Genomic DNA, 115343 nt, shown 5'->3' on the forward strand with positions numbered 1-115343 from the left:
CATCTTTTCGGCGCTCTTCTTCAGGGGGCGGATGATGCCCGCGCCGGAGCTGATGGTGGTCTGCAGAGTACGCGGCACGCTGTGGCCGCCGAAGTGCTGCAGGAACGGCTTGTACTCCACGCCGTGCTCAAGGGTGAACTCGTAGGCGGGGCGCGTACCGGCGGCGACAATTTTCAGAAGGCCCATGTGGTTCAGGCCGCGGCCAGCCTTGAGCATGTCCTGGACCATAAGGTCCACGGAGTCCTTGATGCCTTCCTTCTCCTGCAGGGGAGAACCGGCAACGGCAAACGCGCCGCCGTTGATGGCGGAGTTGCCGCCAAAGACGGGCATCTTATCCACGACAAGCACATCCGCTCCGGCCTTACGTGCCTCAAGGGCGGCGGCCATTCCGGCGAATCCGCTGCCGACGACGATAACGTCGTACTCCTTGTCCCACGCACTTACGGGCGTGCGGGATTTCTCCACGGGGACGTCCTTTTTTTCCTCTCCGGTCACGCAGCCCTGGAGCATTCCGGCGGCGAGGCCACCAGCCAGGACCGCCCCGGCGCGCAGCACGTCCCGGCGAGACTTGCGCGCACTCTGGGGTGCGGAGCGCTTCGTTTCGGTTTCTTTCATATCGAGTGAAAGCTCCTTGCTTGCGAAAACTTGCGTCGTGTCGACTCGTTCACGCCCGCCTTATGGCGAACGACCACGCCATAGAGGCAGAAAGCGTGCCAACGTTCACAATGAATAAATTCAATGCGTTACAAACGGCAGCACACAAAAACGCGAAATATAGCGATTGACATGTGCGACATTTCGCACTAATCGCGATATTTCGCGTTTCATTCGTCACGGAGTCTCCATGAACACAAATGATTTTTTCCACCACGCCACAGTGCGCATCTGCGGCAGCCTCGACATCGAAAAAGCCCTCTATGACTGCTGGAAATACTTGCGCCAGCATATTCCGGCAGATGGTATGTACATTAACATGTTCCGCCCAGACGTAAAGGCAATTCGCTTCATCGCGCGGGCCGATGCGGGCGGCGGCAACCCCATGAACGAGCAGGTCGCCATCACCGACGACATGTGCCGCACCCTGCTGGAACCGGATCGGCCACGAATCCGCATCCTTGCCGACCTGGACGACGATCCCGTCACCGGGCGCGTAGCCGGAACCATCTATCCGGTGGACACATCAATTTTGCTCATGCGGATGATGATTGAGGACCGCCACCTTGGTGTTGTGGGCCTGCACGCCCACGGACGCGGGCGGTTCCACTCCGGGCACGGCACCCTGCTCAGCCTGCTGCACGAGCCTTTTGCCATTGCCACGGCAAACGCCCTGCGCCACCGCAAGCTCCTGCGCACCAACTCCCGCCTGACGCGGGAGAACCAGTTCCTGCGCGAGCAGCTGTCCGAAAGCCGCAGCGGCGCGGTCATCGGTGACGAGGGCGGCCTGCAAACCGTGATGAAACGCGTGGCGCAGGTGGCGCCGCTGTCCAATACGGTGCTGCTGCTGGGCGAAACCGGCGTTGGCAAGGAGGTCATTGCCAGCGTCATCCACGCGCGTTCGCCGCGTCATGACGGCCCCTTTATTAAGGTCAACTGCGGCGCAATACCCGAATCCCTTATGGACTCCGAGCTTTTCGGGCATGAGCGCGGCGCGTTTACCGGGGCGACCCACGCCAAGAAGGGCGTCTTTGAGCAGGCCCACGGCGGCACCCTGTTTTTGGATGAAATCGGCGAACTGCCGCAGAGTGTGCAGGTGCGCCTGCTGCGCGTTTTGCAAAACCATCAGGTGACGCGCGTTGGCGGCAGCATGCCGCGCGACGTGGACATCCGCATCGTCACCGCCACCCACCGCAACCTGCAAAAGATGGTCGAAGTCGGCTCCTTCCGCGAGGATTTGTGGTTCCGCCTCAACGTCTTTCCCATCACCATTCCGCCCCTGCGCGAACGCCCGCAGGACATCCCGGATTTGGTGACGTGGTTCTCGGCGCGCGCCGCGCGGCGCCTGAGCCTCAGCCGCGTGCCCGACGTCCCGCCCGAGGAAATGCAGCGCCTTATGGCCTACAACTGGCCCGGCAACGTGCGCGAGCTGGAAAACTGCGTGGAACGCGCCATTATCCTCTCCGGCGGCGCCACCCTGCACTTCGACTGGCTGGCGCAGACGCCCCCGCGCCCCCAGCCCTGCCCGGACCCGCAGGACGCGCCCTTTACCCCGCGTACGCTGGACACCGTCATGGCCAACCACATCGCCGCAACGCTGGAGCAGACCAAGGGGAAAATCCATGGTCCCGGCGGCGCGGCGGAGCTTCTGGGCCTCAATCCCAGCACCCTGCGCAGCCGCATGAAGAAGCTGGGCATCTGCCGCGAGCACGGCTAACAGCGCGGCCATGGCGCGCCGCAAGGCGACGCCATAGAGACGCCATGGAGATGAGAGGACACCACGCATCGTCACCGCACCCCGCAACACCCATTTGACCCAGCACGAGGACACCATGTGCGACATCACCACCCGCGCCGAGCGCGCCCTTGAACGCGCCAAACGCATCATCGCCGACACGCGCATTCTGGACATCTGGCCCAGCCACGGCTGCCGCATCAATACCGTCGGCTCCGTACGCACCGGTCTCATCATGGACCACCGGGACATTGACTTTCATATCTACTCCACGCAGTTCCGCCTTGCTGACAGCTTTGCCGCCATTGCGGAGCTGGCGGAGAATCCGCGCATTACGCGCATCACCTACGACAACCTGCTCCGCACCGAGGAGCAGTGCGTGGAATGGCACGCGTGGTACCGGGACGACAGCGGCGACGACTGGCAAATCGACATGATCCACATCCTTGAGGAGTCGCCCTTTGCGGGATATTTCGAAAAGGTGGCGGACCGCATCAGCGCGCGGCTGACGCCGGAGACCAAGGCCGCCATCCTCGCCATCAAGCACGCCCTGCCTCTTGAGGAGAAGGTCCCAAGTATCAGCGTGTACCGGGCGGTGCTGGAACACGGCGTCCGCACGGAAGACGCCTTCCGCCAGTGGCTCGCGGCCAACCCGCCCCGCGGCATTGAAGAGTGGATGCCCGAGTAGGCCGTCCGCGCGGGGCCGCCCGCAAGGCCCGGCATCTGGTGCAGTCCGCGGCGCCTCGCAGACCAGCGGCGGCGCGCATCCGCCACCGGCCTCGTCCTCGTCCTCAAGGTCAGGCGTTTTCACAAACTCGCAGACGCCCTGCCCCGGCCAATTCGTCCGCGCGCCCCGACGCGGCGCCGCGCTTCGTCGGCGTCCCTTCTCCCGCCCAGCCTCGCACCTGCTCCACATGCTCACCATGTACCGGGAGCACAGCCCCCAAACCACACGCCAAACAAAAAGGGGCCTGCGCAAAAGCGCAGGCCCCTTTTTATCTCGCCCAAAGAAAAATCGTGAACACAAACTACTCGCAGAAGACCTCAAGCAGGCTGAACACGACGCCGCAAGCAAAAAGCTGGCTCATCAGGGCGGGTACGTTCACCACGCAGCGGCGGCCAAAGCGCCGGGGCGGAGTGCAGATAAAGGAATAATTATGGGATGCGACCTGTCCCTTACGCCGCATGACGTACGGGGGGAAGAGAACCATAAACACCACAACCGCAGCACCAAGTATGAGAACTGCTTCGTGCACCTTTTTCCTACCTGCCTTGTGTAAAGGGTTTGTTCCTAAATGCACAAGCTCCACAATAATGGCGGTCGCAAATAAAACGGCCACCGGAAGCCCGGATGCCATTCTCGCTCCACCTGCGCGGGAAACACTGGATTTTTGGGTCGGCTCCCTTTGAGAAATTCGTCACGAAGGCGACAGGGAGGAGCCCGGGGGAAAAAATACGCGCCAAGCTGAACGTGCTTGGCGCGTGGATATTTTTATGAGTGGTGGAGCTGAGGAGAATTGAACTCCTGACCTCTTGAATGCCATTCAAGCGCTCTCCCAACTGAGCTACAGCCCCACTCGGCGGAAATGGAAAATGCCGAAATGGCGGCTCCTTGTCAACAGGAAATTTTCCTCTCCGCGAATTTTTTGCAAAAGTCACCTGATTGCGATTGGTTACAAAGTCGGCCCGGGACGGCCCTTTGCCGCCCTCATCCAGCCCCGAGGCAACCAGCCCGCGGCCGGGACAGACGCCCCCACTGCGCGGGCGTTCAGGGCGCGGCACGCTGACGTGGGCACCCTCCAGCGGCCGTGGACGACAGTGGCACGCCCTTGCTGTCCACCTCCCCCCGCCAGCGCTCACGCAGGCAGAGGCGGCAGGACTCCGCCGCGGCGCAGCAGCGCGCCAGCACCAGCCAGCGCGCTGCACAGCCTTGCGGCGCCGCCATACGCCTTAGGCAAGGCGGCTGCCGTTTGGAACGTCGCGTTCTGGCACGGCCAGCACAACGGCGCCGTCCTCACGATGGAAGCCCGTCAGCAGGAATTCCGACTTCATAGGGCCAATCTGTTTCACCGGGAAATTGACCACGCCCACCACCTGACGCCCTACCAGCTCTTCCGGCTCGTAGATGTCCGTCACGCGGGCGCTGGTCTTCAGCACGCCGATGTCGCCGCCAAAATCCGCCCACACCTTATGCGCGGGCACCCGCGCTTCGGGGAAGGCTTCCGCCCGCACCACAGTGCCGACGCGGATTTCAACCTTTTCAAAATCAGTCCATGAGAGTTCTCTGGTCGCGGTGTCCTGCATCGTCTTCTCCTGTGCGGGGCCAGCGCCGCCGCATGCGCCGTTAGTTCTTCATCTGGTGGATTGGGGCCGGGATGCGTCCGCCAAGGGCAATGAAGTCCTCGGAGCCCTGCATCTGCGGCACGGCCATAATCTTGGCCTCGCCAAGCAGGCCGCCCCACGACACGCTGTCGCCAACGCCCTTGCCCGGAACCGGGATAATGCGCGCGGCGGTGGTTTTGGAGTTGATCATGCCGATGGCCATCTCGTCCGCGATGATGGCGGAGATGGTGGAGGCCGGGGTATCGCCGGGGATGGGCACCATGTCGAGGCCCACAGAGCACACGCAGGTCATGGCTTCCAGCTTTTCAAGGCTCAGCTTGCCCGTGGCCGCGGCCTCGGCAATGTTGAGGTCCTCGGACACCGGAATAAACGCGCCGGACAGGCCGCCCACGTGGGAGGACGCAAACGCTCCGCCCTTTTTCACAGCGTCGTTCAGCATGGCCAGCACGGCGGTGGAGCCGGGCGCGCCAATGGAGGACAGGCCGAGGCTCTGGAATATTTCGCCCACGCTGTCGCCCACCTGCGGGGCCGGGGCCAGCGACAGGTCCACCACGCCAAAGGGCAGGTTTAGCTTGCCCGCCACCTCGCGGCCAATGATTTCGCCAACGCGGGTGACCTTGTAGGCCGTACGCTTGATGACCTCGGACAGTTCACCAAGGTTGAACTCCGGGTTGGCCTCGCGGGCGCGGTCAATGGCCTTGCGCACCACGCCGGGACCGGAGACGCCAACGCTCACCACGGCGTCGGGTTCGCCAACGCCAAGGTAGGCGCCCGCCATAAACGGCACGTCCTGCGGAATATTGGCAAAGACGACCAGCTTGGCGCAGCCAATGCCGCCACGGTCGGCGGTGCGGTCGGCAGCCTTGCGGATGGTCTCGCCCATAAGGGCCACGGCGTCCATGTTGATGCCGGTCTTTGAGGTGGCAACGTTGATGGAGGAGCACACGCGCTCGGTCACGGCAAGGGCTTCGGGCAGGGCCTCGATAAGGGCGCGGTCGCCCGAGGTCATGCCCTTGTCCACCAGCGCGCCAAAGCCGCCGAGAAAGTCCACCCCGGCGTCGCGCGCGGCTTCGTCCAGCACGCAGGCGGCGCGGACCATCTCGTCGGGGCCGAAGGCCGCGCCCACAACGCCCATGGGCGACACGCTGATGCGCTTATTCACCACGGGGATGCCGTACTTGTCGCCCACCTCGTCGCAGTAGGCGACCAGCTTTTCGGCGTGGCGGCTGATTTTGTCGCGCACCTTGGCGGCAAAGCGGTCAAAGTCGTCGCACGCGCAGTCAAAGAGACTGATGCCAAGGGTCACGGTGCGCACATCGAGATGCTCGTTGCGCAGCATATTGAGAGTGCTGAGCACTTCGCGGTCTGTCAGCATTGATTCTATCCTTGTGTAAAGATTCGGGTGCGGGGCCTACAGCGGCTCAACACGGTGCATGGCCTCGAAGATGTCCCTGTGCTGCAGGGTCACGCTCAGGCCAAGGCGCTCGGCCTCGGCAGCCAGCGCGGCGCGGATTTCCGCCACATCCACAGCCACGGGCAGGGCAATCTCAAAGCCAATGATCATGCGCTCCGAGTCCGCCGTGCGCGGCAGGGCCTTCAGGTTCTCGATGTTGACGCCGTACTGGGCCAGCACACCGCTGACGCCCGCGATAATGCCCTTTCGGTCCATGCCGATGAGGGTCACCACAAAGGGTTCGGCCTCCGGCGCGGGGCTGGCGGCGTCCGCGCCAAACTCGCGCAGGGTAAAGCTCATGTCATACGAGGCAAGGCCGCTTTCCAGCTTGCCGCGCACCTCATCCAGCCCCATCTCCTGCGGAAAGCTGGCGATGACAATCATCGCGAACTCCGTCTGCAGGATGGTCTGGGTGATTTCCTCAATATTCGAGTCCAGCTTGCAGAGCAGGTCCGCAAGGCTATGCAGGACGCCGGGGCAGTCGCGCCCCAGAAACGATACGACGATCTTGCGCATTGGTGTCTCCCATTTTGTCCGCTGGTCGCGGAATGTTCAGCCAAGGCATGTAAAGTCTGCGCGGTTTTGTCAAGAAAAGCGCATCATTGCGCGGCGCGCCTACTGCGCCAGCAATACATGCGAGCGCCAAGCATAAATCATTCAAAAAGCCCCGCGTACCAGCGCCTAAGCGCCCTCGCCCAGCGCGCGCACGGCCTCGTACCGCCAGCAGTCTATCAAATGATCATTCACCATGCCCATGGACTGCATAAAGGCGTACATCACCGTCGGTCCCACAAAGCTGAAGCCCCGGCGCTTCATGTCCTTGGACATCGCCACGGAGATGTCCGTCTGCGCTGGAACGTCCTCCATGGTGCGCCACGCGTTCTGGATGGGGCGTCCGTCCACAAAGCCCCACAGATAGGCGTCCAGCGAGCCGAATTCCTCACGCACGGCCAGCGCGGCGCGGGCGTTGTTCACGGCGCTGCGGATTTTCGCCTTGTTGCGGATGATGGCCGTATTCTCGGCAAGGGCGGCTTTGCGCGCATCGTCAAAGGCCGCCACCGCCGCCATGTCAAACCCGTCAAATGCGGCGCTGTAGCCCTCGCGGCGCTCCAGAATGGTCCGCCAACTCAGCCCCGCCTGCGCGCCCTCCAGAATGAGGAATTCAAACAGGCGGGCGTCGTCGTGCTCGGGCACGCCCCATTCCTCGTCGTGATAGCGCACCATCCCGTCGGTGCCACGCGCCCACGCGCAGCGCATAATGTCGCTCATTTCTCCGCCTTTTCAGCATGTTGTGGCCCTGCATCCGCCCTGCGGCGCATTTCTCCTTTACTTGCGGCGAACAAACGGTACCGTTGGACGCCGGTTCGCATTTCAACCACAAAGGACTCCCCCGTCAATGAAACCTGAAACGACATCGCACCTCGGCCTCGCCGCGGCGGCCTCCGCCTTTATCGCGTGGGGCCTGCTCCCCATCTACTGGAAAGCTCTCGACGCCGTTCCCGCTTCTGAAATTCTGTGCCACCGCATTGTGTGGTCCGCCCCCTTTGTCGCCATACTGCTCACGGCCTCGCGCCGCTGGAACGAAGTGCTCACCGCACTGCGCTCGCGGCGCACGGCGTGGCTGCTCACCATCTCCAGCCTACTCATTGGCGCCAACTGGTTTACCTACATCTGGGCCGTCAATTCCGCCCATGTCATTGAGGCTAGCCTTGGCTACTATATCAACCCGCTGGTCAGCATGCTCCTTGGGTTCATCTTCTTCCGCGACAGACTCTCGCGCATGCAGACCTTTGCCATTTGCCTCGGCGTGGCGGGCGTGCTCATGGAACTGTGGGAATTTGGCCGCGTGCCGTGGATTGCCCTTGTCCTTGCGTTGAGCTTTGGCCTGTATGGCCTCGTGCGCAAGGTGGCGGTGGTGGAGGCCCTGCCCGGCCTGTTCGTGGAGACCCTTGCTCTCAGCGTCCCCGCCGTGGCCTACCTTGCCATGCTGGAAATGCAGGGCAATGCCGCCCTTGGGCACGTGACGCTATCTACGGACGCCCTGCTGGTGGGCGCGGGCGCCATTACCTCGCTGCCGCTGGCGGCTTTTGCCTTTGGAGCGCGCCGCCTGCGCCTGACGACCATCGGCATTTTGCAATATATCGGCCCCACGGGCATGTTCCTGCTTGGCGTCTTTCTGTACGGCGAGCCCTTCAGCATGTCGCGCCTGTGGACCTTTGCCTTTATCTGGACGGGCGTTATCGTCTACACCGTGGACAGCCTGCTGCGCTACCGCACCGAGCACGGCCACCGCGTATAGCCCTCTGCCCAGTCAGCTTTTTTGCGGCGCGCTCTCCCCCCGGATGACGCGCCGCGCTGTTTTGGGCGCGGGCCTCTTTTCTCCGCCACGCGGACAGGCTATTGTGCGGCATCACCACCGCATGGGAGGACACATGGCCCACTACTGCACCAGCATACTCGACGAGCACGAGCCCTTCCCGCCCCTCACCATTTCCCTGACGGACGAGCGGTTACGCTCCATCCCCACGGACCTTGGTCCGGGATATGGCATCCTGTTGCTGTACCGGGGGCGCTGGTGCCCGCACTGCCGCCGCCAATTGGTGGACTTTCAGCAACACGCCGAGGCCCTGCGTGGGCGCGGCGTCGCCGTCCTTGCCGCCTCTACGGATACCCGCGAGGACGCCATAGCCTTTGCGCAGGAAACAGGCTTCAGCTTTCCCGTGGGCTATGGGCTCAGTGCCCGCTCCGTCGCCCGCGCCACCGGGTGTTTTTTCGACGCGCACAGCGGCTCGCTGCATCCGGCGGGCTTCATCCTTACCCCACGCGGCGAGGTGGCCCTTGCGGCCTACTCCACGGGCGACATTGGCCGCCTTGGGGCTGCGGACTGCCTGCTGTGCATCAACACGTGGCGCGAAAACGGCCCCCGCACGCCCATCACGCCTCCCGCGCCGTAGCCGCCCCCAACCCTACAGCGCAAAAAAACCGGGAAGCGCATTCGCACTCCCCGGTTCCTTCTCAGTCGTAGAATATCCTACTCGCCGTCAATCCACTGCACATCCGGCGCCATACGCGGCGGAATGGCGCCAAAGCGGCGCTCCGGGTGCCCCAGCATGAGGACGGCGTGGACCACACACTCCTCAGGAACGCCCAAATACTGCCGCAGGGGCGCATGGCCGTTGATGGCGTGGGTGACATACCCGGCCCAGCATGCGCCAAGGCCTGCGGCATGGGCGGCAAGCTCCATGTGCGCGGCGGCCACGACGGCGTCCTCGCCGGGGGTTGCGCCCTCGCGCGGGGCGTAGGCAATGGCCAGCGCCGGAGCGTTGCGGCAAATAAGGTCGCTGCCCGCACGGCAGGCGCGGACCACACCGCGCAGATGAAGCTGTTGCACCAGAGGGTGCTTTTCGTCCACCTTTTCCTGCATCCAGTCGGCGGCGTGGGCCACCACGCGCTGCACGGCCTCCGGCGTCGCCACCATGGACCATTTGACGCGGCGTTCATTATGGCCGGAGGGCGCATAGGCCGTCAGGTCCACAAGGCGCTCCAGCATATCCCGCTCCACGGCCTGCTCCGTAAAGGCGCGCACCGAACGGCGCGACTGCATCAGCGCCTCGGCCGCGTCAAGGCCGGGCAGGTCCTTGCGGCGAAAGCGCGTTGCCTCGCGGCCTTCAAAGGCCGTCAGCGTTACCGCGCCCGTGGGGCAAATAGCCATACAGTGGCCACAGTGAAAGCACCGCTCCGCGCGGCGCGGATGCGGCCCAACCTCTCCCGTCGTCTTCTTATGGACAATCACGCCAAGGGGACAGTCCGCGGCGCACAGGCCACAGGCCACACACTTCTCGGCATCTATCGCTATGGGTGTCTTTGATACTTGCATACGCACCTACTTAGTCGTTTTTCACCAAAGCGCAAGTCCGGCGCTAATGGCCCGTCAGCTTTGGATTTTTGCAAATTCGCCGCAGTAGCATACGCATTTCGGGGGCAATACGCCACCCTTGGCCGCCATGCAGACGGGCACTCCACACCGCAGCCACAACCTGCTACCATGGCAACCTGCGCCGCCTGCACGCCGCGTGTGGCGCCACTCCGGGCCGCCGCGCCCCGCACCTTCAACCCACACGACACAGCTATGCCAAACAGAAACGACTCCGGCCTGCCCAACCTGGAATTTCAAATGCTGATGCTCATTCTGGCGGAAAAGCGCACCGCACATACCACCCTGCGCTCAGGGGTCTCCCTGTGCGCCTTTCAGCTCGCTATCCTGTCCTTTCTGGTGGCAACATCGCCCTACTACGACGTGGCCTCCAACGTCATCCTGCTCAGCCTTATCGGCGTCATGTGCACAGGCCTCATTGGCCTGGGGCTGTACCTTATGCGCCGGGGCTGGGTGCGCATCCTCTTCCACGACAAACAGATGTCCAAAATTCTGGAGCGCAACCCCATGCTGGCGGAACTCTTCTACCATAAGTCGCGCATGGAAAAGCTGGGCTAGCACGCAAAAGCGCCCGCGCGAACGGTGTTCGCGCGGGCGCTGTCATATCTGCTTCACCGGCGCTGGATGCGCCGCTAGCGGGCCAGCATCTCCTGCGCCATCTTGCGCGCGCCGCCAAGGTCGGTCTTGCCCGTGCCAAGGCGGGGAATCTCCTCCACGCTCAGGAAGGTGGACGGCACGTTCAGCGCGTCGGTCCCGTCCTCCAGCATGGCGGCCTTGAGGGCGGCGGGCTTGTCCATACCGCTCACAAGGGCCACGACGCGCTCACCCTTGCGGGCGTCCGGCACGGCCACGGCCACCACATCCACCTCGTCGGGCGCGACGCGGTTCATGGCGTCCTCCACGGCGGTCAGGCTGACCATCTCGCCGCCAATCTTCGCAAAGCGCGAATACCGGTCCAAAATGATCAGGAAACCGTCCTCATCAAGGCGGCCCTTGTCGCCGGTCTTATACCAGCGGATGCCGTCCTTCTCCACAATGACACTCTTGGTGCGCTCCTCGTCGCCAAGGTAGCCCTTCATAATCTGCGTGCCGCCGATGAGGATGAGTCCGGCCTCGCCCTCGGGCAGGTCCTCCAGCGTGTCGGGGTCCACAATGCGCAGGGCGCTACCGGGCAGGGGCAGGCCAACGGTGCCGGGCTTGGAGCCAATCTGCACGGAGAAGTCCTTGGTATTCAGGACGTCTGTGGTATTGACGCTGGCTACCGGCGTAGTCTCCGTGGTGCCGTAGCCCTCGTAGATTTCCAGACCGAACTTGTCCCGGAAGGCCACGCGGGTCTCCTTGCTCAGGCGCTCGGCCCCGGCCACCACAAGGCGCAGAGAGGCGAACATCAGCGGATGCAAGCGCCTGTTGCGCGTGTACAGACCAAGGAAGGTCGGCGTTGCGCACAGGAAGGTCACCTGATGCCGCGCCACAATGCGCCCGATATTGCGCGCATCCGTCGGGTCCGGGTGACACACCACGGGGATGCCCTCCAGAAGCGGCAGGAAGGTGGTCACCGTAAGGCCAAAGGCATGGAACAGCGGCAGCGTTCCGAGGATGACGTCATGGTCCTGCGCGTTGAGCAGGTTGGACACCTGCTTCACGTTGCCCATGATATTCTCGTGCGAGAGCATAACGCCCTTGGGTGTGCCTTCGGAACCACTGCTGAACAGAATCGCCGCCGTATCGCCAAGGTTCACCCGCCGCACAAACATCAGACGCAGCACCCATACCGGCAGGGCCTCCATGGCCAGCATGGTGACGATGAACTTCCGCTTGCTGATGTTCTCGCGCATATCCTCCATGAGGAAGACATCCATGCCCTCAAGCACGGCGCGCAGGTCAAAGCCCTTGGCCTTCAGCTTGGTCAGGAAGGTGCGCGAGGTGACAACCGTGCGGATCTCCGCGCGCTCCACAGCGCTGCGGATGGCGTCGGTGCCGGAGGTGTAGTTGAGGTTCACCACGGTCTTGCCGCGCATGAGCAGGGCAAGGTTGGCGATGGCGCCGCCCGCACTGGCCGGCAGCAGCAGGCCCACATTCTGCTGGCCGCGGACGCGGTTTCGCAGCATGCGCGAGGCCAGCACCGTGGTGGTCAGCAGCCTGCGGTAGGTCAGGTCCGCGCCCGTGGAATCCGCCAGCGCATGGCGGCCCATGTAGGTCTTGGCGGTCTTGAGCCATGCCACGGGCAGGGTGTCGAATGTTTCGGCGTATTCCTTCCACGCGTCAATGGACAGACGCGCCACGGAATTTTTCACATCAAGGGCCGAGGCTTCGGAGGACAGCGGCTCGCCAAAGCAAATAGTCACGTCGCGGGTGCGGCGGATGCGGGACATCTCGCGAAAACGCGTGGTGGCGAAGGAGAAGGCGCTGCCCCACAGCCCGCGCAGGTAAAAGGGCACGATAACGCAGTTGGACTGACGGGCTGGCCCCTGAAAGCCGCGCTTAAACTCGCCAAGCTGGCCGTTGCGGCTGATGGCGCCCTCGGGGAAGATGACGACGCACTCGCCGTTTTCCAGCGCGGCGCTGATGGCCTTCAGCGCGGCCTTGTTGGCGCGGGCGGAGATGGGAATAACGCCCAGCCAGCGCAGGAACCACTTCAGGTACCACCGCTCGTAGATTTCCTTGTCCATGACAAAGCGCATGCGGCGCGGCACGCCAAGGGACAGGATGGCCCAGTCAATCCAGCTCACATGGTTGCCAAGCAGCAGCACGCCGCCCTCGGAGGGCAAATTATTGATGCCGGAGACGGACACCTTGTAGCGCTGGGAGAAAATCAGGCGGAGCAGGTAGCGGAACAGGGACTGCGGGAGCTTGTACAGCGTATACAGAGTGCCGCACAGCACCACGGCGGAGAGCATGTAAAAGAGCGGCACACTGCCAACGCCCACATGGGACAGGCCAAAGGTCAGCCCCAGAAAGGTGAGCATGCCGATGTTCTGCAGGAAGTTGTTGCCCGCCAGCACCTTGCCCATGTTCTCCTTGCTGGCCGCAAACTGCAGCAGGGAGTTGAGCGGCACAATAAGCAGGCCGCCGCACACGCCGTAGACAAACAGCAGCGTGCCAAGGACGAACTTGCTCTCAATGGACGGCAGCAACAGCAGGCTGACGGCCATACCGATGGCGCCAAGGGGAATGGTTCCGGTCTCGATGTAGTTGCGCGAACAGCGCCCCGCAATGGCGGAGCCAAGGATGATGCCAAGCCCGCCGATGGCCAGCATCCCCTGCGCCACAACGGTGTTCATCTCGCCCGTGACGTCCTTGAGGTAGGCGCCAAAGGCCGCAAGCACCACCTGATTCACGGACCAGAACACCATCAGGCCAATGATGGACAGCCAAATGACTTCCTTGCCGCGCAGCAGGTTCAGGTTGGCGCGCAGGTAGCCGCCATGCAGATACGTGGACAGGTCCAGCTTGGAGGACGGGTCGCCCGCCTGCTTTTCGGGCAGGCTAAAGGCGATAGCCGTTTCCATCACCGCGCCAACGATGAGAAAATAGCCGCACGGGGCAATCTGGCGCAGAATCTCGGCCGGGGTGGCGGCGTCTGTTATCAAAAAGGCCTCAAAAAAGCCGGAAAAGATGACCGCGCCGGCAAGGATGGCCACAATGGTCACCGCCTGCACGGCGGCGTTAGCCGGAGCGAGGCCTTCCTTGCCCGTCATTTCCTTAATGTAGCCATACTTGGCTGGCGAATAGAAGGCGCTCTGCACCGCCAGCAAAAAGGTCAGGGCAAAGGCGGGCCAGAACAGGCCCATGTAGTAGCACACCGTAATGCCCACCGTGATGGGGATGGACAACCCGGCGCACACCTTGATGACCTTGTCCTTGGGGTAGCGGTCGGACAAAAAGGCCGACGGCGTAAAAAGCAGAATAAACGGCAGCAGAATAAGCGCGTTGACAAGAGCCGTCAGCGCAATCTGCTCCGTTCCGGAAAATGTCTTGAACACGGTGTTCTGGATGACAATCTTGTGCCCCAGATCCGTCACCGCGTTCAGCAGGACAACCAGTATATATGGCAGGAAACCACCAATCTTCCAAATACTCTGCATGCTCTCGTTCCTTTCTTGTGCCTGCCCGGGATGGGAATACGTGCGGAAATCCCCTCTGGTAGAGGAAACTGCGAATTCCTGCAACACGGGGCTTTGCCGCGCCGCCACTGGGGGCAGACGCATGGGCATGATACCACGTTGCCAAGGCTCTGGCGCGCAGCGGCGCGCCCAATCGGGGCTAGCGGCGGGCTTTACCGCCCCTTCGCCCACGCCCGGCGCACCCGCGCCGGACATCCTCTCGCCTTGTTTGTAAGTAAACGTTAACTTACTAATACGGACAGACCGCCACGCGGTCAAGGGCTTTTCCTCAGTGGCGCCGCATTTGGCGCGATATGTGGGGGCGTTACTCGGCGGAGAGCTGCAAAACCCGCGCGGTTGCGGCAACAACGGCGTCCACCACCGCCGGGGTCAGGCGCAGGCGGTCGTAGCGGTGCATCACCAGCGGCTGGAGCACTACGCCCATGACCAGCCCGGCGTACAGGGCGGCGTCGCCGTCGGGCACGGCCCCGTCGTCCATGGCCTCACGCACGAACCGCACGGTCATGTCATTGGGGTTCACCTCTGCGGGCATGGCCTGCTCCTCGGGGAATCCGTGCTGGGTGAGCATGATAAAGGCAAACTCCACCGGATGCTCATGATAATAGGAAAAGATGAACCGCACGCTGCGCTCCAGCCGGGCCGCAGCGCCTGCGCCCGCCTCAAACAGACGGGGGCCAAGGCCGTCGGCAAAGCGCTCAATCTCCTGCCGGAACAGCTCCCACGCCATTTCGTTCTTGCCGCTGTAGTGCCGGTAGAGCGCGCCCTCTGTCACGCCAGCCTCGCCCGCGATGTCCTTAATGGTGGTGCGGGCCAGTCCCTTGGTGGCAAACAGCGCAATTGCCGCCTGCTCTATGTCGCGCTTTTTTACTGCCGGTCGTGCCATGGGCGCTCCTTTTCGGTGAATGAATGTTCACTCTCGAATAAAGGGTCACCCGCGGCCTGTCAACGCGTCAGGCGGCCACAAAAAAGGGACGCTAGTCAGCGTCCCTTTGGGCTGTTGCGCCACATGGGGCGCTACACAACAACATCCAGTGAAGGGGTTTCGGCCTTAGGAGCGTCACCCGCCTTCTTGGCATTGGCGTTTGGTGCGCCCTCAGGCTGCGCCGGGGCCTCGCGCCGCCGCGCGGCGCGCTCGGCGTCGTCCTTGCGCTCCCCTTCCATACGCTCGGTGGCGGACTTCGCAACTTCGCGGTCGCCCATCTGCTCCACAGCGCGCGCGGCCTTCTGACCGGCGAGGGTACGCGAGGCGTAGCTGCCCGGGTCAACACTGGCCTGAATCTGATAGGTTTCGATCATGCTGCTCATGGTGTTCTTGTACTGATTCTGTACCTCGAACCCCATCATCATGCCCTTCAGGTAGCGGGAGGTCTGCTCACCGCTCTGCACAAAGTTTCCGGCAAGCATGCTTCCGGGCGTCCCCACGTTCTCCGTAGGCGACGCAAGCATGCCGGCCAGAGACTGCACTCCGCCCTCTCCGGCCTGCGTGGTGGCCGGAGCCTGTCCCATATACAAATGGGTGGGGGATGATCCGATGCCTGCAATATTCATTGTGCCCTACCTTGTAAAAGTGCACGTATTTCTCCGCACTATGCATTGTATCGGCAACAATCGGGCAAACTTTATGCGCCGCAATAGATTTTCCGAATATTTTCCGTAATACCACGATATTTCATCTTCTTTTGTCCCGACCTACATCTTCTTCCGTACGCAACTCTTCGCGCAAATCCATTCCAACACGCCTCAAAATACTGTATGAATTTGAAGATGCATTCTCTTTTCGCCTTGTGGCTACGCCGCGTGCGTCTCATCCTCTGCGCTATTATGGTTTTGGCGGCCCTGTGCGGGGCCAGCCAAAACGCGCATGCCCAGCCGTGGCAGGCGAAGGCCCTCTCCCTCTCCGAGGCCGACCTTGCGTGGATTGCCAAGCATCCGCGCATCTCCATAGGCATTATGGACGCTTGGCCGCCCATGGACGCCGTGTCCCCCTCCGGCGCACCAGAGGGCATCGGCGTGGACTATCTGCGCCTTATCGAAAAGCGCCTCGGCATCGCCTTTGACATCACTCCCGCGCCCTTTGAGGACAACATGGCCGCCGTACGGTCAGGCGCGCTGGATGCCATCATGGACGTGACGCCCAAGCCCGAGCGGGCGGAATTTCTCGACTTTACCGCGCCCTACCTGACGGTGCCGCATGTGCTCATCGCCCGCACCGACGGACCGCGCTATTCCTCGCCGGACGCCCTTGGCGGCAAAACCCTTGCCCTTGAACAGGGGTTCTTCAGCGTCACGCACTTCCGGCGCACGCATCCGGACATCACCATCAAGGAATTCCCCAATACAGCGGCCTGCCTGCTGGCCGTGTCGCAGGGGCAGGCCGAGGCCTATATCGGCAACCGCGCGGTGGCCATGTACCTTATCGCCCAGCAGCTCCTGACCAACCTTGCGGTCCACTCCACCGTGCCGGGGCAGGCCTCCATCCTCGCCATAGGCGTGCGCAAGGACCTGCCCGGCCTCGCCCCCCTGCTCAATAAGGCCCTTGCCAGCATCAGCCTTGGCGAGGAGCTTGCCATCCTCGCCAAATGGACGGGACAAAAACGCACCGCCGCGGAGACAGTGCGCCTCAACTATGAGGAACGCATGTGGCTGAGCACCCACCCGGAGATTACCGTCTCCAGCGAGCCGGACTACGCCCCCTTTGACTTCCGCGAAAGCGGCCACCCCACGGGCTTTTCCGTGGACCTGCTGCGCATCATCGCCGCGCGCACGGGGTTGCAACTCCGCTTTGTGAAGGATACGTGGGAAAATCTCGTGCAGATGGGCAAAACCGGCAAGCTGGACATCGTGCACACCATCTTTTACACGCCGCAGCGCACGCGGCATTTTCTGTTCACCTCGCCATACAAGTCAGTGGTGAACGCCATCTTTGTGCGCAGCGACGTCAAGGGCGTCACCTCCCTCAAGGACCTTGCGGGCAAGCGCGTGCTCCTCTCGCGGGGGGACACCGTAGGCGAATACATCTCACGGGCCGTCCCGGATGCGAACGTCCAGTACCTGCCCACCTACGAGGCCATCCTCAAGGGGCTGGCCATCGGGCGCGGCGACGCCACCGTCCTTGACAGCGCCGTGGCGCATTACCTCATCCGCCGCTTTACCCTCACCAATATCATCCCCGTGGCCGAAGCCGACATCCCTACCGGAGACCGCGACCCGCGCTACCGCTTTGCCGTGCGCAAGGACTGGCCACAACTGCACTCCATCCTCCAAAAAGGCCTCAGTTCTATTACCGATGAAGATATGGCGCGGCTGGAACGGCGCTGGTTCGGCACCGTCTCCACCACAGCGCAGGGCGCGCCCATCCAGCTCACGCCCGCCGAGCAGGACTACCTGTCCCGCAACCCCGTCATCCGCGTGCACAATGAAATGAACTGGCCGCCCCAAAACTACAACGAAGGCGGCAAGCCCAAGGGCTACTCCGTCGCCTACATGAACCTCGTGGCCAAAAAGCTGGGGATGACCATTGAATACGTCTCCGGCCCCCGTTGGGACGAATTTATGGAGATGGCGCGGCGCGGCGAACTGGACGTGCTGCTCAATATCGTGGAGACCGACGCCCGGCGCGAAGACTTCGCCTTCACCCGCCCCTATATCAAATACCCCTCCGTGCTCATCCACCGCCGGGACAACACCGCCGTCACCTCTCTCGACGCCATGCGCGGCAAAACCATGGCCGTCATCAAGGGCTTTTACGAGCAGGAAGTGCTGGCCCGAGATTATCCGGACATCCGCATGGAGTTCTACAACAGCCTGCTGGCCTGCCTGAAGGCCGTGGCCGACGGCAAGGCCGACGCCACCCTTGGCGGCGCCAACGAGGCGGCCTACCTCATCCGGCGCAACTCGCTGATGAACCTCACCCTCACAGGGGGGCTGCCGCCCGAAACCTTCGAGGTGGCCCTGCACATTGCCGTGCCACGGGACAACGCCATCCTGCGCGACATTATCCAAAAGGGCATGGACGCCATCACCCCCACGGAGAACGCCAGAATCCACGACCAATGGATTGGCGACCTTGGCCTGCTGGACTCCAGCGGCAACCGCACAGTCTTCGACATCCGCACGGAGGACCAAACCCTGCGCATCTGGATGCTTGGCCTTGGCATTGTGGTGCTGTTTGCGGGGATGTTCTACCTCATCCGCATCAGCCTGCGCGCCGTCTCCGAGGACGCCCTCGCCTCGGGGCTTGGCTCTCGGCGCATCAGAGGCATGATGATTGCGGGCGTGCTGCTCCTTGTGGTCATGGTCACGGCGCTGGCGTGGTTCATCCTTGAATACAACCGCAACCGCGTGGCCGACGCCATCGCGGACAACCTTACCGCCGTGCACTCCAGCGTTGTGGACCGCCTCAACGCCTTGGCGCAGCGCCACCGGGGCATCACCGAAACCCTTGCCGGCGCGGAAACCGTCCGCAGCGGAGCCAGAGCGCTCCTGGCCATGCCCCATCTGCCGGGCACCCTTGCCGCGTCCAAGTCGCAGCAGGCCATCCGCACGCTGTTTGCCGACACCACAGCCCTGCACCAGACCCTTGGCTTCCACCTCATCAGCCCACACGGCACCATCATTGCCGCGCAGGCCAACGCGCCTCTCGGCACCACAAGCCCCATCGCCAACGCGCAGGCCAGCCTGCTGGCGCGCGCTCTATCCGGCGAAACCGTCTTCCTGCCGCCCATCAGCGCCAGCACGGCCCTCACAGACTCCCAGCCCGTGCCCATGGGCTACGCCGCGCCGGTCCGCGGGCCGGACGGCTCCGGCATTGCCGTGCTTGTACTGCGCATCGACGCCATGAGTGAATTCTCGCAGATTATGCAATCCGGCAGGATGGGCCGCACGGGCGAGAGCTACGCCTTTAACCGCAAAGGGGTCATGCTCTCGCAAAGCCGCTTCCAGCGCGAGCTGGAAGACATCGGCCTGCTGGCGGAGAACGCCACCAGCATTTTGAACATCACCCTGCGCGCGCCCGGCGCAGGCGTCACCCCCGCGCCCCTCACGCGCATGGCGGCCAGCGCCACGCAGGGCAGCAGCGGCATGGACCTCAAGGGCTACACCGACTACCGCGGCTCGCAGGTGGTGGGTGTGTGGTCCTGGGACGCGCAGCTTGGCATAGGCATCGCCACAGAGCAGGACTACGCGGAAGCCTACGCCACCTTTACCAGCATGCGCTGGGGCATTGTGCTCACCGTTGGGGCCACGCTCTTTCTCGCCTCCGGCGCCACGCTGTTTACCCTGCTCCTTGGCGAGCGCAGCAGCATGGCCCTCATCGCGGCCCGCGACGAACTGGAAGACCGCGTGCGCGAGCGCACCATGGACTTAGAACGCAGTGAGGAACAAATCCGCGCCATGTCCGATGCCTCCCTCGACGCGGTCATCATGCTCGACTCCGCAGGACACGTGCGCTTTTGGAACAGCGCGGCGGAGCAGATGTTTGGCTTTGCCGCCGAGGAAACCCTCGGGCAGGACATGCACGGCCTGTTCGTGCCGCAGGAACACCGCGAGGCCGCCTACGCGGGCCTCAAGGATTTCGCCCAAACAGGACGCGGCGAGGTCGTAGGCGGCATCCGGGAAGAAATGGCCCAGCGCCGCAGCGGCGCGCTCTTCCCCGTGGAAATCGCCATTGCCTCGTTCCAGATTGCCGGAGAATGGTTCGCCGTGGGCACCGTGCGCGACATTACGGACCGCAAAGCGCAGGAAACAGCACTTGCCGAGGCCGAGGAACGCACCAGAAATATTTTGGAATCCGTGGGCGAGGGCATCTTTGGCGTAGACAACACCGGCACCACGCTGTTCATCAATCAGGCCGCGCTGAACATGCTGGGCTACGCCGCGCAGGACATCTACGGCCAAAACATCCACGCCCTTATCCATCACTCCCACCCCGACGGCACCGCCTACAACGTGCACGAGTGCCCCATGCACCACGCCTTCACCACGGGCACGCCCCAGCGCATCGTGGACGAGGTGCTATGGCGCAAGGACGGCACCAACTTCCCCGTGGAGTACACCGCCGCACCCATCGAGCGCGACGGCGCTCCCATCGGCGCGGTTATCGTCTTCCACGACATCACCCAGCGCCTTGAGATGGAGCGCAGCCTGCGCGAGTCCACGGACCTGCTGCAAACCGTCATCGACACCATGCAGGCCGTGGTGCTCATGAAGGACCTTCATGGCCGCCACTTGCTGGTCAACGACTACTACACCCGCGCCACCGGCCTCTCCAAGGAGGACGTCACCGGCAAGACGGACCATGAGGTGTTTCCGCCCGAGGTCGCCGACGCCATCGTCGCCGTAGACCAAGACGTCATGCGCACGCGCCAGATTACGGAATTTGAGGAAGAAGTCCCCCACCCGGACGGCACGGTGCACGCCTACCTGACCACCAAAGTCCCCCTCGTGGACGACCGGGACGAGGTGTACGGCATCTGCGGGCTGGCCGTGGACGTCACCACCCTCAAGGAAATGGAACGCGAGCTCACCGCCGCCAGACAGGCCGCGGATGATGCCAACAAGGCCAAGTCGGACTTCCTCGCCAACATGAGCCACGAAATCCGCACCCCCATGAACGCCATCCTCGGCATGAGCCATCTGGCCCTGCAGACGGACATGTCGCGCAAGCAGCGCGACTACGTGAACAAAATCGACATGTCCGCCAAAGCGCTGCTGCGCATCATCAACGACATTCTGGACTTTTCAAAAATCGAGGCGGGCAAGCTGGATATCGAGCATATCCCCTTCCACCTTGAGGACGTGCTGGACAACCTTGCCAATCTTGTCAGCGTGCGCGCGCAGGAAAAGGGGCTGGAGCTGCTCTTTCGCACCGAAGCAGACGTCCCCTTCGGCCTTGTGGGCGACCCGCTGCGCCTTGGGCAAATTCTCATCAACCTTGCCGGAAACGCCGTCAAATTCACGGACCACGGGGAAATTGTCATCACCACCAGCGTGGTGGAGCGCACGGACGACGCCATCACGCTACGCTTTGCCGTTGCGGATACGGGCATCGGTCTCACCGAGGCCCAGCGCGCCAAGCTCTTCACCGCCTTTACGCAGGCGGACACCTCCACCACGCGCAAATTCGGCGGCACCGGACTTGGGCTGACCATCTCCAAACGCCTCGTGAATATGATGGACGGCGAAATAGGCGTGGACTCCCAGCCCGGCGAAGGCTCCACCTTCTGGTTCACGGCCCGCTTTGGCCTGCACGAGGTGCCGCGCCAGCGCCGCTTTGTGGTCAAGGACGACTTCAAGGACCTGCACATCCTTGTGGTGGACGACAACACCACCTCGCAGGAAATTCTGCGCAGCATGCTGGAGAGCTTCTCCTTTGCCGTGGACATCGCCTCCTCCGGGGCGGAAGCGCTGGACAAGCTGGAGACCGCCGCAGAGCCTTACAAGCTGGTGCTCATGGACTGGAACATGCCCGGAATGGACGGCATAGAGACCTCCCGCCGCATCAAGTCGCACCGCAACCTGCCAAACATCCCCACCATCATCATGGTCACGGCCTACGGGCGGGAGGAAGTGATGCAGCAGGCCGAAGACATTGGGCTGGAGGGCTTCCTCATCAAGCCCGTGGGGCAGAGCGTGCTGTTCAATACCATTATGGAAGTCTTCGGCGAGCGTGCGGAGGCCACCTCGCGACTAAGCGAAAGCGTCGGCATGTTAGACGAGGCGCGCCGCACCATCGCCGGAGCGCGCGTGCTGCTGGCCGAGGATAACGACATCAACCAACAGGTGGCGACGGAACTCCTGGAGCAGGCAGGGCTTGCCGTTACCGTTGCCAGCAACGGGCGCGACGCCGTAGCCAAGGCGCGCAGCGGCGACTTTGACGCCATCCTCATGGACATCCAAATGCCGGAGATGGACGGCTTTGAGGCCACAGCGGCCCTGCGCGCCGAGGCGCGCTTTGCGCACCTGCCCATCATTGCCATGACCGCCCACGCCATGGCCGGGGACCGCGACAAGAGCCTTGAACGCGGCATGAACGACCACGTCACCAAACCCATTGACCCGGACGCGCTGTACACCACCCTCATCCAATGGATTCCCCACGAAGGCCACGGCATGGACGAGGCTTCCGCTCCGCCGTCAGCCACGCCGCCTGCGCAGGACGCCGACACCCTTTTGCCGGACGCCCTCCCCGGCTTTGACATGGACGCAGGGCTCACCCGCGTTGGCGGCAACGCCGCGCTCTACCACTCCCTGCTCATCAAGCTGCGTACGGACCACGCTGACGCGGCCCAGCGCATCCGCGACATGCTGGCCGACGGCAACACCGCAGACGCCGAGCGCCTCGCCCACACCGTAAAGGGCGCGGCAGGCAACCTTGGGGCTGACGCGCTCTCCTCCGCGGCCAAAGCCGTGGAATTCGCCATCAAGGACGGCGCAACAACGCCGCAAGCCGCGCAGGTCAACGCCTTTGCCGATGCCCTTGCGGCCACTGTGGCAACGCTGGCTGGCCTCCATACCGAGGCCCCGGCGCAGCCCACAACGGCGGAAGGCCCGCCCACCGCAGTGGAGTCGCTTCTGGAGGCGCTTCATGACATCAAGGCGCCGCTGTCTTCGCGCAAACCGCGCCCCAGCAAGGAAAAGCTGGCCGACCTTGAACAACTGGTCTGGCCGCAGTCCCTGCGCGATGACATTGCGCAGCTGGGCGCCCTGATATCACGCTACAAATTCGCAGACGCACTGACGACCGTGGACGACATCATCGCCAAGCTTGAGGGGTAGAACCATGATGACCGACGACGCCCGCGCCAACATCCTCGTCGTGGACGACACCGACACCAACATCGACATCCTGATGGAGATATTGGGCGAGCGGTACGAGGTCCTTGTCGCTCTTGATGGCGCCTCCGCGCTGGAGGTGGCCGAGGCCGAGGTCCCCGACCTTGTGCTCCTTGACGTCATGATGCCGGACATGGACGGCTGGGAGGTGTGCCAACGCCTGAAGGCCGACCCCAAGACCGAGGGCATCCCGGTCATCTTCATCACCGCCAAAACGCAGATGGAGGACGAAATCCGCGGCTTTGAGCTGGGGGCGGTGGACTTCATCACCAAACCCATCAGCCCGCCCGTGGTGCTGCGGCGTGTGGCGTCCACGCTGGCCCTCAAGGAGCAGACGGACCGCCTGACAATGCTGTCGGCCAAGCTGGGCAAATACCTTTCCCCGCAGGTGTACGAGTCCATCTTCTCCGGCAAGCAGGACGTGCAGATCGGCGGCGGGCGTAAAAAGCTGACCATTTTCCTTTCGGACATCGTGGACTTTACCGCCACCACGGAGCGGCTGGAACCGGAGGACATGACCGTCCTTCTCAACAGCTACCTTGACCGCATGTCCGCCATCGCCATGGCCCACGGCGGCACCATCGACAAATTCATCGGCGACGCCATTCTCATCTTCTTTGGCGACCCCGTGTCCAAGGGCGTGGCCGAGGACGCCCGAGCCTGCCTGAACATGGCCCTTGAGATGCGCGGCGCGCTGGAGGAGCTGCAACGGGAGTGGTTTGAACACGGCGTGGAGACCCCCTTTCAGGTGCGCATGGGCATCAATACGGGCTTTTGCACGGTGGGCAACTTTGGCTCGCGCGAGCGCATGGACTACACCATCATTGGCGGGCAGGTGAATGTGGCCGCGCGCCTTGAGCAAAACGCCCTGCCGGACCAGATTCTCATTTCCCACGAAACATGGTCGCTGGTGAAGGACGACATCCACTGCATTCCCAAGCCGCCCATCACCGTGAAGGGCATCCCCCACCCCATCCAGACCTATCAGGTCGTCGGACCTGCTGACGCCGTGGAGGACTCCGCCCACGCAGTGCGCGGCTATGTCCAGCCCGCCACAACACTGCCGCCGGACGCCCCCGTGCGCGACGCGCTGGAACTGCTGGCCGACGCACCGCCCTATGGCACGGTGGTGCTCGCCGCAGACACCGGCCCCGTAGGCGTTTTGTCCCGCGCGGGACTGGACGCCGCCCTGTGCGCGGAGCAGGACAAGGCGCTGCTTCTGGATCGCCCGGTCTCCACCCTGGCGCCCAGCGCCCCGGTCATCCTTGACGCGGGCGCGCCCCTCACCCAAGCCGCCCAGCGCATGACCGACCGCACCGGAGCATCCCTGTGCGAGGCCGCCATTATCCTTCAGGACGGCAAGCTCCTTGGCATTTTGCCCATCCCGGTCCTGCTCACCCAGCTCACAGCCCTTGCGAGGGAACGGGAGGAGCTTTCCTAAACGAAAAGGCCCCAAGCCAGTGGCTTGAGGCCTTTTCGAGCGCCACGCGGCGCACATTGCGCGACAGGGGGCAGGCTACGCCAACCCGGACACCAACCGCGTGACCCAGTACCCGCCAACCATCAGCCACACGGCAAGGATGCCCGCCAGCATAAAGGGCTTCGGGCCGACCACCCGCACCTTGTCGAGGCTTGTTTCCATGCCAAGGGCGCACATGGCCATGGTCAGGAAGAAGATATCCAGCGCGTTGATAAACTTCACCGCCGCGGGGGGAATAATGCCAAGGGAATTGATGCAGATGCACACGATGAACAAGAGAGCAAACCACGGGAAGGACTTCTTGCGCGCCTCGCCCGCATCGTCGTCTGCGTCGCGGTCGGGGAAGCGCGACAGGAACAGGCCAAGGCCCAGCAGCAGCGGAGCCAGCAGCACCACACGCAGCATCTTCACGATGACGGCAACGTTGCCCGCTTCCGGCGAAATGGCATTGCCTGCGGCCACGGCATGCGCCACCTCGTGCATGGTGGAGCCGACCCAGACGCCGTATTGCGGATCGGTCAGGCCCAGCAGGCCGCTCTTGTGCAGCAGGGGATAGAGGAGCATCGCCACAGTGCCAAAGACCACAACGGTTCCCACGGCGATGCTGCTTTCGTACGGCTTGGCGCGGACCACAGGTTCCGTCCCCAGCACAGCCGCCGCGCCACACACGGAGCTTCCCGCCGCCGTCAGCATGGCAAGGCGTCGCGGCAGGCCAAAGACCTTGGTCCCTAGCAGCGTGCCGCCCACAAACGTACACCCCACGATGATGACGTCCGCAAGGATGCCGGACATGCCGACGGAGGCCAAATCCTGCACCGTCAGGCGGAAGCCGTACAACACCACGGCGGTACGCAGCAGGTTGCCGGAGGAAAAGAGAATGCCGGGCACCCACTGCTCGGGCAGGTGATGGCGCAGGGTGCTGCCGTACATCATGCCCATAACGATGCCGATAATCAGCGGGCTGATGCCGATGCCGCGCACCACGGGCAAGGAGGATATCTGCGACGCCGCGGAGGCAAAAAGCGCCACAAACAGGACGCCGTTGATAACTTTTGTTGAAGGAATCGCTCGTGCGATGGTCTGAGTCATGCTGTGTTCTCCCTCAGTGATTTCGTGCTGACGGGGTATTACCCATCATCGCCCGGCATCACAAACGGGAAACACTTGAGCTTTTGATAACCAAAAGTTATCAATCCAGCATGAAACTCCGCTACATTGAAATTTTCCTCGCCCTTGCCCGCACGCCCAACATGCGCGACGTGGCCTCGCGCCTATTCATCTCGCAGGCGGGAGTCTCCAGCTCCCTGCGCGGGCTGGAATCCGAACTGGGCACGCCGCTCTTCGACCGCGTGGGGCGCGGCCTGCGCCTCAATGAAAAGGGCCGCCTGCTTGCCTCGCGCCTTGCGCCGCTCTACCGCCGCCTTGACGACAGCATCCACCTTGTCATGTCGGACGCCATGGTGGGCGATCTCCGCCTCGGGGCGTCCACCACCCTCGCGGACTACGCCCTGCCGCAGATTCTCTACGACTTCAAAAAGCGCCACGAGCTGGTGAACATCTCGTTCGAGTCCGCCAGCACACAGGAGGTGCTGCGACGCGTGGAAAGCGGCGAAGTGGACATGGGCTTTGTGGAGGGCGCCGTCCACACGCCCCGCGTGCGCACAACGGTCCTGCGCGAGGAGAACCTTGTGGTGGTGACGGCAGACGAACCCCTCGCCGCCGCAGGCCCCTACGCCATTGAAGAACTGATGCAGAAAAACTGGCTGATTCGCCAAGAAGGGTCAGGAACGCGGGAAACGTTCCTTCAGCAGGTGATGCAACGGGGCCTTTCGCCCAATATCTTTTTGGAACTGAGCAACAACGAAGCCATCAAAACCGTCCTCCACAACCCAGACACCCTCGTCTGCATCTCGCCACTTGTTGTGGATACGGAGCTGCGCCATGGGGAGTTCTTCACCGTCCCCCTCAAAGACGTCACCTTCTCCCGACGCTTCATGCAAGTCCTCCACCGCAACCAACCCCCATCCCCGCTGCTTCAAAGCGTGACTGATGCGGTGATTGAGACGTTATCGCAGTAAAGGAGGGGGTGAGAGGGGGCGGGACTCACTCCCGAATTCCACAGTCTATTTTCTGTATAGATCCAAGAGGGACAACAATCTCTCGTCCATTTTGCTCAAGATAAATTACATCCTTTTGATAGGCTAATATTCTAGCTTCAAAAACATTTTCACCTTGATGAATTTCAACCATCCCACTCTGTCGATCAATGCGTTTTTGCTCAGACCATTCGCGGTTTCCGTCTCCCCCACTGACTAGAAATACTGCAAAACAGAACATTATGCATGATGATGCTAAGGTATATCGTATAAGAATACTCCCTTTTACTGACAAAAGAAATGTAACAAGGAAAGCACAAAGGCAACTGGAAAATATGCCATCCATACTATCTGCTTCTAACCACTTACAAATCGTCTTAACTAACAAAACAGATAATAAAACACATAGAATAGATCTCATACATATAGAAAGCCTTCGTTTTTTAACAGCGCACCGCAGTCCTTCATAAAATATAACAGCGACAACACCGCCTACAAGAGAAATGAGCACGATCATAGGCATCATACTTAATGCATCAATTTGAACTTCTGAGGAATCTAAAAACTTCAATGTGGCATCATTCAATCCAAAATCTTTCATAAACTTTGTAATCAAAAATTCTTTCACAACGACGTACATAATAGAGAGCGTTGCGAATGACGCCACAAAATCTTCCGCCTTTACTCTATATTCCTCTCGAAGTTTTTCTAAATCTTCACGAAGCTCTTCTTCATCCTTGTCACTCAACCTAAAAGTATCTTCCATCCGTCGCAACATCTTCATCTCGCTCCTCCGAACTCAACATCATCCTCGGCTACAGTTAAAATAGTGCTTCAACCACCCGTCAATACAGGCTTGCAAATATAGTGAAATTACCCCTGTTGCAAACATCCCCTCCCCAAAAAACCACAAAAAAAGGGTCCCAAGTTTTCACTTGGAACCCTGTGGTATCGTATCTGGTGGAGCTGAGGAGAATTGAACTCCTGACCTCTTGAATGCCATTTTGAAGACGTTCAACTTGTAGGACCATATGGAAAAAGCGGACACATAGCAGACACAAAAACACGTCTGACATTATGGGAAGACGTGCCAACCATAGGTCACAGGCTGTATTATCTCATTTTAAGAGAGCCCCTCATTTCGCAAGCTGAGTGCACTCATGGTCATCGGTATAGTTTGCTTGACGTCTATGAAGGGCCTTCCGCAAATCTCGACGAAAATTGTAAAAGCTACGATGGTCTCCAGGTGTTTTCGGGACGGTCAACGTCGGTCGGCCGCAAGGGTGGCTCAGGCGACCGTGCCTGCTCCCGTGACTAAAATGCCAGCCTTGACAAACGAGGCGACGGATCAATTGGTTAAGATCTTTGTTGGAGCAATATTTCATACCGCCTCCCCCCCTACATCAAGAGCATAGCGCGAGGAAAAACGTTCATAGGCAAAATGTACTTGAGCAAAAGCAGCATCAGCACCCACTTCAAGAATCGGCTGACTGTATGCGTACCCCTGTCCCGCTATTGGACTGTTTTGAAAGAATCGCCCGCTAGGATCGATCATTATGTAAGACTCCTGCATATCCTGATGATTCTCGGCGCGGAGAATGCCGGCAAAGGATTTATGGCGCGCAATGAAAGTAGCGAACTGCTCGTCTGTGACGGTTAGGTGTTCGTTCACCACCGGTAGCATTCGAAGAGCTTTCCATTTTTCCGGGGACAGGTATCGGATTAGTGAACTAAGGTCTTCGGCGTGGTTGAGTCGGTTGACCACTGTATTGAGTTTAATGCGCAATCCGGGATTGGACTGTCGAGCCATTTCCAGGCTGCGACCCAATTCGTCAAGGTCAATCAATCGTCCGCAGCGATCCACCCGGCCAATCTCGACATTGGTTGCAACGATGGCCGAATCAATGCTGATCCCCAGCCAGTTTAGCAGTGGCGCAATATGCTTCATCAGTGCAGCATTCAGAAGGCTACCGTTGCTTATAAGCGAGACCTCGAAGCCTTGACCGCGGGCTTGGTTGGCAACGGACAGGAGTATTCCAGGGTGTAGCGTGGGCTCACCTCCGGCCAGATTCAGGCGAACAGCGTTCCAGCTAAGGCGCTTTGTCAATGGATTAAGCCTGTTGTCCGGGCCAAAGAATCGATATAGTTCTCGCAACAATGCGGCCGTGTGCTCAGGATCGCGAATCAGCTCACGATGGCGGGTCGATGCTTCCCATGTGGCGTAACAATATCGACAACGGTAGTTGCATGTTTCGGTGAGGTGCCAGTTGAGCACCAGAGAGGTGAGGTTATGCATGATGCGGACTCCTTTTGGTTTGGTCCGCATCTCCTGTCATGAGTTCGATTTCTTGACTATGAAGAATGGCGTCCTCCCCTCCCCATTTCTCTCAGTCCACAAGAGCGAGGGGGAGGGGACGAAGTATTTCAGTGCTCGGTTCAATACTTTTTGTCAGAACAGACTCATCGTTAACAACATTGGAGGAAAACAATGAGCACCCTGCCTTTACCTGAAGCTATTATGCTGAAAATACATCAAAGTCTCGGTGGTAAGCCGTATCATACAAAAAGGAAGCTTAAGTTTGCTGCCGCACAAGACAGCCTGGCGGCACATAAGGCCATGACCTTTGAAATAATGCGTAGCATTTTCGATGCGCTAGATATGGATGAGCAGGCGAGGGAAAGCGCCTTTGGAAATTTTGTGGAGTTTGCCAATGCCTATAAAATCGTCAGGTTGAACACATGGACCTTCAATGCCGACCAGCGCCAGGTGCTCTGGATGATATTGGGCTACTTTTTTGTGCCTGGGTTGGCACGCCACGTGGCCTTTTGGAGCCTTGAAGAGGTTCTGGACAAAGGCATGCCGGGGGGACGGTTCTGGTATCTCCCCGAGCCGTGTGAATTGGATGCCCAACCGAGCTTGCATTTACCCGTCGCTCAGGTGGTGGATTGGCTTTTGGATTTACTGGGAATACCGCTGGAAAAATTAGCTGATAAATACAGTGATTCGACTTATGGAGAAGAGGATGGGCTGCGCCGTTCTCTGTACAACTGGCGTAAGTCGACCACGCTCCAACTGGGAACCATTAACAAATATTTTTCCGACGACGCAGTTCTAGATTTCAAGGGCGTTTTCTTGCCCAACGAGAATAGTACCCCTGCCGAGCAGTTTTCCAGTGCTTTAGCTTTTGTGAAGCGCAAAGGGCTGACTGCCGACATGTTGCGTATGGAAATCCCGATAACCCAGCCTGGCTGCCTTGAGGCCATTCTCGACGGCAATGTCGATGAAGATGTACAGATGAAGTTTGTCGAATGTCTGACCGAAAGATATGCGGCCCCTTCCAATCATACCATACGTCAACGCCTGCTGCTTGCACGCATGGTGCAGGACGGCTACGTGCGCATGCTCAAATTCCTTTGCCCCGGCGTGGGTCGACAGTGTGCGGACCCTCGGGAAAACAAGCTGCTGCAGTTGTTCAACATGTATAAGCTGATTTACAATCTGACCGTAGACGCGTGGCGCAATCGCCGAGATCAGGGCTTAGACGCCGAGAATGCTTGGTTCGAAGCGCAACTCCCTGATTGGCACAAGCTCGGTCTGTTTCTTTCCATCCTGCCTTCATGCCACGACACTGCAAATCTGGAGGTCGCGCAACTCCTTACTCGCCGTTTCTACGAAACACAGGATGGGGACGAGCTTGAGGATCTCTTTGAATATGATGAATTGTCGATGGCGTCGGTCGTAATGAGAAATATTGATCAAGTTAAAGCGGCTCTCGATGAAAACGAAAGCCTTTTGCGCCTGATCGAACGTATGAGGAAGTCTTCTCCCTGGCGGGCTTTGCAAGACGAGGACCGCTACTGGGTAATCAGCCAAGTAGCTCGTAATCCGAGCCTCAGTTCTCGTGCAAAAGCCGCTGCCATTCAGCGGTTGCGCGAGCTGGCCGAAACGCCTGCAGAAACAATCCCGGCCATCCTTATTGAACTGAGTAGCTACCTAAACGGTGAACGCAAAAATTGGTCGAAAGACACTCGGACCAAGGTTCAGGCTTTACTCGATGAAGCCGAGTCCAATGAAGGGTATGACCTTTGGCGGGCAGCCCTCTTGCAGTACAAGGCCAAGCACCTGCTGGCCTGCAACGACTTCATCGGTGCCGGAAAGTTGTTCAAGGAGGCTCTAGAGGCGGCGCAGGAGCGTAATTACGGGCCATTGCACGGAGAAGTGGCCCAGGATTGTTTTGCGGTAGAATTGGCGAATCAGAAGCTGATCGTCAACAACCATGAAAAATATTACAAAGAGATGATTGCTGGTGGAGTTCTGGAAGACAACGAGCAGACTCCTCCCATCGAGGAAGTAGCGCGCAGGGTTTTTAATTACTTCTGGGGCTCCCTCTATAAAACATATCCTGGTGTTCCGGCAGAAAGACCTCGGTCTTTGATAATTTTCCAAAAAATGATTGATAGTCTGATTGAGTTGTTTTCAGACGGTGACCAAGTCGGCGGGAAAGAGTGGATCAAGGCTAATCGGCAATATTTGAAATCAAATCTTCCTGACGTCGAAGAGAACTCGGTGTTAATGTTGTTGATGAAAATGCGTACAGGTTTCCAAGAAAGGCTGCCGTGGTTGCAACAAATAACTCCTCCCGAATTGTCGGCTGACCTGCAGCGGATTGAAACCATGTTGGAGCATTGGCGACAGTTTATCAAGCAACTGGCCGAGATGGTTCCGAAGCAGCTGAATATCCGCGATCTCAAAGGGCAAACCCCCTTGATGTTGGCGGCGGAGGATGGGGATACCGAATTGGTTCTGACTATGCTAAAGGCCGGTGCCGATCCAGATATCCAAGACTGGCATGGCATGACTGCCCTGCACTCAGCGGTCAAGTCGCAGGTGAATAGCTGTGTGGATGTTTTGTTGGATCATCCATGTTCCCTCACGATTTGCACCAGTGATGGACGATCCCCCCTGCACACCGCGAGCTGGTCTGGCAACACACATGCTGTCGAACGCTTGCTGCAACTGGCCCCCGAACTTGTTTGGCAGCGCGACGGCCAAGAAATGACACCTCTGGAACTGGTCGAATCTTTGATTGACAATCCGCCGGAGTTCACCGCCATCAACAACCGACGTGGGCAGAACGGCAGACGCTCTGTTTCCAAGCAAGAACTGCTGCATGTCGCACGAATCCTTGAGCAAACAGCGCCGGTTCAATAGGGAAAAGTGGGACCTAGGGTCCTGAGCCAAGTTGAGATGGAGATGTCGCAATTGGAAAGACCTCCACCCGTAAGCTACTATCGGCTAATGTCTGGGGCTGCTTGACCCCAAGAAGATCCAACACCCGTTCCGATTTGAAGGAGCGAAGCTCACCGGAAGATTTGTGGAGTTCCTCGGCAGCCCCCAAAAGGCATCCATCATTTGGCCGATTGCGTTGTAGGCACCAATCTCAAGTTCGATTTTCCGATGGTGTTTAAATACTTTTTCCTTACACAGCGTTCCCGCAGCATTGACTGCATCCTTGCATTTGCTACAGCTAGCATCGACTAAACTGCCTTCAAAGTAGCCGCCCATGTGTAAAGTCCCCTTTCTTAGGGCCAGCTTGCAAACATCTCCACCGTCACCCCCAAAAAACCACAAAAAAAGGGTCCCAAGTTTTCACTTGGAACCCTGTGGTATCGTATCTGGTGGAGCTGAGGAGAATTGAACTCCTGACCTCTTGAATGCCATTCAAGCGCTCTCCCAACTGAGCTACAGCCCCACGGCGATTTGTGATTTGCCTCATCTCACCGCGCTTGTCAAAGGGAAAATGCAGCTTTTTTGAAATTTTTCAGCCGCGCGGCGGATGGGGGCGGTGGGGCGCTAAAGGTTTCCCCCGGGGCCGGAGTCTGCTATCTCCACACTGGCGCGCACGTCGCCACTCGCCTGTGAACCTCAAGCCACCAAACGCCATGCTCGCACCCTTTGACGGCGACATCCACGACATCGCCTTTGTCTACGCCCACACCAGCCGCCGTCCGGACGGTTCCATGCATCCCTACAGTGTGGCGGCCATTCGGCTGTCCGAGGACGGGCGGCAATCTACCTATGCCTCGCACATCCGCGTTTCGGGCAACCGCGCCCGGGATTGGGTGGCCTCGCGCCTGTCGCAGGGCATGCTGGACGGCGCGCCGGAAGCGGCCGTGGTCTGTGAGCAGCTGGCCGCATTCCTTGATGGCTGCACCCTTGCCATGGTCTTTGCCCCACAGGGGGCGACCTATGACGTGGCGGACCTGCTGCCCGACCTGCGCGTGGTGGACATTGGGTTTCTGGCGGATTTCTTTGCGCCGTGGCTGCACATCGCCAGCTTTAAGCAGATGTGGGATGCCGTGGAGGACACGCCGCGCACCAAGGTCAGCCACACGGCCACCGAGGGCGCGCAGACCGCCCTCGCCTTCACAAAGCACCTGCTGGGGACCATGCTTGCGGACTCAGCTTTTCCCGCCGCCCGCGCCCTGCGCTATTATCTGGACAAATCCGGCACGCTGTTCGGGCGCTGCGTGACCGACCTGCTGCGCACCTATCCCCAGCGCTTCACCACCCTCATCACCCCGGCGGCAGGCGAGGATACGGGCGACTGGATGCGCTTTTTGGAGCAGGCCCGCGCCATCCCCGGCGACGAGGACGAACAGACCCCGCCCCTTGAGCCCGTCCCCGAGGACGACATCCGCGAACTGTTTGAAGAACTCGCCGCGCGCCGTCCCGGCTACCGGGTGCGTGAGCCGCAGGTAGAGTTTGCCCAGTGCGTGGCGCACGCGCTGAACACCGGCACCGTCGCCACGGTGGAGGCCGGAACCGGCACAGGCAAGACCCTTGGCTACCTGCTGCCCAGCATGGAATTTCTGCGCCGCAACCCCGCCCGCCGCATCGCCATCGCCACCTACACCAAAAGCCTGCAGGACCAAGTCTACGCCCGCGAGGTGGAATCCTGCGTGGAACTCTTCGGGCACTATGAGGACATCCCGGTGGCGCTGGTGAAGGGCAAGAGCAATTACGTCTGCGCCCAAAAGCTGGACGATGTGCTCCACCCGCAGATGACCGGGACGGAACTGCTGGCGTGGCTGTACCTTGCCAACATCTGCTACCGCCACCGCGAGGCGGACTGCGACGACGTCAGCCGCACCGTGCGCCAGCATCTGGACGAGGACCGCATGCTCTCGCTGCTCATGAGCGAGGTTTCGGCCAAGTCCGGCTGTTCGGCCAAGCACACGCGCTGCCCCGCGCAGGTGGTCACTGCCGAGGCGCGCCACGCCCAGCTGGTAATCACCAACCACAACAAGCTCTCGGTGATGGACCACGACGGCACCCTTGGCGGACGCTTCACCAACTGCATCATTGACGAGGCGAACCACTTTGAAAACGCCGTCCGCACGGCGTTCAGCCCGGAACTCTCCTCATCGGAACTCTTCGGCTACCTGCGCTTTGTGCACCAGCGCTGCGCGGGGCTTTTGCGCATCCCCGGCCTGAGCCAGCGTCCCAAAGAGCGCGCCGCCGAAATGATGGACGCCGCCACAGACGCCACCCTGCGCATCGACGACCTGCGCGAGCGCTTCCTGAAAATGGAGCCCAAAAGCGCCAACGGCGCGGTGGAAGTGGTCAACGCCTCACCAGCCTTTACCGGCGGCGAGCTGGTGAACGACCTCATCGGCCTGCGCAAGGCCCTTGAGCACCTGATGGACGGCATGGCGCTCTTTAACATCACGGAAAAGACGGTGCTCCCCATGCGCGCCGGCACGCGCTCGCGCCTGCGCTCGGTACGGCTCCTGCTCATGGACTGCGTCACCAGTCTGGAGCAGATGGAGCGCGACGTGGTGCGCGAGGAAGGCTCCTTTGCCTCCGTGCAGGTCTACGCCCGCAACTGGGTGCTCACCACAGGCAGCGTCAACGTGGGCGGGCTTGTCCGCAAGGCCATCCTCGCGCCCAAGGACGCCGTGGTCTTCACCTCCGCCACCATCACACTGGGGCAGGACTTTGCGCCCTTCAACGCGGCCATGGGCATCACAAAGCCGCTCATCCCCGACGGGGAGAATGAAAAGCCTACCCTGTCCACCATTCTCGACCCGCCCTTTACGCCGGACTCCACCCTCGCCATGCCCGCGGACGCCGCAGACGGCGGCTACCGCAACAAGGAGCAGTGGCGCGACGCCGTCCTGCGCCAGATTCCCCGCCTCATCGAGGAAAACAAAGGCGCAACCCTTGTGCTCTTTGCCAGCTATGAGGATCTCGACTGGGTGCGCGAGCGCCTTGAAGCCTCGTGGGACAGCGAATTTCCCCTGCTCTTTCAGCAGCGCGGCGAGCCTGCCTCGGCCCTGTGCGATGAATTCCGCGCCGTGAAGGAATCCGTCCTCTTTGGCGTGGAGACCTTCTGGCACGGGGTGGACTTTCCCGGCGACACGCTGACGCAGGTCATCATCACGCGCCTGCCCTTCCCCAGCGTATCCGCGCCCCTGCAACTGGCGCGGCGGCGCTCCATGCCGGATGGCGCGTACTGGGCGCGCTGCAACTACGACGCGTATATCAAATTCCGTCAGGGCGTTGGCCGCCTTGTCCGGCGCGAGGACGACGCCGGGCGCGTGGTGGTGCTGGACTCGCGCATCGCGTCCAAGAACTTCCTGCACATTACGCCCCTTGAGCGCATGGCGCCGGTCACCCCGCAACACCAGTCGGACCGCTCCAAAGCGCCATGGACCATCCGCGAGGACCTGCACCTCATCGCCAAGCTCCACGGCGGCATGCCCATGCAAAAGCTCGCCGCCCTGCACCGCCGTCCGCCCTCGCAACTGGCGGCGCGCGTGCGCCTGCTGGATTGCTCCCAAACCGGCGCGCCCGCCCCATGGCCGGACGACGTCATGCAGACCATGCGTGAGCGCGCGGCACAAGGAGACAGCGCGCAGGACATCGCCGCCGCCCTGCGCTGCAACCTGCCCGCGGCGCGCCTGCGCCTTGCCCTTGATGCCCGCCGGAGCAAAAAGGCCACCACACGCGGCGAAACCGCCGCCGCGCCACCTCAGGATGAAGACAGCGACGACTTACCCCGTTGATTCACAAACCGTCTTGCCCTAGAAAGGTGATATGCCGCCACTTTTACAAAAACTCCTCATCAAGGGCCTGTGGGTGCTCGTGGTGTTCCTTGGCATCACGGTCATCAGCTTTTCCGTCATCCATCTGGCGCCCGGTTCGCCGACGGACCTGCAAACCACCCTCAACCCCGAGGCATCCGCCGAAGCCCGCGCCCGGCTGGAGGCCCTCTACGGGCTGGACAAGCCCCTGCACGTGCAATACGTGAGCTGGCTCTCGCGCCTTGTGCGGCTGGACTTCGGCCAATCCATGAGCGGCGACCACCGCCCCGTGTGGGATAAAATCAAAGAGCGCCTGCCGCTGACCTTCGGCATGAACGTCGCGTCCCTCATCCTCACGCTGTGCATCACCGTGCCCATCGGCGTGGCCTCGGCGTGGTGGCAGGGCGGCTGGTTCGACAAGGCCAGTACGGTGTTCGTCTTCATCGGCTTTGCCATTCCGGGCTTTTGGCTGGCGCTTTTGCTGATGTATCTGCTGGGCATCCACTGGGCCATCCTGCCCATATCGGGCCTGACATCCATGGAGTACAATCAGCTGTCCTTCTTCGGAAAGCTGTGGGACATCGCGCGGCATCTGGCCCTGCCCATCTTCATCTACACCTTTGGCAGCCTTGCCGGAATGTCGCGGTTTATGCGCTCCAGCATGCTGGAGGTCCTGCGGCAGGACTATATCCTCACCGCCCGCGCCAAGGGCGTGCCGCTTCGGACCGTCATCTTCAAGCACGCCCTGCGCAACGCCCTGCTGCCCGTTATCACCATCCTTGGCCTGTCCGTCCCGGCTCTTATCGGCGGCAGCGTCATCATTGAATCCATCTTTGCCCTGCCCGGACTTGGCCAACTGTTCTACCAAGGCGTCATGGCCCGCGACTATCCGCTCATCATGGGCAACCTCGTTCTTGGCGCTATGCTGACGCTGGCGGGCAACCTTATTGCGGACATGGCCTACGGGCTGGCGGACCCGCGCATCCGCGCCGGGAGGTCCGGACGATGATACGTTCCATCCTGTTCTCCCGCCGCTTCTGGGGCCGCTACGGCATGCTGGTGACGGGCCTTCTCATCGTGGGGGGCATGTCCCTTGTGGCCATTTTCGCGCCGTGGATTGCGCCGTACGACCCCACCTCGCTGGACCTTGCCCATATCCTTGAGCCGCCAAGCCTGCTGCACCCGCTGGGCACGGATTCCCTTGGCCGCGACGTGCTCTCGCGCATGCTGTACGGCGCGCGTGTGTCGCTGTGGGTGGGCTTTGTGGCCGTCGGGCTGTCCGTTGCCATCGGCCTCGTCCTCGGGCTGGTGGCCGGATATTTTGGCGGCATCACCGACGAAATCATCATGCGCGGCGTAGACGTGATGCTGTGCTTTCCGTCCTTCTTTCTCATCCTTGCGGTTATCGCCTTTTTGGAACCGAGTCTGGTGAACATTATGGTGGTTATTGGCCTGACGTCGTGGATGGGCGTGGCGCGTCTGGTGCGCGCGGAAACCCTTGCCCTGCGGCGGCGGGACTTTGTCCTTGCCGCACAAATCGCCGGGGCTGGACCCACCCGCATCATCTTCAGCCACATTCTGCCCAACGCCATCGCGCCGGTACTGGTCTCCGCCACCCTTGGCGTGGCCGGGGCCATCCTTGTGGAATCGTCGCTGTCGTTCCTTGGCCTTGGCGTGCAGCCGCCCATGCCGAGCTGGGGCAATATTCTCATGGATGGCAAGGTGCTGCTCACCGTTGCACCGTGGCTGTCCTTCTTCCCAGGGGTGGCGATTCTCATCACCGTGCTGGGCTACAACCTGCTTGGCGAATCCCTGCGCGACATCTTTGATCCGCGCCTTCGTCAATAATTCCGCCCCAGAGGAGCACGCAGCGCTGACGCACCGGGTTGCACGCCCCGCGCGGGAGTAGTACAAGGGAAATGACGAAGAACCGCCTTCACGCGGTCCGCGCCATGTCCCTCAACCCGGAGAAGCGCATGCAGTCCACCCCGTCGCCCCGCCAGCGCGCCCTGCCCCGGCAGACCTGCGGCGTATGCCCGCGCCATCTGCCCACCGCCACGCGAAGCTGGGGGACCGCACCCCGGCGGCGCTGCGTCCTCCCGCGCAGACTCCTTGCGCCCGGACGCACTGCGTCCTGCTCTTCTCCTACATCACACCGTGTCGCCGACGCCCTGTTCGTCCCGCCTTCCGCCACGCATCGCCTTAGCCGAGTGCTGCGGCGCTGCGCCGCGCCTCCTGCCGCCCTTTGCCGCACGTCCTCCCGCTGCGCTCCTGCCGCCTTCCGGAGCGTGGTGGCGCGCCCGCATTCCCTGCGCGCCCCCGCGGCCCAACCGCAACCGAGGAGGTCCCATGTACCAGCCCCCCATGCCGCCCCTACCGCCCGTCACCATCACCCGTGACGGCGATGTGCTGACCATCGTCGAGCGGCCCATGTGGCTGCTGCTGTGTGGCGTCTTCTTTGGTCTGGTGACCGTGTTCGGCGCAACCCAGCTGGGCGAGGCCGCAACGGACGGGCGCCTGCAAATCGGCCTCTTCATGACCTGCATCGCCAGTTTGTTCTGCCTGTACAAGGGCTTCACCCAAACCATCATCATTTGCGACAAGCGCGCCGACACCTTCCACATCATCCGGCGCTTTATCCCCTTGCATACCGGCCGCCAAGCCACCTGCCCCCTGTCCGCCATCCGCGCCGTGGTGCACGAGGACCACATCACATGGCACCTCATCTTTATTGAAATAGCCGGAGAGAGGCGTACCATCCTGCACTTTCACACCTCCGTGCGCGAAGCGCCGCCCATCGGCGAAAAGCTGGCCGCTTTCCTTGGCGTACGCCTGCTGCGCGAAGGGTTTGCGGCAGAAACCTTCTAACGCCTTCCACTCGCCGCGCCGATGGTGTAAACTCACCGCCGAAGTCTGTCCCGAGGTGGACGGTTGTCTGCGCGCCCTCGCGTTAGGAGGGCCTGCGCAGTGCGGTGCCCAGCCTGCACGCTCGACGTCATGCACCCAAGAATGACGCGGCAGAGGCGGCAAAACGCCCGCCCACCTCACAGCGCGCCCCCACACGAGGGAGCCTTTTATCCAACGCGGCGCAATGCCGCTTTGGAATACACGACACAGGAGGAACCGATGCACATCGAACGCACAACACGCGGCGCAGCCGGATTCATGATTCTTGCCACACTGGCCCTCAGCCTTGCCCACAGCCGGTGGTGGCTCCTGCTCACCGCCTTTGTGGGGGTGAATCTGCTCCAGTCGGCCTTTACGGACACCTGCCCGCTTATGGCCATCCTGCGCCGCAGCAAGAAGGCGCAACAATGAGCAATGCCCCCAAGCACCACCGCATCACACATCAGCGCGGGGCGCTGTGCGCCTTTGTGGGCGCACTGCTGGGCAGCCTTATCCTCGCCGCCCTGCACTCCAGTTGGTGGCTTGCCGTCACCACGGCGGCCAGCCTTGCCCTTATGGACGCCACCGTGCGAAAACGCCCGGCTGCCGCACCTCTGCGCATCCGGCCCCGGCGCAGCCAGCCCACGCGCCGGAATTCTTGACCTTTTCCCTCATTCGGGCAACATGCTAAGACGAATCCGCCGCCCCAAAGCGGGCACGCCCAAGCATCACGAGGAGACGTCATGCGGCCTTCATCACACCTTCTGTCCCTAGTCACCGTCCTTTTGGGGCTGTGCCTTCTTTCTGCCTGCTCGGATGACATCTCACCGGGGCACGGGACCTCTCCCGTCACGGTCACCCCGCCGAAGCACACAGCCACCGCCGAGCAACGCACCATAGACGAAACCTACGAAGCCGTGGGGACTGTCCGCCCCCGCACGGAAACACGCATCGAAGCGCAGGTCACAGGCCGCATCCGGTCCATGAAGGCCACGGCGGGCGATTTGGTGGAGCGCGGCACCGTGCTGGCGGAGCTTGATGACAGGGAATACGTCGCCCGCATGGAGCAGGCCAAGCAGGCGCTGGCGTCCGCCATGTCCGCGCGCGAGCAGTCGCGCCAAGCCATCAATGAAAGCCAGGCCGCATTCTCCCGCGCACAATCGCAGTACCGCCGCTCCAAGCAACTTTATGCGGAAAAGGCCATCTCCTCGCACGAGCTGGAGGCCGCCGAAGCCGACTTTTTGCAGACCGAGGCCCGCCTTGCGCAGGCCCGCGACGGCCTTGCCGCCGCCCGCGCCAAGGTCAAAAGCGCGCAGCAGCGCCTTGAGGAAGTGGAAATCGCTCTGGAATACACCGTGGTCCGCGCGCCCGAGGCCGCCGAAGTGGCGCGGCGCATGGCCGAACCCGGCGACCTTGCCGTGCCGGGCAAGCCGCTGTTCATCCTGCAAAGCGCGGGCAACACCGCCGGCGCCCTGCGGCTGGAAGCCCACGTCCGCGAAAGCCTCATCGGCGCGGTGCGCGTTGGCCGCACCATGCGCGTGGCCCTCGCCCCCCTTGATGCCGAAGTGGACGGCATTGTGGAGGAAGTCGTCCCCGCCGCCGACCCCACCACGCGCACCTTTCTCGTCAAGGTGAGCCTGCCGCCCGTTACGGGGCTGTATCCCGGCATGTTTGGCCGCCTGCTGGTGCCGTCCGGCTCGCGCACGGTCATCCTTGTGCCCCGCGCGGCCATAACGCGCGTGGGCCAGCTGGAGGCCCTCACCATCCGCGACGGCGAGGCGTGGCATTCCATCTATGTGAAGACCGGTGGCGACCACGGCGACAAGGTCGAGATTCTCTCCGGCCTACGCGACGGCGACGAAGTGGCCCTGCCCGGAGGCGGCAATGGCTCCTGAGTCACCCGTTCCCAAGCCGCAGGACGCACCGCGCGGTATTATCGCCGCCATTGTGGACACGTTTCTGGAGACACGGCTCTCCATCCTGCTTGTCATTGCGGCCTTTGCCCTTGGCACCGCCGCCGTGCTCATCACCCCGCGTGAAGAGGAGCCGCAAATCGTCGTCCCCATGGCCGACGTGCACGTACAGGCCCCCGGAGCCAGCGCCGAAGAGGTGGAAAAACTGGTCACCACGCCCCTGGAGCGCCTGCTGTGGCAGATAGACGGCGTGGAGCATGTCTACTCCACATCCCGGCGGGACTCCGCCATGGCCACCGTCCGCTTCCACGTAGGGGAGGACCGCGAAAAGTCTCTCATCAAGCTGCACAACGCCATCCTGATGAACCGCGACCTTGTCCCGGCCATCGTCACGGGCTGGCTGGTGAAACCCGTGGAGATTGACGACGTTCCCATCGTCACCATCGCCCTGTACTCAGACCGCTACTCCGACCACCAACTCCGCCGCATGGCCGAGGAACTCCACGCCCGGCTGGCGGAAATTGACGATGTGTCCCGCGTGACCATCACGGGCGGACGCCCGCGCGAGGTGCGCGTGGAGCTGGACCCGCAGCGCATGGCGGGCTTTGGCATTTCTCCCGGCGCAGTCCGCACGGCCCTTGGCGGGGCGGACACCGCCGCCACCGCAGGGACCATCAACCGCGCCAATACCAGCCTGACCGTCCGCACCGACGCCTTCCTCACCTCCGCGCGCGAGGTCGGCGACGTTGTGGTCGGCGTCTTTAACGACATTCCCGTGGCCCTGCACGACGTCGCCACCGTCATCGACGGCCCGGCTGAGGCCGAAACCGCTACGCACATCGGCTTTTCCGTGCGCGCGGAACAAGAACGCGCCATCCCGGATGCCCAGCGCGGACAACGCTCCCCCAGCGTCACCCTTGCCGTCGCCAAAAAGCAGGGCACCAACGCCGTCACCGTGGCGCGCGACGTCCACCGCCGCATGGCGGACCTGGCGCGGGACGTGCTGCCCGCTGGCGTCTCGTGGGAGGTCACCCGCGACTATGGGCGCACCGCGCAGGACAAGGTCAACAACCTGCTGACCTCGCTGGGGCTGGCCATTGTCACGGTGGTGGCTCTGTTGACCTTCACCCTCGGGCGGCGCGAGGCCGCGGTGGTCGCCCTTGCCGTGCCCGTCAGCTTCGCGCTGGCGCTGTTCGTAAACCACCTGCTGGGCTACACCATCAACCGCGTGACCCTGTTTGCCCTCATCCTGTCGCTGGGCCTTGTGGTGGACGACCCCATCACCAACGTGGACAACATCCAGCGCCATATCCGCCTTGGGCGGCTGGACCCGCGCCGCGCCACGCTCTTTGCCGTGGGCGAAGTGCTGCCGCCGGTGCTCATGTCCACCCTTGCCATCATCGTGTCCTTTACGCCCATGTTCTTCATCACGGGCATGATGGGACCGTATATGGCGCCCATGGCCGCCAACGTGCCGCTGACGGTCATCTTCTCCACCCTTGCGGCGCTGACGGTGGTGCCGTGGCTGTCCTACCTGCTGCTGCGCCACAAGGCCGGTGCGGACAAAGGCGACGACCCGGAAAACGCCGCGCCGGACGCAGGCGTGCCGCCGTGGCTCAGGCGCGGCTACACCGCCGTGGTGTCGCCGTTTTTGGACTCGCGCGGCAAGCGCGGCGCGCTGTGGCTGGGCATTGGCGCACTGCTTGTTCTATCCTGCGCGCTGGCGGCCTTCCGGCTGGTGCCCCTCAAAATGCTGCCCTTTGACAACAAAAACGAGTTCCAACTCGTTATCGACATGCCCGAAGGCACGCCCATGGAGGCCACGGACCGCGCGCTGTTGTCCTTTACCGACTACTTGCGCACCGTGAACGAGGTGGAGAGCTTTACCACCTATTCCGGCACGGCCTCGCCCATGGACTTCAACGGCATGGTGCGCCACTACTTTGTGCGGCAGGCCCCAAACCTTGCGGACATACGCGTGCAATTGGCGGACAAATCCCGGCGGCAGGCCCAAAGCCACGCCATTGTCCTGCGCCTGCGCCCGGACCTTGAACGCATCGCCCGCAAGGTGGGCGCGGACCTGAAAATTGTGGAAGTGCCGCCCGGACCGCCCGTGTTGTCTACGCTGGTGGCGGAAATCACCGGCACCCCGCAAAAATCCTACGGGCAGCTCATCCGCGGCGCACAGCACATCACGGACCTGATGCGGGACGAACCGCTGGTGACGGACATCGACACCTCCGCCGAGGCCGAACGCGACGTGCTGGACTTCCGTCTGGACCGCGAAAAGGCCGCCCTGCACGGCGTCAGCGCCGAGGATGTCGCCTGCGCCCTGCGCATGGCTCTATCCGGTGAATCCCCGGCCACCTTGCACCTGTCCGGCGAGCGCCAGCCCCTGCCTGTGGTCCTGCGCCTACCGCGCCCCCAGCGTTCGTCGCTGGCCGCGCTGGCGCAGGTGCCCGTGGCCGCCAGCGATGCGCCGGGCAAAACCGTCGAGCTGGGCGAGCTTGGTGAGTTTCTCACCCTGCCCGCGGACCAGCCCATCCACCACAAGGACCTCCAGCGCGTGGTGTACGTGTACGGCGAAATGGCCGGACGCCCACCGGGCACGGCGGTGCTGGACCTTATGAGCGCGCAGGAATCCTCGCCCCTGCCTCCGGGCATCAGCGCCAACTGGGCGGGCGAGGGCGAATGGGAAATCACCCTCAGCGTCTTCCGCGACCTTGGCATCGCCTTTGGCGCGGCGCTCCTTGGCATTTTCGTCCTGTTGGTGATTCAGACGCGCTCCTTTGCCATGCCCGGCCTCATCATGACCGCCGTGCCGCTGACCATTATCGGCATCATGCCCGGCTTTTGGCTGCTGAACGTGTTCTTTGCCCCGGATGTGGGGGCGCTGCCCAATCCCATCTTCTTCACGGCCACGTCCATGATTGGGATGATTGCCCTTGGCGGCATTGTTATCCGCAACTCCCTTGTGCTCATTGAGTTCATTGAGGACGCGCGGCGGCAGGGGCTGGCCATGCGCGACGCCATCCTCGCCAGCGGCGCGGTGCGCCTGCGGCCCATTGTGCTCACAGCGGCCACCACGGCCCTTGGCGCGTGGCCCATCACGCTGGACCCCATCTTCTCCGGGCTGGCGTGGGCGCTTATCACGGGGCTGTTTGCCTCCACGGCGTTTACACTGCTGGTGGTTCCGGTGGCGTATTACGCTGCGTTTGGCGCGCGCAAGGCATGATGCACCGGCGGCAACACGCCGCAGACCATGCACAATGCCCGCGCAGACGGCGCATTCTGCATTTGCCAACAGCGGCAAGGTAGGCTACGTAACGCGCGACACTGCACGGCAGTGGTTATGCCGCATGCGCCGCGTGCGCCTTATGCGGCAGGGCACGTGCCCCACCCCGAGGATATTGTTGCACCCGAATGGTTGGCCTGCCGGTCGCATCTGACCCGCAGCGAGCAAAAGGAGAACATTGTGCGGATACTCATCGTCGGTTCCGGGGGGCGTGAACATGCGCTTGCCTGGAAGCTCTCGCAAAGCCCGAAGGTCACGCAGCTGTACATCGCCCCCGGCAACGGCGGCACTGCGGCCCTCGGCCAGAACGTCCCCATTTCGGATGACGACCTGCCTGGGCTGACGTCCTTTGCCAAGGACAACGCCATCGACCTCGTGGTCATCGGTCCCGAACTCCCCCTCGTCCTCGGTCTTAAGGAAGCGCTGGCCCAGTCCGGCATCCCCTGCTTTGGCCCCAGCGCCTTTGCCGCCCAGTTGGAAGGCTCCAAAGCCTTCGCCAAAAGCGTTATGCGCGACACAGGCGTGCCCACCGCAAACTTCCGCGTTTTTGACGATGTGGAAGCCGCGCGCGTGCACGTGGCCGAGCGCGACATGCCCTGCGTGGTCAAGGCCGACGGCCTCGCCGCAGGCAAAGGCGTGGTGGTGTGCTCCACGCGCGACGAAGCCCTTGAAGCCGTCAACGACATGATGGCCAAGCAAATCTTCGGCAAAGCCGGGGAGCGCATCGTCATAGAGGACGCCCTCAAGGGTGAGGAAGCTTCCTTCCTCGCCTTCTGCGACGGCACCACCGTTGTCTGCATGCCCTCCTCGCAGGACCACAAGGCCATTGGCGAAGGCGACACCGGCCCCAACACTGGCGGCATGGGCGCCTATTCCCCCGCCCCCATCCTCCCGCACGAGGACTACGAGATGATGGCGGACCTCGTCATCCGTCCCATTGTCCGGCACATGGGCACCGTGGACCAGCCCTTTGTGGGCATCCTGTACGCGGGCATCATGTACACCGAGGACGGCCCCAAGGTGCTGGAATACAACGTCCGCTTCGGCGACCCAGAGTGCCAACCCCTGCTCTCGCGCCTTGATGGCGACCTTGCCGAAATCATGCAGGCCTGCATTGACGGCACTCTTGCCGACGTGGACATCCGCTGGAAGCCCGAAACCGCCATCTGCGTGGTGCTGGCCGCCGAAGGCTACCCTGCCAGCTACCCCAAGGGCATGGCCATCACCGGCCTTGACGAGGCCGACGCCATCAGCGGCGTGAAGGTCTTTCAGGCCGGGACAACCCTTGACGGCGACACCGTGCGCACCGCTGGCGGCCGCGTGCTGGGCGTCACCGCCCTTGGCAGCGACCTCGCCGACGCCAAGGAGCGCGCTTACAAGGCCGTGGACGCCATCCACTTTGACAACTGTTATTTCCGCCGCGACATCGGCGACAAGGGACTCAGGAGGGACTAGATGAGTCGCGTAGCAATCTTTATGGGAAGCATCTCCGACGAGGAAAAAGTCCGCCCCTGCGCGGATATTCTGGACGAGCTGGGCATTGACTACACCTTTACCGTGTCCTCGGCCCACCGCACACCGGAACGCACCGCCAAGCTGGTGGAAGAAGAGGAAGCCAGCGGCTGTCAGGTCTTTATCTGCGCCGCAGGCATGGCCGCGCATCTTGCCGGCGCCGTTGCGGCCAAAACCATCCGCCCGGTTCTTGGCATTCCGGTGTCCGCATCCGCCCTCGGCGGCATGGACGCCCTCCTGGCCACCGTGCAGATGCCTCCGGGCTTCCCGGTGGGCACCGTGGCCCTCGACAAGGCCGGAGCGCGCAACGCCGCATGGATGGCGGCGCAGATTCTGGCCCTTACCGACGAAGACCTTGCCGCAAAACTGCGCGACAAACGCGACGCCTTCAAGGCCTCCGTGGAGCGCGCCGCCGAGGAACTGGCGAAGCGCTAGCGCCGCCTCCCCCGCACAATGTCAGCGCCCCTGCCGCACTCGCGGCAGGGGCGCTTTTTCATGCCCGCACAATCTCTGCGTTCTACACCGGTTCGCGCCGCCGCAGCCACTTGAAGGAGCGGTAGCCGTGCACCGTCTCCACCAGCCGCTGCTCCCCAAGGGCGTGGACAATGAGCGCCCCGCCCATGGTGCGGCCAAGGGAGCTGGCCGCATGCACCAGCCGCCTCAGCCGCCGGGAGTAGCGCAGCTCCGGAAACAGGGTCTGCTCCAAGCGGCGCTGGTAGGCCGCGGCCACCACCTGCGGCTCCCCCGCGCCCTCAAGGACGGCGCGCGCGGCAAAGCGCCCACTGCACAGGGCGTAGTAGATGCCCTCGCCAAAGATGGTCTCCACAAACCCGGCGGCGTCCCCTGCCAGCACAGCGCGCCCCTGCGCAGGCTCCATGAGAAAATTGCCGTAGGGCAAAGGATGCGCCCGTGGCGTCACATCCTGCGCGCCGCGCACCCCGCACCGCGTAAGGTAATCCGTAAAGCCCTGCCGGAACTCCCCGCCGCTGTTGGCCCGCCGCAGCCCGCACACCCCGGCCAGCACCCCGTCCGCAACAGGGAACAGCCAGCCATACCCAGCATGCACAGCCCCAAAGTGCACTTCCGGCGCGTCCACCGCACGGTCAAAACGGCCGTAGGGCAGTAGCTGCTCCAGCCCGGCGCCAAGGTTGTGTCGCCACGCCGCGCGGTCGCAATTGAGGGAGCGGCGCACCACACTGGAGACGCCGTCCGCGCCGATGATGCACGCGGCAGAGAGGGTTTCGCCGCCGGCAAGGTACACCTCGCCGCCACGCGCATCGCATCCGGTGACGCGTACGCCGGTGCGCACCTCGGCCCCGGCATCGCGGGCCATGGCGGCAAGGCCCGCATCAAAGGCGTCCCGCCGCACAAAATTGAAGGCAAAGGGCATATCGCCGCCGGAGAGAAGCGTCTCGCCCATATACACGCGGTACTGCCGCGCCTCGCCGCGAAAGGCGCCCCACTGCCACAGCGTTTCGGCGTCAACGCCCAGGTGCTCCGCCAAAAAGCGAACGGCCTTCCACGTCAGCAGGCCGCCGCACAGCTTGGGCCGTGGCAGGCGGCGCTTCTCCACCAGCAGCACGCGCGCGCCGGCGCGGGCAAGTTCCAGTGCGGCAACGGCCCCGGCCGGACCAGCCCCGCACACAATGCCGTCATACACAGAAGACATGGCGCATTCTCCCTGTTTTCCGCCATCTGACTGGTATTGTTTATAAAACATCCACAGCTCCGTCTCAAGTCGCTTTTCAGAATCACATCACGTATACTCGCCAGATGCGCGCACATCCCTTCCACGCCCTTGTTTTTGACTTTGACGGCACCCTTGCGGACACGGCCATAGATTTCGCAGGGATGAAGCTGGCCCTCTACGGCCTTGTGCGCGAATATCTGCCGCACGCGCCCCTGCCCGGTGACACCCCGGCGCTGGAGTGGCTGCGCGCCATGAAGGACGCCCTCCCCGGCGATGCGCGCAGGCACATCCCGGCCATTGAGAGGCGCGCGGCGGACATCATCCGTGCGGCGGAAATCCACGCCGCAGAATGCGGGGCGCTGTTTCCCTTCACCCGCCCCCTGCTGGCGGCCCTGCGCGCGGACGGCATCGCCACCGCCGTCATCACCCGCAACTGCACCGACGCCGTGCTGACGCTGTTTCCGGATATCCACGCCGCGGCGGACGTCTTCCTCTCCCGCGACGACATCGCCAATGTGAAGCCGCACCCGGACCACGTGGGCGCGGCCCTGCGCGCCATTGGCATTGCCCCGCAGCACGCCCTGATGGTGGGCGACCATCCGCTGGACATTGAAACCGGCCGCCACAGCGGCACCGCCACCGCCGGCGTGCTAACCGGACAGGCGGACCGCGCCCGCTTCCTGGCCTGCGGCGCGCACCACATCGCCGACGATGCGGACACCCTGGTCCGCGCCCTGCGCGCCGAGGGCCGCCTTGTTCCCGCCCCGCCCCTCGTCCCCAACTAAACCCCGTTTGGCCACATTGTGAGCGGCGTCGCCAGACGCAGCCCTCTCCCGTGCCCCCGTACCGCGCTCATTCCCCGCCCCATGGCCGACGCGCCCCCTTCCTTGTCCACAGGGGAAGACACAGCCCCCAAGTTGCGGTATACAAGAAGAATCGTGAACCATCTCCAGCGTCTGGAGAGGCGCTTCCACTTCCGCAGCAACGGAGCCGTTATGACGAAAAAGGCGCTCATCACCGGCATCACCGGTCAGGACGGCGCATATCTGGCCGAATTTCTGCTCAAGAAAGGGTACGAGGTCCACGGCATCAAGCGCCGCGCGTCGCTGTTCAATACCGACAGAGTGGACCACCTGTATCAGGACCCGCACGAAACGGGCCGCCGCTTTGTCCTGCACTACGGGGACATGACGGATTCCACCAACCTCATCCGCATTGTTCAGGCCGTACGCCCGGACGAAATCTACAATCTTGCGGCGCAAAGCCACGTTGCCGTATCCTTTGAAACGCCGGAGTACACCGCGGATTCCGTTGGCCTTGGCGCACTGCGCCTTTTGGAGGCCATCCGCATCCTCGGCCTTACGGACGTGACGCGCTTCTATCAGGCGTCCACGTCGGAGATGTTCGGCAAGGTGGCGGACATTCCGCAGACCGAGGACACCCCCTTCTATCCGCGCTCCCCCTACGGCGCGGCCAAGCTGTACGCCTACTGGATTACCATCAACTACCGCGAAGCCTACGGCATGCACGCCTGCAACGGCATTCTCTTCAACCACGAGTCCCCAATCCGCGGCGAAACCTTTGTGACGCGCAAAATCACCCGCGCCATGGCGCGCATCAGCCTTGGCCTGCAGGATTGCCTGTATCTGGGCAATCTCTCGGCCCTGCGCGACTGGGGGCACGCCAAGGACTACGTGCGCATGATGTGGATGATGCTCCAGCAGGACACACCGGATGACTACGTGGTCGCCACGGGCGTCCAGCACACGGTGCGCCATGTGGTGGACCTTGCCGCCAAAAGCGCTGGCATTGATATTGACTGGAAGGGAGAGGGGGAAAAGGAGCACGGCGTGGATACGGCGACGGGCAAGACCATCGTGGCGGTGGACCCGCGCTACTTCCGCCCCACCGAGGTGGACACCCTGCTGGGCGACGCCACCAAGGCCAAGACCCAGCTCGGCTGGGAACCAAAAATTACGCTGGAGAATATGATCCACGAGATGGTGGCGGCGGACCTTGCCGACGCGCGGCGCGACGACCTGTGCCGCAAGGAAGGCTTCCGCATCCTCAATCACCACGAATAGCGCGGCGCTTTACGGCTACAGACGCTGGGCGCGCAACTGGGGGCAGGCCCCGGCGCGGACCTCGTAGACGCCTATGGCGCCCCACCCCGGCCACGCCAGCCGCCGCGCCATATGCCCCGCCGTAAGCAGGACGCCCGTGGTCCCGCCACGGACCATGTAGTCCCTGTACAGGCGGTAGTGCTCGCCCCCGGCAAGGCGCTCCACGCCGTGGGCCACAGCCCCGGCCATGCGCGCGGAGACGCTCTGCGGCAGGGCGTAGTCCGTGATGAGCACGCGCCCGCGCGACCCTGCCACGCGCAGGGCTTCCGCCAGCATGGCAAGGCGCGTCTCGTGCGGCTTTTCGTGTAGGGCAAAGGAGATGAGCACCGCGTCAAAACTGGCCTCCGCCAGCGGCAAGTGCGCGGCGTCGGCGCGCAGAAGGCGCACCCACGGCGGGCACGCGCGCCGCGCCACCGCCAGCATGGCCGCCGAGGCATCAACGCCCACCGCGCGCGCCACGCACGGCGGCAGCGTCAAAAACTGCCGCCCGGTCCCGCAGCACAGGTCCAGCACCCGCGCCGCGCCAAAACCCGCCAACAGTGCGGCAATGCGGCGGCGCACGGCCCACAGGGCCGGAGCGGTGACCGGATCGTACAAGGGTGCTATAGACTCGTATTCATCATGCATATCGGCCTCATGCAGGCTCATGGGACAGGGCGCGGCCTCGCCGCGCGGGGCTGCTACCATCCTAGCACCCACCCGCCGCACTGGAAACCTGCGGCCCGGCATCGCCCCCCAGCGCGTGTCATTCGCTCACTTTGCGCCCGCACTTTGGGCACGCACGGGCCGCACCACACATATGCCCACCGCAGCCGGAGGCACCACGCGCCCGCCGCCACGGCGGCTCCATCACCCTGAAACCCTTCAAACTCATCAGTTGCCAGCGCAAACATCTTTCCGTAGAGTGTTCGGTCCTGAGGGAGACCTGCGCGCGGCATGGACAAAGAGCGCCGCTGCGCCCGGGGCGGGTGAGAAGGGGTTTGAACCCACCGGGACGGTCTTTCCAGAGTAACAGCGCATAGGAGAAGAACATGGACAACGGCAAAATCGGTTCGCGCATCAAGAATTTTAGGGAGCGCAAAGGATGGACCAGAGAGGAACTGGCCGAAAAGACCACGCTGGATGCGGCGTTCATCACCTCCGTGGAGGAGGGCGAGGTGAACCCCGCGCTTGGCATTATGGTCAAGATTGCCCGCGCACTGGGCACAAGGCTTGGCACCTTCATGGATGACGAAATCACCAGCGACCCGCTCATCGTGCGACTTGCCGAAAGAAAAGAAGAGACCGTTGCCCACGCCAGCGGCGCGGCCAGCCCGGATATGACCTACTACCATTTGGGCCGTGGCAAGGCGGACCGCTCCATGGAGCCCTTCTTCATTACACTGGAACCAACGACAGAGCCGCAGGAACTCTCCTCCCACGAGGGGGAAGAGTTCATCGTGGTCGTCTCCGGCGAGGTGACCCTCGTCTACGGTAACGAGGAGAGCATCCTCGGCCCCGGAGACAGCATGTACTACAATTCTGTCGTGCCCCACTATGTGGGCGCCCATGGCGACGCTCCGGCGCAGATTTACGCCGTCGTCTACGTTCCAGCCTAAGAGTGTAAGGAGGTTCCCGTGGGACGAGACATCGTGCACCACATCACCCTCGGCCAGCTTCTGGACGAGACCATTGCCAAATATCCCGACAACGAAGCCGTCGTCTACGTTGACCGCGACTTCCGCCTGACGTGGCGGCAGTTCGGCCAACTGGTGGACGACCTTGCCAAAGGCCTCATGGCCCTTGGCGTTGAGCGCGGGGAAAAGGTGGCCATCTGGTCCACCAATGTGCCCTACTGGGTGGCCATGCAATTCGCCACCGCCAAAATCGGGGCCATACTGCTCACCGTCAACACCAGCTACAAGGTCAGCGAGCTGGAGTACCTGCTCCAGCAGTCCGAGGCGGAAAACATCTTCGTCATGGACGGCTACTATGACACCGACTACGTGCTGACCATGTACGACCTCATCCCCGAGCTGCGCGAGCAGGAACGTGGACGCCTGAACAGCCCCAAGTTCCCGGCTCTGAAGCGCGTGGGATACCTTGGCCCGCAAAAACACCGGGGCATGTACTCCGTGCCGGAAATCGTGGGCGTCGGCAAAACCGTCACCGACGAGGACTACCGCGCGCGGCAAGACTCCCTGGACCCCGAAGACGTGGTGAACATGCAGTACACCTCGGGCACAACGGGTTTCCCCAAGGGCGTCATGCTCACCCACCAGAGCATCGCCACCAACGGCTTCTGGATTGGCGAGAATCAGGGCTTTACGGAAAAGGACACCCTGTGTCTGCCCGTGCCGCTGTTCCACTGCTTTGGCTGCGTGCTGGGTGTGTTGGCGGCGGTGTCCCATGGCACGACCATGGTCATCCTTGAAAAATTCGATCCCATCTTGGTGATGAAGAGCGTTGAGCAGGAGCGGTGCACCGCCCTGTACGGCGTGCCCACCATGTTCATTGCCGTGCTCCAGCACGACCTGTTCAGCAAGTTCGACTTTTCCAGCCTGCGCACGGGCATCATGGCGGGTTCGCCCTGCCCGGTGCACATCATGAAGCAGGTCATGGAAAAGATGTACATGCGCGACATCACCATCTGCTACGGACTCACCGAGTCCAGCCCCGTGATGACCCAAACCCGCATGGACGACACCATTGAGCGCCGCACCGAAACGGTGGGCAAGGCCATGCCCGGCGTGGAGGTCCGCATTGTGGACCCCGAAACCGGCGAGCCTTGCGCCAACGGCGAACAGGGCGAGGTCTGCTGCCGCGGCTACCTGACCATGAAGGGCTATTACAACATGCCCGAAGCCACGGCCAAGACCATCGACCTTGACGGCTGGCTGCACTCCGGCGACCTTGGCGTCATGGACGACGAGGGCTACGTCACCATCACCGGCCGCCTGAAGGACATGATCATCCGCGGCGGCGAAAACATCTATCCCCGAGAAATTGAGGAATTCCTCTACACCATGGACGGCATTAAGGACGTGCAGGTGGCGGGAGTTCCCAGCAAGAAATACGGCGAGGCTGTCGGTGCCTTCATCATCCTGCAGGATGGCGTCAGCATGGAGCCCGAAGATGTACAGGACCACTGCCGCGGCAAAATCGCGTGGCACAAGATTCCCCGCTACATCGCCTTCCTCGACGAATACCCCATGACGGCAAGCGGCAAGATACAAAAGTACAAGCTGCGCGACATCGCCGCAGAAATGTGGCCCAAGGCGTAGCCGCCACCGGGGCAGATGGTACCGGGCGCATGCCGTGGGGGCAGCGCCCGTTTCATGATCGACGGTCCTTCCCGGACCGGTCCTCTACAGGAGAAGACAGGGATGGAAATGCACAATGAGGCGTACAAAGACATCGCGCCTCGCCTGCGCGGCCTGCGTGACGCTCTGGACCTGAGCGTCGGCGAACTGGCCGCAAAGGTCGGCGTGGATGAAGCCACCGTGGCCGGGTACGAATCCGGCACCATTGAGATTCCGGTGAGCTTCCTCTTCAACGTGGCTCAGGTCTGCGGCGTGGACCTGACGGTTCTGCTCTCGGGCGGCGACGCCCACCTCACCAACTATTCCCTCGTCAAAAAGGACGAAGGGCTGGCCGTAGAACGGCGCAAGGACTACGACTACAAAAGCCTTGCCTACAAGTTCACGGGGCGCAAGATGGAGCCTTTCCGCGTGCGCGTGCCCGCCAAGGACGAGGCCAGCATGCACAGCGCCCAGCACCCCGGACAGGAATTCATCTACATGCTCTCCGGACGGCTGGAAATCCGCCTGGGGGAGAACGCCGTGGTGCTTGAACCCGGCGACAGCTTCTACTTCGATTCCCAGACACCCCACGCCCTGCGCGGCCTCGATGGTGCGGATGCGGAGTTCCTCGACGTCATTATCTAGGCGTTTCACCGCGCACGGTGAACCGCCGCCCCCACAGACGACGTCAGACGGAACCTTCCGCAACCCTTTTCACCACCGAGGTAGTTACCCATGGATAAGCTGACCCCCAAATCCTATAAGGAGTTTTGCGCCTCCTTCGCGCTGCGCGTTCCCGAAAAATTCAACTTTGCCTACGACGTCCTTGACGACATCGCCGCCAAGGCCCCCACCCGCAAGGCCATCATCCACGTTGGCCCCGACGGCGTGCGCCGCGAATATGACTTCCGCTGGCTGGCGCAGGCCTCCGCGCGTCTTGCCGACGCCCTCGCCCAGCGCGGCGTTGGCAAAGGCGACCGCGTGATGCTGCTCCTGTACCGCCGCATTGAATTCTGGGTGAGCATGATGGCGCTGCACCGCCTTGGCGCTGTGGCCATCCCCTCCCCGCACCTGCTGACGGAAAAGGACATCGTCTACCGCGCCAAAGCCGCAAGCATCACCACCTGCATCTGTGAGGACTCCGTAGCCGAGGTCGTGCAGGCCGCCGCGGCAAAGTCCCCCAGCATGACCACCCTTGTGCAGTGCGGCCCCGGCCAGCTCCTACCCGGCTGGGAGCACTACGACCACATCTGCGCCACCGCAGCGGACACCTTCCCCCGTCCGGCGGACGCCGCCGGCGGCGAGGACGCGCTGCTCATCTTCTTCTCCTCCGGTACCACCGGCAATCCGAAGATGGTGGAGCACCGCCACACCTACGCGCTGGGGCACTACGTCACCGGCACATACTGGCACAACCTTGAGCCTGGCGACGTGCACCTGACCGTGGCGGACACGGGCTGGGGCAAGGCCGTGTGGGGGAAAATGTACGGCCAGTGGATGGCCGGCGCGACGGTGTTTGTCTACGACTTCCGTGGCCGCTTCGACCCCGCCGCCCTTTTGGACGTTATGGCGCGCGGCGGCGTGACGTCCTTTTGCGCGCCACCCACGGTGTACCGCTTCCTCATCCGGCAGGACCTTGAGCGCTACGACCTTTCAAAGCTCCGCTACTGCACCACAGCGGGTGAACTGCTGAACACCAGCGTCTTTGAAGACTGGAAAACGCAAACCGGCCTCGAAATCCGCGAGGGCTACGGCCAAACCGAAACCACCTTGCAAATCGCCACCTTCTCGTTCATGACGCCCAAGCCCGGCTCCATCGGCAAGCCCGTCCCGGGCTGGGACATCGTGCTCAAGGGCGTGGACGGCGCCCTGTGCTCTCCGGGTGAGGAAGGCGAAATCTGCGTGCGACTGGACCCGGACAATCCCGTAGTAGGCCTGTTCAATGAATACGTGAACGAGCCGGACAAGACCGCCGCCGTCAAATGCGACGGCTACTACCACACCGGCGACAAGGCATGGATGGACGAGGACGGCTACTTCTGGTTCCTCGGCCGCGTGGACGACCTCATCAAAAGCTCGGGCTACCGCATCGGGCCGTTTGAGGTGGAAAGCGCCCTTGTATCCCACCCCGCCGTGGTGGAGGCCGCCGTCACCGGCGTGCCCGACCCCGTACGCGGGCAGGCCGTAAAAGCCACCATCGTTCTGGCAAACGATACTGAAGGCACGCAGGAGCTGGTGCGCGAGCTACAGCAGCACGTCAAGCGAGTCACCGCCCCATACAAGTACCCCCGCGTCATCGAGTTCGTGGACGAGCTGCCCAAGACCATCTCCGGCAAAATCAAGCGCGCGGAAATCCGCCAGCGCGACATGGAGTGTAGCTGCTAATTCAGCCCACCCCAAGGCCAAAACCATACGCGGCGGCACCGACACAGTCGGTGCCGCTTTTCCTTTCCCGGCCTTTTCAGTATGGTCGCGCCAGACACCACAGCCCCAAGCACCCATGAAAAACAGCCAACTGTACGCCATCCTTGAAAAGAACCAAGAAATCCAACGCCGGTTCTTTGAGATTGAGAGCGAAATCCTCACCATCCTCGACTACTCATCGCTTTTCGCGCGCCTTGTCACCCTCATGCGCGACAGGTGCAACGTGCCCTATGTCTGGATTTCCCTCATCGAGGACAGCGACGCCGCAGCCCTTGTGCAGGACCTGACCAGCGCCGAGGACCTTGCCGGGCACCTGAACACCATCGACCGCGACAGCTTCCTGAACATCACCCGCGGGGGCATGCGCCCGGTGCTTGTCAATCAAGGCCTTGCGCCCTTTACCGCCCTGTATCCCGAGCCGCGCCCCGAGGGCATCGGCTCCGTTGCCGTGGCGCCCATCACGCTGGACGGCTGCGTCATCGGCAGCCTGAATCAGGCCGACGTCAGCCCCACGCGCTTTACCCCGCACAAGGACACGGGACTGCTCTCCCAGTTGGCCATCAAAGTGTCGCTGTGCCTCTCCAACGTGACCGCGCATGAGCGCCTGCGCCTGCTGGCCACCAGCGACCCGCTGACCACCCTCCTCAACCGCCGCGCCATGGAAGACAAACTGCGGCAGGAATTCGCCCGCGCCACGCGCTACGACAGCCCCCTGTCCCTCGCCTTCATCGACCTTGACGACTTTAAGACCGTCAACGACACGCTGGGGCACGACGCCGGAGACTGCCTGCTGCACTTCTTTGCCACCTCCCTCAAAACCCTTACCCGCGCCACGGACATCTGCTCCCGCTACGCGGGGGACGAGTTTGTGGTCATCCTGCCCGAGACCACCGCCGCACAGGCCCTGCGCCTTATGCAGCGCGCTACGGCCTTTTTTGAGCGCACAACCACCCCGCAGTACGATTTGCAGGTCCGCTTCAGCTTCGGCATTGCCGAGGCGCACGAGCGCGGCGTCACTGGCCCAAACAGCCTGCTCAAGCGCGCGGACAGCCGCCTCTACGACGACAAAAACGCCAAGCAGTGCCGCTAGCGCAAACAAAAAACGGAGCCTGGCCACATGGCCAGACTCCGCTTCATTGCGTGCTCTGCGCCCCGCTTGGGGCCTAGTCGTTTTCCGGACGCAAAAGGAGCTGATGCGCGCGGCCAAAGCACATGCGCCGCACAATGGACACCACCGCAAAGGATGACAGCGCCGTGGACGCCACCAGCATCAGCATCACCACAATCTGATAGCGGCAGGCCAACGCCGGGTCCGCACCCGCCAGCACCTGACCGGTCATCATGCCGGGAATGGACACCAGCCCCACAGCCATCATGGAGTTGATGGACGGAATCATGCCCGCGCGGATGGCCTCCTTGGTAATGGCGTCGCTGGCCTCGCGGTAGTCCGCGCCAAGGGACAGCTTCATCTCAATTTCCGTGCGGCTTTTGCGCAGGCCGGTGAACAGCCGCTCCAGCGCAATGGCCAGCGCGTTCATGGAGTTGCCCGCAATCATGCCGCCAATGGGCAGGAAATACTGCGGCTCCCACCACGGTTTCGCGCCGATAACCACGCCCGTCACAGTAATGCCCACCAGCATGTAGCTGAGGATCATGGTCACAAAGACGGGCAGACCAAAGGACACGTCGCGCTCGGGCACCCGCCCGCGCACAATATGCGCCGCCGCCGCAACCATCACGCAAAACACCGCCAAAATGGGCAGGCTCATCTTGATGGCAAAGATAAATTGCAGGGCGTAGCCCATGGCAAACAACTGTACGCAGGTGCGCAGCGTGCCAAGCAGAAGGCTCCGCGTCAGCCCTAGCTGAAACACAAGGGAAATCACCCCCGCCACCAGCACAAAACCCAGCGCCAGCACCAACTGCTCCGGCCCGATAACAATGGGATTGTTGCCGCCGGACACGGCTGTTTCACCAATGCCAAGCAAATGTTCCAGCGTCATGGCCGCACCTCCAGTTGGCCGTCCTTCAAATACAGCCGCATGGGCGAAATCCGCGTGGGGGCCACATCAAGGTGCGTGACCATAATGACCGTCACCCGCCCGTCGGCGCACAGGTCCTCAGCAGTGCGCTCCACCACCTCGCGGCTTTCGGGGTCGAGGGCGCTTGTGGGTTCATCCATAAGGATAACGCGTGGGCCAAGGAGCATGGTGCGGATAAGGCACAAGCGCTGGCGCTGCCCGACGGACAGGCCCGAGACCTTGGCCTCAAGCCGCACCCCGTCAAGGAGCATGCGCGACAGCCAGCCCTCAAGCTCCTCGTCTCGCGGGGGATACAGCTCGGTGTTTACCTTGAAGGAAAACGGCAGCAGCAGATTCTCGCGCACGGTGCCGGGCACAAGGGCGGGCACCTGCCCAACGGTTGCCACCTCGCGCCGAAGGCGCGGGGGCGCGTAGCTGTCCAGCGGCTTGCCGCGGTAGAGGATGCGCCCGGCTTCCGGCTCCAGCAGGCGGTTCATCAGCCGCAGCATGGTGGACTTGCCCGACCCCGACGGCCCGCCCACCAGCACAAATGCGCCGCGCGGAATATCCAGCGACGCACCGGACAGACACGGCCCGTTGCCGGGGTGCGTAAAAGTCACGGATTCAAAAGAGAAGACAGGATGCTCTGGCATAAGGAAAGCTCTACTCCGTATTCCGGATGGAGAAAAGACCGCGGCGGCACACACAAGAAAAGCCCGGCAAAAGCCGGGCTTTAATCGTCAAAAAACAGTCGCGTGAAGCGAAAAGGCGACTATTCCTGAGTCTTGCTCTGACCGCGGCGCTCCCAAAGGCGCATGTCGGCCATCTTCTTGCGGCGCTCGCGGGCGAGGCTCTTGCAGACGAGAGACGTCTTCTTGGTGTAGCCGTACTTCTCCTTGTATTCCACAGGAGTCAGGCCGTGGGTGGCAAGGTGGCGCTTGGTCAGCACCTTGAAGCTCTTGCCGCATTCCAAGCAGACAATAGACTTCTCACGGATAGCCTTTTTGGGGTCGATGGCGGGCTTGTCAGCTTCGCCTTCTTCGGCTGCGTGATGGATGTTGGCGATTCCCTTGGCGAGCTTGTCTACCATAGAGAGAATCTCTTCCTCAGTCATATTCCTGACGCTAGCCTGCGCCTTCACTATCTCAAGGGCTTCTTTCAAGTATTCGTCCATTTTTTCCTCCAATATGAAGCTGGTGGACTCTCTAGTACATCGCGTTTGCGAAATCAATGCTTTTTTCCAAACGTCACTACAGCGCAACTGCGGCGCGTAGTAAATTGCATCACACGGTCCAATTTGCAGAACGTGAAAATTTTTACATACGGAAAACGGCAGGCGTCCACAACGCGTTGCGGGCACAAAAGCCCCTGCCAAGTCCCTCATAGTCATACGGAATCGGCGGACATGCCGTGTGTGCCGACAGGTCCGCCGTTGGAATCTTCTCGATGCATGCTGAAGGGGACACTACAAGGTGCGTTGGGGCATGTCTACCACCGTCTGCGCACAGGTCCGGGTGCGCTACGTGAGGCCTGCGTTTTTGTAAAGCGCCTTCATGTCCACACTGGCCCGCACTGCGTCGGCCAGCCGGTCCAGGGCAGGCTCTATGTCGTACGCGGCCACCACTTTGCCCAGTGGCGCATGCCCGCCGCGCTGGCGCAGGTCATCCACAAAGCGGCGGCGGAAGGCGTCCGCGTCAAACACGCCGTGCAGATAGCTGCCCCACACGCGCCCACTGCGCGCGGCAAAGCCAATGGCCTCGCCATCATCACGCGTTACGCAGGCGCTGGCGGCGTCGCCCTCAAGGACGGTTCTGCCATGGTGAATTTCATAGCCCGTCAACGCCTCGCCCGTCGGCAAATGCTGCGCGCCCGTGGCGGTCAGCGTCTTCTCCGCCGCCAGTTCGGTGCGGATGGGAAGCAGGCCAAGGCCCTGCAACGTCTCCCCGGCGGACTCGATGCCGTGGGGGTCGCTGATGCCCGCGCCCAGCATCTGGAAGCCGCCGCAAATGCCTATAATTTCCGTTTTCCCCTCACGGGCCAAGGCGGTGATGGCTTCGGCAAGGCCGCTCTGGTCCAGCCAGTGGCTGTCCGCAACCACGTTCTTGCTGCCGGGCAGAATCACCGCGTCCGGGCGGCCAAGGTCCGCAGGGCGGCGCACCACGCGCATGTGCACGTCCGGCTCCACGCCAAGGGCGTCCATATCCGTAAAGTTTGAAATATGCGGCAGGTCAATGCAGGCGATGTCCACCACCTGCTCCTGCGTGCGCGCGCCGTGGAGCACGCCGCTCTTGAAGGAGACGGAATCCTCCTCCGGCAGGCCGTGCCCGGCCAGATACGGCACCACGCCATAAAACGGCTTGCCCGTGCGCGCCGTGGTGTAGTCGAGGGCGTCACGCAAAAGCGAGGCGTCGCCCCGGAACATATTGATGACGTAGCCCGCCACAAGATCGCGTTCCCACTCCTCCAGCAGCTCCATGGTGCCGACAAAGGAGGCGAACACGCCGCCACGGTCGATGTCGCCCACCAGCAGCACGCGCGCTTCGGCGTACCGGGCCATGGCCATGTTGACCATGTCGTGCCGCTTGAGGTTGATCTCCGCAGGGCTTCCCGCACCTTCCAGCACCATGACCTCATGCTCACTGGAGAGGGAATCGTACGCATCACGGGCGCGGGCCGCGGCCTCGCGCTTATAGTGCATGTACTTGGTGATGTCCATGTTGCCCACTGGAGAGCCGCACACAATAACCTGCGAGCCGGTATCGCTGGACGGTTTGAGCAGCACCGGATTCATGCGCACGTCCGGGTCCAGACGGCAGGCCTGCGCCTGCGTCACCTGCGCGCGGCCCATCTCGCCGCCTTCGCGGGTGACATAGGAATTCAGCGACATGTTCTGCGCCTTGTAGGGCGCAACGTCGTAGCCGTCCTGCAGCAGCACGCGGCACAGTGCTGCGGCCAAGACGCTTTTGCCCGCATTGGACGAGGTGCCCTGCATCATGATGGCGGGCGTCTTGCGCGGCAGAATGATGCGCGGGGCCGTGGCCGCGTCAACCGCACGGGGCAGCGCGCGGGTCAGGGCCGCCACCAGTTGCGCATTCTCCTTGCGGGTCCGCACCGCCACACGCAGCCAGCACTCGTCCAGTGCCTCAAAATTGTGGCACACGCGGATGGCCACACGCTCGGCAATGCAGCGCTCCGCAACGGCCTGCGCGTCGCATCCGGGCGCGTCCACCCGGCAGAGCAAAAAGTTCGCCTCGCCGGACAGCACGCTCAGGCCGTCCAGCTCGCACAACGCCTCAAAAAGCTCCGTGCGCAGGGCGGCGGTCTGCTCCACGGTGCGCCGGGCGTAGTCCTCATCGGCAAGGGCGCGCAGGCCCACAGCCTGCGCAAGACCATTCACCGACCAGTTGGGAATGCGCCGCCGGATGCGCGCCGCCACATCCGGCGCGGCGTAGCCAAGCCCCAGCCGCAAGCCGGGGATGGCGTAAAATTTGGTAAGCGAATGCAGAACCACCACATTCTGCGGGCGCGATGCGGCCAGCCTGTCCAGCTCGGGCACAAAATCCGCAAAGGCTTCATCCACGATAAACAGCGCCGAGGGATGCTCCCCCGCCATATCGCGCAGGGCCTGCGGGGCCATGGTGCGGCCGGTGGGATTGTTGGGCTGGCCGATGAAGACGGCCGTGCCCTCCGGGGCATCAACCAGCGCGGCGGCGATGGCCTGCACATCCGGCATAAAGCCCGCCCCCTGCTTCAGTGCGATGGTGGTCACCGGAATGTCCGCCACCTCGCAGGCGTGGCGGTAGTCGCTGTAGGCCGGGACCGGTATAATGGCGCGGGGCGGACGCAGGGCAGCCAGCACGGCGTGGAGCACCTCGGTGGAACCGTTGCCGGCCAGCACCTCATCCGGCGTGATGCCAAAGCGCTGCGCCGCGGCGGCGCACAGGCTGTCGCAATGTGGCTCGGGGTAATGCGCCAGTCCGGACAGGCGCGCACTCACCTCCGCACGGAACCACCACGGCGGGCCAAGGGGATTGATATTGGCCGAAAAGTCCGTGATGTCCTCCGGGGCGCATCCGGCCCTGCGGGCCAGTTCCCATATATTTCCGCCGTGTCTGTTCTGCTGCATGATGGAGCCAACCCTAGCACGCCCCCACCGCGCATCAAAGTGCGGCCTGTGCAGGGCGGTATGAGATTCATCGAAACGTTGCGTAAGCTGTGTGATACAAAATCGTCAAAGATGCAAGGCGACAAGCGCACGTCTGCCCGCCGCACAACGAAAAGGCCCCCGCCCGGCAGTGCCGGACAGGGGCCTTCACGGAAACAATGCCACCTAGCGGGCGATGAACTTGCCCGTGACGGAGTTCGGATTGGCGATGATGTCCTCCGGGGTGCCCTGCGCCACGATGCGGCCGCCGTTTTCGCCGCCGCCGGGGCCAAGGTCAATAACCCAGTCCGCCGCGCGCACCACGTCGGTATTGTGCTCAATGACCACAACGGACGCGCCCTTATCCACCAACCGATGCAGCACCTTGATGAGCTTGCCCACCTCGTGCATATGCAGGCCGGTGGTCGGCTCGTCAAGGATATACAGCGTCCCCGGCAGGCTGCGCTTGCCAAGCTCGCGCGATATTTTGATGCGCTGGGCCTCGCCGCCGGACAGCGTGGTGGCGGGCTGCCCAAGGCGCAAGTACTCCAGCCCAACGTCCTCAAGGATGGCAAGACGCCGCTTGAGGGTCGGATAGTTCTCAAAGAACTTGGCGGCCTGCCGCACGGTCATATCCAGCACTTCGTGGATGTTCTTGCCCTTGTAGGTCACGTCCAGCGTCTCGCGGTTGTAGCGCTTGCCGCCGCAGACGTCGCACTTCACGAACACGTCGGGCAAAAAGTGCATCTCCACGCGCAGGAAACCATCGCCGCGGCAGGCTTCGCAGCGTCCGCCCTTCACGTTGAAGCTGAAGCGGCCGGGCTGGTAGCCTCTGGCGCGCGCCTCCTGCGTCTGGGCGAAGATTTTGCGGATCTCGTCGAATATCTTGGTGTATGTCGCCGGGTTGGACCGCGGCGTGCGGCCGATGGGCGTCTGGTCAATGGAGATGATGCGCTCAATGTCCTCCATGCCCTCAATGCCCGCCAACTGGCCGGGTTCGTCCACCTTGATGCCACGCGCCAAGGCCAGATGCTTGTACAGCGAGTCCACCACCAGCGAGCTTTTGCCGGAACCGGACACGCCCGTGACCACACTCAGGCAGCCCATGGGGATAGCCACATCAAGGCCCTGCAGGTTGTTGGTGGTCACGCCCTTCATGGTCACGTGGCCACGCGGCTCGCGCCGGTGCTCCGGCTGTTCGATAATCAGGTCGCCGCGCAGATACTGGCCCGTCAGGCTTTTCTTGCACTTCATCAGGCCCGCCACATTGCCCTGATAGACAATCTCGCCGCCAAGCCAGCCCGAACCGGGGCCAAGCTCCACAATGTGGTCGGCGTTGCGGATGGTGGCTTCATCGTGCTCCACAACCAGCACAGTATTCCCGCGCCCCTGCAGGCTGCGCAGGGTCTCCAGCAGGCGGTCGTTGTCGCGCGGATGCAGGCCGATGCTCGGCTCGTCCAGCACATAGGTCACGCCCACAAGACCGGACCCAAGCTGACCCGCAAGACGGATGCGCTGGGCCTCGCCGCCGGACAATGTCGCCATGTTGCGGCCAAGGCTCAGGTAGTCCAAGCCCACGTTGACGAGAAAGGACAGCCTGTGGGTCAGCTCCTTAAGGAGCGGCCCGGCAATCATGTCCAAATGCCCGTCAAAGCGCAGGCCTTCCAGCCACGCGAGGGCCTTGCGGATGGAGAGGCTGGTGAACTGAAAAATGTTCAGGTCAGCCACCCGCGCCGCAAGGGATTCCGGACGCAGACGGGCGCCGTTGCAGGCAGGGCAAGGGCGACTCTGGCGGAAGCGGGACAGCTCGTCGCGCCAAATGTGCCCGAACTGCATGCCTGTTTCCATATGCGTCAGCACGCCGGGCCAGTCGGTCTCCGGCGCGCCGTGGAACAGCGCGTCCATGGCCTCCTGCGAAAATTCGGCCAGCGGCGTATCCAGCGTAAAGCCATAGGCCTTGCCCAGCGTTTTCAGTGCGTCGCTATAGCGGGAGAACACACGGGGGTTCTTCCATGGAATAACCGCCCCTGTGGAGAGGGACAGGCCCTTGTTCGGGGCCAAAAGGTTCGGCTCAAAGTAGTCCACACTGCCAATGCCGGAACACTTGGGGCACGCGCCCTGCGGGCTGTTGAAGGAGAACAGTTGTGGCGACAGCGGCGGCAGACTGATGCGGCACTCCGGGCACACGGCCTCGGAGGAATACAGCACGTCCTCGCCATCACGCTCGCCGCCGACAATGCCCACGGTCAGCCGTCCCTCGCCGTACTTGAGGGCCAGTTCCACGGAGTCCGCCAAACGCTTGCGCATGTCCGGCTTGGCCACAAGGCGGTCCACCACCAGTTCGATGGTGTGCTTTTTCTTCTTGTCCAGCTCGGGCATGGGGTCGAGGCCGGTCACCTCGCCGTTGACGCGCACGCGCACAAAGCCCTCGCTGCGCAGTTTTTTGAACAGGTCCTGATGCGTGCCCTTTTTCTGCTCGGCAAGGGGGGCCAGGAGGAGGAACTTCGTCCGCTCCGGCAGGCCCGCGATGTTCTCCACGATTTCGTCCGTGGTCTGGGCCTGAATGGGCCGCCCGCACTTGGGGCAGTACATGGTGCCAAGGCGCGCAAAGAACACACGCAAAAAGTCATACACCTCGGTCACCGTGCCCACGGTGGAGCGCGGATTGCGCGAGGTGGTCTGCTGTTCCAGCGAAATGGCGGGGGTCAGCCCCTCAATCTTGTCCACGTCGGGTTTGTCCATCTGCGGCAGAAACTGCCGCGCGTAGGCGGACAGGGACTCCACATACCGCCGCTGCCCTTCGGCATAGACAATGTCAAAGGACAGGGTGGACTTGCCCGAACCACTGGGGCCGCACACCACCACAAGTTCGTTGCGCGGAATATCCAGCGTCAGGTCCTTGAGGTTATGTTGGCGTGCGCCTTCTATATGTACGCAGTTGTTGTTCTGCATCAAACACCTTGCTTTCTTCCCGGTGTAGTGAATTCTCCGCACCAAAGCGGCTGGCCGAGGCCTCAGCCCGAAACCGAGAGTCTAACCATCATGGCGCGTATGGCAAGTGGAACAGTGGGAAACAGCGCAGCCACCGGATATTGCAGGAGAAGCCCCCTCTGCGGCCCCGCCGGAGCGCGCTTCGCCCAGCCAGCGCCCATAAAAAACGCGGAGCAGCCAAAGCCGCCCCGCGCGTTTCTACAACCTCTTTAAGCGCCCGCCTAGCGGATAACGCTCATACTGCGCCATTGCCCCTGACGGAAGCGCCGCCACGAGAAGAACATCAGCGTGCCGATATGCGCCAGCATCGCGCCCCACGCGGCGTACAGCCCCAGATGGAACACCTCCAGGATGAGATACGTGCCAAGGGCCATGATGAACACCGACGACAGCGACATCACCTTCAGGGTGTAGCGGATGTCGCCCGCGCCCTTGAGCGCGCCAAAGTACGAGAACACCACCGCGTCAAACAGCGTGTACACCGCCACGATAACGAGCAAAATGCGCCCGGCCTCACGCACGGGGGCGTACTGTTCGGGCGTAAAGCTGGTTGGGCGGAACATGGCGGACAAGGCGTCCGGGAACAGCAGGTAGATGGACATCATCACCAGCGCCCAGCCAACGTTCAGGTGCAGGACGCTGCGCGTGGCCTCGGCGGCGTCGTCAGGCCGCCCTGCGCCAATGGCCTGCCCCACCAGCGTCTGCGCGGCAATGTGCAGGCCCACCATGGGCATAAAGCTAAAGTGGTTCACACTCAGGACCATATTCGTCGCCGCCAGTTGCACGTTGCCAAGGCGGCCCACCAGCAGGATGAAAAAGGCGAACGCGAACACGTCAAAGAAGAACTCACAGCCGCTTGGCAGGCCATAGACCAACAGGCGCTTGAACTTGGCCGGATTCCAATGCCAGCCGGAGAGCACGCCGTACTGCTCCTCGTTGCGGCGGCGGAACACCATCAGCGCAAAGATGACCGCCGTCAGCGCCCACGCCACGCCCGTGGCAATGCCCGCGCCGCGGATGCCCAGCTCCGGGAACGGGCCAACGCCGTTGATGAGCATATAGTCCAGCGGTATGTTCACCGCCGCACCAATCATATTCACAACCATCACCGGGCGGGTCAGGCCGCGTCCGGTGTAGAACTCGCCAAGGGTGACGGTGAGGATATTGAATCCCGAGGCGTAGCACAGGATGCGGTAGTACTCGACCTCCAGCACCTGCACGGCCGGGTCGTGCCCGCCAAAGGCGAATATCGCCTCCGCTGGCAGGGCCAAGAGCACCATGCACACCGCCGCCAAAAGGCTGAACCACACGCCCTGCCACAGCGCCGGGCCAACCTGATGCGGCTGGCGCGCGCCGGTGTACTGCGCAATGAACACGTTCACATAGGTGGCAAGCCCGGAAAAGAACGCGATGAACTGAAAATTCATGGTGCTTGCGGTCATCGACGCCGCAAGGGCCTCAAGGGAATAGTGCCCGAGGAACACGCGGTCCGTGAACATGGTAATGGTGGCCGAAGCCATGCTCGCGACCAGCGGCATACCAACGCGAAGCACGTCGCGGTAGCCGTTGGGCGCACTCCACCGATCGATAGACATTTGTATCTCCATTTTCCGGTCTAGCGGGCAAGCCACTCTTGCCCGCACTGCCGGCAGAGTCCCCCTAGGCCGCCTCAAATAAATAGTCAACTCCCGGACCAGCCCTGCGGCATGCCCCCCCTTGTCAACACCGCGCCTTCGCTGTAGAGGTCGCCTGTCGGACACCTTTGTGCCCTCCGGGAGCGCCCCGGGGTGCGCGCCCTTCAGCCCCTTCCCCTCTCTCGCCACGCTGTTCGCCCGGCTGCGCACCACTTTTCATGACGACAACCGGCCCTTTGGCCACCCGATACACACCATGCGCATACGCAACATTATGTATTTTCCCGTAAAGGTCACGGCCTTTATCTGCCTGACGGCGCTTGTTTTTTCCGCCCTTGTTCCCCCGCCCGCACAGGCCGGGGAAACGCCACAGTCCATCGTGGTTGGCGGCGACCTGCACTACCCGCCCTATGAATTCCTCAACGACTCCGGCGACCCCGCGGGCTTTAACGTGGACCTCACCCGCGCCCTCGCCAAGGTCACGGGCCTGAACATCACCATCCGCCTCGGGCTGTGGAAGAACATGCGCGAAGCCCTTGCCGAAGGCGACATCGACGTTCTGCAGGGCATCTCGCACTCCTCCGCGCGCGAGAGCACGCTGTCGTTCTCCGAGCCGTACACCACGGTGGAGTACTCCATTTTCGCGCGGGACGACTCGCCCGTTGCCACCTCGTTGGACGATATGGAGGACGCCGAAGTCATCGTGGAAGAAGGCGGCGCCATGTACGACACCCTCACCCAAAACTATCCGCGCATCCGCATCATCCCCGCCTACAACCACGAAAACGCCCTGCGAAAGCTGGCGGCCGGGCACGGGGACTTTGCCCTCGTCTCCCAAACGGCGGGGCGCTACATGGTGCATAGCAACGATCTGGACAATATCTTCCCCATCGGCACGCCCTTTTCCCTGCAGCACTACTGCTACGCCACGCGCCCGGACAAGGCGCACCTGCTGGCAACCATCAACGCCGGGCTGGCAACCCTCAAAAAGGACGGCACCTACCGCGAGCTGTGCAACAAATGGCTTTCCGTCCCCAGCCCGGACGCGCTGTCGTGGCGCACGGTGATGTGCTACGGCGCGTGGATTTTGGGGCCGCTGCTGCTCATCCTTATGGGGAGCCTGCTCTGGACGCATATGCTCCGCCACAAGGTGGAGGAGCGCACCAACGAACTGCGCGAGGAAGCCCGCAAAAACCTTGAGGCCAAGCGCGAGCTGGAGCGCAAGCAAAAAGTCATCATCCACTCGGACCGCATGGCCACCCTTGGCGTTATGGCCTCGGGCGTGGCGCACGAAATCAACAACCCCAACGGCATGATGCTCATGAACCTGCCCGTCCTTGCCGACACCTACGAGGACGCCGCCGAGGTGCTGGACCACTACTACGACGAGCACGGCGACTTTCTCATGGGCGGCCTGCCCTACTCCCGCATGCGCGACGAAGTGCCGCAAATGATCAGTGATATGCTCGACGGCGCAAACCGCATCAAAAACATTGTGCGTGACCTTAAGGACTACTCCCGCAAGGGCGAGCGGTACGAGATGGAGCCGCTGGACTTCAACCATCTGGTCAAGGCGTCCCTGCGGCTGGTGCGCAATGCCATGAAAAAGTCGTCCAACGCCGTCACCGTGAGCCTTGCGCCGGACCTGCCCACCATTACCGGCAGTTCGCGGCGCATTCAGCAAGTCATCATCAACCTTGTGCTCAACGCCTGTCAGGCGCTGCCCGGCAAGGACCACGGCATCACCATCACCACCGGATACGACTCCACCGCCAACGCCGTCATCCTGCGCGTGCAGGACGAGGGCGTCGGCATCCCGCAGGAGCATCTGGACAACATCACCGATCCCTTCTTCACCACCAAGCGCGAGTCCGGCGGCACAGGCCTTGGCCTGTCCGTCTCCGCAGGCATCGTTAAGGAGCACTTCGGCGCGCTGGACTTTGAGTCCACGCCCGGTCAGGGCACCACGGTCACCCTCTCCATCCCCGCCGCAGCGGAAAACGAAGCCCAACTCGCAAGGAGATACACCTCATGATTCCCGCCACGGAAACCATCTATCCGTCCTTCAAGGTTCTGCTCGTGGACGACGAACCCGCGTGGCTCAGGAGCCTCAGCCTCACCCTTGAGCGCACGGCGGGCATCAACAACGTCCTCGCCTGCGACGACAGCACGCAGGTGATGGACATCCTCTCGCGCGAGCAGGTGGGCCTTGTACTCCTCGACCTCACCATGCCCGGCATCAGTGGCGAGCAGCTCCTGGACGCCATTACCGAGCAGTACCCGCACATTCAGGTCATCATCATCAGCGGCATGAACCAGCTTGAAACCGCCGTGCGCTGCATCAAGCAAGGGGCCTTTGACTACTTCGTCAAAACCGACGCGCAGGAGCACATGACCAAGGGCGTGCTGCGCGCCATCCGCACGCAGGAGCTCTACACCGTCAACAGCGGCATGCGAAAACGCATCCTCACCGGCGAGCTGCAAAACCCCGAGGCCTTTGCGCACATCGTTACCGTGTCGCCCTGCATGCTGGCCGTGTTCAAGTACATTGAATCCGTAGCCCCCAGCACCCAGCCCGTGTTGGTGACGGGCGAATCCGGCTCGGGCAAGGAGCTGGTGGCACAGGCCATCCACACCCTGAGCGAGCGCAAAGGCCCGCTGGTGAGCGTGAATGTCGCAGGGCTGGACGACACCAGCTTTGCGGATACGCTCTTTGGGCACACCCGCGGCGCCTTTACCGGCGCGGGGACAACCCGACCGGGCATGATTGAGCAGGCGCGCGGCGGCAGCCTCTTCCTTGACGAAATCGGCGACCTGAGCCTGCAGTCGCAGGTAAAGCTGCTGCGCGTGTTGCAGGAAAACGAGTTCTACCCCCTTGGCAGCGACAGGCCCAAGCTCATGCAGGCCCGCGTCATCGTGGCCACGCATCAGGACCTGCAACAGAAGGTGCAGGACGGCACCTTCCGCAAGGACCTCTACTACCGCCTGTGCACCCACCACGTGGACGTGCCGCCCCTGCGCAAGCGCCCCAAGGACATCCCCGCCCTGCTGGACCGTTTTCTGGAGGAGGCCGCCGAGGAATTCGGCAAGAAAAAGCCCGCCATCCCCAAGGAACTGCCCCTGCATCTGGCCAACTATTCCTTCCCCGGCAATATCCGCGAGCTGCGCGGCATGGTGTACGACGCCGTCAGCACCCACAAGGCCAAGGTACTGTCCATGCACAGCTTTCTGAGGGCCATGGAGCGGGAAAATACCCCCGCGCCGGATGCGCAGACCGTGGCGGGTTCCTCGCGCCCCTTTGCGGCGCTGGAGCATCTGCCCACCATCACGGAGTGCACCGCCATGCTCATAGAGGAAGCGGTGGAACGCGCCGATGGCAACCAGACGCTGGCCGCGCGCATGCTTGGCATCTCCCAGCCCGCGCTGAGTAAGCGCCTCAAGCAGCTCCGCTCCTAGCGGCCGCCCCCCCCTCCACACGCCAAACGGCCCGGAGCGCTCTGCGCTCCGGGCCGTTTTTTCTGCTACGCCAAGCCCCCGGCAACATGTGACAATTCCTAGCATAGAAAGGGGAATAACTTTGGTTATGCCATAACCAAGGGCATATACCCCCGCGCACGCCGCGCCCTGCCTTGGGCCAGTCCAGCACGCCCCAGCCCGCGCCATAACTTTTTGCATGGGGCTTCGGGCCGGTCGGCCGCCTCCCGATCCGCTTAAATTCTCCTGCTATTTCAGAGGAGTAAAGCAATTTACACCTTTTGGCACCGTATTTGTTCTTAAAAGAGCAAGCGGATGCGAAGGCCGATACGTCCCGCCCGCTGCACATTTTTTCAGCATACAAAACATGAGGTTGTACACATGAAGTCCCGCATTGAGCATGATTTTCTCGGTGAAAAGGAAATCCCCGCGAACACCTATTATGGCGTCCAGACCCTGCGCGCCGTGGAGAACTTCTTCATCACCGGCCGCCACATCGGCGACGTGCCCGAACTTATCGAAGGGCTGGCCTATGTGAAGAAGGCCGCGGCCAAGGCCAATATGGAGCTGGGCGTCATCCCCGCGGACGTGGGCAAGGCCATCTGCGCCGCATGTGACGAAATCATCGGCGGCAAGCTGCGCGACCAGTTCCCCGTGGACACCATTCAGGGCGGCGCAGGCACCTCCACCAACATGAACGCCAACGAAGTCATCGCCAACCGCGCGCTGGAGCTGATGGGCTACAAGAAGGGCGAATACGAGCACTGCCACCCCAACAACCACGTCAACTGCTCCCAGTCCACCAACGACGCCTACCCCACGGCGTTCCGCCTTGCGCTGTACAACAAGCTGTCCACGCTGATGGAGGCCATGGCCTACCTGCAGAAGGGCTTTGCCGACAAGGGCGCGGAGTTCTCCGACGTGCTCAAGATGGGCCGCACCCAGCTCCAGGACGCCGTGCCCATGACCCTTGGACAGGAATTCTCCGCCTACGCCACCACCCTTGGCGAGGACATCTCCCGCGTGCGAGAGGCCCGCGAACTGCTGAAGGAGATCAACCTCGGCGCCACGGCCATCGGCACCGGCATCAACGCCCCCGAGGACTACGCCCGCCTTGCCACCGACGCCCTTGCCAATATGACGGGCATTGAGTTCGAGACCTCGGCCAACCTTGTGGAAGCCACGTGGGACACCGGCGCATACGTGCAGATTTCCGGCGTGCTCAAGCGCGTTGCCGTCAAGCTCTCCAAGATTTGCAGTGACCTGCGCCTGCTCTCCTCCGGTCCGCGCACTGGCCTCAATGAAATCAACCTGCCCAAGATGCAGCCCGGTTCCTCCATCATGCCCGGCAAGGTGAACCCGGTTATCCCCGAGGTGGTCAACCAGATTGCCTACGACGTCATCGGCAAGGACGTTACCGTGACCATGGCCGCCGAAAACGGCCAGTTGGAGCTGAACGTCATGGAGCCGGTCATCGCCAACGCCTTGTTCCAGGCCGTGGATATGCTCCGCCGTGGCTGCCGCATTCTGCAGGACCGCTGCGTCAGCGGCATTACCGCCAACCGCGAGCGCTGCCGCGAAATGGTGGAGCAGAGCATTGGCATCGTCACGCCGCTGAACCCCATCATCGGCTACGAAAAGTCCGCCGCCATCGCCAAGGAAGCCCTCGAAACCGGCAAGTCCGTCTACGACCTTGTTCTGGAGCACAAGGTGCTCACCAAGGAGAAGCTGGACGAGATTCTCTCCCCCGAGAACATGATGCACCCCCGATTCATCAGAAATTAGCCTCCCTCGGACCACGGGGCTGACCGAGCATCAGCCCGCAGCAGGGGACGGACAGACTTGGCGAGAGGTCCGTCCGCCCCGCGTCGCCACCCGAGAGGCTTCACCACCACACCACCCAAGGGAGTTAAGGTATGTTCTGGATACAACTGCTTATCGTTTTGGCCGCCATCTTCATCGGCGCGCGCCTTGGCGGCGTGGGTCTTGGCGTCATGGGCGGCCTTGGTCTGGCCGTTCTGAGTTTCTTCTTCGGCGTGCAGCCCACAGCCCCGCCCATCAACGTCATGCTGATGATTGCCGCTGTGGTCACCGCCGCCGGCGCGCTGCAGGCCGCCGGCGGGCTGGACTATCTGGTCAACATCGCCGCGCGCATCCTGCGCCGCAACCCAAACCAGATTACGTTCCTCGGCCCCATCGTCACATATATTTTCACCTTCTTCGCCGGCACGGGCCACGTGGCCTACTCCGTGCTGCCCGTCATCTCCGAGGTGGCCCGCAACACCAAGGTCCGCCCCGAGCGGCCGCTGTCCATCGCGGTTATCGCCTCGCAGCAGGCCATCACCGCCAGCCCCATCTCCGCCGCCACCGTGGCCCTGCTGGGCATGACGGCCAGCATGGGCGTGCAGTTGTCGGACATTATGATGGTCTGTGTGCCTTCCACCTTTGCGGCCTGCATGATTGGCGCATTCATCGCCAACAGGACCGGCAAGGACCTCATGAAGGACCCCGAATACCTGCGCCGCCTGAACGACCCCAGCCTGCGCGCCGCCATTGAAAAGGCCAACGCCGGCGAAACCGTTGAGGAGACCGAGGTCCCCGGCTATGCCAAGATTTCCGTGGGCTTGTTCCTGCTGGGCACCCTGTCCATCGTGCTCTTTGGCTCCTGCCCCGAACTGCGCCCCTCGTGGAACGTGAGCGGCGAAATGGAACGCATGAGCATGGCCAGCGCCATTGAAATCATCATGCTCACCGTGGCCGCGCTCATCCTGCTCATCAGCCGTGTGGATGTGAAGAAGCTGGCCGAGGGCAGCGTCTTTGGCGCGGGCGTTCAGGCGGTTATCGCCATCTTCGGCATTGCGTGGCTGGGCGACAGCTTCTTTAGCAGCAACATGGAGTTCCTCAGCGGCAATATTCAGGACATGGTCACCGCCGCGCCGTGGACCTTCGCCATAGCGCTGTTTGTGCTGTCCATCCTGCTCTTTTCGCAGGCGGCCACCGTGCGCGCGCTGATGCCGCTGGGCATCGCCCTTGGCATCCCGGCCCCGGCGCTCATCGCCATGTTCCCGGCCGTGAACGGCTACTTCTTTATCCCGAACTACCCCACCGTGGTCGCGGCCATCAACTTTGACCGCACCGGCACCACGCATATCGGCAAGTTTGTGCTGAACCACAGCTTTATGCTGCCGGGGCTGGTGGCCACCGTCGGCGCCATCGGCATTGGATTCATGCTTGCGGGCGTGATGTTCTAACTGTATTTCGGCGCATCGCGGCGCTTGGCAAATTCCATCCAAGCGCCGCGATGACTCGTTTTTCACACCCAGCAACCCGTTAAACGTTCAATCAGGAAGAAACCATGCAGACCGACATCTCCATGCCCGCGTCGATCCAGGGCAACACCTCCGCTTATATGGACTGGCTGCAAATGCTCAGCGGCGCCGCCCTGATCGTCTTCATGTGGTGCCATATGCTGCTGGTCGCCAGCGTCAACCTTGGCGCGGGCGTCTTCGACGCATTGGCGGCATTTTTGGAATATACCTACATGGCCCAGATTGGCGGTCCGCTCATCGGCGTCGTCTTCCTCGTCCACTTTGTGCTGGCCATCCGCAAAATTCCCGTCACCTCCACGCAGCAGAAGGGCATGTGGAATCAGGCCCGCATGCTGCGCCACAAGGATACGTGGCTGTGGATTGTGCAGGCCGTCAGCGCCATGGTCATCCTCATCATGGCCGGGGTGCACCTGTGGACCGTGCTCACGGACCTGCCCATCACGTCCGTGAAAAGCGCCACCCGCATTCAGGAAGGCGGATGGATGTGGTTTTACCTCATCCTGCTGCCCATGGCCGAACTGCACGTGGGCATCGGCTTTTACCGCATCGGCGTGAAGTGGGGCTTTGTGGGCCGCAGCGGCCGCAAAAACTTCCAGAAGCTGGAATACGCCATCACCGGCGGTTTTATCCTCATCGGCCTCATCACGCTTCTGACCTTCGCGGGCATCAGCATCTAGGAGACAACACGACATGAGTGACATCATATATACCGACGTCCTGTGCATTGGCGCAGGCCTTGCCGGTGAGCGCGTGGCCATCGAGGCCGCCGAGGCCGGCTACAGCACCATCTGTCTGAGCATCGTCCCTGCACGGCGCTCCCACTCGTCCGCCGCGCAGGGCGGCATGCAGGCCGCCCTTGGCAACTGCGCCATGGGCGAGGGCGACGGCCCGGACGTCCACTTTGCGGACACGGTCAAAGGCTCCGACTGGGGCTGCGATCAGGAAGTGGCCCGCCTGTTCTGCGACACCGCGCCCATCGTCATGCGCGAGCTGGCCTACTGGGGCGTGCCGTGGAACCGCGTGGTCGCCGGAACCGACGACTACTTCCAAGGCGGCAAGAAGTTCTCCAAGACGGAAAAGAAGGAGAACGAAGGCCTCATCACCGCACGCAACTTTGGCGGCACGGCCAAGTGGCGCACCTGCTACACCTCCGACGGCACCGGCCACGCCGTGCTGTACACCATGGACAACCGCGCCATGCACAAGGGTGTTCAAGTGCACGACCGCACCGAAGCCATCGCCCTCATCCACGACGGCGAGCAGTGCAAGGGCGCCATCGTCCGCTGCCTGCGCACAGGCGAGCTGCGCACCTACCTCGCCAAGGCCACGGTCATCGCGGCGGGCGGTTTCGGCCGCATTTACCGCGAGTCCACCAACGCCGTCATCTGCGAGGGCGGCGGCCAGTCCATTGCCCTAAACACCGGCATCGTGCCCATGGGCAATATGGAGGCCGTGCAGTTCCACCCCACCGGCGTTGTGCCGTCCAACATCCTCGTCACCGAGGGCTGCCGCGGCGACGGCGGCACCCTGCTGGACAAAAACATGGAGCGCTTCATGCCCAGCTACGAGCCGGAAAAGGCCGAGCTGGCCTCGCGCGACGTGGTCTCGCGCCGCATGACGGAGCATATGCGCAAGGGCCTTGGCGTGCCCAGCGACTACGGCGACCACCTGTGGCTGGATATCCGCCACCTTGGCGAGCACCACATCACGCACAAGCTGCGCGAAGTGGAAGAGATCTGTAACAATTTCCTTGGGGTGGACCCCATCACCCAGCCCATCCCCGTGCGCCCCACCCAGCACTACTCCATGGGCGGCATCCGCACCAACAAGGACGGCGCAGCCTACGGTCTGTCCGGCCTGTTCTCCGCGGGCGAGGCCGCCTGCTGGGACATGCACGGCTTTAACCGCCTTGGCGGCAACTCCCTGTCCGAAACCGTTGTAGCCGGACGCATTGTCGGCAAAAAGGTCGTGGAGTTTCTGGAAGGCTGCGACGTGCGCTTCAGCACCAGCGAGGCGGACAGCTTCCGCAAGAAGGAAGAGCAGCGCATCCAGACCCTCATCTCCGGCGGCGGCACCGAGAACGTCTATGAACTGCGCCGCCTGATGCAGGACACCATGATGGAAGGCGTTGGCATCTTCCGTGACGAGACGGGCCTCTCCAAGGCCGTCAGCGACCTGCAGGCCATCCACCAGCGCACCCGCAATATCGGCCTTACGTCCGACGGCATCGGCGCCAACGACGAGCTGCGTCTGGCCCTCAACCTGCCCGGCATGGTCAAGCTGGCCCTGTGCGTGGCCTACGGCGCGCTGGAGCGCCGCGAAAGCCGCGGCTCCCACGCCCGCGAGGACTACCCCGCACGCAACGACCGCGACTGGCTGGTCCGCACCCTTGCCACATGGCAGGACGGCAGCGACCTGCCCACCCTAAACTATGAACCGGCTTCCACCGTCTTCAATATCCCTCCGGGAGACCGTGGCTATGGCGGCGGCAAGATTATCAGCGCAGACGACAAGGAGGCCTAAGCCATGGCGCGCACACTGACTTTCAACGTATTCCGGTACAATCCGCAGGCGGGCGAAACCATGCCCCGCATGCAGACCTACACCATAGACGAAACCGCCAGCATGACGGTGTTCATCGCCCTGAACCGTCTGCGCGAGGAGCAGGACCCATCCCTCAAGTTCGACTTCTGCTGCCGCGCTGGCATCTGCGGCGCCTGCGCCATGGTCATTAACGGCCGTCCCTGTTTAGCCTGCCACACCAAGACCATGGACCTGCCGGACGAAATCACCCTGCTGCCCCTGCCCTTCTTCAAGTGCATCGGCGACCTTGCCGTAGACACGGGCGTGTGGTTCCAGGACATGAACCGCAAAATCGAATCGTGGGTCCACACCGACAAGGAATTCGACCCCGCCGCGCCCGAAGAGCGCATGGACAACGACACCGCCGAAGCCGTGTACGAGCTGGACCGCTGCATTGAATGCGGCTGCTGCGTTGCGGCCTGCGGCACGGCGCGCATGCGCGAGGACTTCCTTGGCGCAGTGGCCCTGAACCGCATCGGCCGCTTTGTCATCGACCCGCGCGATAAGCGCACGGACAAGGACTACTTCGACATCATCGGCACCGACCAGGGCATCTTTGGATGCATGGGTCTGCTTGCGTGCGAGGACGTATGCCCCAAGGGCCTGCCCCTGCAGGACCAGCTGGGCTTCCTGCGCCGCAAGATGGGCCTGCATGCCTTCAAACGGCTGTTCTCTGGTAGGAAATAAGCACCTCGTATCCCTTAGGGCGAGCGCGGTCCGTCCCCGGATGAGACGGACCGCGCTCCACCACAACCACAGCCCCGCACAGGCACGCCGGCGCCGTACACAGCGCCATGCAGCGGGAGACTCCATGCGGAGGACGATATGAAACTGTGGATGAAAATCCTTATCGGCATGGTCATCGGCGTGCTCTTCGGACTCGTCTTCCCCACCCTGACCCCGTATGTCGAGCCACTTGGCACCCTGTTCCTCAAAGGCATCAAACTGCTCATCGTGCCCCTTGTCTTTGCCTCGCTGGTCTCGGGCATGACCAGCATGAGCGACCTGAAAAAGCTGTGGCGCATCAGCGCCAAGACCTTTCTCACCTATTTTGTGACCACGGCCTTTGCCGTGTCCATCGGCCTGACCATTGCCAATCTGGCCGCCCCTGGCGCAGGACTGCACCTGCACGCCGCCGAGACAGCCGCCGCCAAGGACGCGCCCTCCATTGTGGACACTCTGCTGGACGTGGTGCCCACCAATCCGCTGGAAGCCATGGTGCAGGGCAACATTTTGCAGATTATCGCCTTTGCGGTGCTGCTTGGCGTGTCCATGAACATTGCCGGGGACAAGGCCGCGCCGGTCCGCAGGTTCTGCCATTCTCTTGCGGACATCATGTACACCATGACCTCCATCGTCATCGCCTTTGCCCCGGTTGGCGTTTTTGCCCTCATGGCCAAGGTGGTGGCGCAATACGGCGTGGACACTCTGCTCCCGCTGGCGAAAATCATCCTGCTGATGTTCGCCGGGAGTCTTGTGCACATCCTCGTGGTGTACGGCGGGGGCGTGGCGCTGGTGGCGCGCCTGAATCCCCTGCGCTTCTTCCGCGGCATTCTGGACGCCCAGTTGGTGGGCTTTTCCACCAGCAGCAGCTCCGGCACCCTGCCCGCCACCATCCGGTGTACGGAGCAGAACCTTGGCGTGTCCAAGCCCATTGCCAGCTTTATCCTGCCGCTGGGGGCCACCATTAATATGGATGGCACCGCCATCTATCAGGGCATCTGCGCCGTGTTTGTGGCGCAGGCCTACGGGGTGGACCTCACCGCCGCCAACTACGCCACCATTGTGCTGACGGCCACGCTGGCCTCCATTGGCACGGCGGGCATTCCGGGCGCCGGGCTTATCATGCTATCCCTTATCCTCTCCGCCCTTGGGCTGCCCATGGAAGGCCTCGCCCTCATCGCCGGGATTGACCGCATTTTGGACATGGCCCGCACCACCGTAAACATCAGCGGCGACGCCATGACGTCCCTCATCGTGGCGCGCAGCGAAAATGAAGTAGACCTTTCCACCTACGCCGGGGCGACCTCTTCCGGCGTTCAGGTGGCGACCCAGTCCACGGACTGATTTCCGGGAAGAACACCAAGCCCTCCAATGCGGAAACACCCATGCCCGGTGCATACTCCCTGACGCGGCGCGCTGTGCGCCGCACACCGGGCATCCGCTTCTCCCCTCCCGGAACCAGACGCGCCCCGGCCCCAATCCCCGGGGCGCTCTTTTCCCCCCACAACGCAGAAGGCCCGCCGGATACCTCCGGCGGGCCTTCTGCACATGGACGCGCCATTACGCCTCCACATCATCACGCGCGGCGCACAGCTCCCGCGCAAAGGATGGCCAATCCGCCGCTGGCGGCGTGGTAAAGGCCATGACCTCCTTGGTCTTTGGATGCGTAAAGCGCAGGTACTCCGCGTGCAGCTTCAGCTGTCCCGGCCCCGTGCCACTGCCGTACAGCCTGTCGCCCACGATGGGCAGGCCAAGGCCAAGGGGATGCGCGGCGTGCACGCGAAGCTGGTGCGTGCGCCCGGTCTTGGGGGTAAACTCCACCAGCGTCAAACCATCCTGCACGCCAAGGCGCCGCCACACAGTGCGCGAGGCCTTGCCATGCAGCGGGTCGTACACCTGATAGGGCCGGTTGTAGATATCAAGGCGCAGGGGCAGGTCCACCTCGCCGGCTTCCGCCTCCAGCACGCCGTCAAGCACGGCCACATAGCGCTTGGCGACCTGCCGCTGCTGAAACTGCTGAAACAACTCGCGGTTGGAGCGCGCCGTCAGCCCAAGCACCAAAATGCCCGAGGTATCCATATCCAGCCGGTGCACCGCCGGAAACTTGCGGCACTCGGGAAACATCGCCTGCACGCGCGTGACCACGCAGTCCTGATTCTCCGGCCCGCGACCGGGCACGGACAGGAGGCCACTTGGTTTGTTCACCACCACGACCTTGGGGTCGGCGTGCAAGATATCAAGGGAAAGCGCATCGGTCATGGCGTGATCATCCATTCGTTACGGCGGCGTGGCCGCACAACATAAAGCCCAGCAGGGGACGGCACTTGCCCTCGCAGGCCGCATAGCTCATCCCGTGCCGGCGCGTTCCGGAGCGGTTCTCCCGCCCCACATAAAATTCCACAATACCCGTCGGCCGCACGCCAAGACGCGCGGCATGCTGCAACAGCTTGGGCGCGCAGCAATCCCCGGCCCCGGTAGGCACGCCGGGCGCGAGAAAAATCTCCGTCATGGGCCGCACCTCGCCTGCGCCATTGCGCAGGCGGTACAGGGCGTGGATGTCGCGCATCAGACCCTGCGACATGGCCCGGCGCCGACGCTTCAGCGCGGCGCGGCGCTCCGGGTCGGTGCATGCCGCCATCTCGCGGCCAATGGCCTTAATCTGCGGCTCCACCGGATCACTCACCGCATGAAAGGCCGCCACGTCAAGGACCGGCGGCGTCCACCCCGGCACCTCCCACGCGCCATTGTACTGGCCGGAAAACGCCCTGAGCGTGCCGGACGCGCCGCTGGCATCCACATAGCTGAGCACGCCAAACATCTGCCCCCGCGCCTCGCCCCACAGATAGTCCAACGCAAAGCGTGGGTCGGCGCCCGCCCTGGGCGCATCAATATCCACCCGCCCAAGGGCCTCAAGGCGCTCAAACAGGGCGTGGGCCGGGGCAAGGGCCCCTCCTACGGGCAGGCCATGCTCCACACCGCACCGGGCGCATGGCCCGGCGCACTGCACCATGTCCGGCGTGACGTCACAAAGGGATACTGTCGGCATGGCGCGGAACATACTGGCATTGCCCGGCGATGAAAAGCCCCCGCACGCCGTGCGCGCCACATCACCGCCTAACCCCCTTGCATAACACCAAAAAATCCTCGCCCCAGCCTGCCGCAACGCCCCCCTCCCTGCGTCGCAATATCCTCCCCCGCAAAGCCCATGCAAAACCAAACACATAGCCAGCAAAACGCTGATTGGACGCCAAAATTCACCGCGCCCCAGTTTACACAACCTGCTCCCCAAGGCATATTGGAAGCTATGTATCCCCCAACTACCAAAATTTGGAGGCTGTAATGAAAAAGGTTGTTCTTCTTGCCATCACCTGTGCCGTCCTCCTGCTGGCCAGCCATGCGGCGCAGGCGGCACAGAGCGTCACGGTCTATGGTGACGACTCCTATACGCCCTATTCCTTCTCAAACCGGGGCCAACCCGACGGCATCTACGTCAAAATCTTCCAAGCCGCCTTCAAACGCATGGACGGCTACAATGTCACCATCGAGCTGGTGCCGTGGAAACGCGCCATGAAACTGATTGAAAAGGGCCAAGGCTTTGCGGCCTTCCCGCCCTACTACCGCCCAAAACTGCGCCCGTGGATTCAGCCATGGTCCGACCCCATTCTGGAAGAAGGCTTTGCCGTCTACTGCCGCGCCGAAGTGCTGACCTCCCCCCGCCCCAACTGGCCCGACGACTATAAAGACCTCACCATCGGCATCAACGCCGGGTTCTCCGTGCCGGATACCGAAGGGCTCAAGATTGAGGAAGCCGCAGACAACGAGGCCAACCTCAAAAAGCTGAAGGCCGGACGCATTGACGCCTACGTCAACGACGACGCCTCCATCCGGTACACCATGAGCCAGATGGGCATCAGCTCCGACATCATCAAAAAAGGTACCCAGATCAATACCGAGAACGGTTATCTGGCATTCTCCCGCGACTTTGACGCGCCCTACAAGCAGGACTTCGTGGCCAAGTTCAACGCGGCCATCAAGGCCATGCAGGATAGTGGCGAGATTGACCGCATCGTCGCCAGCTTCCTGAACCAATAACCCACACTGCCACAGCGGCCGCACCGCACAGCGCCCCCGCGGTGCGGCCCCGGCACATTCGGGGCGCAAGCACAATCATCACGACAAAACGGAACGGTGACCCATGAAAAGGCTTCTGAATCAAAGTATTCAATTCCAAATCATCATCATCCTTGTCGCCGTTGTCACAGCCATTTTGCTTGGATTCGGCGTCCGCGACTATTACGAAACGCGCAGCCAGCTCAGCGCCAGACTGAGCAAAGCCGCCACCTATATGGCCGGACGCCTCGCCATCGGCATGGTCACGCCCATGTGGGACTACGACGAAGAACTCGGCGTCCGGCTCATCCAGTCCGAAATGCAGGATGAAGACCTGTCCGCCGTGGTGGTGCATGAAACTGGCGGCGAAAGCATCTTCCTCGCCCTGTCCAAAACAGGGCCGGACGAAACCGAGAAAATTACGGAGCCGCCCACAGGCGACTTTGTCACCAGCACCGCAGAAGTCATCCGTGAGGAAAAACCCATCGGCGCGGTCACAGTGTACCTCAGCAAGGCCTCGCTCAAGGAAGCCATCGCCGCGGAAATCACCAAAATTACCGTGAACACCATCGTGACGGATACGCTGATTATCCTCATTCTCTTCTTTGTCATCCGCATTAAGCTCATCACGCCCGTCAAGGTCATCCAGGGCTTTGCCGAGCGCGTGAGCGCCGGGGACCTTGAGTCCTCCTTTGGCTCCGCCTCCTTCACCGGCGAGCTGGAGGAGCTGAAAAACGCGGTGCTGCAGATGGTGACCAACCTCAAGCAAACCATCCGCGAAGTGGAAGTAAAGGAGAAGGAAGCCGCCGAGTCCGCCCAAAGCGCCAAGGACGCCCTGCAGGACGCCGAAGCCGCCCGAGAAGAAGCCGAATGCGCGCGGCAGCAAGGCATGCAGGAGGCCGCCAACACCCTGAAGTCCATCTCCGAAAACATCGTCAGCGCGGCGGAACAGATGGACGGCAAGGTGGAGCGGGTGACGGACTTCACCACCCGCCAGCGCGACCGCGTGGGCGAAACCGCCACCGCCATGGAAGAGATGAACGCCACCGTGCTGGAAGTGGCGCAAAATGCCGGCTTCGCGGCGGAAAGCGCGGATTCCTCCAACCAGAAGGCCTCCCTTGGCGTGGACAAGGTCTCCGAACTGGTGGCCTCCATTGACGAGGTCAACACCCTCTCCGACACCATGAAGGCCAACCTGCAGGAGCTTGGCGAGCACGCCAAAGGCATTGGCAATATCATGAACGTTATTACGGACATCGCGGACCAAACCAACCTGCTGGCCCTCAACGCCGCCATTGAAGCGGCCCGTGCCGGCGATGCAGGGCGCGGCTTCGCCGTTGTGGCGGACGAGGTCCGCAAGCTGGCGGAAAAAACCGTCCACGCCACGCAGGAAGTGGAAGAAGCCGTCCGCGCCATCCAAAACAGCAGTGCCCAGAATATTCAGGGCATGGAGAGCACCACCACCGCCGTTGGCCACAGCATGGACCTTGCCAAGGAGGCGGGAAGCGCCCTCAACGAAATCATGAGTATTGTCGAGGCGACATCGGACCAAATCCGCTCCATCGCCACCGCATCCGAGGAGCAGTCCGCTTCCAGCGAGGAAATCAACCGCGCCATGGAGGACATCAACGCCATCGCGGCGGATATCTCCACGGACATGACCTCCGCGGCAGACGCCCTGGGCACCCTCAAACAGCTCTCAGAACAGCTCATCGCCCTTATCAACAAGCTGGAATCGCAGTAGCGCCAGCATTCACGCACCACAAAGGCCGTTTCCGCCCGCTAAGACAACAGGTGGAAACGGCCTTTTCCTTTGGCGCGCTCCAGCGGCGCTATGGCGCCACAAACAGCTGCGCCCACCCCCACGAAAAGGGCATCACAAGAAAAAGGGAAGGAATCATGTTCGCCACGGGAAACTGCTGTATGCCGCAGATGCGAAAGCCCGTCGCCAGCATGATCAGCCCGCCGCAGGCGGAAAAGTCGGCCAGCATATCCGGCGTGGTCAGCGGCAGGATAAGCGCCGCGGCCAGATACAACGCCCCCTGCACCACAAACTGGGGCACCACAAGCAGCCCCACGGAAAGCCCCAACGTGGACGCGAAAATGGGCGCGGTAAACGCATCCAAAATGGCCTTCACGATAAGCAGCGTGGGGTCGCCGGTCATGCCCTCGGCCATGGAGCCATACACGCCCGTTCCGCTCATGCAAAACAGGACCAACAGCGCCACGTACTTGTCCAAAAACTCCTCCTGACTCACGTCCCCCGAGGGGCGGACCAGCTTTTCAATCCACGTGCGCGCCCTGTTCGCCAGCTTCTGGATGCCGCCTTCCAGCCGGATGATTTCACCCCAAAACGAGCCGACCACCAGCGCCAGCACAACAGGGGCCAACAGCTTCACCTTGCCAATCATCACAACGCCAAGCCCCATGGAGGCGCAGCCAAAGACCATGGGCATTCTGCTGCGTATATTCGCGCTAAAGCGTGGACCAATCACAACCCCGGCGACACTGCCCAGCAGCAAGGCCGCCGCATTCACATACGGACCAATCATTTCTGTTTCCTTTTTCTGAGTATGCGCCGCCAGCCCGCGCGTCCCTTGGGGAACGGGAAGAACGAGCATGGCAACGCAAAGGGATGGGGAGGGGAAATATCCCGCGCGGGGTGGGTCAGGCGGGCCGCTCGCTTGGTGCGGGGCCAGAGGTAAAGGCAAACGTCGCTTCCGCCTTGGCGTAAAACACACGCACCCCGGCGGCGTCCAAATGAGCGAGGAGGCTGTCGCACTCCTCGGCGGTCAGCGCCATGGTCACAAGCTGGGGCACGTCTTCCAAATCAAAATACCCTTCGGAATGGAACCGGCCGTCGTGGCCGAAGCCTTCCTTGCCATACACCACCGTGGCTCCGCGCACGCCCCTCGCCTTGGCCTGTTCCAGAATCCATTCGGCAAGGGGCTTGCCGTCGTACTGACGGTTCTGCTGGGTAAAAAACGTCAAAAGATACCCTTGTGCCATCATGCACACCGCCTTGTTTTACGCATTCGCATTCTTGCATTCCGTGCCACTGCCAATGCAGGCCGTTGTAGACGAGCGGCCGCATTGTGGCAGTGACGGCGGTCACTGATGGCGCAAAAAGGTCAAATGATGAAAAACGGCCCGGACGGGGCGCTGAGGCATTCCGGATCACAAATGGTGATGCGGCCACGGGATTTGGACAAAATTCCAGCCGCCTGCAGACGCGAGACGACACGCGCCGCGGACTCGCGCGAGGTTCCGGTCATTTCGGCAATGTCGCTGTTGGTCAGGGGCAGGTCGGTGCCAAGGCGGGCATGGAGCATGCGCAGCACGTTGACGACGCGCGTCTCCACACTCTCGTCAATAAGGTCCAGCACACGGGTGTACGCGCCGTTCAGCATGTCCCCCATAGTGCCGAGGATGCCAATGGCCACGGCAGGATTGTCCTGCACCCACGCCCGGAATTCGGCGCTGGGGATGGAGAGCACCGTGGCGTCCTCCACCACGCGGGCGGTGAACAGACGCGGGCCGTCCTTAAAGCAGGCAATCCCGCTCAGGGACATCCCCGGCCCCGCCACCAAGTACGTAAACGACCGGCCGGACGGCGCCTCCTTGGACATGATAACCCTGCCGCGCTGCATCAAATAAAAATGCGTCGCCGCCTCCCCCGCGTGGAAGACGTACTCCCCCTTGGCAAACTGGAGCTGCCTGGCCCTACGAGCCAACAGCACCAGCGCCTCCGGCTCCGCTAGCCGCAGGTTGATATCGGTCTGAAGCACGCGAACTATCGCGTCTGTGGGCTGGTGCATGGGGTCTTCCTTCAATGATGGTGTCCTCGGCGATTCTGCCGCGCCGCCTCGGGCGCAACGCGCGAAGACGAAGGCGGTAGGCCCCCGCTCTGGCACCAGTGCACGCAAGGGCGGCTCCTTGCACCGAATGCGCCGCAGAATGCACTATGGGCGGCTTTCACAGCGGCGCAATGCCCCTGTTCAGCCGCCCACTCGTGTTCTGCATATGCCGCCCAACCGGACGGCATACGCAGGATAAGACGCTCTTTACGCCGCGCATGGCGGCCACGTTTCCACGCGGACCGACTGGCGGCCCACGCTCCCGCCCCGGCTACTCCACAGTCACGGACTTGGCGAGGTTGCGCGGCTGGTCCACGTCCTTGCCCAGATAGTCCGCCACCTCGTACGAGAACAGCTGCAGGCACGGCAGCACGAGGAAGGTGTTGAGCGGGCCCCACACCTCGGGGATGACCCATACGTCCTCGGCCGCAATGTCCAGCCCCGGATGGGTCAGGGCGATGATGCGGCCGTCGCGCGCCTGGACCTCTTCGAGGTTGGACTTCACCTTGGGGAACAGGTCGTCGTGCAGGGCCAGAGCAAAGGTGGGGAATTCCTTGTCGATGAGGGCGATGGGACCATGCTTCATCTCGCCGCTGGCGTAGCCCTCGGCGTGGATATAGCTGATTTCCTTGAGCTTGAGCGCCCCCTCAAGGGCCAGCGGGAACTGGAGTCCACGGCCAAGGAACATAAAGCTGCGCGACGCGGAATACTTGCGCGACAGCTCCTGCGCGCGCTCACGCATGCGCGGCAATTCGGCTTCCAGAATACCCGGAATGCCCATCACGCCAGTTACGGCGCGCTCCTCCACCTCGGCGGAGAGGGTACCCTTCTGGCGGCCCCAGTGCAGGGCCAACAGCAGAAGCAGCGTCATCTGGCTGCACAGCGCCTTGGTGGACGCCACGCTGATTTCCGGACCGGCCTGCGTGTAGATGACGTGGTCCGCCTCGCGGGAGACCGAGGAGCCGACCACGTTGCACAACCCGATGACCGTTGCGCCCATCTCCTTGGCGCGGCGCATGCCCGCAAGGGTATCGGCGGTTTCGCCGGACTGGCTGATGGCCAGCACCACGTCGTCCTCGTCAAGGAGCAGGTCGCGGTAGCGGAACTCCGAGGCGATTTCCACGCGCACCGGAATGCGCGCCCACGACTCGATAAGATTCATGCCCCACAGCCCCGCGTGGTAGGAGGTGCCGCAGGCGAGAATATGCAGGCGCTTGGGCGGCGTGGTGCCCTCCAGTTCGGACAGGGTCACGGCCTTGGACGCCGCGTCCACACGCCCGGTCAGGCAATCCGCCACCACCTTGGGCTGCTCGGAGATTTCCTTGAGCATAAAGTGCTTGTAGCCGCCCTTCTGGGCCGCCTGCACATCCCACGTAATGGTGTGCACCTCTTTTTCAATGGGGGCGAGGGTGCGCGCGTCGCAGACTTCCCAGCTGGACGGCGTCAGGGTGACCATCTCGCCGTCCTCAAGAAAAACCACTTCCCGCGTGTAGGGCAAAAAGGCCGGAATGTCCGACGCAACAAAGTTTTCGCCAATGCCCTTGCCAAAGACCAGCGGGCTGGCCTGACGCGCGGCATAGATGGTGCCCGGCTCGTGGATGCTCATCAGCGCAATGGCGTAGGCGCCTTCCACGCGTTCCAGCGCCCAGCTCAGGGCCTTCTGGAGCGTCTCCGTGTGCTTGCGGCCCTCGGCAATGAGGTTCACCAACACTTCGGTGTCCGTCTCCGAGGCAAAGGTGTACCCCCGCTCGGACAGCCACTGGCGCTGCTCCTGATAGTTTTCAATGATGCCGTTGTGGATGAGGGCGAGCTCGCCGGAGTTGTCCCGGTGGGGATGGGCGTTGCGTTCCACGGGCACGCCATGGGTGGCCCAGCGGGTATGCCCAATGCCCGAGGTCGCCATATGGTGGCTGCACCCGGCAACTTTGCTCTCCAAGGCGGAGAGCTTGCCCTCGGCGCGCAGGAGCGTCAGTTCGTTATTTTCAATATACGCCACACCGGCGGAGTCGTACCCCCGGTATTCAAGGCGGCGGAGTCCTTCCACAAGCACGGGCACAGCAGGTCTGTGACCGGAATATCCGATGATTCCACACATATTCGCGATTCCGTTGTTGGCGTCCGAAGGAAGCGCCGGACCATGCGGCCCGGCGCGCTCGTTTCTGTCGAATCGCTTCCGGCGTGGCGGCTTAGGCGCTCACCTTGGCCCAGAATGCGGGCCAATCCGCCAGAAGCTGCCGCAGGGCCTTGCCCCTGTGGCTTCGGGCGTTCTTTTGCTGGGACGAAAGCTCGGCGGAGTGCTTGCCGCTGTCCGCATCCACGAAAAGCGGGTCGTACCCGAATCCGTTGGTGCCGCGCGGTGCTTCGCCGATGTGCCCTTCCCACGCGCCGGATGCGGCAAGTTCTTCGCCGCCCGGGGCATAGGCCAGCATAACGCACCGAAACCGCGCGGTGCGGCGCTCGGTGGGTACGCCGGACAGGGCGTCCAGCAGTTTGGCATTATTCTTTTCGTCTGTGGCATCCTCGCCGCTGTAGCGGGCGGAGTAGACTCCAGGGGCGCCGTCAAGGGCGTCCACCTCAAGGCCGGAGTCGTCTGCCACGGCAACAAGGCCGGTGGCCTCGGCCACGGTCTTGGCTTTTATGCGGGCGTTTTCCTCAAAGGTCACGCCCGTCTCTTCGATTTCACCTATTTCCGGGAAATCGTCCAATCCTTTCACTTCAAGCTGAAAGCCCTCAAGCATCTGCGACAGCTCAGCAATTTTTCCTGTGTTGCGGGTCGCCAATACAACAGCGCTCAAGACGCCCTCCTTCTGAACTTCCGGTGTCTTTTGAGGTTGGGCCCGCCACCTGCGGCGGGACTTCCCTCCCTTACTCCGGCAGTGGCTCCTCGTCCAGCAGCGGGTCCTCCACGGCGGCCACGGGCACAAGGCGCATGGTTATGCTGGTGCCCGAGCCGGGCGTACTCTCAAGCAGAAGCTTGCCGCCAAGGTCGTCCACAATCTTGCGCGTCATGGCCAGCCCAAGGCCGGAGCCTTTGTCCTTGGTGCTAAAAAACGGATTAAAGACCTTGTTTTGCATCTCCACCGGGATACCGGGACCATTGTCCCGTACTATCAGCTCCACCCAGCGTCCGGACATGCGCGTCACCACGGACACCCACCCACTCTCGTGCATGGACTCCATGGAATTTTTCAGCATGTTGATGAGGCACTGCTTAATAAGCTCCGGCGTGCCCTGCGCGTTGGCGATGCCGGAGTCCAACTCCGTCTGCAAGGTGATGCCGTGCTGTTCATAGCCATGGCGCATCAGATTCACCGCGTCGGTGACCACATCGTTGACATCCACCACGGCACTGGCCCCGTCCGTCGGGCGCGCAAAATTCAGCATGCTCTTGAGGATTTCCTCAAGCCGCCGCGACTCCTTGAGGATAATGTTCACCTTCTCGCGCTCGCGCTCCGATAAATTGGTGGAACGCAGCAGAGAGTTGGCAAAACCGCCAATGGCAAAGAGCGGGTTGCGGATTTCATGGGCCGCGTAGGTGGACAACTCGCCAAGGGCGGCCATCTTCTGGGCCTGCAGCAGCTGCTGCTCCGTATGCGTGCGGTCCGTAATGTCGCGGCGCACCTCCACCACGTGGGTCAGTTCGCCATCGCGCGACAGCACGGGATAGGTGTACACGCGGTAATAGAGCACCCGGCCCGTTTCATCCACGCGGGTGTGCACGGCCTCGGCCTTCTGCCCGGTCCGCAGGGTCTCCTGAAACGGACACAAATCCTCTCCACGCTGGCAAAACCCCGCGGCCTCAATCTCGCGGCAATGGCGGCCGATAAAGTCGGCCTTGGACAGCCCGTGGCGCTCGAAGACGTTGCGGTTCATATCCTGCACACGGCCGCTGGGGTCCAGCAGCAGGATGTCCTCTTCCATTTCGTTTATTATGGTATTGAGAAGTTCGCGCGAGTGGGAGCGGCGCACGCCACTGCCGCCGGGCGGCGGCATGCCTGTGACAATTTCGATGAGCAGCGACGCCGTGGGCATGGCGATAACAGGCACCTCCATGGGCACCCCGGGCAGGGTGTCGTCCACGGCTTCATCATCGGTGCGCAGGTCAAAGACAAGGTTCACATCGCCATGCGTTCGGAACATGGCCGTGGCATCCGGGAACACATCCAGCCCCAGCGCGTTCAGACGTTTGGCCTCCGGCCCGGCAAGTCCGGGGGCAATGACGGCGGCAAACAGGGACCGCCCGGCCCGTCCGCCCTTGCCGCTGCGCTCCAGCGCATCAATAAGGAAGGAGAACGGCGCACCCGTTCCCACAATGGCAACTTTGTAATCCTCCCCCCCGCTCGGGCGAAAATTGGGATGCATAGGGCCTCCGGCGTCGATTCCACAGGATTCCGGGCAAGTTGCTCGCTCCACAGTGCACGCTCTGACTCATTTCTGGTTGTACGCGGCTTGTAAGGCAACTTCAAGTAGGGTACGACGCTGCTAGCGGAAACGCACGGCACCGCCGCGCCAGACCGCACCCCATCCAAGAAGGACGTTAATGAACCCCGTACGCATCTATTCCATAAGCCTCGGCTGCCCCAAAAACCGTGTGGACACCGAGCGCATGCTTGCCAGCTTCGACCCAGCCTTTGTGCCCGCGGAGTCCCCGCGCGGGGCCGACGTGGTGCTCATCAACACCTGCGGTTTCATCGCCCCGGCAGTGAAGGAATCCGTCGAGACCATCCTCGAACTGGCCGACGACATCGCGGACATGGACCCGCGTCCCGTGCTTGCGGTGGCGGGTTGCCTTGTCAGCCGCTACCGCGACGAACTCATCCCGGAAATCCCCGAGGTGGACCTGTGGCTCAAGACACTGGAGACCGACCACTGGCCCGAAGCCATCGCCAAGGCCCTTGGCCGCCCGGTTTATGAGCCCGCGCCCTACGAGCGCGCGCTGTCCACGGGACCGTCCTTTGCCTATATAAAGGTGAGCGAGGGCTGCAACCACGCCTGCTCGTTCTGCACCATTCCCAGCCTGCGCGGCCGCCTTGCCAGCCGCCCGCTGGACGTTTTGGAACGCGAAGCGCGCGAGCTTGTGGCCGCCGGCGTTCCCGAACTCGTCCTTGTGGCGCAGGACCTGACGGCCTACGGCATGGACCTTGGGCACAAGGATGGGCTCATTCCCCTGCTGGAGCGCCTGCTTCCCATCGACGGCCTCAAGTGGCTGCGTCCCATGTATCTGTACCCCGGTGGCCTCACGGACCGCCTGCTGTCGTTTATGAAGGACGCGGGACGTCCGTTGCTGCCATATTTTGATATTCCGCTTCAGCACTCGCATCAGGACATTTTGCAAAGCATGGGGCGCCCTTTCGCGCGTGATCCGCGCATTGTTTTGGAGCGCGTTCGCAAGTATTTCCCCTCTGCGGCCTTGCGTACATCCATCATTGTAGGGTACCCCGGCGAAACGGATGCGCACTTTGCGGCGCTTGTGGACTTTGTCCGCGAGGCCAAATTCACGCATCTTGGCGTGTTTGGCTTCTGTGACGAAGAAGGAACCCGCGCCCACGACCTGCCCGGCAAAGTTCCGGCGGACGTTATTGAAGCGCGGCGCAATGAACTCATGGCCGTGCAGCAGGACATCAGCGCAGAGCTTCTTGCCAGCCACGAAGGGCTGGACATGGACGTGCTGGTGGACCGCCCCCATCCCGAGTGGGAAGGGCTGTATGAGGGCCGCGTGTGGTTCCAAGCGCCCGAAGTGGACGGCATCACGTATATTTCAGGGCCGGACGTCGCCTCCGGGCGGCTCATCCGTGCCAGCATTGAGGAGGCGCAGGACTACGACCTCGTAGCCCTCGCCTAGAATGAAGGATACACATTTCACCATCCGGACTGCATCAGGCGCCCCTGCGCCCCTCAGACCAATCGAACACCGCACCAGACGGCGGCGCGTCCTCGCGCATGCCGTTTCTGGTGCGTTTTTGTTATGCCGGGGGAAATTTTTTCTCGCGGCCTGCGTCTCGCCCCGCCCCAAACATGCCCCAACGTGCACCAGCCCGGGAAGACTGCATATCAACGCCCGCATCACCCCGCCAAAAGCGGAAATGGGCAACGGTATACAGTGCCACGGACTCACGAAGGGCAATGCATTTCACCAAAATGCACTTCCATGTTATGGACGCGGCGCGACCAATCAACTATACACTCAAGACTGCCCAGTAATCAGACCAGCCCGGCATGCATCGCACCGGGCCTCCCGCACCTTTCCCGCACGAGCGGAGAAAATATTTGGCTTGCATGCGGGGCACGGGTCTGATACGTAGCGCGGATTATTGTTGTTGGAGGTAACACATGGTAGCAACGACCGAAGAAATGGAAAACATCCTGTCTGCCGACGAAGTCAGCTTTGAGGATGCTCTGGAACAGTACCTTCCCATCGCCGATTGCGGCGATCTTGGGGAGGGCAGCATCGTCCCCGGCGAAGTTGTCAAGGTTGACGAGGACAACGTCCTCGTGGACGTCAACTTCAAGTCCGAAGGACAAATCCCCACTTCCGAGTTCCTGGATGCTGACGGTACCGTCACCGTCTCCGTGGGCGAAAAGGTGGATGTCTACGTCGTTCGTAAGAACGAGTCCGAAGGCACCATCATCCTCTCCCGTGAGAAGGCCAAGCGCATGCAGCTCTTCGATACCATCGAAGAGATTCAGGAGAAGAACGACACCATCAAGGGCCGCATTATCCGCCGCATCAAGGGTGGTTACACTGTGGACCTGGGTGGCATCGAGGCCTTCTTGCCCGGCTCCCACGTTGACCTGCGTCCCGTCCCCGACATGGACGCCCTGGTGGATCAGGAATTCGATTTCCGCATTCTGAAGATCAACCGCCGCCGCTCGAACGTCATCGTGTCCCGCCGCGTGCTCCTCGAAGAAGAGCGCGAAACCAAGCGCCAGGAACTCCTCGGCACTCTGGAAGAAGGACAGGTGCTCAAGGGCAAGGTCAAGAACATCACCGAATACGGCGTGTTCGTCGACCTCGGCGGCCTCGACGGTCTGCTGCATATCACCGATATGTCCTGGCGCCGCATCAAGCACCCCAAGGAAATGGTCTCCCTGGGCGACGAGCTTGAGCTGAAGGTCCTGAATTTCGACAAGGACAACCAGAAGGTTTCCCTGGGTATGAAGCAGCTTGTGCCCGACCCGTGGGAAAGCATCGAAACCAAGTACCCCGAAGGCGAACGCTTCAATGGCCGCATCACCAACCTGGTGGACTACGGCGCATTCGTCGAGCTGGAAGAAGGCGTGGAAGGCCTGGTGCACATCTCCGAGATGTCCTGGACCCGCAAACTCCGTCATCCCTCCCAGATGGTCCACACCGGCGACGAAGTCGACGTGGTCATCCTGGGTGTCGACCCCGACAAGAAGCGCATCTCCCTGGGTATGAAGCAGGTCAATCCCAATCCTTGGGATCTCGTTGCCGAAAAGTACCCCGAAGGAACCATCCTTGAGGGCACCATCAAGAACATCACCGAATTCGGTATGTTCATCGGCATCGAAGACGGCATCGACGGCCTCATTCACGTGTCCGACATCTCTTGGACCAAGAAGATCCGTCACCCCAATGAGCTGTACAAGGTGGGCGACACCGTTCAGGCCAAGGTTCTCACCGTCGACAAGGACGCTGAGAAGTTCACCCTCGGTGTGAAGCAGCTCGCTGAAGATCCGTGGCTCATGGTTCCGGATCGCTACCCCGAAGGCACCATCATCGAAGGCACTGTGACCAACATCACCGACTTCGGTCTCTTTGTTGAGGTCGAGGAAGGCATCGAAGGTCTGGTCCACGTCTCCGAGATCAGCCGCAAGAAGGTGAAGTCTCCCTCTGAAATGTTCAAGGAAGGCGTCGCCATTCAGGCCAAGGTCATCCACGTCTCCGCAGACGAACGCCGCCTCGGCCTGTCCATCAAGCAGCTCAAGACCGAAGAGGATCGGAAGAGTGCTCCTAAGGAGTTCCGTTCCAACACCGGCGAAACCGCAGGCACCAACCTGGGCGACCTGCTGAGGGCTGAATTCGAGGATGCAGACAAGAAGTAACTTCTCTCAGAAGCATCCCTTCATCTTCGGCTTCACGCTGATAGTGGCGGCCGTGATCCTCTTTGCGGGGGTCACGGCCGCTTTTCGCATGTGGCTGGGTGACGGGAGAGGCGCCGCAACCGACGAAAGCCTCGGCCTCGTCCGCATTGACGGCATGATTACGGACGCGGAGCGGACCAATACCTGGATCCGCACCCTGCGCGAAGACGACAACATCAAAGGCGTCCTTCTGCGCATCAATTCACCCGGCGGCGCTGTCGCCCCATCGCAGGAAATCTCGCGGGCCGTCGGCCGTCTGGCCACATACAAACCCGTGGTGGTCTCCATGAGCTCGGTCGCGGCCTCCGGCGGATACTACGCCGCCGCACCCGCCGACCTCATCGTCGCCAACCCCTCCACCCTCACCGGGTCCATCGGCGTCATCATGCAGCTCTCAAACGTGCAGGACCTGATGGAAAAAATTGGGGTCAAACGCCAAAGCCTCGCCAGCGGCAAACTCAAAGGCGCAGGCTCCCCCTTCAAGCCCATGACCGAAGCCGAACGCGACTATCTCATGGCTATCGTCAACGACATGCATCAGCAGTTCGTTGCCGCCGTCGCCGAAGGCCGAAACATGGACATCAAAGACGTGCAGGCCATCGCCGACGGACGCGCCCTCACAGGCCGCCAAGCCCTTCAGCTCGGCCTTGTGGACAAACTCGGCGGCATGGAAGACGCCGTGGATGAACTCAAAGCCATCTGCGGCATCACCGAGCCCGTCGCCCTCGTCGAGCAGCCAAAGGAGAAAACCTCCTACCTGCGCGAAATTCTCAGCAACATCAATATTACGATCTCAAGCGACGCCGTCGAACCCGGCCTCGTTATCCGCTAGTTGGCCGCGCCCTGCGCCCAGCGTGGTGCAGGGCACGCGCCGCCCCCGCCAACCCAGTGCCCCCCAAACCAGCCCCCCCTAGACCAGCCTCCCCCGCCCCTGCTATCATCGCCTCCACAGCGCCCTCGCGCGCCCTGTCCGCCACGAAACACCACCGGAGGCACCCACATGCCAGACACATTCCAATTCAGCCTCACAGACGACGAAAAGCGGGCCCTTAAGGACCTCGTCCATCACACCATCGCCAGCCACCTCAGCGGCGCCGACGCCGACCCCGGCGACGCCCCAACACAGCGCCTTACCGAGCACCTCGGCGCATTCGTCACCCTCACCATCGACGGCCAACTGCGCGGCTGCATCGGCCACGTCATCGGCGACAAGCCCCTGTGGGACACCATTCACGCCATGGCCCTGCAAGCCGCTTTTAATGACCCGCGCTTTCCGCCACTCACCACCGAAGAATTCAACGCCGTCACCATAGAAATCTCCATCCTCAGCCCCCTCACCCTCTGCCCAGACCCCGACCTCATCCGCGTCGGTACACACGGCCTGCTCATCCAACACGCCGGCCGCTCCGGACTGCTCCTGCCTCAAGTGCCCGTCGAATGGGGATGGGACCGCCTGACCTTTCTCCAACACACCTGCAACAAAGCCGGACTGCCACCAGACGCCTGGACCAAACCAGACGCCAATATCTTCTGGTTCCAAGCCGAAGTCTTTTGAGGTCTCAAGGGGGTGGTGATGCCACCCTTTTTTTGCCTCCGGCGGCTCTAGCTCTTAGCTCGTTCGACCTGAAAGGACGAAGGGGCAAAGAAATAAAGAGAGCCTCCGGCGGCTCAAGGGTATGATACCCTTGAGAATCCCCAGGATTTTCGGGGCGGAAGCCGCCCCGAAAATAAGGGTGGGCGGGCGGATTCTTGTGTCTTTTCTTCGTACACACTTCAAACAGGGATTCTCACCGCCCCTACACAGCGCCAACGCCCCCCCCAAAAAAACTCTTCCCCATCCCAACGGACGAGAGCCGTCAGGGGTGACGACTGTCCCATCCAAAGGCAACCGGTCTGTGCGCACTCGGGATTCTCAAGGGCCCACGGCCCTTGAGCCGCCGGAGGCACACCTCTTCCCCACTGCCTCCCCTCCCACCTGCCACCAACTGCCACCCCACCACCACAAAAAAAAGCGGCACGCCCCGTTGTGGAGCGTGCCGCGCGTCGTTCTCCTGCGCACCCGCCGTATGGCTTTATGCGCAGCGCGGGTGGGAAGCGAAAACCTAGGCGACGGCGCCTTTCATACGGCGCACTTCGGAGCGGCCGTCTTTGGTGACGATGTCGATATTGTACTGCCGAATGGTGCGATAGAGCGGGCGTCCGAAGAGGAAGTCGCATTCCTCTGCGGAGGCTCCGGTCTTGTCGCGGAAGGCGGAGCGGAAGCTGAGGTCGTAATCGACCATGTCGAGAATGGCCTTGTCTGCGCCGAGGTCGTTGTTGACGAAGCCGAGACAGGCGGCTTCGAGGCGCGAGTAGGGACACTCCTTTTCGTGGGTGTCGATGAGTTCGAGCAGCGGATGCCCTTCGGGGATAAGGTCGGCGCGGGTGATGCGGTCCTTGGCGTAGACGGCTTCAAGGTCCGAAACGTCCCAACACTTGAGGGCGGCGCACTCGACGGGGCGGTTCTCGTAGATGAGGCAGGTGTTGTCGTCGATATTCAGCTGCGCGCACACCCAAGAGAGGCCGGAGCCGTGCAGCTTGACGATTTCCTCTTCCAGCGCCTCGTAGGCACCGGTGAGCTGGTTGTTGACGAACTCGCCACGCCGCAGGGTGACGGCGTCGCCAAAGCCGAGGATGCCTTCATTGAAAAGCCTGACATCATCCTTGTGCAGGGACGGGCCGCCCTTGCGGCAGCAGGTCCCACACTGTTCGCAATGCGTACGTACTTCTTGTGCCATCGTCTCGTCCACGTCCTTGTTATGCGTCTTGTTCCGGCTGCACCACCCATGCGCCGGTGCCCTCGAAGGCAAGCGTCATGGGGGTGAAGCGAATTCCGTTCTTTTCCTGCTCCGGGGAGTCCGGAGTAAAGCCGTAGGCCTCGTAGGCGCCCATGGCGTTGGGCGAGGCGTTAACGGTCAGGGCGCCGAGGTCCGGGGCCTGCGCGCGCAGTTGGCTGACGCCCCAGCGCAGGAGCTTGCGGCCTATGCCCTGCCGCTGCCAGTTCCCGGCCACAAAAAACATGGCAATGTGCGAGCCGCCGCGCACCTCAAGGGACCCGACAAGCTCGTCCCCCCTGTGGGCCACGAAAATGCGGCTGATACTGCCGAGACGTTCGCCAAGGCTCTGGGGCGTGCTGTAGCGCTTGAATTCCTGCGCCCCTGCGGGGGTGAATTCGGGCGCAACGCAAGCGTCGAACACGGCGTCGATATGCGCAGAAAGCGCGGCAACGTGACCGGGAGCCAACTCGGAAAATGTGATGGACATACCGCCTCCTTGGGCGCGTTACGCGTCGCGTACGGCGCGAACCCAGTTCATACAGGTCATGTCATGAGCACCGAGAAAGCCAAGCTCCATATCCGCGTACCACGCGGCGGCGTAGGTCCTGCGGTCCGCGGACCACAGACGCCTGCACACGGTGCTGAAAAGCGGCGGCGCACACTGGGCGCGCCCCTTTTGCACCGGCTCGACGAGGGACAAAAGCTCCTCCGCGGTGGGGAGCCGCCATGCGGAGGCACCTGCGGGACGACGCGCATTAAGCGCGTCAACATAGCCGTGGGCCGTAGGCCAGTCCATCGCCTCGGGCGAACAGCCTTGCTGCCAGACGCGACCGGTGGCGGCGTCGTGCACCTCGGCGCCGTGGGCAGTGAAATCATTGGCGCAGTAGGCCTCGGGCCGCCACAGGGCATCGAGCCCCAAATCCTGAGGACGCACTTTGGGGCCAGTGTGCACGGGGTCGCGGCGCAGCGGCGCTTGCCACGGTAGCGTAAGGAACTCCTCGTCTGGCGCTTCTCCGGGCAGACGGCAACTGGCTTGCGTGCGCTCCGCCCAACTGCGGACGGCCTCGGTGATGGCGTCGGCCATGGCCTGCGCGCTGGCAAACCGCTGGTCGGGGTCGGGATGCGTGGCGCGGTGCAGCAGCGCATCCCACTGACCGTCGAGGTCGGTGTTCAGAGCGCTTGGCTCCTGCTCGAACAGCTCGGGAAGCCGTCCGGTGAGCATGCGGTAAAGCATGACGCCAACGCCGTACAGGTCCGCCCGCCCGTCCACAGCGTCGGGGGCCGCCTCCTGCTCGGGAGCGGCGTAAAACGGCGAGCCAACCTGCTCTGCTCCGTGCAGACGAATGCGCTCGCCGCGGAGCTTGGACAGCCCAAAATCAATAATGCGCACCGCCTGGCCGGGGGCGAGAAGCAGGTTAAAGGGCTTCACATCGCGGTGAACAACGCTGCGGGCATGAAGCTCACCAAGGCCGCTGAGAGTCTGGAGCGCAATGTCGGCGGCGCGGTCCACGGCCAGCACGCGGGACGGGTCTTCGACGCGGTAGGTCTCGCCGATGAGCGCGCCGACGTTCTCGCAGCAGTACTCCATGGTGAAAAACGGCCGCCCGGAGGCATCACGCCCCACGCTCTCCACGGGGGCGATGTTGGGATGCCGGAAACCTTGCATAATCTCGGCCTCGGCGAGAAAACGCCGCTCCAACTCCTCCATGCCGGTGATGGCCTCCAGCATCTCGGCGGGGTCCAGCACCTTGAGGGCCACAAGGGGACTGCCGGGCTTTGCGGCCTTGTAGACCGCGCCCATGCCGCCACGCCCAAGGCGTCCGTGAATCCTGTACCCGCCGATGCTACGCATAGGCTACCCGAGAAGCATGTCGGCGAACTGATCCGGCACGCCCTGCGCCTTCATCTTTTCAGCCACGGGGCGGGCGTCGTAGGCCACGTAGCGGACGGTGACGATGCGCGCCTCGGTGTCGTAGATGACGTACTTGGCCTTGCGGTTGAAGTCGTCGCGCGGCTGGCCCACGCTGCCAACGTTGACCAGATACTTCACCCCGGCGTCCAACTGATGGTCGCCCTCGCCGATGTCCTGACGCGTGGGGCCGCTTGGCGCATTGGTGACAAGCTCCAGCAAATGCGTGTGGCCGAGGAAGCACACGTCCTCGGGCATGCGTGAGAAGGTCTTGCGCAGCTTGGCGTCGTCCGCGGCGTAGAGGTAATAATACGGGCTGTCCGGCGGATACCCGTGCACGAACCGAAGCCCGTGGCGGAGCACCACGCGCGGCAGGGAGGCGATGTAGTCAAAGGTCTCGTCGGACAAGAGGGACGCCGTCACCTCAAGGGCAATGCGCGGCTTGGGGTTGAACCACACGCGGTGCCGCTCGCGCAGCAGGCCGTGCTCGTGGTTGCCAAGGACGGAGGTGATACCCCGCTCCTTCAACAGCGCCACGCACTCGTTGGGGTCCGGGCCATAGCCCACGTTGTCGCCAAGGCCGATGACGTCGTCCACCTGCTGTGCGTCAATATCCGCCAGCACCTTGCGAAAGGCGTCCACATTGCCGTGAATATCTGAAAAAATGGCTATTCTCATACCTGTATCCGTTTCCAAAGCACTACGGCCGCGAACCGTCCTTGAACCGCCGCGCAGCCGCCACAAAATTGGGCGCCCACCATGGCGCGCCAAAGGCGTGGATGTGGGCGTACCCGGCAAAAACATTGTTTTTGACGATGCCGTCCCGCCCGTCAATGGTCCCCTTGCCCCGCTCCATGGCGAGGACCGTGGGATGCGCCGAAGGGGCGTTCGTCACGCACGCGGAATAGTGGAATTCATGTCCGGGCACAACCGCGCCAACGGGATGGTACGGATTCTCGCGCTCAACACGGGCCTCAATGTACCCCAGCCCCTGCGGATGCGGGCGGAACTCCGTATGCACATCCAGCACGCCCGCCATGGGGTAGTCCGTGCCCTCATAGGTCACCCCTTGCGTGAGATACATAAAGCCTCCGCACTCAGCGTAAATGGGCAGACCGGACTCGGCAAGTCCGCGCACGTACTGGAGCATGGCCGTATTAGCGGACAGGTCAGCGGCGAGCGTCTCGGGGAAGCCCCCGCCAAGGTACAGGCCGTCAATCTCCGGCCACGGCGCATCGGACAGAAGGGACAGCTCGACGAGGTGCGCACCGGCGCGGCGCAGGGCTTCGAGGTTCTCCTCGTAGTAGAACCACAGGGCGGCATCGCGGACGTAGCCGATGGTGACGTCCTGCGCGGCAGGGGCATCCGGCCACAGCGGCGCAATGGCTTGCGACGGGGCCGGGGCGGACTGCGCCATGGCCCAGATGCGGTCCATGTCGGTGTTCTCGCGCATAATGCGGGCGAGGTTGCCGAGGATGTCCTCCTGCCCGGCGTACTCGCGGTTGGAGACAAGGCCCATGTGGCGCTCCGGAATAGGATCCGGCGAAATTTTGGGAAGCGCGCCGAGGACGGGTACGTCCGTGTAATGCTCGATGGCAGAGCGCAAAATGGCGCGGTGGCGCGGCCCTGCCGTGCGGTTGAGGATAACGCCGCCAAGGCGGACACCGGGCTCAAACCCGGAGACGCCAGCCACCACGGCTGCGGCGGTGCGGGTCATCTTCGTGCAGTCGAGGGAAAGGAGAACAGGCGTTTCCAGTGCGCGCGCCACGGAGGCCGTGGAGCATGAGCCTTCGGTGTCCATGCCGTCGAATAGGCCGCGGTTGCCCTCAAGGATGGCGACATCGGCCCCGGCGGCGCGGTCCCAAAAGAGCGAGCGCATGGTGTCCTCGCTCATGAAGAACGGGTCGATGTTGGCGCAGATGCCGCGTGCGGCAAGGCCCAGCCACACGGCATCGATATAGTCCGGGCCTTTTTTGAACGGGGCCACGGTGCGCCCGGCTTCTGCCCACGCACGGGCGAGGCCGAGGGAATTGATGGTCTTGCCGGCGCCGCCGGACAACCCGGAGACGATAAGACGCGGAAGGGAGGGCGTGGTCACGGGAGAACTCCTAAAACAAAGCCGATCCTTCGGAGCCGCGCAAAAGAGCGGCCCGGAGAATCGGCTTAAAAATCGGTCACTGCACCTCTGGGAGGCACAAGCACCATGGTCTGCATAGGCTTGCAGAGCAGGAGGCCGAAAGGCTTAGCCTTCTTCGTGCTCGGCTTCTTCCTGCTTGCCAGCACCTTTCAGGCCGTACATGGTGGTGGAACCAGAAGACCAGTACACGAGGGTCTCGTCCTTGATCAAAGCGGTGAGGATTTTCTTGACCTCACGGGCCTTGGCATCAGGGAAAATCTTCAGGAAGTCATTGAAGTAGAACTTGGTCTTCTTCTTGGATTCGCAGAATTCAACAATCTGCTGTTTGGCTTCAGCTACGTCGAGAGCCATAAAGCACCTCTCCTAGGTAATTGGGGCGTGGACCGAAGTCCACGCCCCTGTTGTCAAGCGTGTTTTACCACTTGAAGTTCGAGGTCTGGCGCCAAGTGTAGTAGGCGTGATCGCGGAAGTCGTCGATCAGGTGTTCGGAGAACTCCAGGCCACAAGCTTCAAAGAAGCGTTCCCAACCGATGCGCTCGGCCCAGTCGCCCAGACGCTCGTACTTACGAGCACCGTTGCGGTAGGCTTCCACCATCTGACGCATCACCTTGGCCAGGGAAGGCCAGCGGGGAGGCTCATTGGGGATGAATGCAACAACAACCTTGGAGAACTTGGGGTTGCTGATACGGTTGGAGATCTTACCACCAGCCATGATGACCAGGCCGTCGCCTTCCTTATCGGAAAGCGGCAGGGAAGGACACATGGTGTAGCAGTTACCGCAGAACATGCAGCGTTCCTGCTTGATGGCAACGGTCTTCACGGTGCGGCCGTCTTCAAGCTCGTGCTTGGAGGGACGGATAGCGCCGGTGGGGCAAGCGGCAACGGCCAGCGGGATCTCGCACAGGTTGTCGAGGTACTCGTGGTCGATGATCGGGGGCTTGCGGTGGTAGCCGAGGATGGCGATGTCAGAGCAGTGCACCGCGCCGCACATGTTCAGGCAGCAAGCCATCGCAATGCGCAGGGGAGCGGGCATGTTGTGAGCACCGAACTCCTCGAAGAGTTCGTCCATGACGACCTTAACGGTACCGGAAGCGTCCGTTGCGGGGGTGTGGCAGTGCACCCAACCCTGCGTGTGGACGATGTTGGTGATACCGGCGCCGGTGCCGCCAACGGGGAACTTGTAAGAGCCACCGTCGAACTTACGGCTGTTCAGGTCTTCCTTGAGCTTCTTAGCGGTCTCAAGGTCTTCAACCATGAACTCAACGTTACTACGGGTGGTCCAACGGACGTAACCGTCGCAGTACTTGTCAGCGATGTCGCAGATCTCGCGAACGTAGGTCACGGAGCAGAGGCGGGCGCAGCCGACACGCACGGTGTAGACTTCGTCGCCACTCTCGGCCTTGTGCATGAGAAGACCGGGCTCGATGATCTCATGGTACAGCCAGGTGCCTTTGTTCTTGGCGATGACCGGCGGCAGGAACTGTTCGTATTTGCGAGGACCGATATCACTGATACGGTCTTCCATCGGTTTGTCGGGATTGTAACCAGCGGAAATGAATGCCATTGTGTAAACCCCCTATCTCTGGTGTCTCTTGCGGTATTCGTTGATGTCGCGATCCCAACCGCCTTCGACGTCCTCTTCTTTCCAGAAGATGTAGGGGTTGGAACGGGGTTCCTGCACGTGGCGAGGATCGGCCTTGATACCGGCGACTTCCAGCAGCTTGGGGAAGCCCTGGCGCTTGATGGTTTCACCAATGCGCTCACGGTTCTTGCCTTCTTCCATCCACCAATCCCACAGGTTTTCGACAACTTCCTTAACTTCGTCAAAGGGCTCTTCGACCTTGACGAAGGGAACCAGGAGGGAGCCCATCTGTGCGCCATCGAGAATCGGAGCCTTAGCGCCGATGAAGATGGATGCGCCGCGCTCGTCACCGATGTGCAGTGCGCGGGGCATGGTGTTGATGCAGTGCATGCAGCGGTAGCATTCCTTGTTGTCGATAGACAGCTTGGAACCGTCCCAGCTCATGCAGCCGGTAGGACAGAGGTCAATGACTTCCTTCTGGATGTCGAACTTGCCCCAGTCGCGACCGGAGTGAGCGCCTGCGTTAGGCATGATCTCACCAGCAACGTAGCCCTTAACGGCTTCCTGGTCGATCTTGATGTCGTCCTTCCAAGTACCGATGACGGAGAAGTCGGAGCGAGCGATGGACGCAACGCAGCCGTTCGGGCAACCGTCAAACTTGAACTTGAACTTGTAGGGGAACGCCGGGCGGTGCAGCTCGTCCTGGTATTCCAGGGTCATGTTGTAGCTGAGCTCCTGCGTGTCGTAACACGCAAACTCACAGCGGGACTGACCGAGACAAGCAGCCGGGGTACGCAGGTTGGAGCCGGAGCCACCAAGGTCGGTGTTCAGCTCGTGCGTCAGGGTGTAGAAGATCTCCTCGAGCTGAGGAGTCGTGGTACCCAAGAACACGATGTCACCGGTGGAGCCGTGCATGTTGGTCAGACCGGAACCGCGGAAGTCCCACAGATCCATGAGCTGGCGCAGGTAGTCGGTCTTGTAGTACTTTGCAGCGGGCTGGTTCACACGAACGGTGTGGAAGTGAGCAACGCCGGGGAACTTCTCAGGCTGGTCAGCATAACGGCCGATGACACCACCGCCGTAGCCGAACACGCCGACGATGCCGCCGTGCTTCCAGTGAGTTTCGCCATCCTCGTAGGACATTTCGAGAATACCAAGCAGGTCGTCGCATGCGTCGACCGGAATCTGGTACTCAAGGTTGTCGGGGTTGGCGTGGCGGCGCTCGGCCTCCTGTTTGATGTCGGACACAAAGCTAGGCCAGGGCCCAGATTCTAATTGGTCCAACAATGGGGTTGCATGTTTTGCCATTCTTTTACCTCCATTGTCTTTGAATGTGGTTCAGCCTCATCAACACGAGCCGCCCGCGAACCAAAAAAGCGCATCACAGCACCTTTTCCCTGCCGTTCGCGCTTCGCCGAAACATGGCGGCGGCATTCACACGTCGTGAACGTATTCACATTCTCATAAATAATCCTAAGCGACGCTAGGAAGATTCCCAACCTTTGTCAACCCAAAATGCCCGTACAGATTGGACAATCAACACGAATTTTCTACGGTCTTTTGCACCCGCAACATAGGGTGTTGCGGACTTATTCCGGCGATGCACCCAACGCATTTCGTCCAAAACCTCTTGTACAACGAATCCTGTACAACGCAATTCTTTTTCTTGTCGCGTCCATTGCGGACCACAAACCGTTTCGTGACAGACGCGTCACAGCACACCGAAATTCCACCGCACTTCGAAAGTTTTTCGCGCCGTGCGACTTGAATGTGCAATCATGCTCTTACGCCGCCCACAAACCCAAGTAGGCTACTCGACATCGTAGTGCCGCAGTCTGACGAAGTCGCCACCACCGCAATTATTCCACCGGCTCATAAATGCACGCTGGCATATTGTCATAAAAAAAGCGGGGATGGAGTTTACTCCATCCCCGCCTGATTGGCAGTGTGTTGCTGGTTACGAGTACAGCTCGGTTTCCAGCCAGTTGCGAATTTCGCCGTTAAGGGGGTAGACGCCCTTGTTGCCGCCCACCTCGTCCTGGAAGCGCCGCCCCATATCATCAGGAACGATCAAACAGGCGAGGTCTTCTGCGCCTTCGGAGTTGCGCCGGACCAGACAGACCTTGGGCTTGTCCTCCCAGTTGTACACCACGAAATAGTTGGAATAATCGTTCTTGGAACGCACACGGTTTTCGTAGCTGCCACCGTAGCCGGTGTTGCCCCACTCAAGGTACAGCGCAACGGCGTCCGCGGGCTCCATTTCCCAATCTATTTCCAAATCACGAAATCTCTTCAGCATTCCCATGGTGTCCTCCTTTTGGCCATCATCCTGTGGTGCGCCCCTGCGGCGGACCAGGCGAGGACGGCCTCTCTCGCCTTGTGGTGTCAGGCGGCCTTGCGGCCGCCCCGGACGGATATCTCCAGTCGTGTGAATACTTTCGCCTCCCTATGAGGCCCCCCGAATGGGGATGACGGCTTTCGCGTTCTCGTCATGGTTTTAATAGTAATCGTTACCAATAAGAAGTCAACCATTTTTGCCAGCTCCCAACACGAAAAATAACTGCCCCACGCTTGTGCCTGATTTCCCAAGCCTCCTGGGCGCCGTTCGGCCACGAAATCACAAACCACCCTTTTCTGCGCCTAACCAGCAGCCCTCAGACAGGCGCGCTGCCCCTTTCAAAGATGCACACGCGCCGGACTGCACCGACGCCAGCATCCTGCACTCCACGGCAAGACGCAGGCGCCTCTCCTCCTGCGTTATGGAAAGCCCCTTTGCGGTCCATCCTACGGCGCGCAGCATATGCCGCCTAAGGCCCTACACCCGCGCACCATTCACCACCCTGTCCCGGCCTTCCTCCCCTGCCCCGCGCGAGTTCTGCCGTCTCCGGCCCCGCTACGCCGCCACCTTTGCGCTGTGCGCCCCCACGCCCTCCCCGACCACGGCGCATTGTGGCTGCGCTGTTGCGTCCGCCGCCTTCCGGGCCTGCGGTGAAGCACCGTTTTGCCCGCTCCCATACGCCCGGCAAGCGCCCGGCCACGAAAAAAAGCGCCCCCGCAGCAGATGCTGCGGGGGCGCTGGAATGCGTCATATGGACCGGGCTATTTGCCTTCGGCAATGAGGCGCTTGGCGATGTCCAAATCGTACAGAGCAACGGGATTGCGGTCCGGGTGGTCGTACATATCCGCCGCGGCTTTCACCACGTCGATGGGAATCCACTCGTGCTTCTCCCACACCTCGGGCATAGACTTGTGCCACATGCGGAACTCAATATCCCCGGCTTCCGTGGCGCGCACATACATGCGCACGTCGTGGGTCTGCATGCTGGGGTAGTAGTAAAGGCCTCTTTCGTCCTTCACGGGTCTCTCCTTGTCTGCCCCCTGCGGTCAGGAAGCCAGTGCATCAACCGCCTCGCGGGCAACAGCCCCGAGGGTGGTATCCTCCAGCCTGCCATTGCGGAACAGGGTGACGGGCGTGGCGTCTTCGACAAGCGGACGAAGCACGTTGACGCTGTCAGCCGTTCCAACGCGGCCTATGGCCCAGCACGCGGCGGCGCGGGCTGCGGGACTGTCCTCATTCTGCACGGCGGCCTCAAGCTCAGGCAGCGCGTTTTGAACAAGCTGGGGGCGAGCCTGCGCAAGCCGCCCCAATCCCCAATAGACCGCCAGCCGCAGAGGCGGATGATCCATATAATTATCGTCGCCCAGACAGTCCGGGCACTGAACATACGAGGCCAGTTTTGTATGGAACTCTTCGGCAAGACGGGGGTGCCGGGCCATGGTCTCGGCCATGGACTCGGGGATGCCCCATCCGATATTTCCCGACTCCTCGTTCATGTGCCACATAAAGCGGCGCATCACGATGCGGGCGGACTCCATATCCGTGTCAGCCATGCTGGCCACAACAGCCCCAAGGGCCGTTACGGCTCGCCAGCGCACAATTTCGTCCCGGTCGAGCAGCAGGGAGAACAGCGGTCCCACAAGGGGGGTACCTGCCTCGTCCTCCAGTTCCCTGATGCCATCCTGCCAATCGTCACCACGCAGCAGTGTGCGGATGCGCTCCTTTGTCCTACGAAAACCGGCCATGGGAAACCTCCCTTACGCCTGTTCAGCCTCCAGTTCCTTCTTGACCTCTTCGGCCAACTCATACCCGGTCTCTTCGGCCTTGGCGGCGTACTCGCGGGCTTTTTCGATATTGCCGAGCTCCAGCTCCAGCAGGCACAGGTTATTCCATGCCGGGCCGAAGGCCGGGGCCAGCTCAAGGGCTTTATTCAGCGCCTTGCGGGCTTCGTCGTACTGCTTGTCGGTGAGGTAGGCGCTGCCCAGCGTCGCGAGGGCCTGCACATAGTCAGGGTCGCGGTTGATGGCCTTGGTCAGATTCTGAATAGCGGCGTCCACGTCGCCCTGCTGCAGGTAGCAGAAGCCCATGTTGGCAAAGGGCACGGCAAACTGCGGACGGCAGCCCTTGGCAATCTTGTTCATGTTCAGGCAGCCGTCGATGTCGCCGCGCTGCAGGTAGATGCCACCAAGCTGGACGTAGGCTTCGGCCATGCGGGGGGAGTTGTCCACTGCTTCGCGGAAGGACTTTTCGGCTTCCTGCCACATGCGCTTATGCAGGTAGGCCACACCCAGATTGTAATGGTGGCTGGCACACTGCGGGTTCGTCGCGATCTGCTGGGAAAGCTCGGCAATATACTCGTCAACGTTTCTGGCTTGAGTGCTCATGTTGCGTCCTTGGTCTTCCAGGCCCAAAGGCCCGGATTATTCATGTTCCCAATTCATCTCACCCTTGCCCTCGCGGCGCAAGAGGTCGGAATACCACACACAAAAGTCATACATAGCGCGATAGCGCTCGTCCTTATTGACGATGCCCATGGCCACTTCCAGCGCACCACGGCTGTAGCCCGCACCAACTTTCTGATACTGGCCCTGCTCGCGCAGGAACTGCTTGACGAGAACTTCGATGGTGCGATTGGTGTCGTCCCGGCGCATGTCCATGGGGTCGAAGGGCTTCTGGAACGGGTTCCATTTGTCGTAGCCCATACGGTCGATGAACTTGCGCCGCCGTGGCGACATCTTCTCATACATGAAGCGCTTCTGCTCTTCCTGATCGGGGGTCAGCTTGTCCATTTACTTCTTCTCCCCGCCAATCTCCCAAACGGTGCCACCGCCGCAGGTATCGCAGGCGCTGGAGCCGGGGGCTTCGCCGCAGCTATCGCAGGAGGGTGCCCCCTCAAAAGCTGCTGAAGCGGCAGAGCCGGGGGCGGCGGGCTGTTCGGCAGGCTGTTCAGTCGGCTGCTCGGGAGATGCGGGGGCCGCACACGGGGCGCACTCGGCCTTGGCCTTTTCATCCTGCGCGCCAAGGAACTCGGCATCGTAGGTGTTCATGAGGGCCATGGACAGCGGCACCAGCATGTCGGAGAGCTGGGCATAGGACGTGTTGATGGACTCGGCCAGTTCTCTGGAAAGCTCCATCAGGCGGTCCTGAATTTTTTCCACCTTCACGGTGGGGTACTGCTTGCCGCCCTCGAACCCGGTCTTGGCGCAGGTATGCGCGCGGCCGCCAATGGCGGTGGGGATGCCGTACAGGCGGCAGGTGATGGGACGGAAGTCGTACAGGTCGCACTTGTCCTCATCATTGAGCAGCGCGCAGCGCACGCGGGACTTGGAGACCATCTCCATGATTTCGGAGGCCAGCGCGCCATCGCGGGAGGCCTTGAACGCCTCGCGCTTCACGCGGTAGGTCTGGCGGTCGGCCTCGTCGGCGCGGTCGAGGATGTCGCTGCGCTGTTGGCCTTCGAAACGCTCGTTGAACTTCGTGTTGAGGTACACGGCCTCCACAAGGCTCAGATCAAAGAGCGCGTGGCAACAGTCACTACACCCGACGCTGCAGGTTACGCAGTCGCCATGTTCGGCCTTCACTTTCTCAAAGACCGCATCCACTTCGGCGACAATCGCCTCGTACTTCTCAAAAATTTCGCTGAAATCCAGATTCATGGTCTACTCCACCCTGATCCCGGACCCAGGCAGGTCCGGACGCTTTCGTTTGGTTCAATACCCCGAAAGCTAATGTCTTCACACGAATTGTCGAGAGGGGGCGCGAAAAAAAGCGCGTGTCCAGCGGGGGGCCGGAGTCCGTTACCCCTTTGGTATAACAAAGGGAGCGGCACTATCCGGCACCGCTCCCTTTCAAAAACGTCTGTCTCGAATCGAGAAAAGAGTGGACTACTCTTCCTCGACCGTGATGGCGTCCTGCTCACAGACTTCGATACAGGATTCGCAACCGAGGCATTCTTCCTCGTTCACGGGCACGGCCTTGCCGTCCTGCATTTCGTATACCTCAACAGGGCACACGTCGACGCATTCGCCATCACCAACACACTTGTCATTGTCCACGATAACTTTGTAACCCATCGTATACCTCCGATTTGATTTTCTTTCCCGTTGCCGGAAAAAGATGCTTCCTCCCAGCGCGTCCCGGGGGACGCTGCAATGCCCTGACCGAGTGCGGTCACGGCATCCAGGGACAACCGAATATCTCCTGCCTACCCGGGTGTCAAGACCAAGAAGCGTTCCAGCCTTGCTCCTGGGCGCATTTTCCGCGTCAAATGCACACGCAGTGCCCTGTATTCCTAAATCCTGAGGCGGACGTAGTAGCCCCGCTCACCCCGGCGGACAAGCAGCAGCAATGCGTTCTGCATACGGTACCGCATAAAGGCGTGTACAAAGTCCGACATGCGGCCAAGGCGCATTCCGCCCACCTTCACCAGCCCGTCGCCGGCGCGCAGGCCCAGCTTCTCCGCCGGACTGCCGCCGCGCACACGCACCACGGCAAGCGCCCCGCCGCTTTCGCGCACCTCCACGCCCCAGCGCGCCCACGCCATGGCCCGCGCACGCTCGGCAGGGAAGGCGCGGACACTCAGCGTCACCTCGCCCGTGCGGCCCTGACGCAGTATGGTCAAGGTCACATCCTCGCCGCGCGTGTAGTTGCGCAGGTATTCGAGATAACGTTCTTTGTCCTGCACGGGGTTGCCGTCAAAGCTCAGGACAAGGTCGCCCGGACGCAGACCCGCCTCCTTGGCGGGGGTATCGTCAAAGATTTCCGTCACCAGCAGGCCCTTTACGGCGTCCAGACCAAAGTAGCTGGCCGTGGGCTGGTCCACGCTCTGGCCGCTCAGGCCCAGCCATACAGGCTGCACCGTACCAACGCTGACCAGCTCGTCCACAACGCGGCGGGCCTTGTCGATGGGAATGGCAAAGCCAATACCCTCGGCATTGGCCTGAATGGCGGTGTTCACGCCGATAAGCTCGCCGTAGATATTGAGGAGCGGGCCGCCGGAGTTGCCGGGATTGATGGCCGCGTCGGTTTGGATAAAGTCCGTGTACGCGCCGTGCTCCGTGCGCACGGTGCGGTTCAGGGCGGAAATGACGCCCGTGGTCACAGTGTGCGAAAACCCAAAAGGGTTGCCAATGGCAATAACGGTCTCGCCCATGAGCAGGTTATCCGAATCGCCAAGGTGCACCTGCGGCAAATCGCCCGAGGCATCAAGACGCAGCACCGCAAGGTCAAAGTCCGGGTCGGAGCCGACCAGCTCGGCATCGAAGACGCGGCCGTCCAGCAGCCGGGCCTTGATTTCCGTGGCTCCCATAATGACATGGGCATTGGTGAGCACCAGCCCGGCGTGGCCATCGATGATAACGCCCGACCCAAGACTCTGCCGGGTGAACCGCTGCTTCCCGCGGGAGCCGAAAAACTCCCGCAGCATGGGATTCATGAGCTGGTCGTTGAACAGCCCGCCAAAGGGGTTCACGTCGCGCTCCACCACCTTGGCGGTGGTGATGTTCACAACGGCGGGAGACACGGCCTGCACTGCGCGGACCACAGGCGTCATGCGCAGGGTGTCGTCCTTCGCGCCGGCGGCGGCAGGGGCCGCAGCCAGCGCCACCAGACACAGCACACAGGCCGCAAATCGCGTCATTGCCGCACGGCCCATGCCTAGCGTCCTCCCGCCATGGCCCGCAGGCGGCTGACACGTTCCTCAACGGGCGGATGGGTGCTGAACCACTGCATCACCTGCTGCCCCGTGAAGGGATTGACGATGAACATATGCGCCGTGGCGGGATTGCCATCCTGCATGGGCGCGCGCTGGCTCCATGCCGTCAGCTTCTCCAGCGCGGACGCCAGATGCTGCGGCGTGCCGGAAAGCTGCGCCCCGGTCTGGTCGGCGAGGTACTCGCGCGAGCGGGAAATGGCCATCTGGATGAGCATGGCGGCGATGGGCGCGATAATGGCCAGCCCAATGGCCGCAATGGGGTTGCCGCCGTCTTCCTCGTCACTGCCGCCAAAGCCAAAGAGCGCCGCCCACTTGATCATGCTGGCAACATACATAATAACGCCGGCAAGGGTGGCGGCCACACTCTGGATAAGAATGTCGCGGTTTTTAATGTGGCCCATCTCATGGGCCAAAACGCCTTTGAGTTCCTCGGGCGACAGCAGACGCATAATGCCCTCGGTCACCGCGACCACCGCATGTTCCGGGCCACGGCCCGTGGCAAAGGCGTTGGGGGCCTCCTGCGGAATGATGGCGATGCGGGGCTTAGGCAGCCCGGCGTTACGGGCAAGGTCCTCCACCATGGTATGCAGGCCCGGCGCGTCTGCGGGCGACAATTCCCGCGCGCCGTACATGGACAGGACGATGCGGTCCGAGTACCAGTAACTGCCAACGTTCATGAGAAGTGCCAGAACAAAGGCGACATACAGGCCTCCACGGCCACCCATCGCGCCGCCCAGCAGCAGGATGAGGCCCGTGAGCAGGCCCAGCAAAAGGGCCGTCTTGAGCTGACTGGTCATCTGATTCATACTCCTTGGGATAATCCGGAATGGACCGGGTGTGTCTGACGCCCTCGCGCTCCCGTGGACGGCCCTGCCGTCCCGCGCTACTGCGCTGCGGAGCGCGCCGGGTTCCCCCGGCCAGCGTATCAGTCACACTATACATTCACTCCGGGCTGTCAATGCCGCCCAGCCGACGGTTTTTTGCATTACCGAACGGACGCATGTATGCAGTGCCCCGCGCCGTTCCACATTGCCACGTCACACGGCAACAGCCCTTTTTCAGGAGATACGCATGCCTTCACGTCTTGACGCCCTCATACGCGGCGTCCGCCCCGTGGACTGGGCGCTTGAGCCACACGCCCGCCGTCATTTGGACTCCCTGACCAAACCGCCGGGGAGCCTTGGCCGGTTGGAGGACCTTGCCGCGCAGATGTACTGCATTCAGGGCGGCGCGCCGCAGATGGACCCGGCGCGTATCTACACCATCGGCGGCGACCACGGCGTGCATGCCGAGGGCGTCAGCCCATCGGTGCAGGCGGTGACGCGGCAGATGATGGCCAATTTCCTGTCCGGTGGCGGCGGCATCAATGCCCTGACGGACGTGTACGGCATCGACTTCAAGGCCGTGGACGCGGGCTGCCTTGGCGGTCCCTTCCCCGAGCACCCACGCCTCATCCAACGCAAAATTGCCGAAGGCACGGACAACCTCGCCGCAGGTCCGGCCATGAGCCGGGAGAACTGCATCCGCGCCATTCTGCTGGGCGCGGACCTTGCCGCCGAAGCGCGCGCCGAGGGCTACCGCACCCTTGGCACCGGAGAGATGGGCGTTGCCAACACCACCCCCTCCACCGCGCTGTACTGCGCCTTTTTCGGCATGGACCCGGAGGAGCTGACCGGACCGGGCGCGGGGCTTTGCCAAGACGCCGCAGCCCGCAAGGCTGCCGTCATCCGTACGGCGCTGACCCTGCACGCGCCCACCATTGCCGCAGGGCAGCCGCTGGATATTCTGGCGGCCCTTGGCGGCTACGAAATCGCCGCCCTTGCCGGGCTTATCATCGGCGGCGCAGCGCAACGTCTGGTACTGGTGGTGGACGGCTTTATCTCCTCGGCGGCGTATGTGGCGGCGTGGAAAATGTGCCCCGCCGTTGCGGGCTACTGCGTGTTCAGCCACGCCTCAGCCGAACCGGGGCACAGCAAGGCAATGCAGGCCATGCAGGCCAGCCCGCTGCTGGACCTTGGCATGCGCCTTGGCGAGGGCACGGGCGCGGCAGTGGCTATGAGCCTGCTGCGCGGCGCGGCCCACGCCTACAACGCCATGGCAACCTTTGACGATGCCGGCGTCACCGAGGTGGAAGACCCCTTCGCCTCCTAGAACCACGCCGAAACCACACCATACACAGCCAGCCCGAACCGAAGCGGCGCCCTGCACTCCAACACGGCCCGCCGGACAGGCGCGGGGCGGTTTTTGGCAGGCGCGCCGCAGAGGGACCACCCTTTTGCGGCAGGCGCGCCCCGGCCACGAACGCCACGCGCCCTCTGCGCAGGAGCGGCACCCCGGCGCGCCCAAGGCATAGCCCTTTACGCCCAAGGCGTGCTATATCCTTTGCATAACTCCTGAAAACCATTTGCATGGGAGGCATGCATGGCTCTGCCTTGGTGGGCCAAAATGGGCGCAAAGCTCCTGCTGACCCGGCTGAACATCCCCTACGGATTCTGGCGGCGCATGGGCCTTTTTCGCCACGGCGCCATGGACGACCCCGTCCACGCCCAGCAGGTGTTTGCCACCCATTTCGCGGCGTACGAGTCCCCGGCCCCGGATTTCACCTGCCTTGAGCTTGGCTGCGGCGACGCCCTGTCCACCGCACTGCTGGCCCGGCGCGCCGGAGCGGGGCGGACCATCCTTGTGGATGCCGGAGACTTTGCCGCAACGGACGCGGACACCTACGCCGCCCTCGCCGCCGCCCTTGGCGATGCGAAAGCCCACACGCCCCCTGCCAGCCGGGACGACTACCTGCGCGCCAACGCCGCCGTCTACCTGACCGAGGGCCTCGCCTCCCTGCGCGAACTCCCGGACAAGTGCGCAGACTTTGTCTTTTCCAACGCCGTGCTGGAGCACATCCGCCGTGATGAGTTTACGGACACCATGCGCGAACTGCGGCGCATCCAGCGCCCCGGCGGCGTGGGCTCGCATCAGGTGGACTTCCGCGACCACCTTGGCGGGGGCCGCAACAACCTGCGCTTTGGCGACGCCTTCTGGGAGCGTCCCGGAGTCGCCACGGCCGGATTTTACACCAACCGCATCGCGCCCTCGGAAATGCTAAAGCTCTTTGACGCCTGCGGCTTTGCCGTCACGGTCCGCAGCACCAGCCACCACGACGGCCCGCCCCTGCCCCGGCGCGCCCTGCACCCGCAGTTCGAGCATGTGTCAGACGACGACCTGCGCATTGCCGGGTACCACGTGGTTTTACGCTAACGGCAAAACACAAGCCGCCCCATCCGGAGCGGCTTCATCATGCCCGCAGCACCTTAGAACGCCCGCATCACGCCTCTACTCGGCCCGGCGGCCCATCCACAAAATCATTTCCACCACCGCAGAACGCGCCCTGCGCGCCCGGCACACGCCTCGCGGCTTCAGTCGCCCTCACCTGTGCCCTCGCCCTCCTCGTGGCGGCGCAGGAAGGAGCCATACTTGCGGTCGTCCAACAGGATGTGGTTCACAATCCAGTCCTTCACCAATTCCATGAACTCGACGTCCAGCGCGAATTCACCTCTCCGGTACCGTTCAAGGGACGATTCCACTTCATCCACAAGCCGCTTGTGTCTCCGGCGATGCTCCTCAAGATCCGGATAGCCGTGGCGCTCCATCAGGACTTCTTCCTCCTCAAAGTGCGCGCGGGAATACGCAAGCAGGAAAGCTATGAACTCCTCAAGATGCTCACGCTTTTCCCCGGTGTTCAGGGCCAGATACACGCGGTCCGCGGCAAGGAGCATCTCCTTGTGCTGGGCGTCCATGGAGGCGACGCCCGTTTCGTACTCATCCCGCCAGCGGAAGATGGATACGCCCACAAGCTCCGGACTGACCATGAGCCGCATGCGCCGCTCGTAGGTTTCAAAGAGCTTCCAGCGGATGATGGGCACGTCCAAAATCTCATCATGCCGGATACGGAACAGTTGCGCCGTGGTCTTGACCCGCAGGCCATGGACACAAGGCGTACTGAACAAAACACACCCCTCGCCGAAAAAGTCCCCACTGCGCAGCACCTCAAGGACGCTGTCGCCGATGAGCACTTCCACCTCGCCCTCACTCACCACGTACAGCGACCGGTCGCCGTCCAGCCCCACCTGCAGCTCCGCCCCGGCCTCGTAGCGCTCCGTAGCCATGCTGTTGGCTATGATATTCTGCACGGGATAGGACAGGGACTCGCCAAACAGCCAGCTCTTCTGCAAAAAGTCCCGCCTGTCCTGTAGGCGTTCAATGTCATGATACAGCCCGCCACGCCGGACGAATTCCAAATACAGCGCGCTGGGAATCCGCAGGGCATAGACAAAGTTCATCGCCCGGAAGGTCTCCTGCACCGGTGCGCGCACCATGCCCGCAATCTCGCCCACCAGGCCGCCCGCGGACAACACGTTGCGCACCTCGCCCACGGTATCAATCATCTCCACCGCGCCCGTCAGCACGAGGTAGATGGCCGAAGGCACCGTACCTTTGCGCAGGAGGATGGTCTCCGGGTTGAAGGTGACCACCTCGTTATTGAGCAGCATCTTGATTTGATGGCGGGGAATGGTAGGGAAGTAGGTTTGCAAATAATAAAAGGCGTACATCTTCACATAATCCTGCTCGCCATGGATGAGCACATCCACCATGCCAAAGGGCGCGCCGGAGCCAATTTCCTTCTCGCGCCCCGTGAGATCACGCGAAACGTGGGCCAACACCAGCTTCTGCGAAGTATCCTCCGCAAAGTCCTCGGCATTGCCATGGATAAGCCCGCCGCCGATGTCCAGCTTCTTGAGGTTGGCAAAGGTCAGGTAGTCCTCACGCACGGATTGCAGCATCTTGGCGGACACGCCCGGAGCGCTGTCATCTTCGGTGACCATATCCTCTAGGACCTTCAGGCTGACGATATCCGCAAAGTGCGCGTAGCTCTTGTAGCCCCGGCCATCCAGCGCGCGCAGCAGCAGGACCGTGGTCTCCACCGGGTGCGGTGAAAACACGGGGCGCACCTCCAGCCCCGCAATGTCGTTCCACTCGCCCTCGGCAAGGTCGTGCGGGTCGAAGTAGCGGTCAAAGTCCGACAAATCCCGGTCCACCAGCGCCGCCAGCTTCCGCGCCACAGACTCGCGCACATGGGGCACGGCGTAATATTTGATGCGGTGGTCGCTGCGCATGAGTGTCGCCAGCCCGCAGAAGTGGTCGTCATGGGCGTGGGTGTGGAAGATGCCCTCCACCTCATTGACGCCAATGCCCAGGGCCGTGAGGCTGTGCAGGATATTCGGCCCCGCGTCGATGAGGTACACCCGCCCCTGAAACATCACAATGGACGCCATGGCCGGGCGGTTCACATCCCACCCGTCGCCGCACCCCGAGTGCACCACGGCGAAGTATTCCCGCCGCACATCATTGAAGCCCAGCGGGTACGGCGCGTCGTAGCCGGAGCTGCCCTGAGGCAGATTCAGGTCCACGGTGACGGAGCTGGAATCGTATTCGATTTCAAATACATTGAGGCGCAGGCGGCGGACGGTGACGCCGCCGCGAATCTCCGCCGGGGCATTGCCAAGGATGCGACTTTCCAACAATTCACTGGGATGGCGGATGCGTCCAAAGGCAAAGCGCAGCTTCATGCGCATAAGCTCTTCGGCGCGCTTTTGCGGCACCCCGGCGGCGCGCAGTTCCTGCGCGCTCAGCAGGCCATAGTTGCCGCGGTGGATATAATTCATCTGGGCGCGCACCTGCGGCTCCGCACCAACAAGCAGCGGGCGCTCGCCGGTGTTGCCGGGGTGGCCGGGAATCAGCATCCCCTGCCGGTACAGCATCTGCAGAACAGGAAATTCCGCAAGGTTGGAAAACGCGCCGCTCTGCACCAGCACGTCAGACAGCAAAATGGCGTTGGGACCGGACTCAAACACCACGCCGTCGCGGTGGCGGGACTGGATGAATCCACGCTTCATCAGGTGCTTCACCACATCCGCCGGGCACCCGCAGAGCAGGCGGAGGTTGGCGTCTGGCACCTCCACCCAGTACACCCCCTTGATGACCTGTATCCGCTCAATCTTGGACATGGCACCCCCAGCTTATGGCTGCTCCACCGTCTTGTACTATTCCACATACCGGGGACAAATGTCCAAATTTTCGATGCCCCCCGCCTCCCTTCCTAAAGATTGAGCGCCCATGGTCGATTGAAGAAGTATTACGCGTATCATCTTCTGGAGAACATCATGAGTACAGCACTCCACGCACTTGCCGGAAACCCGGTATTTGCAGCCAAACTCCCCCATCCCGACGACGCCACTTCTGACGCCGCCAATGCCGCACCGGGCGCTGCCCAGTCCGGCGATTCCGTGAGCCTTTCCCAGCAGGGCAAAGACCTCGCCAAGGGCGGAAACGCCGCCGCCATCCCCGCAGGCGGGGCCTTCGCCAAGACAGCGGAAACCGAAGACACAGAGGAAACCGCCTCGGAACGGCTCATCAGGTCCATCAGAAAGCAGATAGAGCAGGTCAAAAAGGAAATTGAAGAGCTGAAGGAAAAGGAAATGGACCCGGCCATGAAGCGCCGCCTGCTGGCGATGAAGCAGTCCGAGCTGGCCACCCTGCAGGCTCAACTTCAGGAAGCCATCAAGAATCAGGGCGGCGGCAGCGCCTCCGCACCCAGCATCGGCCCCGACTTCGTCACCTCCGGCTCGCTCACCTAGCCCAGCCTGTCACCACACGCCAAAGCGCCCCGAACCACTCCGGTCCGGGGCGCTTTGGCGTTAGTGGCCCTTGCGGACTATATCTTCCGGGCACGCCTCCTCCACAAAGGCGAACTCGCCATTCTCGTTCACACGCGCCACGTTTATGCACTTGATAGGATCGCCCTGTGCATTGAAGTGCATGGTCCCGGTCACGCCGCGAAAGTTGCGTATGCCTGCCAGCGCCTCGCGCACGGCAAGACGATTGGAGGCAAGGTCGCCGCCTACCGCGTCCAATTCGCCAAGAGCGCGCACCACAAGGTGCACCGCATCCCACGTCAGC

91 protein-coding genes and 2 tRNA genes (2 of these 93 cut by a window edge) are annotated in these 115343 nt (G+C 62.4%); 43 read left to right on the top strand and 50 right to left on the bottom strand.

Annotated features, from left to right (window positions below):
- On the bottom strand, positions 1-615 hold the 5' portion of the coding sequence (locus tag ACI3L3_RS03365; RefSeq protein WP_404843682.1) for a flavocytochrome c. It extends 972 nt beyond the left edge of the window; 615 of the gene's 1587 nt are visible here — the first part of the coding sequence; it begins with the start codon at positions 613-615; its stop codon lies beyond the left edge, outside the window.
- 229 nt (positions 616-844) lie between these two features.
- Between ACI3L3_RS03365 and ACI3L3_RS03370 the strand changes: the two genes are divergently transcribed.
- Positions 845-2371 carry a sigma 54-interacting transcriptional regulator gene (locus ACI3L3_RS03370; protein WP_404843683.1) on the top strand — a complete coding sequence of 509 codons (1527 nt, stop codon included), beginning with the start codon at positions 845-847 and terminating at the stop codon, positions 2369-2371.
- 115 nt (positions 2372-2486) lie between these two features.
- The gene (locus tag ACI3L3_RS03375; protein ID WP_404843684.1) at positions 2487-3077 is read left to right on the top strand and encodes a hypothetical protein; all 591 of its coding nucleotides are present in this window, start codon (positions 2487-2489) and stop codon (positions 3075-3077) included.
- Positions 3078-3417: 340 nt separating this feature from the next.
- On the opposite strand, the gene ACI3L3_RS03380 is transcribed toward ACI3L3_RS03375, so the two are convergent.
- From ACI3L3_RS03380 to ACI3L3_RS03405, 6 genes are all read right to left on the bottom strand, one after another.
- The gene (locus ACI3L3_RS03380; RefSeq protein ID WP_404843685.1) at positions 3418-3645 is read right to left on the bottom strand and encodes a hypothetical protein; all 228 of its coding nucleotides are present in this window, start codon (positions 3643-3645) and stop codon (positions 3418-3420) included.
- 243 nt (positions 3646-3888) lie between these two features.
- A tRNA-Ala gene (locus tag ACI3L3_RS03385) sits at positions 3889-3964 on the bottom strand.
- Positions 3965-4339: 375 nt separating this feature from the next.
- Positions 4340-4693, bottom strand: a complete 354-nt coding sequence (locus ACI3L3_RS03390) for a tRNA-binding protein (RefSeq protein ID WP_404843686.1) — start codon at positions 4691-4693, stop codon at positions 4340-4342.
- Between the two features lie 40 nt (positions 4694-4733).
- Complete coding sequence (locus ACI3L3_RS03395) at positions 4734-6107, bottom strand: PFL family protein (RefSeq protein ID WP_404843687.1); 1374 nt, start codon at positions 6105-6107, stop codon at positions 4734-4736.
- Between the two features lie 36 nt (positions 6108-6143).
- The gene (locus ACI3L3_RS03400; protein ID WP_404843688.1) at positions 6144-6701 is read right to left on the bottom strand and encodes a glycine cleavage system protein R; all 558 of its coding nucleotides are present in this window, start codon (positions 6699-6701) and stop codon (positions 6144-6146) included.
- A 165-nt stretch (positions 6702-6866) separates the two neighbouring features.
- Complete coding sequence (locus ACI3L3_RS03405; RefSeq protein ID WP_404843689.1) at positions 6867-7454, bottom strand: DNA-3-methyladenine glycosylase I; 588 nt, start codon at positions 7452-7454, stop codon at positions 6867-6869.
- A gap of 127 nt (positions 7455-7581) precedes the next feature.
- Between ACI3L3_RS03405 and rarD the strand changes: the two genes are divergently transcribed.
- Both rarD and ACI3L3_RS03415 read left to right on the top strand, forming a co-directional pair.
- The gene (gene rarD / locus ACI3L3_RS03410; protein WP_404843690.1) at positions 7582-8484 is read left to right on the top strand and encodes an EamA family transporter RarD; all 903 of its coding nucleotides are present in this window, start codon (positions 7582-7584) and stop codon (positions 8482-8484) included.
- A gap of 133 nt (positions 8485-8617) precedes the next feature.
- Positions 8618-9139, top strand: coding sequence for a redoxin domain-containing protein (locus ACI3L3_RS03415; RefSeq protein WP_404843691.1), 522 nt, complete (start codon positions 8618-8620; stop codon positions 9137-9139).
- A 77-nt stretch (positions 9140-9216) separates the two neighbouring features.
- Here ACI3L3_RS03415 and ACI3L3_RS03420 read toward each other — a convergent pair whose 3' ends face one another.
- On the bottom strand, positions 9217-10062 hold the full coding sequence (locus tag ACI3L3_RS03420; RefSeq protein ID WP_404843692.1) for a nitroreductase family protein: 846 nt from the start codon (positions 10060-10062) through the stop codon (positions 9217-9219).
- Positions 10063-10314: 252 nt separating this feature from the next.
- Here ACI3L3_RS03420 and ACI3L3_RS03425 point away from each other — a divergent pair, with 252 nt between their 5' ends.
- Positions 10315-10677 (top strand): hypothetical protein, encoded by a 363-nt coding sequence (locus ACI3L3_RS03425; RefSeq protein WP_404843693.1) that lies wholly within the window; start codon positions 10315-10317, stop codon positions 10675-10677.
- Positions 10678-10751: 74 nt separating this feature from the next.
- Here ACI3L3_RS03425 and ACI3L3_RS03430 read toward each other — a convergent pair whose 3' ends face one another.
- The 3 genes from ACI3L3_RS03430 to ACI3L3_RS03440 form a co-directional block, all read right to left on the bottom strand.
- Positions 10752-14204: an acyl-[ACP]--phospholipid O-acyltransferase gene (locus tag ACI3L3_RS03430; protein WP_404843694.1), complete on the bottom strand. Its 3453-nt coding sequence runs from the start codon at positions 14202-14204 to the stop codon at positions 10752-10754.
- A gap of 343 nt (positions 14205-14547) precedes the next feature.
- Positions 14548-15126 (bottom strand): TetR/AcrR family transcriptional regulator, encoded by a 579-nt coding sequence (locus ACI3L3_RS03435; RefSeq protein ID WP_404843695.1) that lies wholly within the window; start codon positions 15124-15126, stop codon positions 14548-14550.
- Positions 15127-15257: 131 nt separating this feature from the next.
- Positions 15258-15791: a hypothetical protein gene (locus ACI3L3_RS03440; protein WP_404843696.1), complete on the bottom strand. Its 534-nt coding sequence runs from the start codon at positions 15789-15791 to the stop codon at positions 15258-15260.
- A 216-nt stretch (positions 15792-16007) separates the two neighbouring features.
- Between ACI3L3_RS03440 and ACI3L3_RS03445 the strand changes: the two genes are divergently transcribed.
- Together ACI3L3_RS03445 and ACI3L3_RS03450 are read left to right on the top strand one after the other, a co-directional pair.
- Positions 16008-23018, top strand: a complete 7011-nt coding sequence (locus ACI3L3_RS03445; RefSeq protein ID WP_404843697.1) for a transporter substrate-binding domain-containing protein — start codon at positions 16008-16010, stop codon at positions 23016-23018.
- 4 nt (positions 23019-23022) lie between these two features.
- The gene (locus ACI3L3_RS03450; protein WP_404843698.1) at positions 23023-24516 is read left to right on the top strand and encodes an adenylate/guanylate cyclase domain-containing protein; all 1494 of its coding nucleotides are present in this window, start codon (positions 23023-23025) and stop codon (positions 24514-24516) included.
- 75 nt (positions 24517-24591) lie between these two features.
- Here ACI3L3_RS03450 and ACI3L3_RS03455 read toward each other — a convergent pair whose 3' ends face one another.
- Complete coding sequence (locus ACI3L3_RS03455) at positions 24592-25644, bottom strand: YeiH family protein (RefSeq protein WP_404843699.1); 1053 nt, start codon at positions 25642-25644, stop codon at positions 24592-24594.
- 110 nt (positions 25645-25754) lie between these two features.
- On the opposite strand from ACI3L3_RS03455, the gene ACI3L3_RS03460 reads away from it, so the two are divergent.
- Positions 25755-26633 (top strand): LysR family transcriptional regulator, encoded by an 879-nt coding sequence (locus ACI3L3_RS03460; protein WP_404843700.1) that lies wholly within the window; start codon positions 25755-25757, stop codon positions 26631-26633.
- A gap of 25 nt (positions 26634-26658) precedes the next feature.
- Here the strand turns inward: ACI3L3_RS03460 and ACI3L3_RS03465 are convergent, their stop codons facing one another.
- Positions 26659-27435 (bottom strand): hypothetical protein, encoded by a 777-nt coding sequence (locus ACI3L3_RS03465; protein WP_404843701.1) that lies wholly within the window; start codon positions 27433-27435, stop codon positions 26659-26661.
- Between the two features lie 597 nt (positions 27436-28032).
- Complete coding sequence (locus tag ACI3L3_RS03470; protein WP_404843702.1) at positions 28033-28947, bottom strand: viperin family antiviral radical SAM protein; 915 nt, start codon at positions 28945-28947, stop codon at positions 28033-28035.
- Between the two features lie 192 nt (positions 28948-29139).
- On the opposite strand from ACI3L3_RS03470, the gene ACI3L3_RS03475 reads away from it, so the two are divergent.
- A complete protein-coding gene (locus ACI3L3_RS03475) occupies positions 29140-31863 on the top strand; it encodes an ankyrin repeat domain-containing protein (protein WP_404843703.1) in 2724 nt (907 codons plus the stop codon).
- Positions 31864-32328: 465 nt separating this feature from the next.
- Here ACI3L3_RS03475 and ACI3L3_RS03480 read toward each other — a convergent pair.
- Positions 32329-32404: transfer RNA gene (locus tag ACI3L3_RS03480), tRNA-Ala, on the bottom strand.
- 190 nt (positions 32405-32594) lie between these two features.
- Here ACI3L3_RS03480 and ACI3L3_RS03485 point away from each other — a divergent pair.
- The 10 genes from ACI3L3_RS03485 to purE all read left to right on the top strand — a co-directional run bounded on the left by ACI3L3_RS03485 (position 32595) and on the right by purE (position 45782).
- The gene (locus ACI3L3_RS03485; protein WP_404843704.1) at positions 32595-35723 is read left to right on the top strand and encodes an ATP-dependent DNA helicase; all 3129 of its coding nucleotides are present in this window, start codon (positions 32595-32597) and stop codon (positions 35721-35723) included.
- Positions 35724-35754: 31 nt separating this feature from the next.
- A complete protein-coding gene (locus tag ACI3L3_RS03490) occupies positions 35755-36750 on the top strand; it encodes an ABC transporter permease (RefSeq protein WP_404843705.1) in 996 nt (331 codons plus the stop codon).
- Positions 36747-37589, top strand: a complete 843-nt coding sequence (locus ACI3L3_RS03495; protein ID WP_404843706.1) for an ABC transporter permease — start codon at positions 36747-36749, stop codon at positions 37587-37589. The genes ACI3L3_RS03490 and ACI3L3_RS03495 overlap by 4 nt, the downstream gene beginning before the upstream one ends.
- Before the next feature lie 501 nt (positions 37590-38090).
- Positions 38091-38609: a hypothetical protein gene (locus ACI3L3_RS03500; RefSeq protein WP_404843707.1), complete on the top strand. Its 519-nt coding sequence runs from the start codon at positions 38091-38093 to the stop codon at positions 38607-38609.
- Positions 38610-38867: 258 nt separating this feature from the next.
- Positions 38868-39059, top strand: a complete 192-nt coding sequence (locus ACI3L3_RS03505; protein WP_404843708.1) for a DUF2892 domain-containing protein — start codon at positions 38868-38870, stop codon at positions 39057-39059.
- Positions 39056-39289, top strand: a complete 234-nt coding sequence (locus ACI3L3_RS03510) for a hypothetical protein (RefSeq protein ID WP_404843709.1) — start codon at positions 39056-39058, stop codon at positions 39287-39289. Before ACI3L3_RS03505 ends, ACI3L3_RS03510 begins: the two co-directional genes overlap by 4 nt.
- An 81-nt stretch (positions 39290-39370) precedes the next feature.
- The gene (locus ACI3L3_RS03515) at positions 39371-40522 is read left to right on the top strand and encodes an efflux RND transporter periplasmic adaptor subunit (RefSeq protein ID WP_404843710.1); all 1152 of its coding nucleotides are present in this window, start codon (positions 39371-39373) and stop codon (positions 40520-40522) included.
- Positions 40512-43775 (top strand): efflux RND transporter permease subunit, encoded by a 3264-nt coding sequence (locus tag ACI3L3_RS03520; protein ID WP_404843711.1) that lies wholly within the window; start codon positions 40512-40514, stop codon positions 43773-43775. The genes ACI3L3_RS03515 and ACI3L3_RS03520 overlap by 11 nt, the downstream gene beginning before the upstream one ends.
- 240 nt (positions 43776-44015) lie before the next feature.
- The gene (gene purD / locus ACI3L3_RS03525) at positions 44016-45290 is read left to right on the top strand and encodes a phosphoribosylamine--glycine ligase (protein WP_404843712.1); all 1275 of its coding nucleotides are present in this window, start codon (positions 44016-44018) and stop codon (positions 45288-45290) included.
- Entirely contained in the window at positions 45291-45782 is a 492-nt protein-coding gene (gene purE, locus ACI3L3_RS03530) for a 5-(carboxyamino)imidazole ribonucleotide mutase (protein ID WP_404843713.1), read from the top strand.
- An 82-nt stretch (positions 45783-45864) separates the two neighbouring features.
- Here the strand turns inward: purE and ACI3L3_RS03535 are convergent, their stop codons facing one another.
- On the bottom strand, positions 45865-47016 hold the full coding sequence (locus ACI3L3_RS03535; RefSeq protein WP_404843714.1) for an NAD(P)/FAD-dependent oxidoreductase: 1152 nt from the start codon (positions 47014-47016) through the stop codon (positions 45865-45867).
- Between the two features lie 104 nt (positions 47017-47120).
- Between ACI3L3_RS03535 and ACI3L3_RS03540 the strand changes: the two genes are divergently transcribed.
- The gene (locus ACI3L3_RS03540; RefSeq protein ID WP_404843715.1) at positions 47121-47822 is read left to right on the top strand and encodes an HAD family hydrolase; all 702 of its coding nucleotides are present in this window, start codon (positions 47121-47123) and stop codon (positions 47820-47822) included.
- 210 nt (positions 47823-48032) lie between these two features.
- Positions 48033-49121, top strand: coding sequence for a GDP-mannose 4,6-dehydratase (gene gmd, locus ACI3L3_RS03545; RefSeq protein ID WP_404844113.1), 1089 nt, complete (start codon positions 48033-48035; stop codon positions 49119-49121).
- A gap of 15 nt (positions 49122-49136) precedes the next feature.
- On the opposite strand, the gene ACI3L3_RS03550 is transcribed toward gmd, so the two are convergent.
- The gene (locus ACI3L3_RS03550; RefSeq protein ID WP_404843716.1) at positions 49137-49847 is read right to left on the bottom strand and encodes a class I SAM-dependent methyltransferase; all 711 of its coding nucleotides are present in this window, start codon (positions 49845-49847) and stop codon (positions 49137-49139) included.
- 344 nt (positions 49848-50191) lie between these two features.
- Here ACI3L3_RS03550 and ACI3L3_RS03555 point away from each other — a divergent pair, with 344 nt between their 5' ends.
- The 5 genes from ACI3L3_RS03555 (at position 50192) to ACI3L3_RS03575 (ending at position 55955) form a co-directional block, all read left to right on the top strand.
- Positions 50192-50758, top strand: coding sequence for a helix-turn-helix domain-containing protein (locus tag ACI3L3_RS03555; protein WP_404843717.1), 567 nt, complete (start codon positions 50192-50194; stop codon positions 50756-50758).
- Positions 50759-50776: 18 nt separating this feature from the next.
- Complete coding sequence (locus tag ACI3L3_RS03560; RefSeq protein WP_404843718.1) at positions 50777-52423, top strand: AMP-binding protein; 1647 nt, start codon at positions 50777-50779, stop codon at positions 52421-52423.
- A 108-nt stretch (positions 52424-52531) separates the two neighbouring features.
- Complete coding sequence (locus ACI3L3_RS03565; RefSeq protein ID WP_404844114.1) at positions 52532-53086, top strand: helix-turn-helix domain-containing protein; 555 nt, start codon at positions 52532-52534, stop codon at positions 53084-53086.
- Positions 53087-53176: 90 nt separating this feature from the next.
- A complete protein-coding gene (locus ACI3L3_RS03570) occupies positions 53177-54826 on the top strand; it encodes an AMP-binding protein (RefSeq protein WP_404843719.1) in 1650 nt (549 codons plus the stop codon).
- 115 nt (positions 54827-54941) lie between these two features.
- Entirely contained in the window at positions 54942-55955 is a 1014-nt protein-coding gene (locus ACI3L3_RS03575) for a diguanylate cyclase (protein ID WP_404843720.1), read from the top strand.
- A gap of 73 nt (positions 55956-56028) precedes the next feature.
- On the opposite strand, the gene ACI3L3_RS03580 is transcribed toward ACI3L3_RS03575, so the two are convergent.
- The 6 genes from ACI3L3_RS03580 to ACI3L3_RS03605 all read right to left on the bottom strand — a co-directional run bounded on the left by ACI3L3_RS03580 (position 56029) and on the right by ACI3L3_RS03605 (position 65616).
- Positions 56029-56868, bottom strand: a complete 840-nt coding sequence (locus ACI3L3_RS03580) for an ABC transporter permease (RefSeq protein ID WP_404843721.1) — start codon at positions 56866-56868, stop codon at positions 56029-56031.
- The gene (locus tag ACI3L3_RS03585; protein WP_404843722.1) at positions 56865-57539 is read right to left on the bottom strand and encodes an ATP-binding cassette domain-containing protein; all 675 of its coding nucleotides are present in this window, start codon (positions 57537-57539) and stop codon (positions 56865-56867) included. The genes ACI3L3_RS03580 and ACI3L3_RS03585 overlap by 4 nt, the downstream gene beginning before the upstream one ends.
- A gap of 119 nt (positions 57540-57658) precedes the next feature.
- A complete protein-coding gene (locus tag ACI3L3_RS03590; protein WP_404843723.1) occupies positions 57659-58060 on the bottom strand; it encodes a MucR family transcriptional regulator in 402 nt (133 codons plus the stop codon).
- Between the two features lie 345 nt (positions 58061-58405).
- Positions 58406-61012 carry a cobyric acid synthase gene (locus tag ACI3L3_RS03595; protein ID WP_404843724.1) on the bottom strand — a complete coding sequence of 869 codons (2607 nt, stop codon included), beginning with the start codon at positions 61010-61012 and terminating at the stop codon, positions 58406-58408.
- A 204-nt stretch (positions 61013-61216) separates the two neighbouring features.
- On the bottom strand, positions 61217-63982 hold the full coding sequence (gene uvrA / locus ACI3L3_RS03600; RefSeq protein WP_404843725.1) for an excinuclease ABC subunit UvrA: 2766 nt from the start codon (positions 63980-63982) through the stop codon (positions 61217-61219).
- 260 nt (positions 63983-64242) lie between these two features.
- Positions 64243-65616 (bottom strand): MATE family efflux transporter, encoded by a 1374-nt coding sequence (locus ACI3L3_RS03605; RefSeq protein ID WP_404843726.1) that lies wholly within the window; start codon positions 65614-65616, stop codon positions 64243-64245.
- 295 nt (positions 65617-65911) lie between these two features.
- Here ACI3L3_RS03605 and ACI3L3_RS03610 point away from each other — a divergent pair, with 295 nt between their 5' ends.
- From ACI3L3_RS03610 to ACI3L3_RS03645, 8 genes are all read left to right on the top strand, one after another.
- Positions 65912-67690: a transporter substrate-binding domain-containing protein gene (locus tag ACI3L3_RS03610; RefSeq protein WP_404843727.1), complete on the top strand. Its 1779-nt coding sequence runs from the start codon at positions 65912-65914 to the stop codon at positions 67688-67690.
- Positions 67687-69111, top strand: coding sequence for a sigma-54-dependent transcriptional regulator (locus tag ACI3L3_RS03615; RefSeq protein WP_404843728.1), 1425 nt, complete (start codon positions 67687-67689; stop codon positions 69109-69111). The genes ACI3L3_RS03610 and ACI3L3_RS03615 overlap by 4 nt, the downstream gene beginning before the upstream one ends.
- Before the next feature lie 399 nt (positions 69112-69510).
- The gene (gene aspA, locus ACI3L3_RS03620) at positions 69511-70914 is read left to right on the top strand and encodes an aspartate ammonia-lyase (protein WP_404843729.1); all 1404 of its coding nucleotides are present in this window, start codon (positions 69511-69513) and stop codon (positions 70912-70914) included.
- Between the two features lie 131 nt (positions 70915-71045).
- The gene (locus ACI3L3_RS03625) at positions 71046-72380 is read left to right on the top strand and encodes an anaerobic C4-dicarboxylate transporter family protein (RefSeq protein WP_404843730.1); all 1335 of its coding nucleotides are present in this window, start codon (positions 71046-71048) and stop codon (positions 72378-72380) included.
- 104 nt (positions 72381-72484) lie between these two features.
- Positions 72485-73135, top strand: coding sequence for a succinate dehydrogenase/fumarate reductase cytochrome b subunit (locus ACI3L3_RS03630; protein WP_404843731.1), 651 nt, complete (start codon positions 72485-72487; stop codon positions 73133-73135).
- A gap of 13 nt (positions 73136-73148) precedes the next feature.
- Positions 73149-74981 (top strand): fumarate reductase flavoprotein subunit, encoded by a 1833-nt coding sequence (locus tag ACI3L3_RS03635; protein ID WP_404843732.1) that lies wholly within the window; start codon positions 73149-73151, stop codon positions 74979-74981.
- A 3-nt stretch (positions 74982-74984) separates the two neighbouring features.
- Entirely contained in the window at positions 74985-75728 is a 744-nt protein-coding gene (locus ACI3L3_RS03640) for a fumarate reductase iron-sulfur subunit (protein WP_404843733.1), read from the top strand.
- 138 nt (positions 75729-75866) lie between these two features.
- Positions 75867-77108 carry a dicarboxylate/amino acid:cation symporter gene (locus ACI3L3_RS03645; protein WP_404843734.1) on the top strand — a complete coding sequence of 414 codons (1242 nt, stop codon included), beginning with the start codon at positions 75867-75869 and terminating at the stop codon, positions 77106-77108.
- A 216-nt stretch (positions 77109-77324) separates the two neighbouring features.
- On the opposite strand, the gene ACI3L3_RS03650 is transcribed toward ACI3L3_RS03645, so the two are convergent.
- Together ACI3L3_RS03650 and ACI3L3_RS03655 are read right to left on the bottom strand one after the other, a co-directional pair.
- Complete coding sequence (locus ACI3L3_RS03650) at positions 77325-78023, bottom strand: RluA family pseudouridine synthase (protein ID WP_404843735.1); 699 nt, start codon at positions 78021-78023, stop codon at positions 77325-77327.
- A gap of 7 nt (positions 78024-78030) precedes the next feature.
- A complete protein-coding gene (locus ACI3L3_RS03655; protein ID WP_404843736.1) occupies positions 78031-78810 on the bottom strand; it encodes a hypothetical protein in 780 nt (259 codons plus the stop codon).
- A gap of 293 nt (positions 78811-79103) precedes the next feature.
- On the opposite strand from ACI3L3_RS03655, the gene ACI3L3_RS03660 reads away from it, so the two are divergent.
- Both ACI3L3_RS03660 and ACI3L3_RS03665 read left to right on the top strand, forming a co-directional pair.
- Positions 79104-79856, top strand: a complete 753-nt coding sequence (locus ACI3L3_RS03660) for a substrate-binding periplasmic protein (protein ID WP_404843737.1) — start codon at positions 79104-79106, stop codon at positions 79854-79856.
- Positions 79857-79959: 103 nt separating this feature from the next.
- Entirely contained in the window at positions 79960-81618 is a 1659-nt protein-coding gene (locus ACI3L3_RS03665) for a methyl-accepting chemotaxis protein (protein ID WP_404843738.1), read from the top strand.
- An 88-nt stretch (positions 81619-81706) separates the two neighbouring features.
- Here ACI3L3_RS03665 and ACI3L3_RS03670 read toward each other — a convergent pair whose 3' ends face one another.
- From ACI3L3_RS03670 to ACI3L3_RS03695, 6 genes are all read right to left on the bottom strand, one after another.
- A complete protein-coding gene (locus ACI3L3_RS03670; RefSeq protein ID WP_404843739.1) occupies positions 81707-82426 on the bottom strand; it encodes a DUF554 domain-containing protein in 720 nt (239 codons plus the stop codon).
- A 115-nt stretch (positions 82427-82541) separates the two neighbouring features.
- Positions 82542-82886 carry a DUF190 domain-containing protein gene (locus ACI3L3_RS03675; RefSeq protein WP_404843740.1) on the bottom strand — a complete coding sequence of 115 codons (345 nt, stop codon included), beginning with the start codon at positions 82884-82886 and terminating at the stop codon, positions 82542-82544.
- A gap of 119 nt (positions 82887-83005) precedes the next feature.
- Entirely contained in the window at positions 83006-83692 is a 687-nt protein-coding gene (locus ACI3L3_RS03680) for a Crp/Fnr family transcriptional regulator (RefSeq protein ID WP_404843741.1), read from the bottom strand.
- Positions 83693-84002: 310 nt separating this feature from the next.
- Entirely contained in the window at positions 84003-85826 is a 1824-nt protein-coding gene (glmS, locus tag ACI3L3_RS03685) for a glutamine--fructose-6-phosphate transaminase (isomerizing) (RefSeq protein ID WP_404843742.1), read from the bottom strand.
- Positions 85827-85917: 91 nt separating this feature from the next.
- Complete coding sequence (locus ACI3L3_RS03690) at positions 85918-86526, bottom strand: XTP/dITP diphosphatase (protein WP_404843743.1); 609 nt, start codon at positions 86524-86526, stop codon at positions 85918-85920.
- Positions 86527-86596: 70 nt separating this feature from the next.
- Positions 86597-88093: a nitrogen regulation protein NR(II) gene (locus tag ACI3L3_RS03695; protein WP_404843744.1), complete on the bottom strand. Its 1497-nt coding sequence runs from the start codon at positions 88091-88093 to the stop codon at positions 86597-86599.
- 178 nt (positions 88094-88271) lie between these two features.
- On the opposite strand from ACI3L3_RS03695, the gene rimO reads away from it, so the two are divergent.
- The 4 genes from rimO (at position 88272) to amrA (ending at position 93392) form a co-directional block, all read left to right on the top strand.
- The gene (rimO, locus tag ACI3L3_RS03700) at positions 88272-89573 is read left to right on the top strand and encodes a 30S ribosomal protein S12 methylthiotransferase RimO (RefSeq protein WP_404843745.1); all 1302 of its coding nucleotides are present in this window, start codon (positions 88272-88274) and stop codon (positions 89571-89573) included.
- A 488-nt stretch (positions 89574-90061) separates the two neighbouring features.
- Entirely contained in the window at positions 90062-91798 is a 1737-nt protein-coding gene (locus ACI3L3_RS03705) for a 30S ribosomal protein S1 (protein ID WP_404843746.1), read from the top strand.
- Positions 91782-92669, top strand: a complete 888-nt coding sequence (gene sppA / locus ACI3L3_RS03710) for a signal peptide peptidase SppA (protein WP_404843747.1) — start codon at positions 91782-91784, stop codon at positions 92667-92669. Before ACI3L3_RS03705 ends, sppA begins: the two co-directional genes overlap by 17 nt.
- 168 nt (positions 92670-92837) lie before the next feature.
- Positions 92838-93392: an AmmeMemoRadiSam system protein A gene (amrA, locus tag ACI3L3_RS03715; protein ID WP_404843748.1), complete on the top strand. Its 555-nt coding sequence runs from the start codon at positions 92838-92840 to the stop codon at positions 93390-93392.
- 547 nt (positions 93393-93939) lie between these two features.
- Here the strand turns inward: amrA and ACI3L3_RS03720 are convergent.
- The 17 genes from ACI3L3_RS03720 to ACI3L3_RS03800 form a co-directional block, all read right to left on the bottom strand.
- Positions 93940-94614 (bottom strand): YkgJ family cysteine cluster protein, encoded by a 675-nt coding sequence (locus tag ACI3L3_RS03720; protein WP_404843749.1) that lies wholly within the window; start codon positions 94612-94614, stop codon positions 93940-93942.
- A gap of 19 nt (positions 94615-94633) precedes the next feature.
- Positions 94634-95140: a GNAT family N-acetyltransferase gene (locus ACI3L3_RS03725; protein WP_404843750.1), complete on the bottom strand. Its 507-nt coding sequence runs from the start codon at positions 95138-95140 to the stop codon at positions 94634-94636.
- Between the two features lie 18 nt (positions 95141-95158).
- Positions 95159-96505, bottom strand: coding sequence for a protein kinase domain-containing protein (locus ACI3L3_RS03730; RefSeq protein ID WP_404843751.1), 1347 nt, complete (start codon positions 96503-96505; stop codon positions 95159-95161).
- A 3-nt stretch (positions 96506-96508) separates the two neighbouring features.
- Entirely contained in the window at positions 96509-97240 is a 732-nt protein-coding gene (locus ACI3L3_RS03735) for a metallophosphoesterase family protein (protein ID WP_404843752.1), read from the bottom strand.
- 22 nt (positions 97241-97262) lie between these two features.
- Positions 97263-98660 carry a cobyrinate a,c-diamide synthase gene (locus ACI3L3_RS03740; protein ID WP_404843753.1) on the bottom strand — a complete coding sequence of 466 codons (1398 nt, stop codon included), beginning with the start codon at positions 98658-98660 and terminating at the stop codon, positions 97263-97265.
- Between the two features lie 144 nt (positions 98661-98804).
- Positions 98805-99050 carry a dissimilatory sulfite reductase D family protein gene (locus tag ACI3L3_RS03745; protein ID WP_404843754.1) on the bottom strand — a complete coding sequence of 82 codons (246 nt, stop codon included), beginning with the start codon at positions 99048-99050 and terminating at the stop codon, positions 98805-98807.
- Between the two features lie 64 nt (positions 99051-99114).
- Positions 99115-100263 (bottom strand): dissimilatory-type sulfite reductase subunit beta, encoded by a 1149-nt coding sequence (gene dsrB / locus ACI3L3_RS03750; protein ID WP_404843755.1) that lies wholly within the window; start codon positions 100261-100263, stop codon positions 99115-99117.
- 12 nt (positions 100264-100275) lie between these two features.
- Positions 100276-101589 (bottom strand): dissimilatory-type sulfite reductase subunit alpha, encoded by a 1314-nt coding sequence (gene dsrA / locus ACI3L3_RS03755; protein ID WP_404843756.1) that lies wholly within the window; start codon positions 101587-101589, stop codon positions 100276-100278.
- Positions 101590-102238: 649 nt separating this feature from the next.
- On the bottom strand, positions 102239-102580 hold the full coding sequence (locus ACI3L3_RS03760; RefSeq protein WP_404843757.1) for a DVU0772 family protein: 342 nt from the start codon (positions 102578-102580) through the stop codon (positions 102239-102241).
- 800 nt (positions 102581-103380) lie between these two features.
- A complete protein-coding gene (locus ACI3L3_RS03765; protein WP_404843758.1) occupies positions 103381-103638 on the bottom strand; it encodes a hypothetical protein in 258 nt (85 codons plus the stop codon).
- 27 nt (positions 103639-103665) lie between these two features.
- Entirely contained in the window at positions 103666-104364 is a 699-nt protein-coding gene (locus ACI3L3_RS03770) for a DVU0298 family protein (RefSeq protein WP_404843759.1), read from the bottom strand.
- 12 nt (positions 104365-104376) lie between these two features.
- Positions 104377-105003, bottom strand: coding sequence for a tetratricopeptide repeat protein (locus ACI3L3_RS03775; protein WP_404843760.1), 627 nt, complete (start codon positions 105001-105003; stop codon positions 104377-104379).
- 36 nt (positions 105004-105039) lie between these two features.
- The gene (locus ACI3L3_RS03780) at positions 105040-105408 is read right to left on the bottom strand and encodes a hypothetical protein (protein ID WP_404843761.1); all 369 of its coding nucleotides are present in this window, start codon (positions 105406-105408) and stop codon (positions 105040-105042) included.
- Positions 105409-106275 (bottom strand): YkgJ family cysteine cluster protein, encoded by an 867-nt coding sequence (locus tag ACI3L3_RS03785; protein ID WP_404843762.1) that lies wholly within the window; start codon positions 106273-106275, stop codon positions 105409-105411.
- Positions 106276-106503: 228 nt separating this feature from the next.
- The gene (locus tag ACI3L3_RS03790) at positions 106504-106692 is read right to left on the bottom strand and encodes a ferredoxin (RefSeq protein ID WP_404843763.1); all 189 of its coding nucleotides are present in this window, start codon (positions 106690-106692) and stop codon (positions 106504-106506) included.
- Positions 106693-106910: 218 nt separating this feature from the next.
- Positions 106911-108272: a trypsin-like peptidase domain-containing protein gene (locus ACI3L3_RS03795; RefSeq protein ID WP_404843764.1), complete on the bottom strand. Its 1362-nt coding sequence runs from the start codon at positions 108270-108272 to the stop codon at positions 106911-106913.
- A gap of 2 nt (positions 108273-108274) precedes the next feature.
- Complete coding sequence (locus tag ACI3L3_RS03800) at positions 108275-109129, bottom strand: zinc metalloprotease HtpX (protein WP_404844115.1); 855 nt, start codon at positions 109127-109129, stop codon at positions 108275-108277.
- Between the two features lie 274 nt (positions 109130-109403).
- Here ACI3L3_RS03800 and cobT point away from each other — a divergent pair, with 274 nt between their 5' ends.
- Positions 109404-110483: a nicotinate-nucleotide--dimethylbenzimidazole phosphoribosyltransferase gene (gene cobT, locus ACI3L3_RS03805; RefSeq protein WP_404843765.1), complete on the top strand. Its 1080-nt coding sequence runs from the start codon at positions 109404-109406 to the stop codon at positions 110481-110483.
- Positions 110484-110753: 270 nt separating this feature from the next.
- A complete protein-coding gene (locus ACI3L3_RS03810) occupies positions 110754-111584 on the top strand; it encodes a class I SAM-dependent methyltransferase (RefSeq protein ID WP_404843766.1) in 831 nt (276 codons plus the stop codon).
- A gap of 158 nt (positions 111585-111742) precedes the next feature.
- On the opposite strand, the gene ACI3L3_RS03815 is transcribed toward ACI3L3_RS03810, so the two are convergent.
- The gene (locus ACI3L3_RS03815; RefSeq protein WP_404843767.1) at positions 111743-114391 is read right to left on the bottom strand and encodes a bacteriohemerythrin; all 2649 of its coding nucleotides are present in this window, start codon (positions 114389-114391) and stop codon (positions 111743-111745) included.
- A 156-nt stretch (positions 114392-114547) separates the two neighbouring features.
- On the opposite strand from ACI3L3_RS03815, the gene ACI3L3_RS03820 reads away from it, so the two are divergent.
- The gene (locus ACI3L3_RS03820) at positions 114548-115021 is read left to right on the top strand and encodes a hypothetical protein (RefSeq protein ID WP_404843768.1); all 474 of its coding nucleotides are present in this window, start codon (positions 114548-114550) and stop codon (positions 115019-115021) included.
- Positions 115022-115081: 60 nt separating this feature from the next.
- On the opposite strand, the gene ACI3L3_RS03825 is transcribed toward ACI3L3_RS03820, so the two are convergent.
- On the bottom strand, positions 115082-115343 hold the 3' portion of the coding sequence (locus ACI3L3_RS03825; protein WP_404843769.1) for an ABC transporter substrate-binding protein. Its footprint extends 923 nt past the window's final position; only the last 262 of its 1185 coding nucleotides appear in the window; its start codon lies off the right edge, out of view; it ends in the stop codon at positions 115082-115084.

Source organism: Desulfobaculum sp. SPO524, from assembly GCF_044987625.1.
In the GTDB taxonomy this organism is placed as follows: domain Bacteria; phylum Desulfobacterota; class Desulfovibrionia; order Desulfovibrionales; family Desulfovibrionaceae; genus Desulfobaculum.

Coding starts and splice junctions, on each gene's coding strand:
- ACI3L3_RS03810 (WP_404843766.1), top strand. CDS start 110,754: ATGGCTCTGCCTTGGTGGGCCAAAATGGGCGCAAAGCTCCTGCTGACC.
- ACI3L3_RS03445 (WP_404843697.1), top strand. CDS start 16,008: ATGCATTCTCTTTTCGCCTTGTGGCTACGCCGCGTGCGTCTCATCCTC.
- ACI3L3_RS03730 (WP_404843751.1), bottom strand. CDS start 96,505: ATGCGTAGCATCGGCGGGTACAGGATTCACGGACGCCTTGGGCGTGGC.
- ACI3L3_RS03610 (WP_404843727.1), top strand. CDS start 65,912: ATGCGCATACGCAACATTATGTATTTTCCCGTAAAGGTCACGGCCTTT.
- ACI3L3_RS03490 (WP_404843705.1), top strand. CDS start 35,755: ATGCCGCCACTTTTACAAAAACTCCTCATCAAGGGCCTGTGGGTGCTC.
- ACI3L3_RS03570 (WP_404843719.1), top strand. CDS start 53,177: ATGGATAAGCTGACCCCCAAATCCTATAAGGAGTTTTGCGCCTCCTTC.
- ACI3L3_RS03635 (WP_404843732.1), top strand. CDS start 73,149: ATGAGTGACATCATATATACCGACGTCCTGTGCATTGGCGCAGGCCTT.
- ACI3L3_RS03760 (WP_404843757.1), bottom strand. CDS start 102,580: ATGCTGAAGAGATTTCGTGATTTGGAAATAGATTGGGAAATGGAGCCC.
- ACI3L3_RS03725 (WP_404843750.1), bottom strand. CDS start 95,140: ATGTCCATCACATTTTCCGAGTTGGCTCCCGGTCACGTTGCCGCGCTT.
- ACI3L3_RS03400 (WP_404843688.1), bottom strand. CDS start 6,701: ATGCGCAAGATCGTCGTATCGTTTCTGGGGCGCGACTGCCCCGGCGTC.
- purE (WP_404843713.1), top strand. CDS start 45,291: ATGAGTCGCGTAGCAATCTTTATGGGAAGCATCTCCGACGAGGAAAAA.
- ACI3L3_RS03405 (WP_404843689.1), bottom strand. CDS start 7,454: ATGAGCGACATTATGCGCTGCGCGTGGGCGCGTGGCACCGACGGGATG.
- ACI3L3_RS03460 (WP_404843700.1), top strand. CDS start 25,755: ATGAAACTCCGCTACATTGAAATTTTCCTCGCCCTTGCCCGCACGCCC.
- dsrA (WP_404843756.1), bottom strand. CDS start 101,589: ATGGCAAAACATGCAACCCCATTGTTGGACCAATTAGAATCTGGGCCC.
- ACI3L3_RS03475 (WP_404843703.1), top strand. CDS start 29,140: ATGAGCACCCTGCCTTTACCTGAAGCTATTATGCTGAAAATACATCAA.
- glmS (WP_404843742.1), bottom strand. CDS start 85,826: ATGTGTGGAATCATCGGATATTCCGGTCACAGACCTGCTGTGCCCGTG.
- ACI3L3_RS03420 (WP_404843692.1), bottom strand. CDS start 10,062: ATGCAAGTATCAAAGACACCCATAGCGATAGATGCCGAGAAGTGTGTG.
- ACI3L3_RS03625 (WP_404843730.1), top strand. CDS start 71,046: ATGTTCTGGATACAACTGCTTATCGTTTTGGCCGCCATCTTCATCGGC.
- ACI3L3_RS03595 (WP_404843724.1), bottom strand. CDS start 61,012: ATGCAGCAGAACAGACACGGCGGAAATATATGGGAACTGGCCCGCAGG.
- ACI3L3_RS03660 (WP_404843737.1), top strand. CDS start 79,104: ATGAAAAAGGTTGTTCTTCTTGCCATCACCTGTGCCGTCCTCCTGCTG.
- ACI3L3_RS03790 (WP_404843763.1), bottom strand. CDS start 106,692: ATGGGTTACAAAGTTATCGTGGACAATGACAAGTGTGTTGGTGATGGC.
- ACI3L3_RS03555 (WP_404843717.1), top strand. CDS start 50,192: ATGGACAACGGCAAAATCGGTTCGCGCATCAAGAATTTTAGGGAGCGC.
- ACI3L3_RS03735 (WP_404843752.1), bottom strand. CDS start 97,240: ATGAGAATAGCCATTTTTTCAGATATTCACGGCAATGTGGACGCCTTT.
- ACI3L3_RS03780 (WP_404843761.1), bottom strand. CDS start 105,408: ATGGACAAGCTGACCCCCGATCAGGAAGAGCAGAAGCGCTTCATGTAT.
- ACI3L3_RS03415 (WP_404843691.1), top strand. CDS start 8,618: ATGGCCCACTACTGCACCAGCATACTCGACGAGCACGAGCCCTTCCCG.
- uvrA (WP_404843725.1), bottom strand. CDS start 63,982: ATGCAGAACAACAACTGCGTACATATAGAAGGCGCACGCCAACATAAC.
- ACI3L3_RS03720 (WP_404843749.1), bottom strand. CDS start 94,614: ATGGCACAAGAAGTACGTACGCATTGCGAACAGTGTGGGACCTGCTGC.
- ACI3L3_RS03520 (WP_404843711.1), top strand. CDS start 40,512: ATGGCTCCTGAGTCACCCGTTCCCAAGCCGCAGGACGCACCGCGCGGT.
- amrA (WP_404843748.1), top strand. CDS start 92,838: ATGCCAGACACATTCCAATTCAGCCTCACAGACGACGAAAAGCGGGCC.
- ACI3L3_RS03665 (WP_404843738.1), top strand. CDS start 79,960: ATGAAAAGGCTTCTGAATCAAAGTATTCAATTCCAAATCATCATCATC.
- ACI3L3_RS03450 (WP_404843698.1), top strand. CDS start 23,023: ATGATGACCGACGACGCCCGCGCCAACATCCTCGTCGTGGACGACACC.
- aspA (WP_404843729.1), top strand. CDS start 69,511: ATGAAGTCCCGCATTGAGCATGATTTTCTCGGTGAAAAGGAAATCCCC.
- rarD (WP_404843690.1), top strand. CDS start 7,582: ATGAAACCTGAAACGACATCGCACCTCGGCCTCGCCGCGGCGGCCTCC.
- ACI3L3_RS03455 (WP_404843699.1), bottom strand. CDS start 25,644: ATGACTCAGACCATCGCACGAGCGATTCCTTCAACAAAAGTTATCAAC.
- ACI3L3_RS03565 (WP_404844114.1), top strand. CDS start 52,532: ATGCACAATGAGGCGTACAAAGACATCGCGCCTCGCCTGCGCGGCCTG.
- ACI3L3_RS03425 (WP_404843693.1), top strand. CDS start 10,315: ATGCCAAACAGAAACGACTCCGGCCTGCCCAACCTGGAATTTCAAATG.
- ACI3L3_RS03470 (WP_404843702.1), bottom strand. CDS start 28,947: ATGCATAACCTCACCTCTCTGGTGCTCAACTGGCACCTCACCGAAACA.
- ACI3L3_RS03655 (WP_404843736.1), bottom strand. CDS start 78,810: ATGCCGACAGTATCCCTTTGTGACGTCACGCCGGACATGGTGCAGTGC.
- ACI3L3_RS03800 (WP_404844115.1), bottom strand. CDS start 109,129: ATGACCAGTCAGCTCAAGACGGCCCTTTTGCTGGGCCTGCTCACGGGC.
- ACI3L3_RS03695 (WP_404843744.1), bottom strand. CDS start 88,093: ATGCATCCCAATTTTCGCCCGAGCGGGGGGGAGGATTACAAAGTTGCC.
- ACI3L3_RS03745 (WP_404843754.1), bottom strand. CDS start 99,050: ATGGCTCTCGACGTAGCTGAAGCCAAACAGCAGATTGTTGAATTCTGC.
- ACI3L3_RS03390 (WP_404843686.1), bottom strand. CDS start 4,693: ATGCAGGACACCGCGACCAGAGAACTCTCATGGACTGATTTTGAAAAG.
- ACI3L3_RS03590 (WP_404843723.1), bottom strand. CDS start 58,060: ATGGACGAATACTTGAAAGAAGCCCTTGAGATAGTGAAGGCGCAGGCT.
- ACI3L3_RS03575 (WP_404843720.1), top strand. CDS start 54,942: ATGAAAAACAGCCAACTGTACGCCATCCTTGAAAAGAACCAAGAAATC.
- ACI3L3_RS03775 (WP_404843760.1), bottom strand. CDS start 105,003: ATGAGCACTCAAGCCAGAAACGTTGACGAGTATATTGCCGAGCTTTCC.
- ACI3L3_RS03505 (WP_404843708.1), top strand. CDS start 38,868: ATGCACATCGAACGCACAACACGCGGCGCAGCCGGATTCATGATTCTT.
- ACI3L3_RS03395 (WP_404843687.1), bottom strand. CDS start 6,107: ATGCTGACAGACCGCGAAGTGCTCAGCACTCTCAATATGCTGCGCAAC.
- ACI3L3_RS03705 (WP_404843746.1), top strand. CDS start 90,062: ATGGTAGCAACGACCGAAGAAATGGAAAACATCCTGTCTGCCGACGAA.
- ACI3L3_RS03675 (WP_404843740.1), bottom strand. CDS start 82,886: ATGATGGCACAAGGGTATCTTTTGACGTTTTTTACCCAGCAGAACCGT.
- ACI3L3_RS03615 (WP_404843728.1), top strand. CDS start 67,687: ATGATTCCCGCCACGGAAACCATCTATCCGTCCTTCAAGGTTCTGCTC.
- ACI3L3_RS03770 (WP_404843759.1), bottom strand. CDS start 104,364: ATGGCCGGTTTTCGTAGGACAAAGGAGCGCATCCGCACACTGCTGCGT.
- ACI3L3_RS03435 (WP_404843695.1), bottom strand. CDS start 15,126: ATGGCACGACCGGCAGTAAAAAAGCGCGACATAGAGCAGGCGGCAATT.
- ACI3L3_RS03585 (WP_404843722.1), bottom strand. CDS start 57,539: ATGCCAGAGCATCCTGTCTTCTCTTTTGAATCCGTGACTTTTACGCAC.
- ACI3L3_RS03495 (WP_404843706.1), top strand. CDS start 36,747: ATGATACGTTCCATCCTGTTCTCCCGCCGCTTCTGGGGCCGCTACGGC.
- ACI3L3_RS03630 (WP_404843731.1), top strand. CDS start 72,485: ATGCAGACCGACATCTCCATGCCCGCGTCGATCCAGGGCAACACCTCC.
- ACI3L3_RS03500 (WP_404843707.1), top strand. CDS start 38,091: ATGTACCAGCCCCCCATGCCGCCCCTACCGCCCGTCACCATCACCCGT.
- ACI3L3_RS03510 (WP_404843709.1), top strand. CDS start 39,056: ATGAGCAATGCCCCCAAGCACCACCGCATCACACATCAGCGCGGGGCG.
- ACI3L3_RS03605 (WP_404843726.1), bottom strand. CDS start 65,616: ATGTCTATCGATCGGTGGAGTGCGCCCAACGGCTACCGCGACGTGCTT.
- ACI3L3_RS03370 (WP_404843683.1), top strand. CDS start 845: ATGAACACAAATGATTTTTTCCACCACGCCACAGTGCGCATCTGCGGC.
- ACI3L3_RS03815 (WP_404843767.1), bottom strand. CDS start 114,391: ATGTCCAAGATTGAGCGGATACAGGTCATCAAGGGGGTGTACTGGGTG.
- dsrB (WP_404843755.1), bottom strand. CDS start 100,263: ATGGCATTCATTTCCGCTGGTTACAATCCCGACAAACCGATGGAAGAC.
- ACI3L3_RS03680 (WP_404843741.1), bottom strand. CDS start 83,692: ATGCACCAGCCCACAGACGCGATAGTTCGCGTGCTTCAGACCGATATC.
- ACI3L3_RS03645 (WP_404843734.1), top strand. CDS start 75,867: ATGAAACTGTGGATGAAAATCCTTATCGGCATGGTCATCGGCGTGCTC.
- ACI3L3_RS03580 (WP_404843721.1), bottom strand. CDS start 56,868: ATGACGCTGGAACATTTGCTTGGCATTGGTGAAACAGCCGTGTCCGGC.
- ACI3L3_RS03375 (WP_404843684.1), top strand. CDS start 2,487: ATGTGCGACATCACCACCCGCGCCGAGCGCGCCCTTGAACGCGCCAAA.
- ACI3L3_RS03550 (WP_404843716.1), bottom strand. CDS start 49,847: ATGGTAGCAGCCCCGCGCGGCGAGGCCGCGCCCTGTCCCATGAGCCTG.
- ACI3L3_RS03465 (WP_404843701.1), bottom strand. CDS start 27,435: ATGAAGATGTTGCGACGGATGGAAGATACTTTTAGGTTGAGTGACAAG.
- ACI3L3_RS03535 (WP_404843714.1), bottom strand. CDS start 47,016: ATGTCTTCTGTGTATGACGGCATTGTGTGCGGGGCTGGTCCGGCCGGG.
- sppA (WP_404843747.1), top strand. CDS start 91,782: ATGCAGACAAGAAGTAACTTCTCTCAGAAGCATCCCTTCATCTTCGGC.
- ACI3L3_RS03440 (WP_404843696.1), bottom strand. CDS start 15,791: ATGAATATTGCAGGCATCGGATCATCCCCCACCCATTTGTATATGGGA.
- cobT (WP_404843765.1), top strand. CDS start 109,404: ATGCCTTCACGTCTTGACGCCCTCATACGCGGCGTCCGCCCCGTGGAC.
- ACI3L3_RS03820 (WP_404843768.1), top strand. CDS start 114,548: ATGAGTACAGCACTCCACGCACTTGCCGGAAACCCGGTATTTGCAGCC.
- ACI3L3_RS03650 (WP_404843735.1), bottom strand. CDS start 78,023: ATGACCGATGCGCTTTCCCTTGATATCTTGCACGCCGACCCCAAGGTC.
- ACI3L3_RS03795 (WP_404843764.1), bottom strand. CDS start 108,272: ATGGGCCGTGCGGCAATGACGCGATTTGCGGCCTGTGTGCTGTGTCTG.
- ACI3L3_RS03540 (WP_404843715.1), top strand. CDS start 47,121: ATGCGCGCACATCCCTTCCACGCCCTTGTTTTTGACTTTGACGGCACC.
- ACI3L3_RS03670 (WP_404843739.1), bottom strand. CDS start 82,426: ATGATTGGTCCGTATGTGAATGCGGCGGCCTTGCTGCTGGGCAGTGTC.
- ACI3L3_RS03430 (WP_404843694.1), bottom strand. CDS start 14,204: ATGCAGAGTATTTGGAAGATTGGTGGTTTCCTGCCATATATACTGGTT.
- gmd (WP_404844113.1), top strand. CDS start 48,033: ATGACGAAAAAGGCGCTCATCACCGGCATCACCGGTCAGGACGGCGCA.
- ACI3L3_RS03515 (WP_404843710.1), top strand. CDS start 39,371: ATGCGGCCTTCATCACACCTTCTGTCCCTAGTCACCGTCCTTTTGGGG.
- ACI3L3_RS03640 (WP_404843733.1), top strand. CDS start 74,985: ATGGCGCGCACACTGACTTTCAACGTATTCCGGTACAATCCGCAGGCG.
- rimO (WP_404843745.1), top strand. CDS start 88,272: ATGAACCCCGTACGCATCTATTCCATAAGCCTCGGCTGCCCCAAAAAC.
- ACI3L3_RS03785 (WP_404843762.1), bottom strand. CDS start 106,275: ATGAATCTGGATTTCAGCGAAATTTTTGAGAAGTACGAGGCGATTGTC.
- ACI3L3_RS03485 (WP_404843704.1), top strand. CDS start 32,595: ATGCTCGCACCCTTTGACGGCGACATCCACGACATCGCCTTTGTCTAC.